Consider the following 115,343-nt stretch of genomic DNA (forward strand, 5'->3'; position numbering starts at 1 on the left):
TTCTAGTTCCGAAGTATTGTGAGTTAGTTCATCCTCTATCCGCTTCTGTTCTGTAAGTTGCTCAACAAGCATCATGTCCAATTGATCTTTTATTTTGACCTCATATTCGCGCAGCTCAAAAAGCTTATTAAAATTCTGTCTAAAAGCTTCTGATGAGTCCGGAGGAAGCAGTTGTAAAACACCCGCCTGTTTTACATATTGATGGCGTATATCCTTCATCTGCCGCCATTGTGTCTCATTTTGTTCAATGGCCTGTTTAAGTTCCTCTAATGCACCGCCGCCATTTTGATAAATATTCCGGTTTAAAGCTTCTAAATCGCGTTCGTTATTATTGAGTTCTACTTCCGTCCGGTGCCGCTCTTCTTCCTTAAACTGCAAAGTTTGTTCATGCTCATTTATTTCTGTTATTAACAACCGAAGCACCTGTGCGGCAACCCAGGGCGCAAGCGTTGTTCCAGCTTCTACAAACTGCTTTAAGGCCCCTTGCAATTGCTCATACTTTTTTCCCGCTCTCACAATGGGCTGCAATAATGATATTTGCTCTTTGGCTTTTAGAACAGCTTCATGGGCACGGTCAAGATCGTGGAAATGACTGATAAGCTTTTCAACATCTTCCGGCGTATTCGGTTCTTCCAGCATATTCGCCCGGACAAATTCCGTAAGAGATTCTACTTTTTTCATGGAAATTGTTTGTTGGAAAAGATCCAACGCCTGCTCATGCGCAATCCCAAATTTTCTACAAAAAATATTAGCATACCTTGTATAATCATCCAAAACTTGTACCTTGTCATCACTTTTAAGACGTTTCCGCAAAATTTTCATATTACATTGAAACTTGGAAAAATCATCGGCAATTTTCATTTCCCGATCGGCGACCACATAAAAACGCTGCGGCGGCTTTTGCGCATCTGCAAACCAGAACACTTGCGCTAACGTAACGTATTGTGATAACCCCTTATCAAAATAAACAGCTAGCAGAACCGAATACGAGTTTGCATCACGCAATGCATCAGGGAGTCCCTGCCCCTCACCGCTTCGTTTCATACCAAAATAGCCTTTTACGTAAGAAGCTACACTTCTCTCCTTGGCACTTGAATCTGCCGCCTTATTATAAGTCACTTTTCGAGGAGATACCAAAAGAGTGCTCAAGGCATCCACCAAGGTCGATTTTCCCGAACCAACATCCCCCGTTAAAAGAGCCGTTTGGCCTTTAGGCGTAAAAGTCCATACTTGCCCATCAAAGGTACCCCAATTATACACTTCCAGTTTATGTAAACGAAAACCCGGCGTATGCCCAAAGAGCATACCAGCTTCGTCTGCTTCACAATTAAATAAATCCCTCACATCACTCCCCCCTCATCCGCCCCGTCGCCATTGGCATAGCGTTGATACCCTTCCAGCTTATTATTAAGGTTATTTAACCACTCGGCATTAACAAAACTACGGATAATACGCTGTACTTCAAAAATATTGTCTTTGCCGCGCAGCCGTCGCAGGAAACCTAATTTCTCTACGCGATCGATATGTTTATCTATATCGCGCATCAATTTCGCTTCATTGGTTGTATCCCGCAAAAACAAACTCATTCTTTCAACAATTTGCTCTTGTGTAAGAATAAGCCGTTGATCTCCGCTTGTAGAGTCAAACTCCAGCAATTGCTTTCTGAGCAGCAATAAGAGTAAACTAACAGGATAACTCAATGCATGGCGAGGCACCAACCGCGGAATTTCTTCCTCACTTGTGTCATATTCTCGCTGCTTCAGGTAACCATATCCATCCATCTCATCAATCATAAAAGTAAGCCCTAATTTACTTACATATTCTTCAATTTTACCTCGCTGGCTTATCAGAACATCCCACAGTTTCGGATCAGTCTCTTTTTCTACAACATTTTTGCAAAGTGCTACGACCGCACGTGAAAAAGCTAACGCATCCCCTTGTCCCATCTTTTTTCTCCTTTAATTATTACTTTTTACTCAAAAAAATAACTTTGGGCACAGTAGCCTTTCTCATCTTGCCATTTTCATCAGTCCAACCAATCGTTTCCTCACTGTCAGAGGAGAAACAGTCGTTCCCTTTTTCACCGGCAATCACTAAGTACGTCAAAAGTTCCGTAAGCCCAAACTGCAAAGGATAATGTTCAATAACTTGCGTTAAACTGATTGTCCCGTGAGATTGCAAAAGATATCTGATCCTTCCCTTCAATTCTTCCTTATCAACATAAACTTGTGAAAAAAGGGCATCGGCATCAATCATTGCATCCCCTTCACTAATATTGTCATTTTTTATTTCTGGCCGTTCCGGCGGTGAAAATAGAGGCCTATCCATTGGCAGGGAAAATTCCGGTTTACATCCGTCCAATTCCATAAAAGCATCGCGCGGCGGATCATTTCGGACAGCTAGCGCCCGGCCTTCAATTTCACGGACCAATTGCACAATTCTTCTCTCTTCTTCTAAAAAGTTCTCGTCAACATAACGGCGCAATTGCTGTGAAAGAAGGGCAATTGTATCCTGTACATGAGCGCCTGCATCAATCCATTCATAATGAATATTGCGCATCCGACGCTCATTGTCCATTTTTTGCACTTCCTCCATAGCCAAAACTTTATCTAAATTCCTTTCAAAAATCTCCTGATAAGACGGTGCCATTAAAAAATTCCAAAAAGAAGTAAAGCTTCTCCCCTGTTCTGAATGAGCAATTCCATCTTGTTCTTGAAAAATAGCGGTAAGAAGTTCGCCCTTGCCTCCGCTCCAAGTAGAAATCTGTTCACGCAAACCACGATCCAGATCGCGAAACTTCTGTTCCACAGCGCGAAAATCCGAAAGAATTTCCCGAGCCGTTGCCATTGCCTGCCAAAACCTCTCTTTGATCTGCGTTTCGTCTAATAGATCTACTTTGCCTGCTTGAATCTGCTCAATCTCCCGATCAATTTTTTCCTTTTGCCGGTTCAATTCAGCTATTCGTAAAACCGGGTCAGCCTCTGACCGTTCTACAATCTGCTGTATTAGATCAAACACAGTAATCAGACGTGATTCTGCACCGATAAAAGAGCGCTGCTTTAAACTTAAAAGCCAGTCAATCGCTTTTTGGGCCGAGGAAGTAATATCAAAATGCGCTTCATCCTGCCCTTGCGGATAAAACTTTCGCAGCCAGGCATGATCATCATCCGCCCAGCTTTCCACATATTCACGAGCAGCTCTAGGCAACGGCACCTGCTCTTCCGCCTCATTTATTCGGTAGATATAATAATCAAGCTTCGCAATCAATTCCTGTTCACCAACAGACCTTTTATTCTTAGCAATAAACTCATGATAGAGAAAGGAAGCAACAAATGACGCATGTGGCGAAGCTAATAGACGCCAAGCGGGATTTTTTCGCCGCAGTAATTCAAGAAATTGATAGTCCATATGTTCTGCTAATTCATTTTGTAAGTCTGCCATTTTATTTCCCTTCATTTTCTATATTTGACAATTAAGAAAGAGTCATAATTCACTGATTTTATGAATTATGACTCTTTCTTCCTATTGGATTAATTTTCCTGCAAAATCACTAATATATTGACAAAAATTATCATTTATCCTATTTCTTGAATATTACGTGTAAAATAGTCCACGCGTACGGGAGCGACGGGTCCAGCCTCTTCTGGTTCTTCCATGTTGTCAGGGCCGCCCATAATCAGCGTCCAAGACTTCGTTAACATCCTGACTTTCACCTCTACGGCTCTCACCTGCTTGAATAAGAGATTTATACAATTCGTTTTCTTCTTTAAATCTTTCGAGTAAGGAATATGAGCTTGAGGTTAAATTAAAATCCAGTAATACAAAAGTAAACGACCTTATAAAGCCCCAAGCACTATAAAGTAGCTTAGGGCTTTTTCTATTCTGCTAAAATTACCTAAACAATCTTAAAATCATACTGCTTAAATTGTTCATAATCTTTTCTAATCAATAGAAATCACAATATACTTTCCAATCCGCTTTTTGGGGATTGGAATAAAAATAAAAATTCCCATTGTCTACAATATTAAATTTTGCTTTTTCGTCTGAAGATATTTGCAAAACAAAAGAATATCCTTCACCAAACCAATGTCCACTTTGGCAGAAAACAGGATACCCTCCAATTTTGTATTGAGCATAAATTTCTTCGCAGATATCATCGAAGTAATCAATCCCGTCCGTATTTTCCAATTTGAGTATGACATCTTCTATTACAGACGGAATACCTCCTCCATCCCATGTAGGAAAATCATTCTCTACAAATTCAGGCATGATGGGGAAAGGGTTCATTAGGTCGGATTTGTATTCGCATGGAACTAAATCATCAAGTGACTTATAAGTCCGAATAGTAAACCAAGGACTTAAATCTTCTGCTATAAGGTTATCCCAAATCTCCTCCGACATAAATATTGTTACAAGCTCCGTTCCCAGTAATTCCATGGGACAAAATGGAATACCTTTTAGAAAAATTGTAGCTATTGGCATCATGTTTTTGCCGATGCTGTCAAGCGGCAAATCTTCATCTTGCTGTTTCCAACCGACTCTTCCAATCCAGCTTTCAAGTAGCTCTTTTGTGGGTCTTTTCCCTCCTGTATGGAAAATGATAGCTTTTCTTTTGAGTATTTCCTTTATCTCATCAACTGTCATAGTAACCTCTCTTTTGAAAATATAAACTTCCTGTAGATTTGTTTTAATTCACACGCTGTACTGAATGCTCATAATGCAATGATTTTCCATTTTTGATAAGTTTTCCCTATAGAATTTATTGTTACGCTAGCTCCATCAATTTTTTCGCAAACTTTAAATGAGATAGTTCCTAAAGAATACTGACATAAAATTTCCCCTGAACCTATATCGAAAGATTTTACGGGGAACCCCAGAGCCAAGGCCAACAGGAAGTGTCCCAGCTCATGAACTATAATATTTGGCATCAACAGGATTAATAAGATACATCGAATACAAAATAAGCAAAGTGACAACATCAACTTATGGGGAGGATGGCAGTCTCCGCGAGTGCTGCTAGAACATTACTCTCACGCACTACGTTCAAACAAAGACAAAGCTCTAGAAATTTTAAGCGGCCTTACAAAAGAAAATGAGCCTTCTGCAACTACAGAAAGCCTAAATTGCTAAAAATACCTTTTTATATAACGCTCAGGTCCAGACCACCTGAGCGCTATTCTTTTATCGAAGCACTTAGGCAGAAGTTAGGCAGAACCAACCATACCAAAGTGCCTTACATACTGGTGGGGTTAAAGGAACTCGAATCCCTGACCTCTTCGATGGCAACTGTAAGTACACGTAAACTGAATTTGAAAACAACAGTCCACGGATACTTGTTATTACTGCTTCCGTGGACTTTTATATTGGAATTCATGAAAATCAGTATTGTTACTATTTTTAAGCTTCCTACAGTACCAACAAAGCAGGGTAGCAACATCGTAGCAACACAAAAACTATTAAAAATCTTCCCTTATAATTCCTGAGAACTCTGCATTAGAGGTACTGACCGAATGGAGCCTTACTTCATATGCAGTTTCTCCCTTTTTTAGTGTTACCAATGTTCCGACATCTGCCTTCTCAATAACTTCAGATAGCCCGAACCCATCGATTTTAGCAGACACCTTGTCGCGAAGGGGACTACCTTCAAAAGAGATACCAATGACGCTAACTCTGACAGCACCGTCAAACAGCGTACCTGTTGTACCTCTGTTTACCATCACAATCTCTTCCTTCTTCTTTGGTACAGGTTTAGGAGGTATCGAGTTTGTAGAATTTATAGGATTCGTTGGCGTAACAGTTGGCTGATTAGATGGATTGGGTTGACTAGGCTGATTAACAATCGACTGAATGGCAACTGGCCTATTTTGTTCCTCTTTTACTGGTTTGCTACCAAAAAACCAATTCCACCACCATGGTGTGCCTGTTAATAAAACTATACCAATGATAGCAGATACTATCTCACTACGATATTCTTTAAAAAACTGTGACATCGCAACGTCCCAGCCTCTCACGGAAGGGGGTTGAACCAGATTATTCTTTTTAAATTCAAAAAAAATGGGAACATCTCCACCTCGCGAATAAGGTGCTGGGTTATTCTGATTAAATTCAATGTAAAACTTGTCAAGCGACTTTTTATCAGCGGACCATTTATTGCTCAAGGTATCGATTACAAAAATATCTTTTACGTCATGTAGAAACAACGACGCTTTCATTTGTATTTGTACTTTATGCTGACCTTCGATTTTACCTAGCTTCTCTCCAGTTTTAGATATGTACTGCAATTCGCTGAATCCACCGTGAACAGGAGCATTGGGTGCTGTAGACGTAAAGTAAAATGGAGTGCAATATTCCAGGACAATATTTTTGCCATCAACAGTTACGCCGAATTTATCAACAAGGACAGTCTCTTTGCCAGTATTCGTCAGTGTAATCTCAACGAGTAACGGGTCAATATTTTGTTCTACTTTTGGTAAATCAACGACTGCTCTTGGCTCGTTAGATATTGTCTTTTGTCGGACATAATCAATTGCGATTTTTAACCGACCCTTTTTGCTTCTATTATATGAATAGGTGAACAACAGAGGGGCAATAGCAAGTAGCCACCCCACTACATCCTTTGTCTCTATCACTATGTCACACCTCTGCGTTTATCCTGTTATTAGAATAACAGGATATTTCACAATTCTCAACAAAAAACCAAGTAAGACAAAACCCCACGGATTACACCTCGGGGCAATTTTGTATTGATTACTGCTCTATAAACCATAGTCCTTCGTCGCAGAACAGGTAAATCTCTTTGCCGTGAACTCTGATGTGTATCTCATGCCTTGTCCTCCAGCCTTGAGTGAAGCCGCCATTCTAACGAATACTTTATCTACGGTAAATATCCTACCTTTTTCCCGTAAGATTGATAAAGGGCATGATTTCCCCATTTATCATGTCCTGCTGTAACCGTACACAAATACAGATATGTTATCATTATATTCTAATTAGCAAGTAGGTATTTATAATCCTGAAAAAGAAGTATATAAAATTGGCATTAACCTAATCAGCAGTTAGTTGTATATATAAAATTAGGTGGTGAGGCGTATGAGTATAAAAGATACCGATCATGTTGCGTTATACTACCCCTATTTGATGCCGACAAACAGTCTCTGGTTAAAACAGCCATTATTTTATTGGGACCATATTCAATCAATTTTACCAGACAATGCAAAAGAACGCTATCAGGTTCTAACTCCTGATCTGCAATTTCTCGAGGCAGAAGGTATATTTAGTACAATTGACCCCGGGTATATCACATATCTACTTGATCTAGATGCTATTGTTGACGATGTAAGAAAAGTACTGAAATCGTCGAGTTTTCCGCTCCTCAAAAAAGGTATTTTTGCTTCTCTAGGTATAAGTTATGAGGCTTCTTATTCGCATTACACTCCCATTTGAAAGGATAAAATGACCTCCTCTATTCTAGGACAACTTAGAAACGAAGGATTAATATTATCTATGATGATGTAGAAGAATATCTCGTTCCTACAGCAGAGGCTGGAGTCTTTATGGCAGTTCTTACTAAGCATATTGCAGAAGGTAAGTCTCCATACACAGTTCCTGTTACCGATACACTTATAGCACGAGATTTATTGTACTGTTCACCCGAACATACGAATCACCTTGGAATAAACCTTATTTTAGAAAACATTTTTCCTTCACCAGGTAATGATGTTCCACTTCAGGATATTATAGAATTCAGAATAAGACGACAGGATGAATTAAAGCAATTTAAAGATATAATGAGTAACTACTTTGCAGAAGTATCACGAATCAAAGATGTAACAATCATCTGATTTTTTTACACTCCAGTTGACCCAAATCCACCTTCTCCACGTTCGGTATCATCTAAGTCTTCGCACACTTGTACCTCAACAGAAAGAATAGGTTGTACTACCATCTGCGCTATCTTCATTCCACGCTCTACTTTAAATATTTTCTTCCCATGATTTATTAATATTACTCCGACTTCCCCCCTATATCCTTGATCAATAGTTCCGGGTGAATTCAAAACGGTAATTTGATGTTTAAGAGCTAGCCCGCTACGAGGTCTAATCTGAGCTTCTGTGCCCACTGGTAATTGTATACTTAACCCTGTAGGTATCAATGCACTTTCTCCAGGCATTATTTCTGTATCGATAACAGAAGATATATCTAAACCTGCATCACCGAAATGAGCATATTGCGGCAACTTTGCATTATCATTTAGTAATTTAACTTTTAACTTACTAATCATAGAACTTCCTCCTTAACAACCTTAATTGCCATGAATAATGATATTGCTATAGCTAACATTCCCATAAAAACACCTTTGTCAATAAAAAACAGATATGTTTCTAAAGCAGAACATGCTGGAATAAGTGCAAGTAGTCTAAAGAAGCATAACAAAAACAGTATAACTTGTAAAGTTTTTAAACCATAATATTTACCTTGTGCAAAAATACGATTAATAGCATTTGTTTTTTGTCCAGATATTATAGATGCTTTTGAGTCTTGTAATAATTTAGTATATTTCTTTTTAAATTCATCATAAACATCTTCTTTTATAAAAATAGTTTGTACTTTTCTTAAAAAATTTTTATTACTATCTGTTAATTCTTTGTCAAGAACATCCTCTGATATATTACGAAGAATGTCTACTCTGCTTGCTTGATTATCGTGATCTTTGTCTGCTGGAGTATTAACTTTGTATAATATAAGCGTCACAAATGATTTGTTTACGGGTAATTTAAGTATTAAGTCAGTTGGATTATTTAATGAGATAAGCAGTGGTCCATGCCAATTAGGATCTAAAGTAGTAGAAATATGGCCAAAGCCTTGAGATACAACGCCAACCTTAGAATGGAATGTACCAGCAATTTTCTTAGACACCCAAACAGCTTCTTCTGTCAAAATTAAAACAGTGTCATGTGGCTTTATATTATAAAAGCCATCAATAGCTGGTACTAAATCCTGGGAAGTGAGAGAAAAAACAAAATCAGTTGGGTTAAAGTTATAACCAACTGGTGTTAAATCGTCTTCTCTAAAAGGAAATATAACAATATCTTTATTTAAAGCTTTTCTTATATCTCTATCAGAAAACATAAATTATCCCCTTTTGAGTATACCGCTTTAGTAATGTAAAATACTTCATTCAATTACCAATTCCTCTATTTTTTAGTAATTTAGTAATTTGGTCAGATTGTTTTTAAAAATTGCAGAGATGTGACAAGAGCAAATAACAAATTTTCTAATATGATAAAAATAACCCTTATGGAGCTTACCCAGTAAGCTCCATAAGGGTTATTCTACCGTTGATTTCTACTTTGATTCCTTTACTCCAATTAAATAACGGTTATTAACCCACCCCTGAATTCCAATGCCATCAACACCCCGCCATCGAATAAAAACCCAATCTCCATTCGTATCTATCACCTTAACATTCCATCCAAAACACAGACCACCAATAATAGCTGCGTCAATATTAAGCTCACTTCTAACATTTAATTCACGTACTCGTACTATTTTAGCGTGTTTAAGTTCATCAGGGGAAATACTCGTAAGGGCGTTCTGGTTAGCTTCTTCCATATGGGCAATACGTAATTCCCTAAAAACTTGAATTGATTCAGGAGGATATATGTATGATACAACATCTTTGCAATAGGGCATAATTACTTGTGTGAATATTACGCAAAATAATCCAAATAATGCTTGGTTCTTATATTTTATAATTAACCCACTTAGCTTGTTAACAAACTGAATTAAATCAAATGTAGCTCCGTGAGTAGATTCAATAACAGCAACATTAAGGTCTTGTAATTCTAAATCAGATAATTTACGATCTTCTAGACAATCTTCTAGACTATCATCATAAAGTTTGTTAAATTTATCGAAATCGATTTTATTAAAATCAATACTAATAGAAGCCTGTTGAATTCTTACTAAGACATTATTTATTTGTTCCTGATTAGCGACATAGTATTTAAAAACGGGTTCTAGGCTGGCATTCATTGCTATATGCATATTTGCTGCTGCCATTACTGCGTTCTTAATCCCTTCAGTTAAGGCAGGATTATTATTAATATATCTTTGTATAGCTTGAGCTCCAACAAATATCTAGTATTGAATTTGCAAACAAGTTTCTACTGTAGGAAGAAGTACCTTATTCAAATTATTAATTAAGTTTGATAAATTCTCCAGGTCAAATTCACTCTGCGACATAAATTCTCCTCCTTATCTTAATCTAATTTGATTAATACATTCGAACTCCTGCATAGCTCAGTTGGTTAGAGCGCTTCAAGCATCGTAAAATCTATCTTCCTACAATATCAAAGAAGCGCAGTAGCAACAAAATAGCAACATTTTGATATTTCTAAGTAGTTTTTTAAGCAAAACAAAAAGCAGTACAGAGCTCATGGAGCCTTGTACTGCTTATCATTCTCTATGGTGGGGTTAGGAGGACTCGAACCTCTGACCTCTTCGATGTCAACGAAGCGCTCTAACCAACTGAGCTATAACCCCTTAAGACATTTCACATTATAGTATGAAAAACAAGAGTTGTCAAGCAGCGGCTTATTTATTTGTTATTTTAGCAATAGATAAGCGCCCACAGTCAGCAAAAACAGGCCGGCCAGATCGTTCCATTCCCAGGCCATATGCTCCAAGCCAAAGCCGCCGTAATGGTCAATAATAATGGCCGTCAGCACCTGGCCGACGATAATGGCCGTCGTTGCGTTAGCCATGCCGACTTTGGGTATGCTGGCGGCCACCAGATAGATAATAAATACACTGATCACGCCACCCAGGTATACATACCAGGGTGCTTCCGGCATGGCCGCCAGACTGCCTTTGCCCATTTTAAAGACAAACAGGAGTAGCAGCAAAATGACCGTACCAATAAAATGCACGACAAAGGTGGTTTCAATAAGACCGATTACCTTGCTCAGCGCCGCGTTTAGCGAACCCTGAATGGCCATAAATATGCCCGACAAAAGCGCCAGTAGCAGAGCCAGCATATTATTCGATAAATCCACGCAGCATACACTCCTTTTTAAAAGACCGGCCAGCCTTAAACTCCAAAGAGCAGCCATTACTGCCGGCTGCCTTGAGTGAAACACTGATTCTATTCACGCAGCATTCTGACGGAACTTTGACCGTCTGGTGGCATCAGTAGACCTTGAAGAACTTAACGTTCCTCTAAGTTTAGCTTGATTACCAGCCGAAAACAGCTCTTGCCCCGCCGGCAAGCTCATTAAATCAGCACTTTTCCAGGCTTGCTAAAAGCTTTGACCAGTCAGTTGGCTAAGAAAAAGCGCCCTGCAACTACCGTTTAGGGCGCTTTTCTAGTATGCTTGATTGCAGCGATTTTATCCATTTCAATATGGCTGCTGTCGTTTCCCGGTAAAAAGCGTGCAACTGATGGTCACCGCCCGGTACGGCAACCAGTTCCTTTCTGCCGACAAGCTGTTGATATAAGGTTTCCGCCTGAGCAAAGGGGACGGTCTCATCCTGCGTCCCATGAAGAACAAGAACAGGAATGCCCTTAAGCGAACGGGCAGCCTGCAGCAAATCATAATCGGCAAAGTCCTGGATAAAGGCAGGCGTCAGTGAACTACGGCCATAGGAATCGGTAACGTGTACCGTCTTCCCCGCCAAAAGCCGTTGGTAGTTCTCCTGTAAAGCCAGCCGGAAAGTTTCTTCCAGATTTGATGGTGCCGCCCACAGGCATAGCCCGCTGATTCCCTCCGGCTGCGCCGCAGCATAGGTTAACGCCGCGCTGCCGCCCATACTGCGTCCCAGGAGCACCAGCCTGCTGGCGATCTCCCGCCGGGCAAACGCCGCCACTGCCGCCAGTTCATCAATTTGCTGCGTCAACGGACCAAGAGGAGTAAAATCGAAACGTACCACCGACAAACCCAGCTTCACGACTTCCTCCGCCAGGGCAACCGCCCGGCCGCCGCCTTCCTTGGAACCACGAAAACCATGACAAATAATTAGTACCTGGTTGGAAGTGCCTTCGTGTATCACAACAGGTAATTGCGCATTGGCATGAATAAGCATAATGGACTTCATACATGTCCCTCCCTTCCGGCTTGTTAATAAAATAAAAAAAAAGAAACAGGCACCAGCCTGTCAATCAATAATGTATACAGTTACCTGCTGCCTGCCAAACCGCAGGGCATCGGCATGACTGTCAAACGCTAAATCGATTACGTTACCACGAATTGCTCCGCCTGTATCATCGGCGATAGCATATCCATATCCTGGTATGTATAAACGGGTTCCTAAGGGAATCACATTGGGATCCACTGCAACTAGGCCCTTGCGCAATTGAGTACCACGAGCTGTATAACTGGAATTACCGGGATCAAACGCACTATAGCCGGAGGCCCGCATGCTGATTGAGCGGCTGTAGCGGCTGGTATCCGAGCCGGTGCCGCCACGATTCAGATAAGCAAAGGTTTCGCTGCCGGCAACCCCGTCCACAGCCAATCCGTTGCTGATCTGGAACTCCGTAACCGCCCGGAGCGTCCCATTGCCAAACACCCCGTCAATAGGCCCCTGATAAAACCCGGCGTCAGTCAACAGTTTCTGCAATACCTGCACGTCATCACCACGCATGCCCACTTTGAGCGCCGTATCTCCCGGCGCGGCAAACACAACGGCATGTATGGCAAGCAGTATGCAGACGAACACTGCTGTAAGGAAAAATTTCCTCAATCGTACCACCTCTCTTTACTCGCCCCAAGCTAACTGCCATGAAAAAGACCAGGGCAATATCCCTTGCGGCTTCTGCCTCCGAGGTTAGCTGTCGGGTTAGGGTAAAAGAGAAGGAATAGAGAACCCTTCCGGATAACCGGATTCACCCCTGTATATTTAGTGGTCCCCCCGTACCTATAAGGATTCGGCATTATATATTATAATAATCCAAGCCTTCCCGCCTGTCAATGTCCATGCTTTGGCCTAAATCGCCATATAAAACAGTCAGGGCTTATTCGGCAGGCTGTACATGGTGTTCTTCGGTATAACTCCGATATTTGTCATAAATAATCCGGAGCGTCGTAATCAGCGACTTTTTAGCGCCGCCCTGATAAATCCGGTCAATCAAATGTACCAGTTCATCAACGCCGTCTTTCAGGCTGTAGCCGACCAATGAGTCCGCAATATGCCTTCTGGCCAGTTTAGTAGCCAATGTACAGTCGGCCTCCACAATTTCTCCTGTCGCCACCTTCACCAGAACGACAATTCCCACAACCTTATATATCTCATTGGCGGTTATGCCAATTGGCAATTTGGCATAACCGGAAAACAAAACCAGATCATCACACAATACTTTGCTCAGGATAAACACCACCAAATGTCTTATTCTACACTTAACCGCTTGATCGCTATATTGACATCCTTGACCAATAGACCGGTCATAAACTCAACCACACTCTTTATCCGGCACTGGGCATCATAGACCACTTCCCGGAGCACACTGCCATACCGGACGGTAACATCCAGTGAAATGGATATGCCGGTCTCCCGGTCATGGGAATTTTTTATATTAATTTGCCCGGTTTTACTAATTGAGGTATCATTGGTTGCCACAAAATCCACAATCGAAGCGATGGCCGCATCGGAAATTAAAAGCTTGCCATAATAACTAAAGGTGGGGCGGATAATCGACTTTTCGCCCAGCTTATTTCGCCGCTTGGCCTGGGGCTTCTTAAAGAATATTTCCAAAGGGTCGATCATGTAGCCGGAGAAATGAGGTTTCAATTCAATGGTAGGCACCGGTATGATATGTTTTCCCTCTTTTAGACGGCTTTCCCGCGCTTTGGCGATTTCGGCTTTTGTAGCAATGTCTTCAATAAAAATAGTCTTGCTAATCGACGGCAATTGCAAGGCATCGACAATTTTCTGCACCATGTTTTCCGAAGTGCCCAAGATTAAAATACGGGACGGCCGTACTTCGGCAATAGCCGCCCGTACCTTTTCGGCATGCTCGGGCTCCATAAAAATGGCCCGCCGCACAGCTTTAATCTTACTCGGTTCTTTCTTCGCCGAATAGCCGGCGATAATTTTACTGTCTTTTATCAAAATGCCATCATCAATGATGGCATCCGCGGCATGTTCATGTGCCACGATGAGCGCACGATGACTCTTACCGGTTCCACTCGGTCCCACTAATGCAATTACATCCACTGGCTGCCCTCCAAGCCTGCTCTTAAAAATTCTCTATACATAAAAAATAAACACCTTCCAAGGTGTTGTCAAGTGGGCCTATGGAAATTGTTCTGCACTTGCCGTTCTAACTCGGTTATGCGAGTAGTGTAATGCATAAGTTTACGCGCATACCGGGTGTTATTCCGTAGCAGTTTCTCATTTTGCAATGCCAGCTTTGACAATTGTTCACTTTTTTCTCGTTCCAGCAAGTCAAGCAAATTCATCAGCACCCGCCGGCTTAGCCGGAGTGCCTCGACCTTATCCTCCAGCTCGCGGATGCGAGCCTGCAAGTCTGTAATCAGGCTGACTTCTGTATCCATTAGCATCCTCCTGAAATCTTAGTGGTCCACACCACTACCCCCTCGGGGAGCAAAGATGTTCAGCCAATGACGCCGGTACGGCGACAATACCCAGCGTCTCAGGAAAACGACCGGGAATCCCGTGAAAGTCCGACCCGCCGGTAACAAGCAACCGGTGGCGCCGGGCCAATGCGAGGTATTGTTCTATATGTTCGGCGTCATGTCTGGGATGGTACACTTCCAACCCATCAATGCCAGCCTGGATGACTGCCAGAACAACCTGGTCATCGCCGACCAGCCCTGGATGAGCCAATACAGCCACACCACCGGCCTTTTTGATCAAAGCAATCACACTGGCCGGAGAAAGTTTGTCATGGGGGACATAGGCCGGTCCTCCCGTGGCTAAAAGTTTCTCAAACACGTCACCGACGGTAGGGAAATAGCCTTTGGCCACCAGTGTCTTCGATATCTGGGCACGGCCGATGGAGGTCGCCGCTCCGGCAATGTCCAGCACCTCCTGATAGGTAATATCAAACCCAAGCGCTACCAGCTTTTCAACAATACGCCGGGTACGCGTCCGGCGGCTTTGGGTCAACAGCGTCAGTTGCTCGCTTAACTCCGGTTGGTGAATATCAATATGATAACCTAAAATATGAACCTCATGACCGGGCAGATCGGTGCTGAATTCAATGCCGGGAATCAGCGTCAATGCGTCGTCCGGTGCTAAGTTTTTCTGCTGCTCCAGCAATAAAAGTCCGTCTACCGTGTCATGATCGGTAATGGCGATATAGCGTAATCCGGCTTCCCGTGCCTGCCGTAAAATTTCAGTGGGAGTATAGCGGCCATCGGAAGCGGTAGTATGAATATGTAAGTCTGCCTTCATCAGGCTTCAGCCAGGCTATAAGCCAACTCCACCAGCGTACGCACTCCCACACCCGTACCGCCTTTGGCCTGATCCCCCTTAGCTTTTGTCGTATCCGAAGTACCGGCAATATCCATATGAACCCAGGGAATAGCTTCAACAAAATGACCGATAAACAGTCCTGCCGTGATCATGCCGGCCATTCTGCCGCCGGAATTTTTCAGGTCGGCAATATCGCTCTTGATTTGCTCCTCATATTCCTCGAAATGAGGCATTTCCCACACTTTTTCCCCGGCAGCCGCCGCGGCTGCCTTGACCTGGTTGCACCATTCCGGCTGATTGGTAATAAGCCCGGAGGCGACATTACCCAGCGCCACGACACAGGCGCCGGTCAGCGTGGCCAGATCAATGATTTTCTCAACTTTCTGTTTTACCGCATAAGCAACGGCATCGGCCAGAATCAGCCGGCCCTCGGCGTCGGTGTTGACGACCTCAATGGTTTTGCCGCCAAGGGAGGAAATCACATCACCGGGCTTTACGGCTGAGCCGGACGGCATATTTTCTGTACAGGGCACCAAAGCGAGAATATTAACCGGCAGACCCAGCCGTCCAATAGCGTACATGGCTGCCAATACAGCGGCGCCGCCGGCCATATCACCCTTCATGTCCCCCATATTTTCGCTGGGTTTCAACGAAATGCCACCACTGTCGAAGGTGATTCCCTTGCCGACAAAAGAAACATAGCTGCTGCTTTTTTTATTGCCCGTATATTTTAGTATGATAAACGCCGGCGGCTGCACGCTGCCCTGAGCCACCGCCAGCAAGGCGTGCATGCCCTGTTTCTCCATGGCGCCTTTATCCAGTACAGTAAGCTCCATCCGGCCTTCCTTCGCGATCTGAGACGCATGCCAGGCCATTTTGGTGGGAGTCATGACCTGACCGGGATGATTGACCAAATCCCGGGCCAGGCTTATGCTTTCCGCAATGATTTGTGCCTTTTCCACTGCAAGGCTAAGTTTGGCGATATCCGTCTGGCTCTCGGCCAACAGGCCCAATTCCGTCACACAGACTTCTGCCTTAGCCTTTTTCTCCGTTTTATAATAGTCAAAACTGTATAAGCCAAGCAAGCTGCCCTCTACCATCGCCTGCACCGCGTCAGGCAGGGTCTCCTCTCCCCGGTACAAGGCGGCCAGTACCCGCCGGGCATTGGCCTTTTGGGCCGCCCGGATAGCCGTTCCCGCCGCCTGGCGGATTTTCCCGGCCGTCAGCTTCTCTTTGTTGCCCAGGCCAATGAAAATAATATGTTTAGCGGCCAATTTCCCGCAGGTATAGAGTGAATGGATCTCGCCAAATTCACCGCATTTCGGCTGGCGGCTGAGCAGTTCAGTGACATAGCCTGCCAGTGCCTTATCAATTTCCTCCAGATACGAGCCACTTACCTTCATATTCTGATACAGCCCGACAAGCAGGCTATCACAAGCCACTTGCCCCAGCTGCTCTTTTATTTCCACGTAGATATGCATCGTCTCACTCCTATAGCGTCAGTTCGACCGGTGTGCTTCCACAATGGCCTGTTACGTTGCCACAAGGTGAAGAAAATCACCGTCAGGTTTCTTTCCCCAACACCCGGCTATATAGAATAGTATGCCATATTTTGCAAAGATAAAACAGTAAAACCTGTTCAACAGAACAGGTTTTACTCATATTAGCTATTAGCGCGGCTCTACGATCAATTTCATGGCGGTACGTTCTTCTCCGTCAATCAGGATATCGGTAAAGGCAGGGATGCAGATGAGATCAACACCGTGAGGAGCTACAAAACCTCTTGCAATTGCTACTGCTTTAACTGCTTGATTGAGAGCGCCCGCACCGATGGCCTGAATCTCTGCACCACCACGTTCTCTAAGCACTCCAGCCAAGGCGCCTGCTACGGAATTAGGATTGGATTTTGCTGATACCTTCAAGACTTCCATGTTTAAGTACCCTCCTTTAATTAAAACGCAAAGTTAAAGTCCTATTTTATGTGGTATTCGTTACCTGACCAAATAATTCCTTTTTTATTTGGAAATATTTTATAAATTTAACAAAGCGAAAAAACGGAAGCATTTAGAAAAATACACCCGTTTCCTGATCCCTGTCAAAAGCGGACCGCTATTTGTTAAACACCAGCACACGTCCGTCCTCGCGGATACCGATTAAGCTTTGGACAATTTCTTTTTGCTTCATGCTCTGCAGCATGTTGTCAATCAACTCTTCCTGAATTAAGAGATCTTCCTCCAGCATGGCTTCATTATGATCGGTAATCAGCCGGTCCTTGAGCCGTTCTCTGAGCAGAGTGATCATCAGGGCAATTTCGCCCTTGGACAGCGTATGCACATCGCGAAGAATGGTCACCATAGCCACCTGATCATACTTGTTCAGTTGAATCTCCGCCGTCGTCACACTAACGCCTTCCAGCATATGATAGGCCAGCACACTGTTGAGCATCACCTGTTCCAGGGCGGCAAACTCCTGCGGGGAGGGAATGGATGACAGCAAAAAGGTCATCTTTAAGGAATCCTGCCGCGGATCAAAATTTATCGTTCCAATCTCGGGATAACGTACCAGGATCGAAATAAGTAAGTTCACACCATCGGAAATTTGTTCATCATCTTGCCGATATTTTGGCATTGTAAGGTCACCGTCCACTCCATCATATAAAATAAAAGCTATGAGAACATGACAGCTACCAGTTGATAGCCATATAGAGGAAAAAGCAAGCCAGATCACTGTAATTCATCATGCAATGTAATAAATTATTCTCTAAGTAATGAGTAAATCCTTCTTTTCCGTAGTTTCAATTACTGGAAAGAAGGATTAGGGCGTCAAACTAGCTAAATCCACAATTCCCTTTACAGATTCTTTTACGCAAGGCCCCGTTGCCGTCGATTTGCATATATTCGCTATGCGTACTTCCTTAACCTTGCTCTGCAAAAAAAATTTCGCAAATTCAATTTGCACTTTCAAAGTAGCTGGACCACTAACAAAAATTAAAAACGACCCCTGCAAGAGGTCGTTTGAGTTTACTTATTTAGCGTAATCAACCGCCCGTGTTTCACGGATGACAGTAACTTTAATCTGACCGGGATACTCTAGTTCGCTTTCAATCTTCTTCACTATGTCCCGTGCCATACGAACAGAAGTCAAATCATCAATTCTATCCGGTTTAACCATAATGCGTATTTCGCGACCGGCTTGAATGGCGAAAGATTTCTCAACGCCTTCAAAACTTTCCGCAATTTCTTCCAGCCTCGTTAACCGTTTCAAATAACTTTCCAGACTTTCCCTCCGCGCCCCAGGACGGGCAGCAGATACAGCATCAGCAGCAGCTACCAATACTGCTTGAACCGTTTTCGGTTCCTCATCCCCGTGATGAGCGGCAATTGCGTTGATCACTTCAGCCGATTCCCGGTACTTTTTAGCCAAGTCAGCCCCGATCGTGACATGGGGGCCTTCTACTTCGTGGTCCACAGCTTTACCAAGGTCATGCAATAAGCCGGACCGTTTCGCCAGCATAACGTCGACACCCAGTTCGGCGGCCATAACCCCGGCCAGATGGGCCACTTCAATAGAATGCTTAAGTACATTCTGTCCGTAGCTGGTACGGTACTTCAAACGTCCTAACAAGCGGATGATTTCCGGATGCAGTCCATGTACGCCCGTTTCAAAAGTAGCCTGTTCACCGGCTTCTTTGATTTTTTGTTCCACTTCTTTTTGGGCTTTTTCCACCATTTCTTCAATCCGGGCGGGATGAATTCTACCATCGGTAATCAGTTTTTCCAGGGCAATCCGGGCAACCTCCCGGCGAACGGGATCAAAACCTGACAAGATGACGGCTTCCGGTGTATCGTCAATAATAAGGTCGATACCGGTCAGTGTTTCCAAAGTACGGATATTGCGCCCTTCACGGCCAATAATCCGGCCTTTCATTTCATCGTTAGGCAATGCTACAACCGATACGGTGGTTTCCGCCACATGGTCGGCAGCACACCGCTGTATTGCCAAGGAAATAATCTCGCGGGCCTTCTTGTCCGCTTCCTCTTTCGCCTGTTGCTCCAGTTCCTTAATCATCATCGCTGTTTCGTGTTTGATTTCTTCCTGTGCGTTGGCCAGCAGTAAGGTGCGGGCTTCTTCTGAAGACAAACCGGACAGTCTTTCCAGCTCAGTCAGTTGCTTCGCGTATAAATCATTAATTTTTTCTTGACTTTTATCTAACTCAGCCTCTTTACGACTAAGAATTTCTTCTTTTTTCTCGAGAGAGTCTATTTTCCGGTCAAGATTCTCTTCTTTTTGTAATAATCTTCTTTCCAGCCGTTGCAGTTCCGTACGACGTTCCCTGGTTTCACGTTCCAGTTCACTGCGGTGTCTATGAATTTCTTCCTTGGCTTCGACTAACGCTTCTTTCTTTTTCGCTTCGCCGGTCCGTTCCGCGTCTTCCAGTATCTTTTTGGCCGCTTCTTCGGCTGAGGCAATTTTGGCTTCGGCGATCTTTTTGCGTATAACATAGCCAATTCCGGCACCCACAAATCCTGCAATGACGGCTATCAGAATGACTTCAAAAATGTCGATGGTTTTCCACCTCCTTGTGTGTATTTTTGATAAGGGTAAAGCCGAGCAATGTTTACTCGGCTTTTAAAAGTTTCTTCACCTATTTGCTTCCCCTATAGCAAAAGGACTCTTAAAAGTTCGGCCAAATCTACGGTAGCTGCAAGATCAAGCAACTTAATTGTAAAGCTTTTTGAATTTAGTGTCAAGTTAGCCAAACTTTAAAATATATGCAATTACGTTCAACTTATTCAAATTGTGCAAAAACCCTGCTAATCGTGGAATCAGCAAAGCCTCGCGCCGATAAAAAGCGAGCTACTTTTTGCTTTTGCTCCCCTGTGGGCGGACTGACAAACTTGGCGGCAACCAGCCGCAAGGCCCGCTCATATTCTTCCTCAAAATCATAGTCGCCGGTAATCTCACTGATAATCGCTTCGGCCAGCCCCTTTTGGGCAAGTTTGAACCGGATGGCCCGAATACCGTACCGCCCGGTCCGGTTGAGCTGCTCGTACAGATTCCGGGCAAAGGCGTTGTCATTGAGATAGCCCCGCGCACTGACCCGCTCCACGGCAGCCTCAATATCCTCCGGCTCATAGCGGCCGAGATTCAGACGACGCATCAGTTCCTGCCGGCTGTAATCCCGGCGGGACAGCAGGTATATTGCCTGCTGCAGCGCATTCCGTTTACTCGGCACCGGTTATTTCCTCCACCTCATCCGGCACTGTTACCTTAACCGCCGACAGCCCAAGCCGCTCCCGGATCTTGGTTTCAATCTCGGCAGCTATAGCCGGATTCTCTTTCATAAATTCTTTGACGTTTTCCCGGCCCTGGCCCAGACGGTTATCGCCATAGGAATACCAGGCACCGCTCTTATTGATAATATCCATCTCACTGCCAAGATCAACGATGCCGCCTTCACGCGAAATCCCTTCGCCATACATGATATCGAATTCCGCCTGTTTGAAAGGAGGCGCGATTTTATTCTTAACGACTTTTACCTTGGTACGGGTGCCGACAATATCGTTGCCCTGCTTGAGCGGTTCGCCTTTTCTCACTTCCAGACGTACCGAAGAGTAGAATTTCAGCGCCCGGCCGCCGGTGGTCGTTTCCGGATTGCCAAACATGACGCCGACCTTCTCCCTGATCTGATTGATAAAAATAGCCGTAGTCCGTGATTTGCTGATGATCCCGGTCAGTTTCCGCAAGGCCTGTGACATAAGGCGCGCCTGCAGGCCGACATGGGAATCACCCATATCACCGTCGATTTCCGCTTTGGGCACCAAAGCGGCTACCGAATCCACCACCACGACGTCAATCGCATTGCTTCTCACCAGCGCTTCAGCAATTTCCAGCGCCTGTTCGCCGTTGTCAGGCTGAGAGATAAGCAGGTTGTCTATATCAACGCCCAGTTTCTTGGCATATACCGGATCCAGGGCATGCTCAGCATCAATAAACGCAGCAAAACCGCCGGCCTTCTGGGCCTGAGCAATCACATGCAGCGCCACCGTTGTCTTACCGGAAGACTCTTGTCCGTATATTTCGATGACTCTGCCCCGGGGAACGCCGCCAGCCCCCAAAGCCGCATCCAGGGCAATCGAGCCGGTGGGGATGACTTCCACATTCATTTTGGCCGCCGCCTCACCCAGCTTCATAATCGCCCCTTTGCCAAAATCCTTCTCTACCTGTTTAAGTACACTCTCGATCGCCTTCAATTTATCCATGCGGCACATCCTCTCTCCTACTAATACTTTTATTCTACAAACATCTGTTCGGTTTGTCAAGTATTGCCTGCGTGTCCCGGCCACCGGATCTCTAGAGCAAGTTCTGCCGCGGCCGGCAGACAAAGCCCAAAAAAAGAGAGCCGCAGCCCTCTTCTTTGGTTAACGGCCCTTGGCCGGTTCCACATTCACTTTATAACCCTTGATGGTGTTCTTGTGCATAACCGAAATAACCCGTTCGGCTACATCTTCCGGCACCTCGACAAAGGTGAACTTCTCGTAGATGTTGATCACGCCGATCCGGCTACCCTGAATATCGGCTTCACTGGCAATGGTCCGCACAATATCCTCGGCCCGTATTTTCTGCGCCTTGCCGGCGTTGATAAACAGCCGTACCATGCCCGGCTGACCGCCGGTGTTGGCGAAATTAGGCGCCGAATCCTCACTGTCCGGCTTCTCTTTAAAGCCTTCCTGGAACAGTTTTAATGCGGCAGCGGCAATATCCAGCGGATCATAATCGGCAGCCAGCTCCGATACGATGGTATGGTAGTCGCTGAAACCACCTTGCTCAACCATACGGTTAATCCGCCCCTTCAGCAGATCTCTCTGGCGCTCCAGCACATCGGCCGGCGAGGGAAGCTGTTTGCGAAGAATCCGGGTCTTGGCCAGATTTTCGATCAGTTTCAACTGACGGTACTCGCGGGGACCGATAAAGGTAATGGCAATGCCCTTCTTGCCGGCCCGGCCGGTACGGCCAATCCGGTGTACGTAGGACTCATGGTCCTGCGGTATGTCATAATTGATAACATGGGTCACATGATCAATATCAAGACCCCGGGCAGCCACATCGGTAGCAATCAGGATCTCCAGTTTGCCGTCCCGGAATTTTTTCATAACCTTGTCGCGCTGGGACTGGCTTAAATCGCCGTGTAGTCCGTCAGCCATAAAGCCCCGGCCCTGCAGCGACACCACCAGATCATCAACGCCGCGTTTAGTCCGGCAGAAAATAATCAGTTTATCGGCATCCTCCAGATCGAGAACCCGGCACAAGCCGTCCAGCTTATCCCTGGTTTCATAATAAACCTGATCAATAAGCGGCACCGTCAACTGTTCTTTGCTGATGGTAACCGTCTTAGGGGTTTTCATATATTTAGCGGCCAAAGCGGCAATCGGTTTGGGCATGGTGGCGGAAAACAGCAGCGTCTGGCGGTCTTCGGCAGGGATGTGCTGCAAAATGGCTTCAATGTCGTCGACAAAGCCCATATCCAGCATTTCATCGGCTTCATCCAGCACCAGCATTTTTACGGAGTTCAGCTTAATGGTATTGCGGCGGATGTGGTCAAGCAGACGTCCCGGGGTGCCGATAGCCACCTGCACGCCAAAGTGCAAGGCCCGGATTTGCCGGTCAATTGACTGCCCGCCGTAAATAGGCAGCGTTTTTATACGACGGAATTTACCGATCTTAGCCAGTTCCTCCGACACTTGGATGGCTAGTTCGCGGGTGGGGGTGAGCACCAGCGCCTGAATTTGCCGGCTGTCGGTAACCCGTTCCATCATCGGTATGCCGAAAGCGGCCGTTTTGCCGGTGCCTGTCTGGGCCTGACCAATGACGTCATGTCCCTCCAGCACCATCGGTATAGTTTTTGACTGAATAGGCGAAGGTTCTTCAAAGCCCATATCCGCAATAGCGGAATAGATTTTTTTGCTCAGTTGAATATCGCCAAATAGACTGTTTGTTTCTTTCAAATGTGTATCCTCCTTAGTAACCTATGTTTCTAAATATTTTCTTATCAGATTCAGCACGGTGTAAGCCGTACGTTCTTTGATGTACGTCCGCTCACCGCTGAAATTGAATTTATAATGCTCGCTGCCGCGCGGCCCGTCAATGGCCACATAAACCAGTCCGACCGGCTTGTCGCTGGTATCACCGCCGGGACCGGCAATGCCGGTGATGCCTACGCCAAGATCGGCGCCAAACCGGCGGCGGATGCCGCCGGCCATCTGGAGGGCCGTCTGGCAGCTCACCGCGCCATGTTCCCTGAGGGTGGCCTCAGCCACACCGACTTGAGACATTTTTATGCTATTATCATAGCATACCACCGAGCCTAAAAGATAGCTTGAACTACCGGGCACGTCGGTGATCCGGCTGGTCACCAGGCCACCGGTGCAGGACTCGGCTAAAGAGATTTTCATTTTTTTCTCTTTGAGAGCCTTGCCGACAGCCTCAGGCAGAGTCACGCCGTCCACGCCGAATATATATTCGCCAATTCGTTGGTTTAAGTTTTCCTCCAATTTGGCAATTAAAGCGGTAGCCGTCGGCTTATCCGCCGCTTTAGCCGTAAGGCGCACGATAATTTCGCCGCCCGGCCGGACGAGTAGAGCCAGCGTTGGGTTGGTCTGTTTCGTGATGTAGTCGCGGATGCGTTCTTCCAGGGCCGATTCACTGATGCCATATGTATGCAGAACCCGGGAAACAATGGTTCCCTGCCCGCCATAACGCTTGGCCAGATACGGGGCAATGGCGTGAGAAAACATGCTTTCCAATTCGCGCGGCGGTCCCGGAAGATTGATAATGGTCTTGCCATTGTCTTCCAGAATAACACCCGGCGCTGTTCCCCAGTCATTGTCCACAACGATGGCTCCTTCCGGAATCATCGCCTGCCGTTCATTGCTTTGGGGCATGACCATCTGGCGGCGGGTAAAGACCATGCGGATTCGTTCCAGACTGGGCTCATGGACATACATGGCACGGTTGAACAGGCTTGCCGTCACTTCTTTGGTAATATCACCCTGCGTGGGTCCCATACCGCCGGAAGTGATCACTATATCGGCCCGTTCCAGCGCCGTTTGTAAGACGTGGGACATTCTTTCCCGGTTATCGCCAACCGTGGTCTGGTACACCACGTCAAAGCCCATTTCATTGAGTTTTGCCGCCAGATAAGGCGCATTGGTATTGAAAATTTGTCCCAGCAATAATTCGGTTCCGGTAGTTACTATTTCCAGAATCATAATACTACCTCCTCACAGTCAGCCGTGTCAGCTCCGGCCAGCACGCGGCAAACCCTATTAGTAGAAAATTTTTCCTTACAAAACAAGCAAAAGAAAATAGCAGGACAGAGCCGCCCACTATGATTAGGAAACTACTGATTTAATGAGCCTGTCTACCTGGCAAGAGATTTTTTCGCCTGGCAAGAAAATAAAGCCGCAAGAATAACCCAGCTATTTCAAGGCTTTGCTGTCACAATCAGGCGGAAAAAGATCCGTCTGACGCGCTGCGAAAATCAGTAGTCCCCTAGATTATCCTACAGTTTTTCCGCCACTACATCATACGTAAAGCCCTGCGCCACTTTTGCCTTGATAAACTGACCGACCTTTACACCGGCGGCATTCTCCACAAACACCTTGCCGTCCACATCGGGAGCTTCGCGGTACGAACGTCCTGCTATCGTGCCCGGCGTCTGCTCGTCGATGCTTTCCACCAGAATGTCCAGCACCTGCCCTTCCAGATTACGGTTTAATTCCTCCGAAATCTGACATTGCAGGGCCATTAACTGATGATACCGCTCCTCTTTCACTTCCTCCGGCACCTGCCCGGGCAAAGTGGCAGCCGCCGTCCCGTCTTCACGCGAATAGGTAAAGATGCCGACACGGTCGAATTTTTGCTCGGCCATAAACTCCTTCAGCGCCGCAAAATGTTCTTCCGTCTCGCCGGGAAAACCGACGATAAAAGAGGTGCGAATAGCCACACCGGCAATGCGTTGGCGCAGTTTAGCCAGCAATGTTTCCAGATCACTGCGGCTGTCTTTACGGTACATGGCCTTTAAGATATCGTCATGAACGTGCTGCAGCGGCAAATCAATATATTTGCAAATCTTGGGCTCCGTTGCAATCAGTTCGATCACTTCATCGGTAAAGTAGTTCGGATAACAATACAATAAGCGGATCCAGACAATTTCCTCAATCTTAACAAGCTCTTTTAATAGTGTATCCAAATACGCTTTGCCGTATAAGTCCCGACCATAGCTGGTTGTATCCTGGGCGATTAAATTTATTTCCTTAATGCCCCGCGCCGCCAAAGCGCGGACTTCGCCAACGACGGACTCCACCGGCCGGCTGCGAAAAGACCCGCGCACCTGGGGAATGACGCAATAAGAACAGCAGTTACTGCAGCCTTCCGCCACCTTCACATAGGCACTGTAAAAAGGGGTGGCATTGATTCGCGGCATGGTTTCATCGTAAATCGTATTGGTTGCATCCACCAGCAGCACCCGCTGGCCCTGCAAAACGGCCTCGACGGCCTCATTGATCCGGTGCCAGGCACCGGTGCCGACAATGGCATCCACTTCCGGCAATTCCTGCAAGAGGTCTTCCCGGTACCGCTGCCCCAGACAGCCCGCCACAATCAAACCGCGGCATTTGCCTGTTTTTTTATAGTCGGCCATCTGTAATATGGTGGAAATCGACTCTTCCTTGGCCGAGTCGATAAAACTGCAAGTGTTGACAATTAAAATATCCGCCTCGGACGGCTCGTCAATAATTTGAATCTGTCCGGCCGACAGCATTCCCAGCATTACTTCGGTATCTACAAGATTTTTGGCACAGCCTAGGCTGACAAACCCGGCTTTTAGCATGAACGTTCCTCCTAAACTTACATGAACATAATAAGGTAGTTATTGTTTTGTATTCAAACGCACGGTTTGCACCCATTTATCCAAGAGCTGCTTCTGCTGCTCCTGGTTTACCAGCTTATTTTCCAGCAGTTTCAAATTCTTGGTGTCATAGCTTTTATAAGCCGGAATTTCCGGATTAGTAGGCACAAAATACAGTTTGTTTCTTTGCAAGGCGGCCTGGGCATTTTCCTGTGTCAGCCAGTTGATGAACAGCTTGGCTTCTGCCTGCTGCGGCGCGTCTTTAATCAGGCCGGCACCGGTCAGCAAATAAGCCGTCCCCTCTTCCGGATGAATAATGGTTAACGGAAAACTATCTTTTAGATAGCGCATGGCTTCGCTTTGCACCGCAATGGCAATATCCACTTCACCCAACCCGGCCATACGCACCGGTGTAGCTAAAAATTTGGCATATTGGACGATTTGCGGATGAAGCTGCTTCAAAAAGGTTAAGGTTTGCTGTTCCCCTTGATTAGACATCAGCGTATACAGAAGGTTAGCCGATGATTCTGAGGCCAGAAAATCCGTTATGCCCACCCGGACGGTGTTGACTTTAGTTAAATCGGACCACTTAGCCGGGGGCTGAGGCATCTTTTTCAAAAAATCCTGGTTGGCGACAAATACGATGGGATCATACCAGATACCTGTCCAAAAATTATCCTTGTCAATGAACCGGGCCGGAATAATATCCAACTGCTCCGATGTATATGGCATCAACAAATTGGCCGCCTTAGCCTGCTCTAATAGTGCTCGGTTCGCCAAAATCAGATCGGCCTGGGGCTTCTCTTTCTGGCTGTTTGCCCGCACTAACAGATCGGCCTCGGACAGCGGCACGATGTTGACTCGTATTTCCTGTGATTTTTCAAAGTCCTGTGCAAGCGGCTCTATCTGCTCCAGTGGTAAGGAAGTATATACGGTAATACTTTTGATATCTTTGGCCTGTTGTTTACCGGCCTGTCCGGTCAGATAGGTACTGCCCGACACTACGGCGATAATCAGCAGATAGGAAACAAACAGGACCGATAGATAACGTCGCATGGTTTACCTCCAATTTAACTTAAATACAAAACAATATAACTATACTCTTTATTCTTTCGTCATGCAAGAAAAAATTCCTACCAGGGGCTGGTGCCCCACCAACTCTGAAACTACAATTTCTCCACAGGTCTTTTTTCCGTAAATTTAATTTGCAGTTTCAAAATTAGCGGAACACTAATGGACAGCGGCTTTTTCTCACTGTTAACAAGCCGTCGCCTTCAGATTAACTTGCTCCATTCGGCAACCGGCGCTGACCGAAAAAATGGCCGTTTTACTTGCGGGGCTGCTGCTTGCCCGTTTTCTTACGGCGGGCCGCCGGACTGCCGGAACGAAGCGAGCGGCTATTCGGTCCTGAAACCGTTGACTTGTTTCTAGCGGTCGCCGGACGAGGCGGCCGGATCAGACACTTAGGGTCATAACCGATCAAGTCCTGCCGCTGCGCTTTGACCAGTGCTTCATGAACCAGGGCATAATTTTTGGGGTCCCGGTACTGTAGCAGCACGCGCTGCAGTTTTTTCTCATGGGGGTCTTTGGCCACATAGACCGCTTCGCCGGTCAATGGATTGAGACCGGTATAATACATACAAGTGGACAAACTGCCCGGCGAAGGAATAAAATCCTGCACCTGTTCCGGATGATAGCCCAGGTCACGGATAAATTCAGCCAGTTCCACCGCTTCCTTCAAGCCTGCACCAGGATGGCTGGACATAAAATAAGGTACCAGATACTGCTCTTTGCCCAGTTCCTGATTCATTTTCTGATAGGCCCGCATGAACGCCAGATATACCGATTTATCAGCCTTGCCCATCAAGCGGGTCACCTTGGGTGAAATGTGCTCCGGCGCGATTTTCAACTGTCCGCTGACATGATGCTCACACAATTCGCGCAAGAATTCTTTATTATTGCCTGTCATTAAATAATCATAACGCAGACCGGAACGGATAAACACCTTTTTTACCCCCGGCAGCTTTCGTAAATCCCTTAGCAATTCCAAATACTCGGAATGATCGGACTGAATTTCCTTACAGGGGAAAGGATGCAGGCACTGGCGGCCTTTGCAGGTCCCCCGCTCGGCCTGATGACGGCAGGAGGGCAGTCGAAAGTTGGCTGTTGGACCGCCCACATCGTGAATGTAGCCTTTGAAATCAGGCAACGCAATAATCGCTTTCGCCTCGGCTAGAATGGATTCTCGGCTGCGGCTTTGAATAATACGCCCCTGGTGGGAAACAATGGCACAGAACGAACAGCCGCCGAAACAGCCGCGGTGGCTGACAATACTGAATTTTACCTCCTGAATGGCCGGTACGCCGCCCGCCGCATCATAAGCCGGGTGCCAGGTACGCTGATAAGGTAAATCGTAAATTTCGTCCATTTCGGCAGCGGACAACGGCAAGGCCGGCGGGTTTTGTACGATATACTGTTCGCCGCATGATTGGACCAGCGTCTTGCCCCGGATAGGGTCCTGCTCCTGATACTGGGCTTTAAAGGCGGCGGCAAAGCTTTTTTTGTCCGTACTGACTGCCTCGTGCCCGGGAATTTCGCAATAATCCCACAGATGGTCCAGGCCTTCTGTACGGTAGCAGGTACCCCGGACATCGCGAATATCTTTGATCGCCAACCCCTGCTCCAACTGGCGGGCAATATCAATTACCTGTTTTTCGCCCATGCCGTAGATTAGCAGATCGGCCCGGCAGTCCACCAGTATGGAGCGTCGCACCTGATCCGACCAGTAGTCGTAATGGCTGAACCGTCTCAGGCTGGCTTCGATGCCGCCGATAATGAGCGGCACTGTCTTGGACAGTTCGCGGATGCGATTACAATATACAATAGTAGCCCGTTCCGGCCGCCGTCCGGCCGCTCCCCCCGGTGAATAGGAATCGCTGCTCCGGTATTTCTTGGCGGCGGTAAACTTATTCAGCATAGAATCCAGATTGCCGGCCGTAACCAAAAAACCCAGCCGCGGTTTGCCCAGTTTTTTAAAATCGGCGGTGGAGCGCCAGTCAGGCTGAGCGATAATGCCTACTTTAAAGCCATGCTTTTCCAGCAGCCGCCCGATAATGGCCGGACCGAAGCTGGGATGATCGACATAGGCGTCGCCGGATACCAAAATAAAGTCAAGCTCTGACCAGCCGCGTTTCTTTATCTCATCTATTGAAATCGGCAGAAAATTTTCCTTCATAACCATCTCTCCAAAATAAAAATAAAAAAGCCTAAATAGGCTTTTATTGTTTAGCGGCAAACGTTTTAGTCACCACTTCACCCTTTTTCCCAAGTTTCCCCACCGACTGGCCGTTATATACCCAATCTACACCGCCGGCATTGCCTAATTTTACGACCAAGGTCTTTTGCGCCTGCCAGCTCAGTGATTCGCCAGCTTTAGGAATTCCTTCAAAAATTTCCTTCCCGTCGGCAATGACTGTCAGCCAGCATTCGTCGGAAAACTGAGCCGTCACCATAACGGGAGCGGTTTGCGGCGCCGGAGCGGCTGGTGTGACAGGTGCGGCCGGTGCCGGCTGCGGCGCCGGTTTAGCCGGCGCCGACTGGGATTGCTTGGGCGCATCCGGCAGCGGCTGGTTTTCCGGCTTTCCTTCACCGCCGATAAACCACCACACAGCACCAAGCAGGCATACAGCCACCAGCGGAATCACAACCCAGGTATAGGAGGACTTGCCTTTTTTCGGCTCAGTATCAGCCGAAGGAGAAGGGGTGGTCGCCGCCTTCACTTCCACGACCGTTTCCGGCGCTACGCTGGCCGGAGCCTGACCCTGCCGGTATAAGTCAACCATTTCTTGACCGTTTAATCCCAAATAATTAGCATAATTGCGAATGAATCCCTTTAGATAGACCTCACCGGGAATGACCTTGAACTCCCCGTCTTCGATTGCCTGTATATACAACGCCCTGATACTGGTTGCCGACTCAATGTCCTTAACCGTCAGCCCCTTCTTTTCGCGTTCGGAGCGTAATATATCCCCCACTTGCTGCATGTACGTTTCCTCCTTATATCATACTGGCAGGATACCTGTGCCAGGGAACCAGGACGTGTTCTCAAACTATCCGCAACGTCCCCTGACGGCGCTTTTTGTGCCATACTTCGTTAAAATTTTTTGAAATAAGGGCCTTTATTCCTACAAAATTTTGCCTCGTCTGGCGCAAAACTCACTCGCCATGGACCATTCCGTTAGTTTGAAAACACGCCCTATTGATTTTCCTGATTAAAGTAACGTGCATAAATTTGATCGGAAGTCATTAAAATTTCACGGGCTTTGCTGCCCATATTCGGCCCTACAATGCGCATTTCCTCCATCGTGTCGATCAGGCGAGCCGCCCGGGTGTAGCCGATGCGGAATTTCCGCTGCAGCATGGACACGGAAGCCTGGCCTGTTTCCAAAACCATCCGGACGGCTTCTTCCAGCAACTCATCCGTCAGTATTGCCTGTTCTTTCTCAACACTTGCCTGTTGTCCCTCACAAGTGGTAATTCCTTCCGTATACTCCGGTTCGGCCTGCCGTTTTATGTAGTCCACCAGTTCTTCCACTTCACCGTCGGAAATGAAAGCACCTTGCACTCTAAGCGGTTTCGGAGCCCCAACCGGATAAAACAGCATATCGCCTTTGCCCAGCAGCTTCTCAGCACCGGCCATATCCAGGATGGTTCGGGAGTCAATCTGAGAAGACACGGCAAAGGAAATCCGGGAAGGCACATTCGCCTTGATGGTGCCGGTAATAACGTCGACCGAGGGCCGTTGAGTCGCCAGCACCAAATGCAGCCCGGCAGCCCGTGCTTTTTGGGCTAGGCGGCAGATGGCATCCTCCACATCGACCGGAGCAGCCATCATCAAATCCGCCAACTCGTCAATGATAATCACAATCAGCGGCAGACCCTCGCCGTCAATCGTTTCATTGTAGCGTCCGATATCCCGTACCCCGGCAGTGGCAAATACCGCATATCGCCGTTCCATCTCCTGCACCGCCCAGTTCAGGGAGGAAGCCGCCTTTTTGGCATCGGTCACCACTGGCGTCATCAGATGGGGTATACCGTTATAATTGGACAGTTCCACCACTTTGGGATCAATTAAAATAAACTTGACCTCCGACGGTGTTGTCCGGAACAGAATACTGGTAATCAACGTGTTAATGCACACGCTTTTACCGGAACCGGTAGCGCCAGCCACCAAAAGGTGGGGCATTTTCGCCAGATCGGCCCAGATCGCTTGTCCGGCAATATCCTTGCCCAGCGCTACGGTCAATTTGGATGACGCCTTTTTAATTTCTTCGCTTTCCAGGACCTCCCGCAAATGGACACCGGCAATATCCTTATTCGGCACTTCAATGCCAATTGCCGCTTTGCCCGGGATCGGCGCCTCGATACGGACTCCTGTAGCCGCCAGTTTCAGAGCGAGATCGTCAGCCAGGCCGACAATTTTGCTTACCTTGACGCCCGGCGCCGGCTCCAGTTCGTAACGGGTGACCGCCGGTCCCTGGCAGGTATTGATCATTCTGGCGCTTACGCCAAAACTGTCCAGCGTACTGATCAGAATTTGCGCATTATCGGTGATTTCTTTGGAGGGCTTGGGTTGTTTGGTTTTAACCACCCGTTTTAGTATGGACAGCGGCGGCAGACTATATCTAGTATTTTCCCGTTTCTCGCTTTTTATCTCCATCACCGGTTCGTCCGGCGCAAAATCCATGACAAGCTCCGGTGTAACCGGGGTATCCTGACGGGGCAGTTTAAAGACATCCTGTTCCTGATTGTAAAAAGACCGGGAGCGGCCGCTACATTTACCGGCACTGGCTGTAGCCGGTTCTTCCTCATCGGTCCGGACCATTTTTTCCGCAAGGTTTTCCTTGGCGGCGGCAATGGCTTCCCGAGCGCTATCCAGACTGTCACTGGCCTTTTGTTTGGCAAGCCATAGGGTTCGCTGCAACGACCAGGTAGTTGTGCCAATAACGGCACAAACAGCCAGACCGATCAAAACCACCAGCGAACCGTCCGTCCCCAACAGCTTCCGCAAAAAAAACAGCAGCATACCGCCCAGCAGGCCACCGCCGGCCACCAGACTCTCCGGCAATATTTCCTGTCCCGGCGGAATTTTAAAATGATGAAAAATCGTTAAGGCCAGTACATATAAAAACGACAATCCCCAAAACTTCAAAGAAAAGTCGATTGCCATTTGTGTCCAGACATAACGGGAACCGATTGCCACCAGAACCACCGGCAAAGCCAAGGCTCCAATGCCAAGCATATAGCGCTGGACTTTTGCCATAAACAAGCCGAACGGTCCTGTATGTAAACCGGCAAGACTGATGAAGGCCAGCACTCCCGCGGTGAACAGCAAAATACCCAGTAACTCGTATCTTGTTTCGGGTTTCAATTCTGAGAGTTTAGGCAAAAAAACCACCTCTCCGTAGTTTTTTCTACGCTTATATATAAAATCCTTTATTTTTGTAAAAAAAAGCGCTCTATGAATCGAGCGCCTCCCTGACAGGAGAATAGGCCACGACTGTTCCCGGCTGCAGCCTAGGATCCAGATATTCGCCGGGATCGGTCGCGATCAGCCGGACCACTTTACATTGCCGGGCGTTGATTCTTTCCATTAAAACCCGGCTTTGGCCAACGGTGATTTCCTCATAGTCCGGCTGATACGGTTCGGCCGGAAAAATCGACTCCAGAGGCATAATCGTCCAGAGCAGCATTATTGTTTCAACCCCTTATCGGTTTTATTGGCGGCAATCAGTTCCTGCAAGGTAAGCTGGGCCTGAGCAATCCCACCGATTTCGTCGATCAAGCCGTAATGCACGGCATCCTTGCCGACAACTGAGGTTCCGATGTCGCGCGATAGTTCACCTGTTTTATACAGCAATTCCTTCCACTTTTTTTCCGTAATCTTGGAATGGGTTACCACGAATTTATTCACCCGTTCCTGCATCTTTTCCAGATAATCAAATGAACTGGGCGCCCCGATCACCAGTCCGGTCAACCGGATCGGATGAATGGTCATACTGGCGCTCTCAACAATGAAAGAATGGGTGGCCGACACGGCAATGGGCGCGCCTATGCTGTGGCCGCCGCCCAGCACGATGGACACCGACGGCTTGGACATGCTGGCGATCAGTTCGGCAATGGCCAGTCCTGCCTCCACGTCACCGCCTACGGTATTTAACAGCAGTAATAGGCCCTCAATCTCCGGATTTTGTTCAATGGCCACCAGTTGCGGCATAATGTGTTCATATTTTGTTGTCTTATTCTGAGGCGGCAGCACCATATGCCCTTCAATCTGGCCAATAATGGTCATGACATGAATGTTGCTTTTGGCCACTGGAACTTCGGCAGTCCCCAGTTCCTGAATATTGTCAGCCGGGCCGGTCGCTTTCTTAGCCCGTTTGCTTTTCTTCTGCGGATCGGGCACTACCGGCGTTTCGGGCTGTGTCCCCGGCTCAGGAATAACAGGATTGCTGCTCTTTATCATCATATTACCTCCAGTAATCAATTCTCGGTAATAGTATTGACGGCAAATCAACTTTCATACTAGTGCTCCGCCAACTCGGAAAGTACAATAACTCCACAGGCCTTCTTCCGCAGATTAATTTATACCTTCAAAGTTGGCAAACCACAACGAACCTGCCCGGGGAAAACGACAGTAAGCAATACTAAGAGACTGTTGCAGGAAAAAAATCAACTTGCAACAGCCTCTATTCTCTTGCCGGAGCCGGACGCTAAAAAAAGACTGTAAAAAGCCGATTCTGATCAGGCCTTTTACAGTCTTTATTCATACTTCCATAATAATCGGCAGAATCATCGGACGGCGGCGGGTCCGGTCATACAGATATTTGCCCAGCGCATCGCGGACATTGTTCTTAATCGCCGCCCATTCGGTAATATTATTGGTCTGGCATTTTTCCAAGGCCTGTTTTACCTTTTCCCTGGCCTCTTCCATCAATTGCTCCGATTCGCGGACATATACGAAGCCACGGGAGACGATATCCGGTCCGGCCGCCACACCACCTTGTTTTTCCATGGTGACGACGACGATGAGTATGCCATCCTGGGATAATTGTTTCCGGTCGCGGAGCACAATATTGCCAACATCGCCAACCCCCAGGCCGTCCACTAAAATGTTGCCGGCTGTAACTTTGCCGGCGATCATGCCTCTGTCTTTGGTAAACTCCAAGACTTGTCCATTCTCGGCTACAAAGATGTTTTCCTTGGCCATTCCCATGTCCTGCGCCAGTTTGGCATGTTTCTTCAAATGGCGGTATTCGCCATGGACGGGAATGAAAAACTTAGGACGAATCAGATTATGCATCAGTTTAAGCTCTTCCTGGCTGGCATGGCCGGAAACATGGATGCCTGAAGTCGCTTCGTAAACAACGTCGGCACCTTGGCGCAGCAAATAGTCAATCGTCCGGGCCACCAGCTTTTCGTTGCCCGGTATAGGCGTAGCGGAAATGACGACGGTGTCACCGGGAACGATATCGACCTTCCGGTGGTCTGACATCGCCATACGGGTCAGGGCCGACATCGGCTCGCCCTGACTACCGGTGGTCAGAATGACAATAGCGGAAGCAGGATACTGATTGATCTGATCAATATCAATCAATACTCCTTCCGGAATATTCAGATAACCAAGTTCCATCGCGATATTAACAACATTGACCATGCTCCGTCCCAATACGGCCACTTTGCGCTTATACTTGCAGGCCATATCGACAGCCTGCTGGACACGGTGCACGTTGGAAGAAAATGTGGCGATAATGATACGGTCTTTGGCGGTACGAAAGGTTTCATCAAAAGTGACTCCCACCGACCGTTCGCTCATCGTATAGCCGGGTCGTTCGGCATTGGTGCTGTCTGCCAGCATGACGAGAACCCCCTGGTCCCCCAGTTCGGCAAACCTGTGGAAGTCGGTCACTTTGCCGTCTACCGGCGTTTGATCCAATTTGAAGTCGCCCGTATGAACGATAGTTCCCACCGGCGTCTTGATAAATAAAGCCACACTGTCGGCAATGCTGTGGCTGACCCGGATAAAGCCGACGGTAAAAGCTCCGGCCTGAATTTGGCTGCCCGGCGTCACAGGCACCAATTGCGCATTAGTAAGATGGTTTTCCTTCAACCGGTTTTCCAATATGCCCAATGTCAGGCGCGTCCCATACACCGGTACATCAAGCTGCTTTAAGACATACGGCAGGGCGCCGATATGATCTTCGTGGCCGTGAGTCAGCACGATGGCGCGCACCAAATCACGGTTGTCAAGCAGGTACGAAATATCGGGAATGACTAAATCGATCCCTAGCATGTCATCCTCAGGAAACATGAGTCCGGAGTCGATCACAACAATGTCGTCGCCACAGCGGACCACTGTCATGTTCTTTCCTATCTCTCCCAATCCTCCCAAAGGAATAATTTGAAGTTTTTGCGGTAACTTTGCCAAAAAAAAGCACACCTCCAGAATATTTTAAGTAAAGAACCAGACCTCTCTACGATTATCGCCGTCCATTCCACTCAGGTCAAACCAGCCGTCCGTCACTTCCACTTACTGCCATTATACCTTATTTCCGCCATGACAACAAGTGAAACTGATTTTGATTTATTATATGCCTATTCCCCGGCAGACATACGGCCCCATCCTCTCCGAGAATGGGGCCGTTCCCAATATGTTACATAACGCCCAGTTGCCGCATACTCTCTTTAATCTGCTCCACTTCCCCGGCAGACGCCGTCGTCAGGGGCAGCCGGCAGGGGCCTGCCGCCAATCCCAGCAGATTAACGGCTGTTTTAACCGGTATGGGATTGCTGTTGATGAACATCAGTTTATAAAACGGAAAGATGCTCCCATGAATGGCCTGAGCCTGCCGGACATCGCCAGCGGTAAAGGCGGCAATCATATTTTGAATCTGACGGCCAATGATATGACTGGCCACACTGATTACGCCAACGCCTCCGACTGCCAGAATAGGCAAGGTCAGACTGTCGTCGCCGCTGTATATCATAAAGCCGGCCGGTGCCCGCCGCACAATCTCCGAAGCCTGATCCAGCGAACCACTGGCTTCTTTCACCGCCACGATGTTTTCGATAGCTGCCAGCCGCACGATGGTATCCGGTGAAATATTGGACCCGGTACGGCCAGGCACATTATATACAATCAACGGTAGCGATGTGGACTCGGCAATGGCTTTAAAGTGCTGATAATACCCTTCCTGATTAGGTTTATTATAATAGGGACCTACCAGCATGGCGCCATGGACACCCAGTTTTTCCGCTTCCCTGGTCATTTCGATGGAATGCTGTGTATCATTTGAGCCGGTTCCGGCAACAACGGTAACCCGGTCGCCCACCGCCTCCAAAACAGTACTGAATAATTTCAGTTTTTCTTCCTGCGTTAAGGTCGGCGATTCGCCGGTAGTTCCCGCGATCACCAAACCATCCGAACCATTGGCAGCCAAATGTATAGCTAACTGAGCAGCGGCAGTATAATTAACCCGTAAATCCTCATGAAAAGGAGTAACCATCGCTGTAAACACTCTGCCAAAATTCCTCACAAACGCCCCTCCTGTTTTTGTTTATTAATAAGGTAGAGGATATATCCCCCAACAGGGTTCGTTCCGTCTCACCCTGCCAGGCCAAACTTTTCATGCAACGCCAATACCGCCGCCTGCACATCCTCCCGTTTTACCAGGGCGGATATGGAAGTATGGGAATCGACGGTTTGCAGAATGGATATCTTATTGGTAGCCAACGCCTCCACAAAACTGGCCATAACGCCGGGTACTTCCCGCATGCCGCCGCCGACCACCGATACCTTGGCGCAGTCATAGGTTACGGCTACCTGATAACCGCCTTCCCGCAGCCGGTTGACAGCCCGTTCGGCGGCATCTCCCGCCACGGTAAACATAATCTGTCCGGGATGGACATTAATCAGATCTACGCTGATACAGCTTTCGGCCATCAGCTTAAACACCTGAAAGCTTGAGCCATGGGCAGCTCCGGCATCAATATTTACCCGAATCTGGGCAATATTGCTCAGTGAGGTTACGCCAGTGGCAATCCGATCACTGACAATAGTCCCGCCGTTCTCATCCTGACCGATGTTCGTGATCAGTGTTCCCGGTTCATCGGAGAAGGTGGACTTGACAATTAGAGGAATATTTTTCTGCATGGCAATTTCCACCGCCCGGGGATGAATGACCTTGGCTCCCTGGTGCGCCAGCTGGCAAACCTCGCCGTAGCTGATACAGTCAAGAATCTGCGCACTCTTCACCATTCGCGGGTCAGCTGTCATGATGCCGTCGACATCGGTATAAATTTCGATCATTTCCGCCGACAGCGTCGCGCCGAGCGCCGCCGCCGTTGTGTCACTGCCGCCGCGGCCCAGCGTGGTAAACTCCCCTTCGGTGGTCATTCCCTGAAAACCGCAAACGACCGGAATTCGGCCAGCCTTAATCAGGCTTATAATGCGGGACGGCTCGATCTTTAAAATCCGGGCGCGGCCAAAATGATTGTCGGTAATAATGCCGGCCTGCCCGCCGGTCAGCATAACGGCATCCATGCCGGCTGCCTGCAGTGTGCCGGCCATAATCACCGCCGAAATCATTTCACCGCAATACATCATATGGTCAAGTTCCCGTGCGGCAATGTTTTTATTGGCGGTCCGGGCCAGGCCGATCAGGGTGTCAGTAGCGTAGTTCTCCCCCTTGCGACCCATAGCGGATACCACAACCACCGGGCTGTAGCCCTGGCTGCGCACCTTTTCCACCTTGCCTACCACCAGTTTTCTAACATCCTCATTGGCGACTGAAGTGCCGCCAAATTTCTGGACAATTATACGCATTCCCAACACCTCAAACTAAATTATGTCCAATCATGTATTCCGCAATCTGCAGCGCGTTCAAAGCCGCGCCTTTGCGGATTTGATCGCCAACAACCCAGATGTTCAATCCGTACGGTACCGATTTGTCTTCCCGGATGCGTCCTACGGCCACATCGTTCTTGCCGGAGGTAAGCAGCGGCATAGGATATACCATATCTGCCGGCGCATCCTCCACCACAACACCGGGGAAAGCGCTCAACAATTCCCGGGCCTCCTGGGCCGACAACGGCTCTGCCAGTTCCAGATTAATCGACTCGGAATGACTGCGGAACACCGGGACCCGCACAGCCGTGGGCGAAATGCCGATGGTATGGTCACCCAGAATTTTGTGTGTCTCATGAACCATTTTCATCTCTTCCTTGGTATAATCGCCGTCAACGAACACATCAATCTGCGGCAACAGATTAAAAGCGATTTGGTAATGCTTCGGCAGGCTGGCGCCGGGCAGGATGTTGGCTTCGACCGGTGCCCGTTGGATATGGGCAACCACCTGATTTTCCAGTTCATCAATCGCTTCTTTCCCGGCACCGGAAACGGCCTGATAGGTCGATACCACGACCCGTTTGATCTTCGCTTTGTCATAAATCGGCTTTAATGCCATCAGCATAATAATGGTAGAACAGTTCGGATTGGCGATAATGCCCTGATGTTCCTTGATCGCCTCAGGATTCACCTCGGGAATGACCAAGGGCACCTTCGGGTCCATGCGAAAGGCGCTGGAATTGTCGATGACGACGGCACCACGCTTTACAGCCTCGGGTGCCAGAGTCTTGCTCGCCGCACCGCCGGCAAACAAAGCAATCTGTACATTGTCAAATGATTCCGGTTTGGCTTCTTCCACAGTATAAGTTTTTCCCATAAAGTCGATTTTTTTACCTGCCGAACGGGAGGAAGCCAACAGCTTCAATTCGGCAAACGGAAAATTACGCTCTTCAATCAGTTCCAGAAATTCCTTGCCTACTGCGCCAGTAGCCCCGAGTATTGCAACATTATATTTTTTCATTCCCAATCGCTCCTTTTCCTGTAGTGCGTGTCTTTAAACTATCCGAAACGCTCCCTGACAGCGCTTTTTGTGCCATACTTCGCTAAAATTTTTGGAAATAGGGGCCGCTATTCCTGCAAAATTTTATCTCGTCTGGCGCAAAAATCACTCGCCATGGATCATTCCGTTAGTTTGAAGACACGCCCTAGCACCGTTCATACTCACCATATTATGCATTAGTCCAAAATGTTCTCCAGGCCGCAAACCAGGCCCGTGATAGTAAGTACCCGCTTGCAGGCAAGCACCACGCCGGGCATGAACGACTCACGGGAGATCGAATCATGACGGATGGTCAAAGTCTGCCCCAAGCCACCGAAAATAACCTCCTGGTGGGCGACATAGCCAGGCAGTCTGACGCTATGGATACGGATACCCTCCAGTTCACTGCCTCGGGCACCGGCCAGTTTTTCCTCTTCGTTCGGATGGCCCTGTTTTAAGAAACCCCGCTTTTCGGCAATCAACTGGGCCGTCCGCAGCGCCGTACCGGAGGGAGCATCCAGCTTCTGATCATGATGCAGCTCGATAATTTCCACATGAGGAAGATATTTTGCCGCGTCCTGCGCCATTTTCATCATCAATACAGCCCCGATGGCAAAGTTAGGCGCAATCAACGCGTTGACCTTTTTATCGCTGCATAACCGCCCTACTTCTGCCAAATCATCCGCTGATAAACCGGTTGTGCCCACAACAGGACTTACGCCACAAGTAATAGCTGTGCGAATGTTGGGCATCACTGCGGCGGGATTAGTAAAATCAACCATAACCTGCGGTTTGGTCTCGCTGATAACCGTCTGTAAATCCTTGCCTACCGTGACGCCGATCTTGCCTATACCGATCAGTTCGCCGGCATCGGCAAAGCTGGAGTTCACATCCATAGCACCGACCAGTTCCAATTCCTTGTCATTATATACAGCCTTCAACACTTCACGGCCCATTTTGCCGTATGCGCCGCACACCATTACTCTAATCACAAAAGTCCACCTCCTAAAATAATAAAAGACAGCCGGTGAATGCTTATCTCACCGGCTGTCTTATTTGTGATTAGACAGCCAAAACCATGACATCAGGAAATATAACAAAAGAATATCCCCTGCCGTCGATTTGAGATAGCGCTCCACCAAATACCACTTTGGTGACAGTCTTAAACCTATTCGATGTAAGACCAGTATACAAGGCTTGGCCGCCTTGCTATACTTCGGCAAACAACCCTTTCCTTTCAGATCATCGACACCACTCTAGCTGAAAGTACTCATCTTGTTCGCACCTCTACTCCACCCCGCGCAGGATGAGGTCTATTTATTTTACGTACATTGTATACTAAGCGTTCCATCAGTGTCAATCTTTTTGCGAAAAAAATCACCGACCGCCGCTTAACTCGCCTTTACTCCTACGGAGTAAAGGCGAGTTAACCGCTGGAACCGTTTAGTCAGTTCCAGATTTTACAATCACTATTTGGTATTGTGACTTTCCACTTCACTGGCCCCGTTTTGCCGCAATACCTGTGCGGCGGCATTTACCTTGGCAGCGTCGGCGCGGATAACGGCCAGCGTATTGCCCTGGGCCACACTTTCCTCATACCGGTGACTAGCCTCAGCCGGAATGCCCCAATCAATCAGGCCGCCGGCAATACCGCCAGCCACAACACCACTGATGGCTGCCGCAATCGGACCGGCGGCGATGACCGGACCAATCCCCGGAATAGCCATAGCCCCGGCACCCAGTAGCAGACCGCCAATACCGCCAATGGTGCCGCCCGTCAAAGCACCGTCGGTAATATCATCGTTATAATATTCGGTTTTGCCTTCTCCTTCCTGCTTTTTGCTGACCAGATTGATCTCTTCAGTGGTAAAACCCTGTTGACGCAATTGCTGAGCAGCCTGCTCGGCGCTACTGCGTGACTTAAATACCCCAACGACACTTTTCGTTCCTTTACCGGCAGCTTGCGAAGACTGGGTGCTGTTTGACGCACCGGCATTCTGACTGCTGCTTGAGGTAGCTGTTTGATTCTGTGAGGCATTTTGTGCCTGCATGCCGTTTGTTGCCTGTCCCTGCGCACCGGCGGCGTTCTGGCCGCTGCCTGAGGAAGCGCCGGCGTAACTGTTAACGACTGCACTGTTGGCAGTTTGTTGCGTAGAAGACTGGTTGCTTCCGGAATTGTTCATAAACAGACCTCCTAACATTGAAGTATGAATTGGACAAAATCCAATTCTACCATGTTAGTTTGTCCATTCCGCCGCTTACTATGTATTGCCGGCTCGACGAAACATGCGGGAATTCGATACTTCTCCCGCCTGCTGCAACTCAATGATTATGACATCGTCGCCAATTTTTTTAACACTGTCCCAGGGAATGGCGGAAACCTTCGTATCACTTAAAAAATGCAAAAAGCTCTGACTCACCGGCAGAATCATGGAGTCAATCTCTCCGGTCCTGGCATCAAACGTAAGCTCACACTCGTTAATGACTCCCAGCCGCGCTCCGTCACCGATATTGATGACTTCTTTTCCCGATAATTCACTTAACCTCATATTTTCTTTCACTCCTAATTCTTGTTAAAAAGGCGCATAACCAGGGGCTGCACGATGGCCAGGCCGATGGCCAGACAAGGCAGCGGGTCCATAGCAACGCCCAGCAACAGGATCTTTTCCGGAACATCAATCTTTAAAAACGAAAGCAACATAATGAGCGACAGATAAATGCCGCCAGCCGCCGCCAGCAGCTCCTGCACAGCCAGCGACAAAGGGGATGCCTTGGGTTCCACCTTGCCGGCCTGCTGCCGCAGCCAGCACATGCGCAGCCAGATGGATACAGGCAGCATAAGCGCCAGTGTAAAGAAAATAAGCAAGCTAATCAACCCCGCACCTCCACTGCCAGTGTCCTTACATCGTATGGCGGAGCATAAAAAAATATGTATAGAAAAAGGGCTGTCGCCAAATGATTTGTTTATTTATAACAGCCTGTATATGTGAAAAAATAACTTATCGTTCTTTTGGCATTGCCCCAAAAGAACCAAAAGGGCTAGGCCTGTCCTCCAACATACTTGAAAAATTGCCGGCTTACTAAAATCCATAAACTCGCTTCGCTCAAACAAATGGATTTCTTAACGTAAGCCGGCAATTTTTCATCCTGCGGAACGTATGTTTCCGGAAAAGGCCGAACAGGAAACCAAAACAGGCTGTTGCTTTTGAACGCAACAGCCCCTTTCACAATGAACCCTACCGGCCCGTGCTGCCGAAGCCGCCGGCACGCTGGCCGGCCGGCTCCGTATCATGATCTGCCGTTAAGTATTTATAAAAAATCCCCTGGGCAATCCGTTCGCCCCGCTCAATCCGTACCGGACTGTCACTGTCGTTGCGCACGGCAATGAAAATGTGCCCCTCGTTATCAGGGTTGTTATAATAATCGGCATCAATAATGCCCTGACTATTGGCCAGGCTCACGCCCCGTTTGATCGCCAAACTTGAACGGATGTGAATACCCAAAAATTCATCAGTTTCCATATAGGCTTTCAAACCTGTCGGGATGAGCGCCAGTTTGCCAGGCGGCAGCTCCTCCGCTACAGCCGCCGCCAGATCATAGCCGGCACTGCAGGCCGTTTTTCGCTCCGGTAAAGCAATACCGGAACGTTCATATGCCGAAACCAATTCAAATCCCCGCTGTCTCATCACTTTTCTCCTAATCGTCAGCTTTTCGATTGTCAGCTTTATGACCAGATTGACTCGTCCACAGGTCCCAGTGCCGTAAAACACATTCGCTGTGGATCAAACAAATCGGCCGCAATTCGTCTGATATCGTCCAGCGTCACCCGCTCAATTTTGGCCACTACCTCGTCCAGCGTGATATAGCGTCCCAGACTGATTTCCAGCTTACCGAGCCGTGACATTCTGCTGCTCGAACTTTCCAGCCCCAATAGCAGGCTTCCCTTTAATTGCTCCTTGGTTTTAGCCAACGTTTTTTCATCGATCCCTTGCTCCCTTAAATCGGCTACATTTTGCAGGATCAATTCAAGAACCTGAGCAAGATTGCCCGGCCTGGTTCCGGCATAGACGGAAAATAAGCCGGCATCACTGTAATTGGTCTGATAGGAATAGACCGAATAGGCCAGTCCACGTTCTTCACGAATGGCCTGAAACAGCCGGGAACTGATCCCGCCGCCTAAAATATTATTTAAGATGTGAATGCCGTACACATCGGGCGTCCCCTGTGGCACACCCGGCATACCTATACACAAATGCACCTGCTCGGTATCCTTACTATACACGCTATATCCGGGCTGCAGTTCCGGCGGCATTACAGCCGCCTGACCCTTGCGTCCGGCTAGTTTGCCAAAATACCGTTCCGTTAATTGCAGCAATTTCCCGTGCTCAAGATTGCCTGCCGCCGCGATGACAAAGTTGTCCGGTGTATAAAACCGGCCATAATATTCCCGCACCATCGCCTGGTCAAACTTCTTGATAGAGGCGGCAGAGCCCAGAATATTGCTGCCCAGTTGATGGCCGGGCCAGATTTTTTCCAAATGAATATCATGAACCAGTTCATCGGGCGAGTCCTCATACATATTCACTTCTTCCAGAACGACTTCCCGCTCGCGGTTGATATCTTCTTCGTCAAATTTGGAAGCCAACAGCATATCGCTAAGAATGGAAATCGCCAATTCCAAATGAGTATCCAGCACTTTAATATAGTAACAGGTGTGTTCCTTGGCCGTAAAGGCATTTAACTGCCCGCCAATGGCATCGACTTCTTCCGCGATGTCTTTGGCGCTACGGTTGGCCGTTCCCTTAAACATCAAATGCTCAATAAAATGAGAAATACCGTGATTATGCTCCGTTTCAGAACGTGAACCAGTACCCACCCACACCCCTAGCGTCACCGACTTGACATAGGGAATGGCTTCGGAAACAACCCTGACTCCATTCGGTAAAGTAGATTTACAATACATAAAAAACTCCTTTTTATTTTAAATGGACAAAAACATATGACAAAGATTTAACTTAGTTAATTTCGTGTAAACTTCCTATTTTCCTGCTGGGAACTATTTATTATATTATTGCCCGGCACCGCCGGGTGCGCGAAGCCCTGTCGCAGCAAGCCCGTTATCAATTTCCAAGAAAAGGAGAAGACAGAGATGCGCTACACATCCCTGTCTTCTCGCTGCAGCCGACTACCGGTTGTCAAAATAAGCCGCAATGCCATTAAAGACGCCTTGGGCTACTTTACCCCGGTAGGCATCGTTTTTCAGTTGAACCGATTCCTGCTCATTCGTTACGAAGCCCATTTCCACCAATACCCCCGGCATCGTGGTATTGCGCAACACATAAAAGGTTGCCGGGGAAATTCCTTTATCAACAGCCCCAGTCGTTTTGATCAGCGCTGTTTGTACCGCACGGGCCAAATCCGGTGATTTGTTGCCGTGGTAAAAAGTCATGGCGCCGGCGATATTGGAGTCCGGATTGGAATTGGAATGGATGCTGACAAAGATATCGGCCTTTTGTTGCTCAGCCATCGCTACCCTTGCCTCCAGTTCCTCACTCAGCGAACTACCCTCTGGCGCAACCGTCCGGTCGGTGTCACGGGTCATAATGACCTTGGCACCGGCTTGTACCAGTTTATCACGCAGCTTTAACCCGACTGCCAGGTTGTTGTCCGACTCACGGTCATTATTGGCAACCGCGCCGGGATTGCTGCCGCCGTGACCAGGGTCCACCACGATCACCTTGCCACGCAGCGACGCTGTGCTGCCTACACCGCCGGCCGAGTCACCGGGCGTGCTTGGCAACGGGATTACATTAACCGGCGAAGAAGTACCGCTACTGCTTTTTCCGCCGCCAAAAATATTAAAAATCGGTCCTAGCACTTTGTCAAACAAAAAGCCGAATACTTGCTCAAAAAAACCGGAGCCGCCACTGCCCGAGTCCTTGCTGGCAACCGTGGAGGAAGCCAGCGTGCCAAGCACCGAATCGGTACTTGCCGCATGAGCGGCCGAAAGTGGCAGCAGGAAAGTACACATCATTAGAAACAGCATTCCCCATGCCAGTAGTTTTGTATTATACACTGGTTACCTCCTTGTTGCGTATTGTCATTTCTTAAAACCATGTTCTTTAAAGACCTGCCAATAGCCGGGATCTTCCTCGCCAAGCTTCCACAAAGCGGCGCCGGCGATGTCGTATTTGTTGACTAAATCCAGCTTGTACGACAAGCTTTTGCTATTTTCAAACCAAACCTGATGAGACGTACCGTCGGCTGCCGTATAGTCAAAATGCGGTGCTTTGGCTTTATCGTCCCAGACAATGTCGGCGTTGTATTTTTCGGCCAATGCCATGGCCGGCGCATATTCAATACTTTCCACGCCTTTAGACGACCAGTCGTAGCCATAGCCGGGAACACACAGGTACAATTTATTCTTCGGAATATACTGCAAGGCGTATTGCAGGCTCTTTTCCACCCAGCCGATATCGGCAATTGGCCCAGCGCCACTCCATACGCCATGATTGTCATAGGTCATAATCATGATCTTGTCGGCATATTGGGCCAACGCAGCATAATCATAGGCGGCGGCCACATCGTTATCCTCATTCTGTTTCGGGAAAACGTCGATGGAAACAACATAGCCCTGCGGATGCAGACGATTATATAGTTCCTTCATAAACGCCGACAGATTGTCCCTGTCCTGGGCTGGAACCATTTCAAAATCAACATTGATGCCATCCAGGCCATACTGTTTTATATATGCCTCCATACTGTCAATGGACTTGGTTCGCAAAGCCGGGTTAGCCAGTATGGTATGAATCGGAATCTCGGACTTTTCCTGCTTGGCATTATTCACAAGCAGTAACGTGGGAATGTTGTTCTGTTTGGCAAACTTTACAACGGAGGCATGGTCATTGCCACCGCGATCCTTCACTGTGCCATTGCTTTGCAAAGTTGCCCAAAAAGGAGCAATGGTGTTTATTGTGTCGGTATGCTGCGACATCGCCTTGAAAGAAGACGTGTCGGTATCCCACCACTCGGCGTAAAAGCCGACAAGGTCTTTGGCGCTTTTACCGCCCAGACCTGTAGCGGGTGGATTATTACTCTTCGTTCCGTTGGAAAGATCGTTGGACGACCCCAGCAATTTGCCCAACAGCAAACCCAGGATAATGTCAAGAAGCCCGCCACCGGAAGATGAGCCCGCCGCAGTGGTCTGTGCCAACAAAGGATTGGCTGCAGCGGAGGCAGTCGGTGCCAGGGGCATAAAGATGGTTGTAGCCATCAAAAAAAGCACCATCCAGGTGATCTGCAATTTGTAGTATTTCATATATCAACCTCCATTCCAGACAAGCCTACCGCACTAACCTCATCAGGCAGAACGGCACACGACTATCAATAACCCATAGTCGTTATGTAAACATAATAGCATGGAACAGCTTATATATCAATAAAAAAAACAGGCAGTTTTATGCCTGTTTCTGCTATTTAAGTATATCAGATACCGTTGTTATCGTATATCCTCTTTCTTTCAGCTCCTTAATCAGCGTTGGCAAAGCCGCTGCTGTCGGGGCTGTGGGATGCATGAGAATAATCGCGCCGTTATGTATTTTTTTCACCACTCTGGCCGTAATGATCTCCGGCGCCGGCCGTTTCCAGTCAACCGTATCAATACTCCACAGGATATTTCTATATCCCAGCTCGCTGGCAGCCTGCAATACCATATCATTATACTCGCCATAAGGAGGAGCATACAGTGTGGTTTTTATGCCGGTAATCTCCTTAACCAGGTTCTCCGCCCGGGTAATTTCCTCCTGATTCTTTTCCTTGCTTAGGCTGTTGGGGTGAGGATGACTGTAAGTATGATTGCCTAATTCATGGCCCCGTTTTCCGATATCGGCCAGGGTGTCCGGAAACCGTTTGGCCCAGCTTCCCCCGATGAAAAAAGTAATTTTTATCTGATTGTCATCCAGCGTTTTCAGCATATCCGGCAAAAACTCCTCACCCCAGAACACATTGCAGGCAAAGGCAACCTTAGGCTGCTGTTCATCGCCATGAAATATGGCCTCCGCCTGTCCCGCCGGCTTTACTGTAGAAAGCATCGGCTGCAAAAAGCCAGCCAGCGCAGCCAATACCAGGAAAACTCCGGCAGCAAAGAAAATATACCATTGCCGCACACGCGCCACTACCATCCATCTCACCTGTCACCACTCCCGCTCCGGCCCGGGTCCCGGGCCTGTTATCGTTCTATGGTTAATGTATTACAGCAGCGGCGGTTTCATGAAAATAAAAAAGACTGTTGGAAATGATTTTACTCATTTGCAACAGTCTGTCTGCTTTTAGTAACTTATGCCTGTTCTTTATTGTCTGGTTCAGCTTTCAACAGTTCTTTGCGGGAGAGGTTGATCCGGCCCTGGCGGTCGATTTCGGTCACTTTGACCATGACTTCGTCGCCGACCTTCACTACGTCTTCCACCTTAGCCACCCGTTCTCTGGCTAGTTGTGAAATGTGTACCAGGCCTTCTTTACCTGGCAGAATTTCCACAAAGGCACCAAAATTCATGAGCCGTGTTACTTTCCCCGGATAGATGGCGCCGACTTCCACTTCACGGACCAAATTCTCAATAATCCGGACGGCTTTCTGACCGGCTTCCACATCCACAGCAGCGATAAAGACTTTGCCGTCATCTTCGATATCAATGCTTACACCGGTTTCTTCAATAATCTTCTTGATAATTTTGCCGCCTGGCCCAATAACATCGCGAATTTTTTCGGGATCAATTTCCATGGTAATAATGCGCGGTGCATAAGGCGACAGTTCAGTTCGCGGCTGGGTGATGGCTTCCATCATTTTTTCCCTAATGTGCGTCCGGCCCCGTTTCGCCTGTTCCAGCGCTTCGGTAAAAATTTCCCGGGTGATACCGGCAATTTTCATATCCATCTGCATGGCGGTAATACCTGTCGCCGTGCCAGCTACCTTAAAGTCCATATCGCCCAGCGCATCTTCCATGCCCTGAATATCGGTCAGAATAGTGAAATGATCACCGTCTTTAACCAGTCCCATTGCTACGCCCGACACAGGCGCCTTAATCGGTACGCCGGCATCCATTAAGGACAAAGTACTGCCGCAGACGCTGCCCATCGAGGTGGAACCGTTGGACTCCAGCACTTCCGATACGACCCGGATAGTATAGGGGAACTCGGACTCGCTGGGAATCACCGGCACCAAAGCCCGTTCCGCCAATGCGCCATGACCGATTTCACGTCGGCCGGGGCCGCGGGACGGTTTGGTTTCGCCCACGCTAAAGGCCGGGAAATTGTAGTGATGCATGTAACGTTTTGATTCCTCAACACCCAGCCCGTCGAGAATTTGTTCGTCACCGATGGCGCCCAGGGTGGTAATAGACAGCACCTGAGTTTGTCCACGGGTAAACAGACCGGAGCCATGAGTACGGGCAAATAAACCTACCTCGCAGGTAATCGGACGTACCTCGTCCACTTTGCGGCCATCCGGACGGATTTTATCAATAGTAATCATTTTACGGACTGTTTCTTTAAGGATCTTTTGCAATACATAGGAAATTTCTTTCTGATTTTCCGGGTAGATTTCGGCGAAATGCTCGGCAGTCTCGGTTTTTACCTTCTTGATTTCTTCTTCTCTGGTCAGTTTATCGGCATTTTGCACAGCCGTTACCAGACGCTCGGTGGCAAAAGCGCGTACACTGCGATTCAATTCGGCATCCACATCATAAAGCTTGATTTCCCGTTTTGGTTTACCAACTTCGGCAACGATTTTATCCTGAAAAGCAACAATTTCCTTGATAACTTCATGACCGTAGGAGATGGCATCCAACATAGTTTCTTCCGACAACTCATTGGCACCGGCCTCCACCATCAGCACAGCATCTCTCGTTCCGGCGACAACAAGGTTCAAGTCGCTTTTACCCTGCTGCTCCACCGTAGGATTGGTAATAAATTGCCCCTCAATCAGACCAACCCGGACGCCGGCAATCGGACCGTTGAAAGGAATATCGGAAATAGAAAGCGCGCAGGATGCTCCGATCATGGCCGGGATTTCCGGCGGATTATTCTGGTCTACTGAAATAACGGTAGCCACAACCTGTACATCGTTGCGGAAGCCTTCGGCAAACAACGGACGGATTGGCCGGTCAATCAAACGGCCTGACAATATAGCTGATTCACTGGGACGACCTTCCCGTTTAATGAAGCCGCCGGGAATTTTCCCCACTGAATACAAACGTTCCTCATAATCTACAGTCAAAGGAAAGAAGTCAATTCCTTCCCGCGGTTCGGCGGAAGCCGTTGCAGTTACAATCACCGCTGTATCACCATAGCGGACTAATACGGCGCCACTGGCTTGTTTAGCCAATTTGCCTGATTCAATAACCAGCTTGCGTCCTCCTACCATTGTCTCAAAACTATGCATCTGTTCTTTTCCTCCTCTTATAACCCCTTTAATTATCACAAAGATAGAGCTTCGACATTTTTTTTATTATTCCCTCTTTTATTACTATTTAACCTTTAAAATAAAGTAAAAGCGGGATAAATCCCGCTTTTACGTCTATTTTCTCAGATTGAGTTTTTCAAGAATGGAACGGTAACGGGCAATATCATTATCGCGCAAATAGTTTAAGAGGCCTCTGCGTTGGCCAACCATTTTCAAAAGGCCGCGACGGGAATGATGGTCCTTCTTATGTTCCTTCAAGTGTCCGGTCAGATAATTGATCCGCTCGGTCAGAATGGCAATTTGCACTTCCGGCGATCCGGTATCGGCCTCATGGACGCGGTACTTTTCGATAAGTTGTTGCTTTAATTCAGGTGTTAACATGTTAACTACTACCTCCTCATATTCTATCCCCATTAGCCAAGACGAACGTTGGAGACTCGAACATCCTCGCTATGGTTCACGCTTTGCTGGAATACCAGCAGAATTACACAAATAATATTTTACCATATTAGAACAAATAATGCAAATCATGCGCCGCATTTATTACTATTTTCCTTTAAATACGGCAAGGCTGCCTGAATATCCCGGTCAATCTGGTTTTTAAGCTCTTCTATACCGTTAAATACCGCTTCGCCGCGCAGCCAGGCCACAAATTGCGTACACAGAACCTGTCCGTACAAATCACCGGAAAAATCCAGCAGATGTACTTCCAGTCGCTGCTCCTCACCGTGAAAAGTAGGATTGGTACCGATGTTAGCCACGCCGTTATACCGTTTTCCCTTTAACCAAACCTGAACCGCATACACCCCGTTGGCCGGGATGGCAAACGCCGGCTCCAGTTCTATATTGGCCGTAGGAAAACCAATTGTCCGGCCCCGTTTATCCCCGTCAATGACCTTGCCGGTAAGGGCAAAGGGGCGGCCAAGCAGCCGGGCGGCCTCACCGACCTGTCCCTGGGCGATCATTTGCCTGATTAGCGTGCTGCTGACAAGCTGCTGATCGACGTACACCGCCGGCTGAACATCAACGGCAAAACCATGCCGCCGTCCAGCCTCGGCCAACAGTTCCGGCGTACCTTCCCCCTTGTTGCCGAAGGAGTAATTTGGACCAACCACAATGTGCTGCGGCGCAAAAGCCGTCAGCAATAATTCAATAAACTTCTGCGGCGACAGCGCCAGAAATTCCTGATTGAAGGGAATGGCGACAAACACATCCACCCCCATATCCGCCAGCAGGGCTTCTTTTTCCTCCTGGCTGATGAGCTGCGGCGGACAACGCAGCGGGTCCAGCATCGAAAGGGGATGATTGCTGAAAGTAAACACCACGCTGGTGCCGTCCGAAGCCCTGGCAATGTCCACAGCCCGGCTGATCACGCTCTGGTGGCCCTTATGCAAACCGTCAAAAGTCCCCAAAGCAATCACAATGTTTTTATATTGAAATGTAAGTTTAGCAATCTTATCAAAACTTTCCATACGACTCTCCTTATACTGGCTCCCATTACCAGCTTTTAGCGGGAGTTCAGTATTACTACTTGCAACATCACCGGATATCGTCCGAAAAAACCTTGACCGGCACAAGCAGGGAGTTATCCTTGCCTTGGCCGATACCGATCAGTAAACCTTGCTCATTGTAAATACGCATTGGCAGTGTTTCGCTGCTGACGCAGGCTATGCTCTGTCCATAGCGAAAGGCTTGTGCTTGTGCCGCCGTAAGCCGCAGCAGCGGCATATGCTGGAGAGCACTGTCCACCGGCTGTAAAGCCCGCTCTTTATCTTGCCCGACTTCTTCCACCGTCAGGGCCTCCTGCAGGGAAAATTGCCCGACTCGGGTCCGTACCAGGAAGCTCATAACCGCCGGGCAGCCTACCTTTTCGCCAATATCCATACACAAAGACCGGATATAGGTCCCTTTTGAACATACCACATCAAATAACAGGGTATTATCTTTGGCCGTGAGAAATTGAATGTCAGTGATGGTGATTTTACGGGGCTGACGCTCGACGGTAACTCCGGAACGGGCCAGATCATACAGTTTTTTCCCATTCACTTTGATGGCCGAATACATCGGCGGAATTTGCTCGCTGTCACCTAAAAAGGAGCGCAGCACCGCCGCCAGTCGCTCGGCAGGCAAAGCCGGACAAGGTGCCTGGGCAATAACCGTCCCCGTGTCATCACCGGTATCGGTGGCATAGCCGAAGGTCAGCTCCACCCGGTAGCTTTTGTCGCAGTCGGTGACATATTCAATCAACCGGGTGGCCGCACCTAAAAAAACCGGCAGTACGCCGGCAGCGGCCGGGTCCAGCGTTCCGGCATGGCCCACCCGTTTGATGCCATAAGTCCGGCGAATAAAAGAAACGACATCATGCGATGTCATTCCTGGCGGTTTCAAAACATTAATAACTCCTGCCATCATAGCGGTGTCCTGTCCAAGGCTTCCGTCACAGCCGTCACTACTTTGGCCTGCGCATCCTTTAAACTGCCTGTTACCGTGCAGCCGGCAGCGCGCATATGCCCGCCACCGCCAAAACTCAAGGCAATGCTGCTGACATCGATATTTTTCGAGCGTAAACTGACTCTGACATTTTTATCTTCGGCTTCTTTGAACATAATCGCCACTTCCACGCCTTCCACCGTCCGCGGATAATTAATAAAGCCTTCGGTATTTTGAGCGTACTCGCCTACTTCCCGGGTTACACTAATCGTCGCAATCTGCCCTCCGGCGTGAAACTCCAGCGTTTGCAGCACTTTGCCCAGCGCCGTCAGCGTGGCCAGCGGGCGGGTGTCCAATTGTTCGGCAATCAAGTGTGGCTGCGCACCGCACTCCATCAGGTAAGCAGCATCCCGCAAGGTAGACGGGGAAGTATTGGCATATTTAAAAAATCCACAGTCCGTGGCAATCGCCGTATATAAGCAAATGGCAATGTCCTCGGTAATTTCCGTCTTCATTTCCCTAAACAGCCTAAGGATGAGTTCACCGGTTGCGGCCGCTTGACTGTCAATGAGCCAATAATCGGCAAACTTAACATTGGAGGTATGGTGATCAATATTAATCACCGGCGCTTCCACCGCTGCACCAACCTTGCCGATCCGCTCGGCATCACTGGCATCCAGTACCACAAGAGCGTCGCAGACAAACTTGGCGTCGGCAGGTTTGCCGATCAACTCAACGCCTGGCATAAAGCGATACATAGCGGGAATATCGTCATCAATCAGCATCTGAACCTTTTTGCCGGCCGCTACCAGCCCATGATACAGCGCCAGAACAGATCCCAGGCAGTCACCATCAGGATGGACGTGCCCGGTAATCACCAGGCTACGCGCTGCCGCAAGCAAAGCTGCTATACTTGCAAATGACATTTCCATACTACCGGTTATCCTCATCTTCTTTTATTTTTAAGAGCAATTTTTGTATTTTATCACTATAATCCAATGATTCATCCAAATGTAAGGTCAGTTCAGGCGAAAAACGCATACGCAGCCGTTTGCCGATTTCCGAACGCAAAAAACCCAGCGCCTTTTGCAGCCCTTCCCACGTCTGGGCCTTCTGTTCATCACTGCCCAGCAGGCTCACATATATTTTCGCATGTCTGAGATCGCCGGTTGCTTCCACCTGGGTCACCGTCACAAAACCGACCCGGGGGTCTTTCAATTCATTTAAGATAATTTTACTGGCTTCCTGCTTAATAAACTCCTGAACCTTTTCCACGCGGAGTTGTCCCATCGCTATCCTCCGTTCTACCAAGCGCCTTGCCATCAGTACCTTGACAAACCTAATCCAGTGAATGTGACAGTCTATATTCCGTAGCACTGCTTTTGTCGGCCATCGGCATACATCCGGTATGCCTCGTTCCTCCGCCTTGTGCTGCAAAATATGACCACGCCATTCTAGCGTTTTAGAGGTGCCAAGGTACTAGAAACTGTATAATGCTGGCGAAACGCGATTTGCCGGCATTTACAGAATCCAAAACGGTAAAGTGCTAGTCTCTCTTTACTTCCTCCATGACAAAGGACTCGATAATGTCGCCTTCCTTGATATCACGGAATTTCTCAACCGAAATGCCGCATTCATAACCGGCGGCCACTTCTTTGACATCGTCTTTAAAGCGACGAAGCGCTTCGATTTCACCTTCATGCACTACAACACCGTTGCGGACGACACGAATTTGAGAGGCTCTGGTAATCTTGCCTTCCAGTACATAGGACCCGGCCACCACTGTTTTGGGGACGGAAATGACCTTTCTAACTTCCAGTCGTCCCTGCACCACTTCTTTATACTCCGGCGCCAGCATCCCCTTCATGGCCGCTTCCACATCATTGATCGCCTCATAAATAACCCGGTAGAGACGAATATCGATTTTTTCGCTTTCCGCCGCTTTACGGGCATTGCCGTCGGGGCGGACGTTGAAACCGATGATTAAGGCATTGGAGGCCGAAGCCAGCATGACATCCGACTCGTTGATCGCACCGACACCGGCATGAACGATGGAAACGCGCACTTCCTCGCCGGTATTGAGATTAAGCAGCGATTGGCGCAGCGCCTCAATTGAACCCTGCACATCGGCCTTAATGACAATGTTCAGATCCTTAATATTTCCTTCCTGGATTTGTTTAAATAAGTCATCCAGCGACACCTTCTGAGACTGCTGCATTTCTTCGGTGCGCCGTTTGGCAATCCGCTTCTCGGCGACTGCCCGGGCCGTCTTTTCGTCAACAGCCACTAAAATGTCACCAGCCTGCGGCACATCCGCCAATCCCAGTACTTCCACCGGTGTCGAAGGTTCCGCCTTCTTCACCTTCTCGCCTCGGTCGTTGACCATCGCCCGTACTTTGCCAAAGGCGGTGCCGGCAATGATGGAGTCACCAATGCGCAACGTCCCCTTCTGCACCAGTACGGTAGCCACCGGACCACGGCCTTTGTCGAGCTCGGCCTCGATAATAATGCCATAGGCGGCCCGATTGGGGTTAGCCTTAATTTCCTGCACTTCCGCCATTAACAGAATCATTTCCAACAGTTCTTCGATACCGGTTTTCTGATGGGCCGAGACAGGCACCATGATGGTCTCGCCGCCCCAGTCCTCCGGCACCAGTCCATGATCGCCAAGTTGCTGCTTGACTCTATCCGGATTAGCACCTGGCCGGTCCATTTTATTGATGGCGACAATAATTGGCACCTTGGCCGACTTAGCGTGGTTAATTGCCTCGATGGTCTGCGGCATAACGCCGTCATCGGCGGCCACCACCAGAATGGCGATATCGGTGACCTGAGCACCACGGGCCCGCATAGCAGTAAACGCTTCGTGACCGGGGGTATCCAGGAATACGATTTTTTTACCCTGACAGATAACCTGATAAGCTCCGATATGCTGTGTAATGCCGCCGGCTTCCTGCTGGGTCACCCGGGTTTGGCGAATGGCATCGAGCAGCGAGGTCTTGCCGTGGTCGACATGACCCATAACCGTTACAACCGGCGGTCTTATCACTAATTGCGATTCGTCATCTTCAATTTCAGGAATTTCCGTCGGATCCTCTTCCGGTGGCAAAGCCTCCACTGTTACACCAAAATCAGCGGCAACCAACGATGCCGTATCAAAATCGACTTCCTGGTTGATGGTGACCATCACGCCAAGCATCATCAGCTTTTTGATGACTTCACTGGCTTCACGGCCCATCTTGCTGGCCAACTCCTTAACAATGATGGACTCGCCCAGCTTGATATTCTTCGGTTTCGGCGGCTCCACCTTGGGCTGTACAGGCTGCGGTGAACGATGGGCGTTTCTGCCGGCATGATTCGAGCGGTTTTGCTGCCGGTTTGCGCCATGCGGTTTATTCTTATTAAAGTTATTGTTGTTGCTATATTGTTGTTTTTGCTGGCCCTGCCCGGCAAAACGATTGCCTGAGTTACCTGTGTTGTTGTTACGCTGTTCAGATGGTCCCCGGTTATTCGACCGGTTATCACTATGCTGCTCCGTGCCACCCACGTTACGCGGCCCCTGATAAGGCGGACGCTGCTGTGAATGAGCTGGTGAACCTTGCTGCGGTGAGCGCTGCTGATTGGGGCCGCCACTTTGCTGCGGACGCTGCGGTCTCGCATAGTTGGCCTGCTGCGAACGCTGTTGATTATTTCCCTGAAAAGGTTGCTGCGGACGCTGCTGATTGCCCTGAGCAGCTTGTTGTGGACGTTGTTGCTGGAACGTCCCGTTATTCCGATTAGGCTGGTGAGGACGCTGTTCTCCCTGCTGCTGGCGATTGGGCTGTTCGTTCCTCAGGTCCCGCCGTGGTGCATCTACAGCTCCCGGTCTTGACTGCGGCCGGGCTGACTCCGGTCTGGCCGCCGGCACCGCCGGTGCTGACGGAGCTTTGCTCGGAGCCGGCTGATCAATTTTGCGGGCAAAGGTACGGTCAATAATTTGTTTTGCTTCCTGGTCCACACTGCTCATATGATTTTTGGCCGCCATATTGTTGCGTGCCAGAATATCCATAATCACCTTACTGGTTGTATTAAATTCCTTAGCTAATTCATATATTCTATATTTGGACATCAATCCACCCCCATTTTCGTTCTCTCCCGAAGGCACATCCGGTAAAACTCTCATTTCCCGTTCAATATGCTGTCTAATGACCGGCTGAAGCCTTCATCAATGACGGCCAGTGCCGCACGGTTATGTTTTCCGATGCATTGTCCCAATACATCCTTGGACAGTATCTCGTAAAAAGGCAGTTTGTAGTAAGCTGCCATATTTTGATAGGCTTTTTTGGTATTGTCCGAACCATCGGCCGCGACTACGATCAGCTTCGCTTTGCCTGACCGGACGGCTTTTTCCACCGCCAGCTCGCCTGACACGATTTTACCGGCCTTTTGGGCCAGCCCCAGGAGCGACATCACTCTTTGTTCTTTCATATTTTCGTTATTCCGTCGCGCAAGGCTTCGTATACGGCCGCCTCAATCGGCTGATTAAGCGCTTTCTCTATGCGTTTTTGCTTCATGGCTTTGGTAAAGCATTCTTCCGACGGGCATATATAAGCGCCGCGTCCGGCTTTTTTGCCGGTGGCATCCAAAACAATACTGCCGTCAGGCGTACGGACAATCCTGAGTAATTCTTTCTTGCTTTTCATCTCTTGACAGCCGACGCACATACGCTGCGGGATTTTTTTCTTCTGCATAGCCACTCCCCTCCCTATATGGCGGATTGGGCCTGGGATTCACTTTTTATGTCAATTTTCCAGCCGGTCAGCTTAGCGGCCAAGCGGGCATTTTGTCCTTCCTTGCCAATCGCCAGTGACAATTGGTAGTCGGGAACAATCACCTTAGAGATTTTTTCCGCCTCATTCACCTCGACGGATACCACTTTGGCCGGACTTAGGGCGTTGGAAATATATTTGGCCGGGTCAACACTCCACTTAACGATATCGATTTTTTCACCCTTCAACTCATTGACAATGGTTTGCACGCGCATCCCCTTATGCCCGACACAGGAGCCGACGGGATCAACATTTTCATCGCGGGAATGGACGGCAATTTTCGAACGCAGCCCCGGTTCGCGGGCCACCGACTTGATTTCCACCACACCGTCATGAATTTCCGGCACTTCCAATTCAAACAAACGCTTGAGTAATCCCGGATGTGTACGGGATACCAGGATTTGCGGCCCCTTAGTCGTTTTCTTCACTTCAATTATGTAGGTTTTCAACCGGTCGCCGTGACGATAGGTTTCACCGGCAATCTGTTCGGACGGCGCCAGAATAGCCTCCGCCTTGCCCAAATCGATGAATACGTTTTTTTGCTCCATGCGCTGGACAATGCCTGTCAGTATATCACTTTCCCGGTTGGAAAATTCTTCATAGATAATGCCCCGCTCGGCTTCCCTGATTCTTTGCACAACCACCTGCTTGGCCGTTTGCGCGGCAATGCGGCCAAAATCCTTCGGCGTTACTTCCACTTCAATAATATCCTCCAGACCATAGCGAGGATCAATGCTTTTTGCCTCGGCCAACGACATTTCCAAGCGGCTGTCGGTAACCTCTTCCACAACATTTTTGCGGGCGTACACATGGATTTCGCCGGTTAGCCGGTCAAGCGATACCATGACGTTTTGCGCCGAACCGAAATTTCTTTTATAAGCTGAAATCAGTGCTGCTTCAATTGCATCAAATAAGATCTCCGGTGCAATTCCCTTTTCCTTTCCCAACTGCTCAAATGCTTGCATAAATTCAGCGTTCACTATAATTCCCCCTATTCAATTTTAACTAATTAGAAGTCAATGTGCAGCCGGACCTGAGAGGCTTTTTCCCGCGCCACAATCACTTCGGTGCCAGCCACATCGACATGAATATTTCCATCGGTTAAGCCGATTAAGGTACCTACGATGCTTTTCTTCCCGTTAATCGGAGCAAAGGTGCTTATTTCCACCACTTCTCCGCTATGGCGGACAAAATCACGTTCTTTTCTGAGTGCCCGGTCAATACCCGGCGACGAAACTTCCAGATAATAGCTGTCTTTTATCGGATCAAGCTCATCGAGCTTGTTTTCAAGGCGTTCGCTAACCCATTGGCAGTCTTCAACTTCCAAACCACCTTCTTTATCAAGAAAGACACGCAGATACCACTCGCGTTCTTTCACATATTCAACGTCCACCATTTCCAAATCCGTTGAAGCGATGATATCGTTAACCAAGCCTTCCACCAAATTTTCGATCTGTTCTTTCGACAAATAGATAACCCCCTACCGTTTGTAGCCACTTGCGGGTATTGAGCAGCAACATACCTGCTCTTTTTAGTGTTGCCTAATAACCCGCACCCTTATACCCTGTATTTGGCAGGTCAATAGCAGTAATTAAGAGGAAAGAGTGGGCTGACATCCCACTCTTAGCTGCGTAAACAAAATTATACCTTATCAATTATACCACCATAGGATATGATTTACAACACCGGCATCACAGATTTTAACATTCTCCTGCTTAGGCAAACAGCATGATCTGGTCAGTTTCCGGTAAGTCATTCAGGCAGCCATGATTGCGCAATATATCGATAACCGTCTTGGAGGCACGGGCCCGCACCCGGATGTCCTCCACCGAGGAAAAGGGCCGTTCCCCGCGGGCCTGAACAATATTCTGGGCAGCCGAGTCACCCAGTCCCTGCAGGGAAGCCAGCGGCGGCAGCAGACCATTGTCCACAATAAGAAACTTCGTCGCGTGGGAAGAATACAGATCGACCCGTCTAAAGCTAAAGTCGCGCAGATACATTTCCAGCGCCATTTCAAAAATAGTCTGCATGCCTTTTTCCTTGGCGGTCATCATATTGCCCTTTTGCTCAAAATCGGCCAACTGGCTGCGTAGCACCTTTTCACCTTGAACGACAATATCGGCGTCAAATTCTGTAGCCCGGACCGTGAAATAGGAGGCATAAAAGGCCAGCGGATAGTGCACTTTGCAATAGGCAATGCGGAAAGCCATCATAACATAAGCCACCGCATGGGCCTTGGGGAACATGTACTTGATTTTTTGACAGGACTCAATATACCACTCCGGTACATTGTTGGCCTTCATTTTTTCCACATCTTCCGGCTTTACGCCCTTCCCTTTACGAACGCCCTCCATGATTTTAAACGCCAACTGCGGCTCCAATCCCTTATGTATCAGGTACATCATAATATCGTCGCGGGCTGAAATGGCCTCGGACAATTTAGCTGTGCCTGCCTTAATCAAATCCTGGGCATTGTTGAGCCAGACATCGGTGCCGTGGGAAAAGCCACTGATCCGCACCAGCTCACTGAAGGTACTCGGCGTCGTATCTTCCAGCATTTGGCGAACGAACTTGGTGCCAAACTCGGGAATGCCGAACGTTCCCACCTGGCTGCCCAGTTCTTCCGGTGTCAGATTGAGCGCTTCTGTTGAGGAAAACAGACTCATCGTAGTTTTATCGTCAAAGGGAATTTGCTTGGCATCAATGCCGGTTAAATCCTCCAGCATTCTAATCACGGTCGGATCGTCATGACCGAGGATATCCAGCTTGACCAGCCGGCTGCTGATCGAGTGGTAATCAAAATGGGTGGTTATAGTACCTGACTTGGCATCATCGGCCGGATGCTGAATAGGGGTAAAATAGTGTACATCCATGTCGCGGGGTACGACCATAATGCCGCCCGGATGCTGGCCGGTGGTCCGTTTAACGCCGGTGCAGCCGTTGATCAGACCGTTGATGTAGGCATCACGGACCGAAATATTCTTCTCGGTAAAATACTTTTTAACAAAGCCATAGGCGGTTTTATCGGCAATTGTCGCAATTGTTCCGGCCCGGAATACATTGTCCCGGCCGAACAGTTCTTCCGTATATTTATGGGCTACCGGCTGATAATCGCCGGAGAAATTCAAGTCGATATCAGGCACCTTGTCACCGTGGAAGCCCATGAAAACGGCAAACGGAATATCATGTCCATTTTTCTCCATTGGCCGCTGGCAATGAGGACAATCTTTGTCAGGCAAATCATAGCCGCCGCCTACACTGCCGTCGGTAACAAATTCACTGTACAAACAAGCCGTGCAACGCCAGTGGGGCGGCAATGGGTTTACTTCAGTAATACTGGTCATCGTAGCCACAAAGGAAGAACCGACCGACCCCCGGGACCCGACCAGATAGCCATCATCCAGCGATTTTTTAACCAGCTTGTGCGCAATGAGATACAGTACGGCAAACCCGTTATTGATGATAGCATCCAGTTCATACTTCAGGCGGGCAGCCACTACTTCCGGCAGCGGGTCGCCATACAGTTCATGCGCTCTTTGGTACGACATGGAGCGGATTTGTTCCTCGGCGCCGGGAATTTGCGGTGAATACAGTTCGTCTGGAATCGGTTTGAAAGTTTCAAACCACTCGCTGATCTGGCGGGGATTGTCCACCACCAGTTCATGGGCCTTTTGCTTGCCTAAATAGGAAAATTCATCCAGCATGTCCGCTGTGGTGCGGAAGTAAAGCGGCGGCTGCTGATCAGCATCGGCAAAGCCCTTGCCGGCCATCAAAATCCGCCGGAACACTTCGTCTTCGGGATTTAAAAAGTGAACGTCACCGGTGGCAACCACCAGCTTGTTCAGTTTTGTCCCCAATTCACAGACCTTGCGGTTGATTTGGCGCAGTCCTTCGTCATCGGCTACTTTGCCCTCTCTTACCAGGAATGCATTGTTGGCAATCGGCTGAATTTCCAGGTAATCGTAAAAAGAAGCAATTTCTAAAAGTTCTTCCTCACTGGCCTGGTTGACAATAGCCCGGATTAATTCGCCCGCTTCACAAGCCGATCCCAGGATCAGTCCTTCCCGGTGTTCGATCAGGGCTGTCCGTGGAATCCGCGGTGTCCGGTGCATATATTTCAGATGGGAGAGCGATACCAGACGATACAGATTACGCAGTCCCACGCTGTTTTTCGCTAAAATAACAATATGGTAGGAACGGTTGATTTCGTTATCAAACAAATACCCCTCCATACCGTAAATCACTTTAATTCCGCATTTAGCGGCCACTTCATGGGCTTCGGGGAAGGCCTGGACCACACCGTGATCGGTAATGGCAATAGCCGGATGATTCCAGCGGGCGGCCGTCTGAATCAGTTTTTTCACCGAAACAACGGCATCCATATTGCTCATCCGGGTATGGGCGTGTAATTCCACCCGGGTCAGCTCGGCGTCGTCCATACGTTCGGTCTTTTCCAAGCGGCACATGCTGTCGACAAACAGCACTAAATCCTTGGAGAATTTGTCATATTGGACAGTTCCCTTCACTTTGACCAGCATTCCCTGGGCCAAGGCACCGCTGATCCGGTTAAACTGCTCCTGTTCATCAAAGAACGCCTTGCCGCTGATGCCATCAGTCGCGTCACTCAAGTCAAAAGTAAGCAGAAAACGGCCTGACCGCAGCTCCCTGGTTTCAAAACCGACCAGCTCGCCGGCAAACACCACATTGCGGGCCTCATCCTGTACTTCATGAATAGCCTGAGCATCCCCTTTAATTGGCTTGCCGAAAATAACCGGACTGTCCTTTTTCTTTTTCTCCCGGCTGTTTAGACTTTCCGAGAGAGCCTCCATATATTCCGGTGTCAGATAGTCTTCCTCGCTGGCTACCTCTTCGCTAAGCAAGCCCGACAGTATCTCCACCCGGTAGGAAAGACCAAACTTCTTTAGAATAAACTGCCGTATCGTTTGGTCAACCCCATAGCTGGCCATCAATTGCCCCGACAGATCCCCAGACGTTTCAATGGTTAACGTATGGCCCTCCACCTTCCAGGCAGCATGAATCAGTATATGTTTAACGGCCGGAGTCTCCTGCGCGATCAGACTGATAAAGGAAGTCCATTCCCGGGCCAGGTACTCCTCCAGATTCGACATCTGCTGGGTGAAGCTTACACTTTTCAAGCCGCAGTTCCGGCACAGTTTCCGGGCCACAAGATTGAGCAGCTTGTCCGGCAGCTGACATGGGACAGTCAGCACCAGATCCCAGGCATTGGCACCGGTGTTGACATTGACACTGGCCACCTTGGCCGCTGCCAAGAGCTCCTGCTCTTCTGCCGCAACAGGAACATCGGATATAAATTCATATAGCGTCCGGCAACTATCAGGGATTATACAATAGTTGTGCATTCTTATCTCTCCATTCATTAACACTTCCATTGTACCATAAAAACCGTTTTTCTTTGATACTCTAAAAAGACTAAAAAGACAAATTAGAAGCGTGATATAAACATTACATCACGCTTCTTCGGACTATTTACAATGTTGCTAATAGTTCTTTGATTTTGGTGGCAAAGCCTTCTAAGCGGTAGTATAACACTTCACCGGTGCGTCTTATTTTTACTTCGATAGTATCTTCGTTGACCGCCTTGGGTCCTACCGTTATTTTCAACGGATAACCAATGAGATCAGCGTCTTTGAACTTAACGCCCGGCCGCTCATTCCGGTCATCCAGCACAGTCTCCACCTGCGCAGCCTGCAAGGTGGCATAGATCTGTTCCGCCAGAGCCACCTGGGCCTGATCCTTGGTACTAATCGGCACAACCACAGCATGGTAAGGAGCAATCGCCACAGGCCAGATAATGCCATGTTCGTCATTATGCTGTTCAATGGCGGCGGCCATGGTACGGCTTACGCCGATGCCGTAGCAACCCATGACCATCGGCTGTTCCTTGCCATTTTCATCAAGGTAAGTGGCCTTCAGGGAGGTACTGTACTTGGTATGCAGCTTGAATACCTGACCGACTTCAATGCCGCGGGCTGTTTTGATGGCGGCGTCACAGTGCGGGCAGGGATCACTTTCGGTAATCAGCCGCAAATCGGTAACAATAGCAGGGGTAAAATCCCGTCCCGGATTTACATGAATATAATGCTTATCCATCTGGTTAGCACCGCATACGGCATTGCTGAGATTCATGACCGAAGCATCGGCAACGACGGTGACGTTTTTCAAGCCCACCGGGCCGATAAACCCGGCCACACTGCCGATAGCAGCAAGCTCTTTATCGCCGGCCAAATCCAGTGCCAGGCAGTTCAGGCTGTTTTTCAGCTTGATTTCGTTAACCTCATGATCACCGCGCACCAAAGCCAGCACAGTTTCCTTTTCGGTCCGGTAAGCGATAGCCTTGATGGTTTTATCGGCTGTAACCCCTAAAAAGGCGGTCAAATCGGCAATGGATTTCATGGCTGGCGTATCAACGGCAGCCAGTTCCTGCGGTGTTTCCGGTACAGCCGGCAAGGCTTTCAACTCGGCTTTTTCCACATTAGCGGCATAATCACAGCTTGTGCAGTAGACAATGGCCGCTTCGCCGGAATCGGCAATCACCATAAATTCATGGGTGCCGCTGCCACCGATGGCACCGGCATCAGCCTCTACCGCCCGGAAGGTCAAACCGCAGCGGGAAAACACCCGGGAATAGGCATCATACATTTTGTTATAGCTCTCGCTTAGACCGGCTTCATCCCGGTCAAAGGAGTATAAGTCTTTCATGATAAATTCGCGACCGCGCATTAGGCCGAAACGGGGCCGTATTTCATCACGGTATTTATTCTGGATTTGGTACAGCAGCAAAGGAAGCTGCCGGTAAGAACGGACATCGGTACGCACCAGGGTAGTAATCATTTCTTCGTGAGTGGGCCCCAGGCAGAAATTCCGGTCATGCCGGTCTTTCAAGCGGAACATTTCATCTCCGTATACATGCCAGCGACCCGTCTCCAGCCACATTTCTGCCGGCTGAACGATAGGCATCAGTAGTTCCTGACCACCTTTGGCATCCATTTCCTCCCGGACAATCTGTTCAATTTTTTTCAATACACGCCAGGCCAGCGGCAAATAAGTATACACGCCGCCGGCTGCTTTCCGCATCATACCAGCCCGCAGCATCAGTTGATGGCTCACCACTTCCGCTTCGGCCGGAGTCTCCCGTAATGTAGGTGCGTATAAATGTGACATGCGCATGATTATTGCTCCTCCTCAACAACAAGCTTATCTATTTCTTTAAACAGTTCGGCCACTAGATCCTGTTCGGCCACTCTTTTGATGATTTCCCCTTTGCGGAAAACCAGGCCCTGACCGGCGCCACCGGCAATACCGAAATCAGCCTCCCTGGCCTCGCCCGGACCGTTAACCACACAGCCCATCACGGCAATTTTGAGCGGTTTTTTAATAACGGCAAGTTTTTGTTCCACCTCTGCCGCAATGCCGGCCAGATCAATGTTACAGCGCCCGCAGGTAGGACAGGATATCAGAACAGGTCCGTATTCGCGCAAACCAAGCGCTTTTAATATCTCGTTGCCGACCCGCACCTCTTCCACCGGATCGCCGGTCAGGGAAATCCGCAGGGTATCGCCAATCCCCTCGGCCAGCATGGCGCCGATGCCGACCACCGATTTAATCACACCACTGGTAACGGTACCGGCCTCGGTAATTCCCAGGTGGAGTGGATAGTCAACAGCTTCGGACATCAGCCGGTAAGCAGCGATGGTCATCGGCACATCGTGAGCTTTCAGGGAAATTTTTATATCCTGAAAATCATGCTCCTCCAAAATGCGTACATGGCGAAGTGCGCTTTCCACCATAGCTTCCGGGGTCGGATGCCCGCCGCGCTTGGCCACGATATCGGCCGGCAGCGAACCGGCGTTAACGCCGATCCGAATCGGAATATGGCGGCTTTGAGCAGCCTTAACCACCAGGGCGACCTTGTCGTTGCCGCCAATATTGCCCGGATTGATCCGCAAAGCATCAATCCCCCGCTCCAGCGAAGCCAGAGCCAGCCGGTAATCAAAATGGATGTCGGCCACCAAAGGCACTGCCGGCAGCTCCTGCTTAATATCGAACAGGGCCTCGGCTGCCGGCATATCCGGCACGGCCAGACGGACAATATCACAGCCCGCTTCCACCAGACGCCGGATTTGAGCTACTGTGGCCGCTACGTCGTGAGTTTTGGTATTAGTCATCGACTGCACGGAAATTGGCGCACTACCGCCGACCGGCACCGCGCCAATGCGAATTTGTCTGGTCACTTTTCTCTGCATAGTTCCACTCTTTTCATAGTCCGCACCAGAGCGTGTTTTTAAGCCATCCGTAACGGTCCCTGACGACACTTTTTTATTGCATACCCCGTTAAATTTTTTTGAATAGGGCTGCTATTCCTGAAAAATTTTGCCGCGTCTGGCGCAAAAATCACTCGCCATGAATCATTCCGTTAGTTAAAAGCACGCTCTACGGCCGGATTAAAATAATTTCAGCTTTGCTATATCCTTAAAAGTAGCAACCAAGGTAAGTAACAGCAGCAAAGCAAAACCAATCATTTGTAAAAACTGCATTTTATCCCGGCTTAAGGATTTACCGCGTACTCCTTCCAGCATCAGCGCCACCACATGGCCGCCATCCAGCACCGGTACGGGCAGCAAATTTAAAAGACCCAAATTAAGGCTTAGGAAAGCGGCAAATTGTAGCAGCGGAATAAACCCAAGCTGGGCCACTTCACCGGCCATTTGAGCCACGCCGATCGGGCCGGCCACTTCGGCAGCCACCTGCCCGGTAACCATTTGAAGCAAGCCAGTGATCATGGCGGCCGTAACCGTATAAGTCTGCACAACCGACAGTTTTACCGATTCAAAGAAACCAGGGCGATAATTGTCAATCTGCGGCATAACACCGATAATTCCCCGGTTGGCTTTGTTGTCAAACTCAGGCACCACTTCTGCCTGGCTTGTTGTTCCAGACCGTTCAAACTGAATGCTTAACGGTTTTTGTCCGCTATTTTGAACCAGCGTAACAAACTGACGCCAGGAATCAATTTTTTCATTGTTAACGCTGACAATCCGGTCGCCAGTCATCAGCCCCGCTCTGGCCGCCGGTTTATCGGCAAAGATATTGCCGATAATCGGCTGATCCGATACATTATCAATTCCTGCACTAAGAAATACAATCAGAAACAAAAGCACCGGCAGTAGAAAGTTCATCGCCGAACCGGCTACAATAACCAATATTCTCGCCCAGATTGGTTTCGCACCGAAGGAACGTTCATCCTGCTCTTCGTCCGGGTCCATGCCGGCGATCTTATTGAAACCGCCCAGGGGAATCATCCGCAGCGAATACAGCGTCTCGCCGCGGCGAAAGCTAATCAGCTTTTTGCCAAAACCAAGAGCAAATTCGTCAACCCGCATGCCAACCCATTTGGCCGTCATAAAATGTCCCAGTTCGTGTACGAAAATCAATACACCGAAAACGAAAATACTAGCTATAACGGTTGTAAACAATAAAATTCCCCCTATCATCTCAATTGTTATTGGGGTACCCCTTGTTAACCTTCAGATCAGGAAAAGTTGTATATAATAATATACGAGAGGAGCCGTAAACATTATACTATCAAACCGGTCCAACACACCGCCATGTCCCGGCAACAGACTGCCCGAATCCTTTACACCGCAAAAACGTTTGAACGCCGATTCAGCCAGGTCACCGACAGGCGCCGCCACGCCCACCAGACAACCGATCAGAGCAGTATGCAGCACGGGAATACCAAATACCAGACTGCCGATCCCCGCCAAGGCAGCTACGCTGCCGACCAGCCCGCCAAGCGCTCCTTCTACTGTTTTTCCGGGGCTGATGGCTGGGCACAATTTTTGTTTTCCCCAGCGCGATCCCACTAAAAAAGCGGCCGTATCATTGGCCCAGGTTCCGATAAAGGGCAACCATAGATAAACAATGCCCGCCGACAACGATCCCCACAGGGTGGGATACGGATGAGTCAACTGCAGCGAACGCAATAAAATTAAATAGGAAAACGCCAGACCGATGTAACCAATGCCAAATATGCTGTATACCGCTTCCTGTACGGAAAAATTCTTATGACCAATAACCATTTTACCCAATAGCAACAAAATAGTTATAAACAGCACTCCCATCGTTTCATCCGGATTGCCCAGCCAAGCGCACCCTAATAAGAGTAGTATGCCGAAAAATCCCGGATAATAGGCAAGTTTTGTTTTCTTGACGCGCAGCATGGTACAAAATTCATGCCAGCTTGCTACTGCTAACAGGGCAATAGTCGCGAAAAACAGCCACTGTCCATACTGAATGATATAGATGGTGGCCGGTATGCCGATAATTGCTGTTAAAACCCGTTTACTGAACATAATCCACCTACTTTTTCCTGTCTGTATCCTCACGCCCTATGTCTTTCTCAGGCCGCCAAACCGCCGCTCCCGCTGTTGATAGTCCTGAAGTGCCTGAATAAATTGCTCCGGTCCAAAATCCGGCCAATTCATGCCGGTCAGCCAGATTTCCGTATAGGCCAATTGCCATAATAAGAAATTGCTGATACGGCAGTCACCGCCAGGTCTAATGAGTAAATCAGGGTCAGGCAGATCGGCTGTATATAAATATTTTTTTATCAGGCTTTCATCAATGTCCGCCGGCGTACAGTTGCCGTTCTGCACTTTTTCGGCAATTATTTGAACAGCCCGCACCAATTCGGCCCGTCCGCCATAATTGACGGCCAAATTCAAAATAAGTCCCGGATTGTGTCTGGTACGGTCCTGCGCTTTTTCCATTTTATGTTGCAAGGCTGGCGCTAATTCGTCCAGCTTGCCGATAAACCGAATTTGCACCCTTTTATTATGCAATTCATTAATTTCGCTATCAAGAAAGTCGGAAAATAATTTCATTAGAAAATCAACTTCTTCCACCGGCCTTTTCCAGTTTTCCGTGGAAAACGCATAGGTGGTAAGTACCTTTAACCCTATATCGGAAGCTACCGTAACAATTTTGCGCAGTGCTTCCACACCCGCACTGTGCCCGTAAGTACGGGGCATCCCCTTTTTTTGGGCCCATCGCCCGTTTCCATCCATAATCACAGCAACATGTTCAGGCAGATTGTCCTTATCCAGCTTGTCATATAAATCCTGTCCAGTTACCTGTACTTGCTGTTTTCCAAACCACTTTTTCCACACAAAAGTGACCTCCAAATAAATGCATATGAAACATAAACCCCCTCACAAGAGGGGGCTCCAATTAGGGGGCTACGATAGCACCAACCGGACAAACCGCCGCACAGGCGCCGCACTCTACGCATTCATCGGAAATAACATATATCGGGTTGCCTTCCGCGATAGCACCCACCGGGCATGTACCGGCGCAAGAACCGCAGGCAATACATTCATCTTGAATTTTATAAGCCATATTACTGCACCTCCTTTTCCATTTTCGCAGCAACGACTAAAGAATAACTTCCATCTTCTTTTTCCCGTTGACGCACCACATAAAGCGGCCCCGGGCCGGCTCCGGTTTTTTTCACCGGGCTGGTTGTCACGACTTCAAAGGCAAACTGTTTTTCCCGCAAAGCCAGGGCTGCCGCTTCTAAAGACCATCCTACATAATACACGGCTTACACTTCCATAATTTCTTTTTCTTTTGACCCCATAACCTGATCAATTTCTTTTATGTATTTATCCGTTAATTTCTGCATATCTTCCTGCGCCTTTTTGGTTTCATCTTCCGATGCAGATTTTTCTTTTTCGATCTTCTTAATACCGTCATTGGCGTCACGTCGGATATTGCGCACAGCTACCCGCGCATCCTCCGCTTTTTTGTGGACCATTTTCACCAGTTCAGTACGGCGCTGCTGCGTAAGCTGCGGAATATTCAACCGGATAACAGACCCGTCGCTGTTTGGCGTAAGGCCTAAATCAGATTTCAATATAGCTTTTTCAATTGGACCAAGCATTGATTTTTCCCAGGGCTGCAACGTAATCAGCCGCGGCTCAGGCACAGAAACATTGGCTACCTGATTGACCGGTGTCGGCGTACCGTAGTAATCGACCAGCACTTTGTCCAGCAGTGCCGGCGTAGCTCTGCCGGCTCGCAGGGAAGCCAAATCCTTACGCAAGGCTTCCAGAGCTTTTTTCATTTTTTCTTCATGGGTAGTATAAATTTCTTTTAACATTATTTTCGTCCTCCCACAACAGTACCAATATCCTCACCCAGCGCCACTTTTAGAATATTGCCGGGTTCATCAATACTAAACACAATAATGGGAATCTTGTTGTCCATACACAGGCTGGTAGCCGTGGCATCCATAACGCCAAGACCTCTTTGCAATACTTCGATATATTCCAATTCCTTGAATTTCTTAGCATCCGGATTGTGACGGGGATCAGAATCATATACACCGTCCGTGTTTTTCTTAGCCATCAGGATGACATCAGCCTCAATTTCGGCAGCCCGAAGCGCAGCCGTTGTGTCGGTTGAAAAGTAGGGGTTGCCGGTCCCGGCAGCAAAAATAATAACCCGGCCCTTTTCCAAATGACGAATAGCTCTCCGCCTAATATATGGTTCAGCCACCTGGCGCATTTCAATCGCGCTTTGCACCCGGGTATCCACATCGTAATTTTCCAGCGCATCCTGAAGAGCCAGTGAGTTCATCACAGTTGCCAGCATCCCCATATAATCAGCGGTGGCCCGGTCCATTCCCTTTGCACTGCCGGCCAGGCCCCGCCAGATATTACCGCCCCCTACCACAATAGCCAAATCCAGCCCGGCAGCCTTGATGCCTTTAATTTCACGGGCAATGGTGTCCACAATGACAGGATCAATTCCGTAGCCTTTAGTTCCGGCTAATGCTTCACCACTCAGTTTTAACACTACACGCTTATATTTTGCGGCACTCACTTATGTTCACCCAACTCTCATGAATTAAATACATTCTACGAAATCCACAGTAATACCTTTTTATAGAAAAAGTACTTTCAAAAAAAGAGAACACAAACCGTGTTCTCTTATTTTTTTACAGCCGCCATAACTTCATTGGCAAAATCATTCGCTTTTTTCTCGATACCTTCACCAAGTTGGTATCTGGTAAATCTTCTGATGGAAATATTTTCACCAATTTTAGAAATGCTTTCGGTCACCAATTGAGAAATTGTTTTGTCCGGATCTTTGATGAACGGTTGTTCCATCAAACATACTTCCTTATAAAACTTCTCAACACGGCCGACAATCATTTTTTCAACAATATTAGCCGGTTTTCCTTCATTTAATGCCTGAGCCCGCAGCACTTCTTTTTCGTGCTCAATGATTTCAGCCGGCACTTCTTCCCGTCTTACATAGCTGGGATTCGCGGCAGCAATTTGCATGCCGATATCTTTGGCCAACGCTTTAAATCCTTCGGTTTTTGCCACAAAGTCGGTTTCGCAGTTAACTTCTACCAGTACGCCAATCCGTCCGCCACCGTGTATGTAGGATTCCACCAAACCTTCGGCTGCCACACGGCCCGCCTTTTTGGCCGCAGCGGCCAGTCCTTTTTCCCGCAGGAAGTCAATGGCTTTATCCATATCCCCCTGGGTTTCGTTGAGCGCCTTTTTGCAATCCATCATGCCTGCGCCTGTACGCTCGCGCAGTTCTTTTACCATTCCTGCTGTTATCACGTAAAATCCTCCTGTCTACTAGTAAAGGTAAGGGTCATAACCATACCGCCCCTTACCTTTAGTGCCGTGCATCACTTACATATTTGGACAAGTTCACAGCCTTTTTCCGCCCTGTTTCGTTGTCGTCGCCTCACATATTTCCGATATGCGCGGCTCCTCCGCCTCGCAGGACGAAAAAATTCTTGCGAACTTGTCTCAACCGTAAGTAATACACGGCACTATGTTAAAATTACTCAGCTGCAGCTTCAGCTGTCTGCTCGCCTTGACGACCTTCCAATATGGCATCAGCGATTTTGCCGGTTAAAAGTTTAACAGCTCTAATCGCGTCATCATTACCAGGAATCACATAATCTACTTCGTCGGGGTCGCAGTTGGTATCTACGATCGCTACGATAGGAATCCCCAGTTTTTTCGCTTCCGCAACGGCAATACGCTCTTTGCGGGGATCAATGATAAATAAAGCGCCGGGAAGTTTCTTCATGTTCTTGATACCACCAAGGAATTTTTGAAGTCTTTCCATTTCATGACGAAGAGCAATGACTTCCTTCTTCGGCAATACATCAAACACATTGTTGGCTTCCATATCTTCCAATTCTTTTAAACGGTTAATCCGTTTTTGAATGGTTTGGAAGTTAGTCAACATGCCTCCCAGCCATCTTTCATTAACATAATACATATCGCACTTGCTGGCTTCTTCCTTGACAGCCTCCTGTGCTTGTTTTTTGGTGCCCACCATCAGAATGGTTTGACCCTGTTCAGCGATTTCACGTACGAAATTATACGCGTCCTCTACCTTTTTAACGGTTTTCTGCAAATCGATAATGTAGATACCGTTACGCTCCGTGAAAATGTACGGAGCCATCTTGGGGTTCCATCTTCTGGTTTGGTGTCCAAAGTGTACACCTGCTTCTAAAAGCTGTTTCATTGAAATTACTGACATAACATGCCACCTCCTGTTAATTTTCCGCCGCATTTCGCATCTTTTGTTTTCACCATTGATAGAGCATTAATGGCACAGTACAAAATTGAAATGCGTGTGTGATTTACACCAAAAATTAGTATACCATAACTCTTTAGGCAGAACAAGTATCATTCTAGATTTTTCATGTATATTATGCAAAAAAACCTCACTTCTTATTCAGTTGCAACACCAGCATGATTTCACCTTTGCCCATGCCCACTGCTTTGGCTATCTCGGTAACATTAAAGCCTTGTTCGGCCATGGCGACAATAACTTTGTGCTTATCCTGCGGAATAGGTCTCCCCTTGGATTCCATCGCCGGAGCCTCCGGCCGGGGTTGTTCCTCCTGTCTGTCTTTCGCCGGCTGAAGGCTGTTTTGCTGATACAATGAGGCGGCCCTTGCCGGCGGCATAAAGGATATCTCAGGAACCGGAGAGTCACCCTTTTCGTCCTGGACATCCCTCGCCACTTTGCTTTCCAGCAGTTCAATCTTTTGATCGGCTTCCTTCAACAAGGCCTCCAAATAGGCGATTTTTTCCTCCAACCGCCAGATTACGTTATCGGCCGTCCGTTCCAACCGCTCCTGCAGTTCATTGGCCGGGGTCTGGGCCTCCACGGAAAACAACCGCATAACCAAATCTCTTTTATAAAAAATAAAAAATACAAAAAAAAGAAGTACTGCTATTGTAACCATCGTACTTCCGGACATAAAACCACCTCTAATCACTGTAAACTTCGCCCTGCCATGTCTTGCATACTTTTATCAGGTTTTTATATCAATCGTATGCCCCCGCACGGGATCATCGGCAAGCAGCTCATCGTCTTCCGGTTGGCCGCTCCCGGGCGCGCCGCCACGGGAAGAGTGCCCGCCGCTTGGCTGTTTTTGCCCTCCCCGCTCACTAACTCTGCCGCCTTCGCTTTTCGGTGTATGTTGAATTTGCTGTTGCCGAGCAGTAGATAGTTTCTGCCATTCCGCTGCCGATTGTTCCGATGCAACCACATTTTGCTGATTGATGTTGTTCTGATTTTTGGCAACTTCCGTCGTGCGCGGAATCAGTACTTGCAGGTCCATAGGCCGTATGTTCACGTTCCCCACCTCACAAGCTAATACTTAATACTTTGTCAGCCTTAAAAGGTAGGATCATGGCGAGGTTATTTTTCGCAACTCAAGGGGGAAAGATGCGGAAAATAAAAGCCAATATTCACTGGATTAAGGCTGATAAGATGCTATTTATTTGAAAGTTCCGACTCTTATCTCACCGTCTTCGGCAAATAAACAGGCAAATTGAACGGTTTCCCTGATCGGCTTAATCAAGGTCCCGATAATAACTTTTACACCGGGATAAAGAGTATTGGCCACCTTAATCCGGCCCGCCTTCATTTCTTCCAACGCCGCTTCGATTTCCTCCCAGCGTTTGCGCATATTACCAAGCTGCCCTACCAGATGAAATTGAGCTTTGGTCAGCTTCAGCATCATTTCCCGTTTATCCTGTGTCATCGTATTCTGGTTCATTGCTTTAAGAATGGTCAGCGCCTTTTGGGTCTGATCCAGACTGACCTCCACCTTGCGGATTTCCGTACGCAAATTCTGGTACTCCTCCCGCAGAGGCGGATTGACACCAACCTCCAGTTCCGTAGGTACCGCCATATGATTCCCCACATTCTGCGCCCGGATTTCCTCCCCAGCCGAAATGGTTCCACCGGTAATCAAACCGCGTTTTCCTTCCACTACAACCTTCTTGCCGGCGCTGACCCGGGAATGTAGAATAGCCTCACTGACCTGTACCTCATTGCCGGCACTGACCGTCGCATTTTCAATAAACTGAGTAATCAGATTTTCCCGGGCATGAATGTAGCCGCGGCTCATTCCCTGAATACCTCTCTTAATGATAACGTTTTTTCCTTCCACAATCCCGCCGCTGACCGTACCGGCCACATCTACATTGCCTTCGGCCTTTACGAAAAAACCCGGCTGCACTGAGCCACGAATATTGACGCTGCCGACGAATTCAATATTGCCTGTCGAAAAATCCACATCCCCTTTTATTTCAATAAGCGGAATGACACTGACCTTTTTATTGACAATCTGTACCTGACCGGCGATAGAAGCCACCAATTGATTAGGCTCTCCCACTTCCACGTTTTTCCCCATCGGCAGCAGCAAGTCTTTGCCCGGTTTGGCCGGCAACACCTGTCCCAGCACGTTAATGCCTTGTTCACCCTGCGTGGCCGGATATTTCTGAGCAAGCAAGTCGCCCGGCTGCACCACAGTAAACAGATTGAGATTTTTAAAATCTACCCGGCCATCCGCCATTTCCAGCGGACGGCCCTGGCTTTCCGTCGACACAAAATACTGTATATATGCATTATTCCCATGTATTGGCTGCTGACCCCGGGCAAAAATAATTTCCCGTCCAGGCTGATTAATGGCTGTATGGATAGCATCGGCGTCAACGCCAAAGGTTACCCCGCTTTTAGCGATTTGCTCCATAACTTTATCCTGCAGCGCCGGTCGCACTGGTCCCTGCACCTCAATCTGCAGGGTAGCCTCCATCTTATCCCGCGAAACCAGCACGCGAATAACCGGTTCAGCCTCAGCCGGAGCAATCAGGATGCTCTTCCCGGCTGCCTCCCGGATCACTTGTTGAACCAATACCTTGTCACAATGGTTTATTTCACGTTTATTCAACTCTTCAAAAATCAATGCTTCATCAACCGGCACACCACCATCGCGAGGCGGGAATACCGTCAAATAGCAACCATCTTCCTGTAAAGATACCTGAAAGTAGCCATCGATCGAATTTTCTAGAACATTTACATTCTCAGACATAGGACAGCCCCCTATTATTCATGTCTCACAGCAAAGAGGCCTTCAGGCGGGAAAGTGCACCGCGCAAACGAAAAATCGCTTTTGTATGAAGCTGAGAAATTCGGGCCTCAGTTAAATTCATAATGTGACTAATTTCCTTAAGGGTTAACTCTTCATAATAATAAAGGCTAACTACCAATTTTTCCTTTTCCGGTAATTTAGCAATACTCTTGGCTAAGGTTTCCTTCACTTCTTCCGCTTCAATATGCTGGGTGGGGTTTAACAATTGGGCCGGCATAGTCTCAGCCTTAGCAAATTCCTCCAGTGGGATCACCGTTGTGGCATTGAGCTGACTTAGCAAGGTATGCATATCTTCGAGTTTAACACCCAGTGCCCCGGCCACTTCCGCATCGGAAGCCGATCGCCCCAGACTGGCCTCCAGCTTGGCTACCGTTTGTTCATATTGCCGCGCCTTCTGCCTCACCGTAGCAGGCACCCAGTCCTGCGCCCGGATAGCGTCCAATATGGCCCCCCGTATCCTGGTAACCGCATAGGTCTCAAACTTGATGCCTCTGGCCAGATCAAACCGTTCAATCGCATCAAGCAGACCGAAAAAACCGTTACTAATCAAATCATCCCTGTCCACATGAGAAGGCAGGGATATGGCCATCCGTCCGCCAACCACCTTAACCAGCGGCAAATAGGTTTCGATAATTTTTTCGCGTATATCGGGCTGCCTGTTTTTTTGGTATTCCAGCCACCATGTATTGATTTCCAAATCACCGCTTTGGCTTTTTTCTCTCATAACGAGCTACAACCCCCAACTACTTCATTCTATCTGCTTTTTTATAATCCGTGCCAAGTTGTCAGGAGTAAACGGAGTAAATGGGGCGGAAGACGAAGCCTCTTCTTGTTCCGTATGAGGCTCACCGGGCATAGCAGCATCGTGAATGCCGGAATCAGAGGGCGTGACCGCCAAACGGGATAGAAACTTTTCCCCAATACTGCCAATCACATAGCCGGCTATGCCAAATACAACCAGGGATATGGCAGTACGGTACAATAAGGTTAGCGGTCTGGCATCGTGCACAAAGCCAATTATAACAGTTAGGGTCCCTACAAGGAGTGCCAAGCAAGCCGCAAACTTTAGCTTGAACACCTTCATCCCCCCTTGACTACAATTCCTTTTCACCTTTATCAATCGTCTTGATCCGGTAGATACCGGATTCCAGTTTCAGTTCTACCGTACGGCCATAATTGCCGCCGGTATCCTCGGCGATCATACGAACGTCGATCTTCCTTAAAATATTCTTAACAGCTTCCGAATTTCTTTCACCTACCCGCATAATGTCGGTAGCATTGGCAAAGGTAAACATTTGCGCTCCGCCGGCAATTTTTGCGGTAATCCGGGATTTGCTAGCCCCCAGCCTTAACATTTCGTCCAACATAAGCGGCAGCGCCGTATCGGCAAACTTAGCCGGATTCTCAGTAGAACGGGCTTGGGTGCTGTCCGGCAGCATAATATGGGCTAACCCGCCAATTTTACTGACAGCATCATACATGGCAATCCCTACGCAAGAACCAAGACCATAGCTAATTAAGCTGCTGGGATTCTTGCCGGTCTTATAGTCAGCCATGCCGACTTTAATTAACTCTGACATTATCCCTTCACCCCTATTGCTGCCATAATGGTGTCTAGCGATCCAGGATCAGGAATAAGGAAGAAGTGTCCTTTAACGCCTTCTGTCTCTGTCGTAAACTCGGTTTCAATGACTAACGCATGGTCACCCATCTGTCCTAACTGAATTAAAATGACACTTAATATAGCGCCGGCCATATCCATAGCCAGAGCGGGAATGGAAGGAAGCAAGGTCAATTTGGTAAAATGCGATAGGGAATTTAAATAGGCACCTGCCAAAATATTACCAATTTCCATAAGCGCCGACTCATCCATCGTACTTAATGACTTGGTATAGCCACTCTCACGCCCCATGAGCATATCCACCAAATAAAAAGCGCTTTCTCTGGGCAACAGGAATAAAATGCTGCTCGGCGCCGGACCAAAGACCCGTAAATATACACCGGCCACCATGGCATCCGGTCCGCCAACCACATCCGGCACATCCCCCAGCGGCATGATCGCAACCTGCGGGACCGTCATGTCAATCTTCCGATTTATAATTTGCGATAGCGCCGTCGCGGAATTTCCTGCGCCTACATTGCCAACCTCCCGCAGCGCGTCAAGCTGCATAGCTGACAATTTCAAAATATCTTCGGACAATACTGCCACCCCACTTAAATAACTAGAGCCGCTGAAAAGACTCCATTACATATCTTGATTAATACCAATAATCGCTTCTAAATTCAGTAAAATCATCAAGCGGTTCTCCAGCTTGCCTACGCCGCTGATATAGTTGGTCGAAACCCCGCCGACCGCTTCCTGAGAAACCTCGATCTGCTCCTGATCAATTGCCATAACTTCCGAAACGGCATCCACAATCATTCCCACGGCAATTTCATCCACCTTAACAATGATGATCCGGGTATCATCGGTATAATCCTGTTCCAGCAGGTCAAGCCTGGTCTTTAAATCAATGACGGGAAGAACACTGCCGCGCAAATTAATGACACCTTTAATATACTCCGGGGTATGCGGAACTCTGGTAATATCGGTCATCCGTTTTATTTCCTGTACCTGCAAAATATCGATACCATACTCTTCCCGCCCCAGCTTAAAAGCAACCAACTGGACTTCGTTGCTCGAATAAGTTGCCGCATCAGCAGCCATCATTTCTGTTGTCATACCTGCCGCCTCCTTTCTTTACTATTGCATCAATGAACCGACATCAAGGATAAGAGCCACCTGGCCATTACCCAAAATCGTGGCTCCGGCAATGATTTTGATGCCGGCCAGTAACTTGCCTAGCGATTTAATAACAATCTCCTGCTGCCCGATTAAATTGTCCACAATAATTCCGGCACGCTGATCACCCATATGTACGATAACCACAAACAGCTCTTCCGGTTCCTCACCGGCCGATGTAGGTATATTCAGTCTGTCATTTAAGCGGACGATTGGAATAATCTGCCCCCGCAACAATATGACTTCCTTGTTTTGGATGGTTTTAATATCACTGGGTGTGATATTGATCGTACTGTCGATCGAGCCCAGAGGAATAGCGTAAATTTCTTCGCTTACTTTCACCAGCAGGGCCTGAATAATCGCCAGCGTCAGCGGCAAACGGATTTTAAACCGGCTGCCTTCGTTCACTTTGGTCTCTACATCAACCATGCCGCCTAACGACTCGATCTTATTCTTTACTGCATCCATGCCTACACCCCGGCCGGATACATCGGTAACCACTTCAGCAGTGGAAAATCCGGGCAAGAAGACTAAACGGACAGCTTCGTTGTTATCCATTTTGTCAACTTCCGCCTGGCTGAGTAGTCCTTTAGACACTACCTTCTGTTTGAGCGCGTCCGGATTGATACCGTTGCCGTCATCCTCAACCATAATGATGACATTGTTTCCCTCGTGACGGGCAATCAGGCGAATTTCACCAATGGGGTCCTTGCCTTTTGCCTGACGGGCTTCGGGCTGCTCAATCCCATGGTCAATCGCATTGCGCAGCAAATGGACCAGCGGGTCGCCAATTTCATCAATAACCGTACGGTCCAGCTCGGTTTCTTCCCCTTGAATAATCAAGTTGACTTCCTTGTTCAGATCGCGGGAGAGGTCGCGGACCATTCGCGGAAAACGGTTAAAAACCTGGCCGACGGGCACCATCCGCACTTTCATAACCACAGCCTGTAAATCGGTAGTCACCCGGTCCATTTGCTCGATTGTTTCCACTAAGTCGGTTAAACGATGGGTCAGTCCAATCTGTTCCAGACGGGTCTTATTGATAACTAATTCCCCTACCAGATTAAGCAGGTTGTCCAATTTGTCAATATCCACCCGGACCGATTGGCCACCCTTTAGTTTTTTATCAGCATGGGCCGGTACCGCAACTGATTTTTCTTTCTTTTCCTCCACCAGCGCTTTGACCGCCGGGTTAGGCTGTGCCGCTTCCTTGGCAGGAATAGCTGCTATTTGCGCTGCCGGTTCCGGCTGAGCCTCCGTCAAATCACAGGGCCTTACTTCCACCGTTTCAATTTCCGAGATGCCAAGCACCATCTGCTGAATTTTGTCAGCTTCGGCATCAGTCACCAGGATCACCTGAAAACTAAGGCCAAAATTTTCTTTTTCCAGATCTTCTACCGGAGGCGTACTTTTAATGACATCGCCTAACTCTTCCAAGGCGCTCATGGCCATATACGCTCTGGCTGATTTTAACAGGCAGCCTTCGCGCAGTGCAATATCAACACCGACTGTCTGCAGCCCTTTGGCCTTAGCCTTTTTAGCCACTTCCAGTTCAGTTTCATCAAGCACCACATTATTGCCGGCAACCGGCTCAACCGGCTGCACAGCTTCCGCCACGCTTTCCCCGCTGGCAATCGCTTTAAGCTTAGCAATCAGCGGCTTGATATCCAGTCCATTTTCATCCCCGCTCGCAATGCTTTCCACCAGTTGCTCCAGCGTATCCACACATTTAAAAACCGTATCAATAATTGAATGATCGGCTTTTAATTGACCTTTCCGCAATAAATCCAGTACATTTTCCATTTCATGGGTAAGTTCAGCAACCGTGGTGAATCCCATGGTAGCCGACATACCTTTAATGGTATGGGCACTGCGAAAAATTTCATCCAACACTGACAAGTCACTCGGATCATTCTCCAGATCCAGTAGGCAGCGGTTCAGGGTTTGCAGATGTTCACGCGATTCTTCTAGAAACATTCCCATATATTGACTGAGATCCATCATTTACACCTCCGTTGAAGTTGTAGTAGCTATTATTTAGCGAGAGATCTAACAATTTCCGACGCAATGGCCGGAAGTGGCAGGACTTTATCAATAACTCCCAATTCTATGGCCGCCTTGGGCATTCCAAAAACTACAGAAGTTGATTGATCTTCAGCTATCGTATACCCTTTTTGCTGCCTGATGGTTTGCATCCCTTTGGCCCCGTCATGGCCCATTCCGGTTAGGATGACGCCGACCGCTTTGGCGCCGTATAGCTTGGCTACCGATTCCAGCATCGGATCAACGGCCGGACGATGACCGCCGATTGGCGGATTCTGAGCAAGTTTGACTACCTTCCTGCCACCTTCTATCTCCACCGTCATATGATAATCACCGGGAGCAATAAGCACTAATCCCGGTTTGATGACATCATTATGCTCCGCCTCTTTTACAGTTACCGAAGATAACGAGTTCAAGCGTTCCGACAGCGATTTAGTAAAACCGGGAGGCATATGCTGGACAACAACCACACCGCAAGGCAGGTTGCCTGGAAGCTTTGTAATAATTTCTTGCAAGGCCCGCGGACCACCGGTCGAGGTACCGATTGCCACGATACGCTCCTCGGAGACAGCCGGATATTCCGGTGTTTTAAAGGAAGCGGGAGAAGCGACCGGTCTTGGAGGCGCAGGCACGGCACTAAAAGGCCTTCGGCGCAAATTCTGCACATTTACCTGAGCTGCCGCCCGGCATTTATTTATAATTTCAGTACCGATGCCCGCCACACTGGATATAGGCCCGGCGGTTTTGGCCACAAAATCAACCGCTCCCAAGTCCAGAGCTTTCATGGTGGCTTCGGCGCCATCTCTTGTCAGACTGCTAACCATAACTACCGGTGTGGGGTTTTCCCTCATGATGATTTCTAAGGCTGTCAGACCGTCCATAACCGGCATTTCCACATCCATAGTAATCAAATCGGGTTTAAATCTTTTTATTTTATCAAGAGCATCTTTGCCATTGCGTGCCGTATCTACTATAAAGTCCGACTCAGCGGAAAATACATCGGATAGCAATTTTCGCATAAACGCAGAGTCCTCAACAATTAATACTTTAATCATGCTCAAATCCACCCCATCCCGTTAAAACTACACTTCTTTCTGCCGCTGTTCCAACTGTTTTCTGAAAATAAAACGAATCAGCCGGTTTCTTATGGGTTCTGCAATATCCAAAAATCTAACACCGATCCAATATAACTGCCGGTCATTCTGCGGCATATCCAATCTAACCACATCACTGGCAATTGTCCAGGCTTCCTGTTCGGGAAGCTGGAGCTGCACATTCAGTTTGGTGCCAAGCTTAAGTTTGTCCTGACTAATCAGGCAAACGCCGCCGCCGCTGATATTCTTAGTCAGCAGATCATGCAAAGGCGCGTCCTCATCCTGTTGTTCAGATACCACTTGGATTTTAACAGGTAAGACAATATCCAACCGGACAAAGGAACGCTGCTGTACTTTAGTAATATTGGTAGGCAAGGTTAAGATCCAAACAGGCAACGGCGATATCCTCTTGCCTGTAACGGTGCTTTGAAATTGATACACCTGGCCGTTTTCCACCACTCTGCCCCAGACGGTACTTCCATTGGGAATAATGATGGGATATCCTTTGCTCATCGGCATAGCAATTGTCATGGCCTCGGGAGTCATATCCTCTATGCGGCTATAACACTCGGCTATACTAACCTTTTCCGGTAAAATCAAAGTCAGACGTTGATTTATCTTAAATACTTCTTCTTCTAAAATAAGGATTCCTCCTTGCCGTAAAAAATTACTAAAAATTATCAAATAATGTCAAATATTCGATTAAAAAAGCCCCTGATTCCTGTCAGCACACTGGGACTGCCGGTATACAGCAGTTTTCGCGCAATGCTCTCAATACATTGGGAAGCTACGCTATCCGGGTAAGCAAGCAACACCGGAGTTTGGAATTTTACCGCCTGACGCATATTGGTATCTTCATAAACCATACCCAGACTATGAAGCTGCAGTCCTAAAAAGCGTGTAGCCACGGTATTTAGCCGCTCCGTCACATCCCGTCCCTCCTGTGAATCGAGCACCCTGTTCACCACCAGCCGCAACGGCGAACTCCCCCGCTGTCCGGCATACACCTTCATCATTGCATAAGCATCGGTCATCGCCGTCGGTTCAGGCGTCGTAATAATAATCACTTCATCGGCTGCAATGACAAAGTCAAGCACATTACGACCGATACCTGCGCCTGTGTCAACTAAAATGATGTCTGCCCAATCTTCCAGGGTACTGAGTTGACTGAGAGTATGCTGTATTTGAACGGAATTCATGTTAGCCAGTTCATATACTCCCGATCCGCCGGAAAGGAAGCGTATGCCTCGCGGTCCATTTACCGTGACATCTTCAATATGAATACGGTCTTCGACCAGGTTCAGCAAATTGTAAGTGGCCGGACAGCCCAACACCACATCTACGTTGGCCATCCCCAGGTCGGCGTCCAGCAAAACAACCTTCTGGTCCAGACCGGCTAATGCCAAGGCCAGGTTTACGGTAAAATTCGTTTTCCCCACACCGCCTTTACCGCTTGTCACAGCAATGACACGGGTCTTAGCCCGGTTTTTGGCCGGCAAAGGCGTGTGATTGGCAAAACGGGACTGCTGAACAATCTTTCTTAATTTTTCTGCTTGATCCCGCATAGCTTACTCCTTCAGTATTAAATTCATTAACTTACCGGGATCGGCCAGTTCAATATCATCGGGAACATTTTGGCCGGTAGCCACATAGGAAAGGGTGACCGGAAACTGATATAGTAAATTGAGCATGGTACCGATATTCCTGGCTTCGTCAAGTTTGGTGAATAAGAATTTTTGAGGTGAACAGCCGGAAAAGTTATGAACAATATCCAACGCCTCTTTATATTTCGTAGTCATACTTAATACCAGATGCACTTCGATATAAGGATTAATTTCCAGCAAATCCTGCAGTTCACCCAACTGGTACTGGTTTTTGGGGCTGCGGCCCGCCGTATCGATAAGAATCAGCTGCTTGTCCTGATGCCGCTGAATAGCCAGCTTCAGTTCGTCGGGGGTATAGACAATTTCGATAGGAACGCCGATAATATCGGCGTAGGTTTTTAATTGTTCAACCGCTGAAATCCGGTAGGTATCAGCCGTAATCAGCGCTACCTTATATCCTTCCTTAATGGCAAAATTGGCAGCCAGTTTGGCGATGGTGGTCGTCTTTCCCACACCGGTCGGCCCGATAAAGGCTACCGTCTTTGTTGCATTCGGCAGGACTGTAATTCCTTCAATCCGTTGCAGATAAGTGCGCAGAACTTCCAGGACAGCCTGATCCTCCGTAAAATGTATGCCCGCCGGAAATTTCGTCTTGGCAGCTTCCCTGACCAGTTCGGCTGCAATCTGTCCATCAATGTCGTTTTGCTCCAGCATGGCAAAGACGGGCGATTTTTTTTCTTCCTGGAGCGGAATCTTATGCAAAACCTGTTCCAAGAGCTTACGCATCGTACCGAGTTCCAATTGTACCGCCGTCATTTTAGAATCACCGTCAGTGAGGACAGGTCTGGCCGGAGGCATTTTGACTTCCGGCACCGGAACCATTGCCTGTGCCGTTGCTTCCACCCCGGCGGTAATTTCAATCACTTCCTTGCCGAAAAAACCCATCACTCCGCCCTTTTTCAACCGGCGGGTGTGAAGAATGACGGCATCACGGCCTAATTCACTTTTAATTTGTGCCATACCTTCCTGCATGGTGGCAGCAGTAAAAATTTTCACTTTCAATTATACTTTCACCATCCCTAACGCCTGAACTTCCACTTTAGGTTCTAATTCCGCATAAGAAAGTACTGTCAGTGTCGGTGCAACCCGCTCCGTCAATTTGCGGAAATACAATCTGACCGCCGGGCTAGCCAGAATAAGCGGCTGATAGCCCATATTCGTTAATTTTTGCAGTTCAGTATTCAAATTTCTGATCAACACTTGCATGGTATTAGGATCCAGCGCCACAAAGGAGCCACGCTCGGTACGCTGTACGGAAGATGAAATTTTATTTTCCAACTGAGGATCAATCGTCAAACAGGCCAGCGTGTCATTGGGAGCATATTGCCGGGAAATTTGCCGGGCCAGTGCATGCCGCACATATTCCGATAACAGTTCGACATCCTTGCTTAAGGCTGCGTAATCGCACAAAGTAGACAAAATAGTTACCATATCCCGAATGGAAATCCGTTCCCTCAACAAATTGGCCAGAACTTTTTGTATATCACCAACTGACAGTAAATTCGGCGTAAGTTCATCAACCAATGCAGCGTTATGCTGTTTTACCCCGTCAAGCAGCGTCTGCGTCTCCTGACGACCCAATATTTCCGCCGCAAAGGTTTTAATCACTTCAGTCAAATGAGTGGCCAAAACAGAAACCGGATCGACCACGGTATAACCGGCCAATTCCGCCTGCTCCCGGTTGGCCTCCTGAATCCAGAGCGCCGGCAGGCCAAAAGCAGGTTCCACTGTCTCAATGCCGGTCATTTCCTCAAAGACGGTTCCTGGATTCATCGCCATATAATGATCTAACAAAAGCTCGCCTTTAGCAATTTCAATGCCCTTCAGCTTAATTACATACACATTGGGCTTGAGCTGGATATTATCGCGAATACGGATGGTAGGGACAACCAGGCCCATTTCCAGAGCGCACTGGCGCCGGATCATGACAACCCGGTCCAACAAATCACCGCCCTGCCCTACATCTACCATGGGAATTAGACTGTAGCCAATCTCCAGCTCCATTGGATCAACCTGCAGGAGCGAAACGATATTTTCCGGTTTGCGGACCTCTTCTTTTTCTTTTTCTTCCTGATTATCAATCTCTTGTTGCGCAACCGATCTAACATTTTTATGCAATGTATAACCAATAAAGAATAGAATAATGCCGAGCGATAAAAACGGTATGCCCGGCAGCCCCGGAACAAAGCCCAGTAGCAGCAATACTACGGAGACAATAAAGAAGACGCGTGAATTAGCAAAAATCTGGCTGGCAAGATCATGCCCCAGGTTCGACTCGGACGCGGCCCGCGTCACGACAATACCGGTAGCCGTCGATATTAAGAGGGCCGGTATCTGGTTGACCAAGCCTTCCCCCACAGTCAGCAGCGTATAGCTTTGTAGCGCCTGGAGGATTTCCATATTCCGTTGCCACATGCCAATGACAAAACCGCCGACGATATTGATGATAATAATAATGATAGCGGCAATGGCGTCCCCTTTAACAAATTTACTGGCTCCATCCATGGCGCCATAAAAATCGGCTTCCTGCTGAATGTTCTTGCGGCGCTGTCTGGCATCGGCATCACTGATCAAACCGGCATTCAAATCGGCGTCAATGCTCATCTGCTTACCGGGCATGGCATCCAGTGTAAACCGGGCAGCTACTTCGGCGACCCGCTCCGCGCCGCGGGTAATAACAATAAACTGAATGATGATCAGCACCACGAAAATAATAAACCCGATAACGGCATTACCGCCGACAACAAAGTTACCGAACGCCAGGATCACATCACCGGCATAGCCGTCAAGCAGAATCAATCTTGTGGAAGACACGTTCAAGGCTAACCGGAACAGGGTGGTAATTAACAGCAAAGAAGGAAATACGGAAAATTCCAGAGGATTGACCGTATACACCGCCACCATGACAATCACTAGACCCAAGGTAATATTCAAAGATAATAATAAGTCCAAAATCAGGGTCGGCAGCGGAATAATCATCATAATAACAATTGTGATTAATGCCACAGCTACAAGGATATCGCTATATTTTAGTATTTTGGCAAACGGAGATGTTTGTGCAACCAAAGTTCATCACTCCTTCTGCGGCTTGGTCACAAAGTAGATTGTAAATCTAAGAAAGACGTTTTTTCAAACGGAACACATAGGCCAGCACTTCGGCAACAGCCTGATACAGGTCCTGGGGAATGATCTGCCCAACTTCAGCGCTGGCGAACAAGGTCCGCGCCAGCGGTTTGTTTTCCACAATAACCACGCGATGCTCCTTGGCGATTTCCTTAATCCGCTGGGCGATCAAATCCTGCCCTTTAGCCACCACCGTAGGAGCAGGCATTGACTTATCATATTTCAGGGCAACCGCGAAATGAGTCGGGTTGGTAACCACGACATCAGCCTTCGGCACCTCCTGCATCATCCGACGCATCGCCATCGCCCGCTGTCGCTCCCGTATTTTACTTTTGATCGCCGGATTACCTTCCACCTGTTTGAATTCTTCCTTGACTTCCTGCTTGGTCATTTTCAGACTATTCTTATGCTCCCAGCCTTGATAGAAGTAATCCAGAGCCGCCAGAATAATCATAACAGCAGAAATTTGATAAACTAAATTCAAAACCAGGGAAGCAATAAATTGCAAGGAATCAAACAAGTCAACACTGACCAGTTTAGGCACCTGCATGGTCTCTTGGACGGCAAAGCGATAAATAAAATAGCCGACAATGGCAATTTTGATGCATGACTTTACCAATTCAGCCAGAGAACGTTTGGAAAACATCTTTTGCAGAGCCTTTGCCGGGTTAAAGTTCAATTTATCGAAGGAAGGGATCAGCGGCTCCAGCGAAAAGAGAAACCCGACCTGGAGAAAATTCACCGCTAATGCCGTAATCAGCACAACAAACATAATGGGGAAACAGACCTTAATAAAGACAATACTGGCTTCAATAAACAAATGATGAATGCTGTTTATCGTAAAATCAGCATTTCCATAGGAAAAAAGCAATACCATAAAACGGGTTAGTTCACTGTACATATAAGAGCCAAAACCCTTAAGAGCCAAGAAGGCGGCCATCACCACAAAGACGGAATTAACTTCCATACTCTTGGCAACTTGACCCTTTTCCCTCGATTCCTGCTGTCTTTTGGCGGTCGGATCTTCGGTCTTCTCTTCATTGAAAAGCTGTAAATCCAGCTGTTTCAGCTTATAACCCGGCTGTCCGTCATCTAAGCTTGGATAGCAGGTGATACATGTCGCTGTACATTCCATTAAATGCCACTTCCAAAAAAAGAATATAAAAAGGCAAGGCTAACGATAAGGCAAAAATGCCGATAATAATCTTACCCGGTATACCTACGACAAAAATATTCATCTGCGGCATCGTTCGCGCCAGTATCCCCAGCGCCACATCGGTCAAAATTATGGCAACCAGAACGGGCAAACTAATTTTAAAAGCCAGGATAAACATATTGCTGACCAGATCAACAAAGATTCCGGCTAACTGCGGCTGTAGCTGCACCTGGGTTAGCGGAACCATCCGGAAGCTGGAAAAAAGAGCCGATAACAGCACATGATGTCCGTTCACGGACAAAAATGTAAGCAGCGCTAAAATATATTTAAAATTCCCGACGAGGGGAATTTGTTGTCCTGACATGGGATCAATTGTATTGACAATACCAAAACCAATCTGCATATCCAGCAGATTGCCTGTCATCTGCACGGCGTGAAACACCATAGAACAGACAAAGCCAATCAGCAAGCCAACAATAAATTCTTTAAAAACAAGAAATACATAAGGCGGTATTTGTGCCGGGATATGCATATCAGCCTGAAAGACCAGTGGAAAAATAACATAGGTCAACGCCAGAGACAGACCGGCCTTCGCATAAGCTGGAAGATTCCGGCTGCCAAAGATAGGAGCCGCCACACAAATTCCACTCATCCGGGTAAAGATCAACAAAAATACCCCGACCTGATTTTCCATCATGGAGAATATGTCCAACTGCCTTACCACCTCAAAATAATACTGCGCCAGTTACCACCGGTTAATTTGCCATCATCAATGAATCATGGTCGGCATGCTGAGAAAAATTTCCCGTGTATAATCTACCAGCAAGCTAAGCATCCAGGGACCAAAAACCAAAATCGCGATAAATACGGCAATGATTTTCGGAATAAACGCCAGCGTCTGCTCCTGAATCTGTGTGGTCGCCTGAAAGATACTGACCATAACTCCCACCAAAAGGCCCAAGCCCAGCATCGGCGCGGAAATCAGCATCACCATGTAAAGTGCATCCCGGCCTATCTGTATTGTTAAATCGCTTGACATCCGTCTGCCCCCTATCTAAAGCTGGTAATGAGTGAATGAATAATCAAATGCCACCCGTCAACCAATATAAACAATAAAATCTTAAACGGCAAGGAAATCATCGCCGGCGGCACCATCATCATCCCCATGGCCATCAAAGTACTTGCCACCACCATATCAATGACAATGAAGGGAATATACAGCAAAAAGCCAATTTGAAAGGCTGTTTTAAGTTCACTGATGATAAAAGCCGGAATCAAAGTCATCGTCGGCACATCCTCCGGTGAGTTGGGCCGTTCACTTTCCGCCAGGTTGACAAAAAGCGCTAAATCATTTTCTCTTGTTTGTTTGAACATGAACTCGCGCATCGGCTTCATCGCCTCGGTCATGGCGGTTTCCTGTGTGATGCTTCCCGCCAGATAAGGCTGCAAAGCATTTTTATTCATCTGATCCACATAAGGCGACATGGTGTAAAAGGTCAGAAACAAGGCCAACCCAACAAGTATCTGATTAGGCGGCATCTGCTGTGTTGCCAGGGCGCTTCTTAAAAAAGACAACACCACAATAATCCGGGTAAAAGATGTCATCATAATCAGGATGGAAGGTGCTATCGACAATACCGTCAGCATGAACAAGAGCTGCAGACTCAGCGCCGTATCCTGTGGATTTTCCGCCGAATTCACACCGATATTAACACTGGGAAACGGCACTAACGGCGCCGCTTCCGCGGTTTGAGAACATACTCCGGTTATAAGCAGGAGCGCAACTATAACAATAGCATAATATTTAAACACAACACGTTACCTCTTCCTACGATCATTTTCCTGCCGTGAATCAAGTATTCCGGGAAACTTTTGTGCTATATTCTGTAGGGAAGTAAGGTGTCTTTCAAATAAAGTGGCGAATTGGGGCTGTACCGTGGCCGCCGGTCTATCCTTAAGCCTGGCAATTTCCGTTTCATCCGTAATTTCCTGCAATAACACAATCGTATGGTCAGTTACACCCAATACAAGCACTTTCCCGGCAATTTCAACCACCTGTACGGCGCGGTTGGCACCCAAAGGAATAGAGCTTAGTATCCGCCCGCCATTGACTGCCGACAAGCTTCCCATTTTTTGACCCAGGAAGCGTGATGCAAGATACGCCAAAAACAAAATAACCCCAAAGGTAACCAGCAAGGAAAAGATATAAGCGATAGAAGACAGCCAGGAGATTTCCGGAGCTTTAGGCTCCTGGTACTGCAAATATGTACCGGTCGTCTCCTGAGCCAGAATCTGTAAGGGCAGAAAAACCGCACTAAGCAGCAACAAACAAGCAATTACTTTCCTTATCATGTTTAGCCAACTGCTTTTCTGACTGCCTCTAATACCCGGTCCGGCTGGAAAGGCTTTACAATAAAGTCCCGGGCGCCTGATTGAATGGCTTCAATAACCATGGCCTGCTGCCCCATGGCACTGCACATGATAATTTTGGCACCGGGGTCTATTTTTTTAATTTCCTTCACCGCGCTGATCCCGTCCATTTCAGGCATGGTAATATCCATTGTCGTAAGATCGGGATGCAATTCCTGCCACTTTTCCACAGCCTTCAGGCCGTTTTCTGCTTCCCCCACAACTTCATAACCATTTTTCGATAAAATATCTTTAATCATCATTCTCATAAATGCTGCGTCATCTACCACTAATATCTTTGTTGCCATATATAAATCTCTCCTATCTTAATCTTGATTCTTGTAGGCGGGACAGGCACTGTCCATCAGTTACTGCAAATTGACCGCCCGCTCCAGCGGACTGATAATGTCTGTAATCCGGACCCCGAAATTCTCATCAATGACAACCACTTCTCCCTTGGCAATCAGCTTGCCATTAGCCAGTATATCCACCGGCTCTCCGGCCAGCTTGTCCAATTCGATCACCGCGCCAGGCGTCAGTTCCAGAATTTCCCGAATCAGCTTGCGGGTACGTCCCAGTTCTACCGTAACCTGCAGCGGAACATCCAGCAGCAGACCGATATTTGTCTCTCCTACTGTCAGCGAAGGCTGTACCAACGGAGCAAACTGGACCGGCTGCACGGTAACATTGGATGCAACAGCCTGTTTAGGAGCCATGGCAACCGCTGCTGCCGCCTGCTGGGCATAAGCCGCTGCCGGCTGACTCTGCGGTGCCGTTGCAGCCATAGCTGGTGCTGACTGAGGCGCCGGTTTAGCCGGTGCCGGCGGCGCAGCCGACTCGGCTTGCACCACATTCATCAGACTGTCCACCATTTCTTTCGCCACATCTACCGGCAGAATCTGCATAATTTCACTATCAATCAGATTTTCCACTTCCATCCGGAAGGCAACCCTGACCACACTTTCCGACTTTGCCGCCATCGTGCTGATATCCTTGCTGGTAGCAAAATCAACCAGGTTGACCACCGGCGGCGATATATCAATTTTCTTTTTAAAGATAGTCGACATCGAAGTGGCCACAGATCCCATCATTTGATTCATGGCCTCGCCTACCGCGCTCATATAAAGCTCACTTAATTCACCGGGAGGATTGGTGCCGTCATTGCCCATCATCAAATCGGCAATAATAAGCGAGTCATTTTCCCGCACCGCCAGCAAGTTCGTTCCATTAATTCCCTGGGTATAGCCGACTTCGATCACCAAATATGGCAAAGGATATTGATTTTGTATTTCCTCCAGCGTAGAAATGGATACCTTCGGCGTAGTGATGGATACGCGCCGCCCCAATAAAATAGACAAAGAAGTTGCCGCACTGCCCATCGATATGTTGCCGATTTCACCAAGAGCATCTTTTTCGATATCCGTTAGCTCCGCCTGTGCCGCTTGCGTTGCCGGAGGAGATGAAGGCGTATCGCCGCCTTTTAGCAAAGCGTCAATTTCTTCCTGAGACAGAAAGCCATCATTCATCGTTATCATCTCCTTCTACTAGTTTTTCAGTAATTTGTATAGCAACCTTACTGCCGGAAAGACCGGGCTTGCACTTGAACTTTTCTCGCTGTCCGATCCGGAGCAGCAAATCCTCTTCAAACTTGGTATCCAACTGCAGTACGTCACCGACAGTTAGGCCTAACAGTTCCTGAACCGTAATAGTACTGCCGCCAAGTTCCACAATCATCGGGATGAAAGTCCGTTCCAGTTTGCGCTGCAGCGCATTGATATGTTCCGGCAGCGACTGCCTGGTAGATGCCGACGACACCCAGAAAGTAGTGGTCAGTTTGGACATGATCGGTTCCAAAACAAGATAGGGAATACAGATATTGATAAGTCCTTCCGTCTGACCAATTTTGGTCTGCAAAGTGACAATAACAACCATATCATTAGGTGGAACAATTTGGGTAAACTGCGGATTGGTCTCAATTACTTCCAAACGCGGCTCGATGGTCACCACCTGTTTCCAGGCTTCCTGAAAGCTTTCCAGCGCCTTACTAATCACACGCTTGGTAATAGCTTCCTCAATATCGGTAAGCGCCCGCGGCTTCCCCGGTGCCTGTCCACTGCCACCAAACAGCCGCTCAATAATGGAAAACACAATATTCGGATTTATATCTAAAATTACATTGCCCTTTAAGGGGCGCATTTGAAATACACTAATAACACTGGGGTTTGGCAGAGAACGAATGAACTCTTCATAGGTCAATTGGTCTACCGACGCTACATCAATATGCACCAGCGTTCTCAAATGGGTGGAAAGATAGGTATTTAGCAGACGGGCAAAATTTTCATGCAGCATATATAACGTGCGGATCTGGTCTTTTGAAAACTTATCCGGCCGTTTAAAATCATATACTTTTATTTTTTTCTGCTTCTGCTCTGTTTGAATATCCTCTGCTGAAACCACGCCTGTCGACAAAGCCGACAATAAATCGTCAATCTCAGTCTGGCTTAATACATCTCCTGCCAACGTTCCTCCTCCTTCTTTCCCTGATCATATGCCTGGCTGCCAATGCTCTTTATTGAAGAACGAAATTCGTTATATAGACTTCATATACACGATCTTCACCCAGGGATTTATTGACCTCATTTTTGATGAGTTCTTTTAGTTGTTCTTGTTTTTGCGGTTCAAAATCTTCAATTTTCTGCGATCGCAACGTACGTACCACCGCGTCCAGAATTTTCACTTCACTGGGCGAAGGCATTTTTCCCTCCGTCGCTTCAGTCTTTTCCGGTTTGACTTCAAGAATCAGACCGATTTTCAGGAAACGGCCGCTGTTTACGCCTCCGATGTTTAAGATCAGCCCTTCTTTGGCATCACCTAGCTTCATGAAGACACCCGGCTCATGATGGGCGCTTTTTCCCTCACCCTCTTTTACGCTGTTGCTCATAACAATCTTTGTAGCAATAAAATAGGAAATACCTCCCGCCAACAACAGACCAAACACCAAGATACCAACAATTAGCATGACAGGAGTCTTTTTTTTCTCTTCAGCCAACGACTACACCCCCATGTAAAATACCTGCAAGCACTATATTGACTAGGGAATAACGCCATGCACTCTATCCCCTACCTTGTTTTCATACCTATGAACCATGATCTTACAAAATTCTACAGAATCATGATAATTACCTTCCACTAAGTTCATTTTCACCAAATTTTTATTGCCAATATTTTACCAGCTCCTGCACAAGCCGGTCTTCGAATATTTGTTAAGATTTAACGCAAATTACGGAAAATAGCCCGTCTGTACTCCATCACATTACGCACAATTTCCTGTGGTGTCTCTTCCACAATCAGTTTTTTACCGTTGGTAAGGGTAATCACTGTATCGGGAGTTGCCTCAATAGTTTCAATCAATTCCGCATTTAAAATGAAATCCCGGTCCTGCGATTTCAGTCTTGTCACTCTTATCATGGTATCTCTCCTCTAATCACTAAAAATTTAAAATAGAGGGGGGATTCACCCCCCCTATTTCTTATTACCGCTTGAGGTTTGCCAGTATTTCCAGCATTTCATCGGACGTGGTAATAATCTTGGAATTTGCCTGGAATCCTCTCTGGGTGACGATCATGTCACTAAATTCCTGTGACAAATCTACATTAGACATTTCCAGCGAACTGGCAGCAATTTTGCCCCGACCACCGTCACCGGCAACGCCGCGCTGCGGCTCTCCCGAATTGTTCGATCTCTCATACAGACTGTCGCCCACCTTGGTCAAACCGCCAGGATTACTAAAAGTAGCCAGAGCAACCTGAGCCAGCTTCATCGTTTCCCCATTGCTAAATGTTCCGGTGATGGTACCCGAGCTGTCAACTGTTTTCTTCTGCAGCGTACCGGCGGTATAACCGTTCTGATCAATAGCCGTCACCGTAGAGGAATCGGACCCACCATACTGGGTAATATTGTTCATGGAAGCTAAACTAACCGTCATAGCGGCAGCACTATTGGTCGGGGTAATCGCCAAGTCAGACAAGCTGGCTCCAACTGTGTAAGGCACAGAAGCCGTCATTGAAGTAGCCCCAGCCGTTGGTGCCGACGAAGTACCTACTGCCAAAGCAACACTACTGCCATTTAAGGTTGCACTGGCTGGAGCAAAAGAATAGGTTCCGGTACCATTGTCGCATGTAATAGTCCCCGATCCCAACGAAGCATTCGTGCTATCGGACGCATCACTAATAGTATAGCTCCATTCTCCATTAGTACTTCCAGCAGCATAAGGAGTCGTATTCGTTAAAGTCATTTTATACACATGCAGTGCGCCAGACGAGTCTGCTGCGGTAAAATAGCTTGTACCTGTTGACGCTGCAGTATTGTTGAGTGACATTGACGAAAAAGTTACCGTCGCTGTTGGTACAGCCCCCATTGTTACATCCTTAACCGAATCCACTGTTCCGTCTGATTTAAACGTCATAATCCCATACTTACCACCGGTAATTGTCCCGTTTGCCACACTGTTGGTATATAGCCAAGTATTATCGCCTATTTTTAAATAATTCTGGGTAACTTTATGTTTTTCCCCCAGTGAATCATACGTGTCAATTGAAGTTTGCGCCGTGGTGCCTACACCAGCCGTAGTCGAACCCGTCAAATTGCCGCTATAATCGATACCGGTAGTAGCTTTCGGCGGCATAACTTTCGTCGGAGAAATGACGATAGGCGATAGGCTGCCGCCAGTATTAATAGCTCCTGAGGAATCAACGTTCCAACCCATAACTCGGTAACCGGAACCAGGAACAACCAAATTGCCGACTTCATCAAAATCAAAGTCCCCGGCCCGGGTGTACACTTCGTTGGAACCGGCCTGAAGAATAAAAAATCCATTTCCTGAAATAGCCATATCGGTCTGCTTACCGGTAGACTGAGTACTGCCATCAGTGAAAATGGTGTCAATACTGGCTACCGAAGAACCCAAGCCAACCTGCATCGGATTAGTCCCGCCCTGGCCATTGCCGGCACTAGAAGCTCCCTGCAACGTCTGGCTCAGCATATCTTCAAAAGTTACCCGCGAGGCTTTGTAACCTATGGTATTTACATTGGCAATATTATTGCCGATTACATCCATCCGCGTTTGGTGGTTTTTTAGACCAGCCACACCGGAAAAAAGTGAACGCATCATAATGCATAACCCCCAATTTTTTCATCTTTCAGGTAAGAGCGGTTGCTTCCGTCATTCAGCAACCTTAAGGCTTCCTAAGAGGTCCGGCCTATACAATTACCGCACTGTCAATATTCGTAAAGACATTGTCTTTCATGCTGGCTCCATCCATCGCCGTAATTACTGTTTTGTTCGCCACACTGACAACCAGAGCCAAGTTGTTCATCAGTACCAACGACTCTCTTGCCCCCTTACTGGCGGCCTTGTTGACAGCCGTGTCCAGCTTATCCAGTTCTTCTTGTTTCAGTTGAATATTCCGGCTCTGCAGTCGCTGCAGCGCATGCTGGGAAAATTTTACACCACTCAGTTTTTCTGTCAGAATCTGATTAAAATCTGAGCTGTTTGTGCTCTTTCCCGTAGTCTTGGTTTCCTGCGTGGAATACGAAACCGGCAGAACAGGCTGCTGAGGATAGTAGATACGATTGTCAGTCATATCAGCTCACCTCCCATATTCCAATTGCTTTATTCAATGGTGCTGACTTTTGACATATCCACTTGTGTTTTTACAACCAGATTTTTTACCTTGCTCAAATCAAGAATTCCCTCTACCGTCTTGGTGTTGCCATTCGAATCCATGGCCGTCGTGTCCACCGTAATTTGCGGCACACCATTAACGATCTCTACTTTGGCCACATAACCGCTGTATGTTGTTCCGGCGCTGTCTTTCCATTGAATAGTCTTGCCGGTAGGATCGGAAAGCAGTTGCACCGTCTTCCCATCACTGGACGTAGCCAGGAACGGTTCATCCACGATCAATTTCGGCTGCCCGTTTACCATCGACACGCCCTGCACCGTACCACCATGGACCTGTGAATCATCACCTGTCCAGGAAACCGTTTTACCGATCAGAGTGCTGGCCTGTGAGGTCAAGAGCGAAGAATTCATATTCTGCATTTGCTCCAGACTTGAAAACTGTGCCATTTGCGCAATAAAATCCTGATCACTGGTTGGATTTAAAGGATCTTGATTTTGTAATTGAGTAATTAGCAGTTTTAGAAAATCATCTTTCCCTAAAATATTACTTTTCCCACTGGTTAATGCTGTTGTACTGGAAGTAGTTCCTGTAACATCAGAAACTGTCGACATATTGTAACCTCCCCTATCACACTATGTTAGACACGGTAATCAACTCCCGTATCACTTCCTGTCTGCTCGGCCTGCAGACTTTCCACGGTTGCGATGAAATCATCATCATTTTTTCGGTTTTTCAGTTTGATCACCGGCTGCTGCTGATTAGCCTGTTGTCCTCGCGAATCAAACTGGCTCAAACCGGCATATACGCCAACATTGTCCACTTTAATTCCCTGGCTGGCCATATCCTGCTTTAACTGTGGCAGCGAGTTCTCAATGATACCCCGTACCTCTGGATTATTGGTGTGGAACGAAGCCGTTACCTCACCATGCTCTACGGCAACACGCAACGTCAATTCGCCCAGATGTTCCGGCTTTAGCTTGATGACCATTTCCGAAGCATCGCTGTACGGAGTTTTGATCAGCTTGGCCTGTTCAACGATCTGTCCGCCAAGATTATACGGATCGGCAACCGGCTGCTGCGTATGAGCGGCAGTCTGAGTTGTTGTCGCGGCTTTAACCGTCTGTGAATCGGCTAATTGGGTAAACACAGCTGATACAGTATTATTCTTGACGCTCAGATCTGGCACATCTTCCGTCTGGTGCTTAGTTCCATCCGAAAATGCCGTTTGTTCCTCCGGCTGTCCCTGGTTCATCCCCTGTTGTGCTTCACCTTGCACCGAACTGGGCACAGGTTGCACTGCAGGTTCCTGTGCTTGAGCATGCGGCACCGGCTGCGGTTGTTCTGTCCCTTTGACGAAAGATTTGTTGTCAATCGTACTCATAACATGAACGGTTTGCACCGGAAAATCCACACGAGTCGACGCTGTTTGGGCTTTTGCCGCATCGACTGCAACTGCTGCTTTTTCATCACCAACAGGCAATACAACAGCTTGCGTGCCGGCATCGGTTTTCTCCGGTTTCGCCGGATTCGTCAGATTTTGTTGAATGACCTCGGCAAAAGACTGAGGTTGAGTTGCTGTCGCAGTAACTGTCGGCTTATCCTTATCTGTTGCAGCCACGGCTTGAGTTCCTTCTGTCGTTGGCGCCACCAGCGGTTCAACGGTAATGACCGGTTCCTGTTTCGCAACAACAACAGCGGTTTTAGTTTCTCCGGTAGTCGCTGCTCCAACGGCATCGGTTCCAGCCGTGGTTGCAGTCGGTTGAACCGGCAGCATCGGCAATACCAATCCCATTAAAGCAACAGCTGCCTGCTCTTTGCCAGCATCCGAACTATCCGTTGGCGCTGCAGTCTCAGTTTCTTCCGGCGCAGCAGAGCCGGCTTTACCGGTATTTCCTTCGCCAGACACTGCATTCGCTGTTGTCACAGCTAACTGTGTTAAAAAGGCCAATTGGGCTAATCCTGAGGGCACCGCTGTTTTCTGACCGGTATCGGCATCCTTTACCGTCGCATTTTGCAGCATACCGGCAAAGGCATTTCCCTGGCTTGCACCGGTTCCAGAACTTGCCTGATTTCCCGCCGGCATGGCCTGTTGCGGTGCAGCGGCGGTTCCTGGCAGTACGTTTATGGTCGCTTCCATGATTTGTTCACCTCCTTTCGCAGCTTTATATATGATCAAAGGACGGTGTCTTTCCGGCCTTTAAACATCTGATCGGTCAGATTGGCCGCCCGCTGAGCATCAAACTTGGCCAATACCTGTGCTGCCTGATCTTCCTCCATTTTATTCAATATGGCAATAATGGTGGAATCATCCAATTGCTTCATAATGGCAGCCGCTTCATCGGGTTTCATATTGCCGTAGAACCGGGCCAGTTTCCCTGCCCGTTTAGCTTCTTCCTGCTGTCGGGCCTTTTCCAGCTTCTCCTTATCCAGCAAAGCCTTGGCCGGATCAACGGCAGCGGGTGGTTGAACAGCAGGCGGCTGGACATTCTGACTGTCCGGCTGCGGTTCCTTGACCGGTTCCTGCGGCGTCACCGGTGGCTGTTCGGTACTTGTCTGTTCTTCATCCACTGTCTCAAAGTTTGTTTTAGGCTGTTCGAAATAATGACCGATCAACGGATATTTATCAAGTCCCCACTGGCTTGCAATGTGCTGCAAATCAAAGATTTTAAAATACACCCCGGCCGCAAAAGCAGCGCTTGCCAGCATAAGTAAGACTAAAAGTAAGGCAATCAGCTTAAACACACTGACAAACCTTTTCTTTTTTTGTACAGGTTCCGCCATCTCTTGCTTGGTCTCTTGTTTTATTTTTTGCTTGGTCTTGTCGGCCACACTCATCACCAGCTTTCCTAGGGCGTGTTGATAAATTGTTCATTACTCGTCTTCCGGCGGCTTTTCCGCCGTACTGCGTTAAATTTCCTTGAAATACATCCGGTATTCCAGCGAGAAATTCGCTCGAAATCCGAACAGTTCAACTCATGCCAACATGCCCTAAAGGGAAAATATCTTAACGGTTATTATTGATTATAAAGCGATAATACCTTAGATACGTAATTTTGCGTTTCACGGTACGGCGGTACGCCACCATAGTTTTTTACCGCCTGCGGTCCTGCATTGTAAGCAGCCAGAGCTTTTCTGGCATCTCCCTGAAACATGGTTAGCAGGTCTTTTAAATAGTGCACCCCGCCGTCGATATTCTCCCGGGGATCGGAAAGATTCCGTACGCCCAGTGCCTTAGCGGTATCCGGCATCAACTGCATAACACCGACAGCCCCCGCCGGTGAAACGGCATCAGCGGTCAGGCCCGATTCGACTGTAGCCACAGCGGTGGCCAGTTTAGGGTCCACACCGTACTTAGTCGCCGCGGCATAGATCATACCTTCCAAGGAAGCAGCCGGTACGTTCTTCCAAGCGCTGGCTGAAGACGCCGATTGGACGGCCGTAGCCTTTTCGCCGGAAGACAGTTGATTGTTCGCCGTTTTCATATAATCGGCGAAATTGCTTTCCTCTGTCGGATTTGGTGCAAATCGTTTTTCAATTGCGGCAATCCGCTGTAAAACGCTGCTGATCCCATCCATCCTTATCCTTAGCTCCCCCGTAAGAAAATTTGTGTGCCCATTTCATCCAGTTCTTTTTGTTCTTCCCGCAGTAGTTCCAGCCGGTATTCGGCCAGCCTCTTTTTTCGCAGGTTTTCTACTACTTTATAGCTTTTTACCGCTTCCTCCAATTCTTTCATCGCAGCCTGGCGTTTAGCTTCCGCCGTGGCTACACGGTTAGCGGCTTCCGTAATTTGTTCCTTTAGTCTGTCGAAATAATTGCTGAAAAGTAACAGCGAGTCCACCGTCAGGCCCTTGCGGCGCTGAAAATTCTTGAACTCTAAAAGCTGTGCTTGCTCTTCCTGTTCCAGACCCATCAGCAGTTCCTGCTCCCGCTGCAGTTCGCTGCAAGCTTCCATAAACCGCAGTTGTGCTTCTTCCTGCTTCATTTTCCGGAAATTAAGCAATGCCTCTAAACGGAACTGAAATCGTTTCATTACTGTCACTCCCAGTCGCTACCGGCTTGAAGCCTCAGGCAACAGAAGGTTTATCCCGCCAGTTGCCGCAGCCGCTCCACCGCTTCCGTCAGTGTGGTTTGCTCATAAACACTTTGTCTTAGAAATTCGTTAATACCGCCAATCATTTGCACGGCTTTATCAATATTGGCATTACTGCCATGAGCGTAGGCACCGATGTTGATCAGATCTTCCGCCTCGCGGTACGTAGCCAGAAGGGACCTGATCTTCTGTGCCGCGGCATAATGCTCGCTGCTTGCAATTTCCATCATTACCCGGCTTACACTGTGCAGTACGTCAATCGCCGGGTAATGGTTCTGTGCCGCAATATTGCGGGAAAGCACGATATGGCCGTCCAAAATACTGCGCACCGCATCGGCAATTGGTTCATTCATATCATCACCATCTACCAATACGGTATAAATGCCGGTAATCGAGCCCTTCTCACCCGGACCGGATCGCTCCAGCAGTTTGGGCAATGTCGCAAATACGGAGGGCGTATAGCCTCTGGTTGCCGGTGGTTCGCCAATAGTCAGCCCGACTTCACGCTGCGCCATAGCAAACCGGGTAACCGAATCCATCATCAGCATGACATTAGCGCCCTGGTCACGAAAATATTCCGCAATGGCCGTAGCCGTCATGGCGCCTTTTATTCTGACTAAAGCGGGTTGATCAGAGGTAGCTACCACCACAACCGAGCGTTTTAATCCTTCCTCGCCCAAATCGCGTTCAATAAACTCCCGGACTTCCCGGCCCCGCTCGCCTACCAGCGCAATCACGCTGATATCGGCTTCGGTATTTCTGGCAACCATGCCCAGCAGCGTACTTTTTCCTACACCGCTGCCGGCCATAATTCCAACCCGCTGACCGCAGCCAAGAGTCAGCAAACCGTCAATAGCGCGGACGCCGACCGAAAGATTAGCGTGAATTCGGCTGCGTGAAAGAGGTGGCGGCGGACTGGCGTGAAGCGGGTATTCCAAATCACCTTCGATGGGTCCCTTGCCATCCATCGGATTGCCAATACCGTCCAGAACCCGGCCCAACAGCTTCCGTCCCACCGGAACGCTGAGTGACCGACCGGCCGATACAACCTCACAGCCCGGTCCTAACCCCTGCATCTCGCCAATCGGCATCAGCAGCACCCGGTTTTGGCGAAAACCGACAACCTCCGCCGGAACAGGCTGTCCGCCGGAACGGGGATACACATAGCATAAATCCCCCAAACTGGCAGCAGGACCTTGCGCCTCAATCACCAGACCGATAATCTGGATGATCCGGCCATTCATTTTTATTGGATCGACGCTGTCAAGCGCCCGTAAGTATTTCTCAGAATTAAATATCATCATGGACATACATCCTGTAACACTTTTATTAAAGCTTCCAGTTGTGCATCAATTCTGGCGTCGACTGTACCACAGGGAGTGTCAACAACGCAACCTCCCACCGATACGGTATGATCAGCCAGAACGGTGAGCGCCTGTTCCCGGCCGAGCATTGCCTGTAAATCCCGGCGGGCCTGCAACACCAAATCGTAATCCTCCGGATGAATGCGTACAGTTACCTGTTCCTGGTCGCACACTTTTTCCAACGCCGCCTTGACGATAGGGAGGACTACCATAGGGTTTTCCTCAATTTCCCGGGCAAGCACCTTGCGCAAGACCGTTACCGTAACTTCCACAATCTGACGTTCCGCAGCCAAAACAGCATTTATTCTTTCCTGCTCCGCCAGTTGTACCATATGCTCAGCCTTTGCGGCAGCCGCCTGAACCTGCTCTTGCATCAGTTGTGCCGCAGCGGTTTTTCCTTCCTCCAGACCCTGCTGATAGCCTTGTTGATGGCCGCTCTGCATTCCTTCCTCTCGGGCCGTTTGGCGGAGCTGCTCGGCTGTCAGCCTGGCTTCCGCCAGCAATGCATCAGCCTGCTGTCGTGCCTGGGCAAGCCTTTCCTCCGCCTGCTCTCTGGCCGCCTTCGCTTCCTGCTCCCATTGCCGCCAGTCTTCCGGCACCACCGTTTCCGCCAGTGACTTATTATCCTTTTCTTCCGACGGAAGCTTACCGACGATAACCGGCAAGTCATGCAGCGCTACGCATTTAATAATCTTAGGCAATAATCTCGTCCCCTTTGCCGCGTGAAACAATAATTTCACCAGACTCTTCGAGACGGCGGATTACATTAACAACCTTCTGCTGTGCCTCTTCGACGTCACGAATACGGACAGGACCCATATATTCGATTTCTTCCCGCAGCATTTCGGACGCTCTTTTCGACATGTTTTTATATACTTTGCCAGACACTTCACTTGACGAGGCTTTAAGAGCCATCGCCAAATCCTTGGAATCGATTTCACGCAGCACCAACTGCAGTGAACGGTCGTCCAAGAGAACAATATCTTCGAATACGAACATCCGCCTTTTGATTTCCTCGGCCAGTTCCGGATTTTGGACTTCCAGGTTCTCGATAATCGTCCGTTCGGTAGTACGATCGACGCGATTCAAGACCTCGACAATGGAATCCACACCGCCGGCCGCCGTGAAATCCTGGGTTACCAGCGAGGAAAGTTTCCGTTCCAGTATCCGTTCCACGTCTTTTAAAATATCCGGCGTGGTCCTGTCCATGGTGGCAATTCGCTTGGCTACGTCTACCTGCCGTTCCGGCGGTAAAGCCGAAATGATAGCAGCCGACTGATCAGGCAGCAAATAAGCCATAATCAAAGCAATCGTCTGGGGATGTTCATTTTGGATAAAATTCAGTAATTGCGCCGGATCGGTCTTTCTGGCGAAATCAAAGGGCCTGATCTGCAAACTGGATGTCAGACGGTTAATAATCGATACCGCCTTTTCCGCTCCTAGTGCCTTTTCCAACACTTCACGGGCATAATCAAGACCGCCGGAAGATAGGTACTCCTTAGCAAGCGCCAATTGGTGAAACTCCGCCAACACGGCTTCCTTCTGTTCCGGCGTTATTTTCCGCTGACTGGCAATCTCCAAGGTCAGTTTTTCAATTTCATCTTCCCGCAAATGTTTAAAAACCTGTGCGGACAAATCAGGACCGAGTGTGATCAACAAGACGGCTGCCTTTTGTTTATTTGTCAATTCATTAGATTGATACATTGGTCTCACCCTCCTGTCCTGCTATTCTTCACTCAGCCAAGCTTTGATCAACTGTGCCACATCGTCGGGGTTGGTCTTAGCCATTTTAGCAATCAGTTCCTGGCGTTCCAGTTTTTCTTTTTCCTGCGGGGTCAATTCAGACTCTGCCATTTCAGCCTGTTCCAGCGTTGCAAGCTGCGACTCCTGGAGGGCCTCCAGCATTTCCGCTTCCTGACGCTGCTGTTTCTTGCGGGCGAAATAAGCCCGTACACCAAGCAATATGATAATCAAAGCGATTACAGCCAGGCCGATCTTTATCCATAGGTTCTGCCGCTGAGCGGCTTCTTCCGCCAAACGTTCGCGGTCAGCCATGTCGGTATTGAAGGCGATGCTTTCTACCGACACCATATCACCCCGGGCCGGATTGATACCGATGGCCGAGGAAACAGTCTTAGCAATGCTGTCTTGCTGCGCCTTGTTCAGGCTGGCGTCAACCAGTACGGCGACTGTCAGGCGTTTAATGGCCCCCGGCGCTGCAACAACCTTTTCCTTGGTTTCATTAATTTCGTAGTTCTTTATGGAATCTTTCTTTTCATAATTTGACTGTGTGTTATTGCCGGTCACATAACCGGGAATATTGGTCGTCGTCCCTGGAACACCGCCCGGTGTCGAAGCCGTCCCCTGATAGCGTTCATTAGTATCCTGGGAGCTACGGATAATACCTTTATCATCTACAACCGGTTCATAAACTTGCTTGTCCACCGTATGCTGATCAAAGGTCAGTTCCACATTAACTCTGGCAGCGGCTTTTCCTGGTCCAAGCACCTGGTCAAGCAGTGAATCCAGATTCTTCTGCAGGTCATCCTGCATCTTCCGCGTCATTTCAAGTTGAGTCATTGAACCGGAACCGGGCATGTTCGATTCGTCCTGCTGATCATTGAGCACATGCGCGTAATTATCTACCACGGTAATATTTTCCGGCTTCAAACCCTGAATACTGTGGGCCGCCAAATTGACAATGCCTTTTACCTGTTCCTTGGTCAATTGCGCTGACGGACGCAGTTTAACCATAATCGAAGCGGTCGCCGGTTTTTCGTTCTTTTTATATAAGCTGTCCTCCGGCAAAACAATATGAACTCTGGCCTTTTCCACTTCGTCCATCTGTTCTATCGTCCGCGTTAATTCTCCTTGCAAGGCCTGTAACAGATATACTTTGTTTTGAAATTCCGTTACACCGAACTTATTTTGATCGAATATTTCAAATCCCTTATTGCCGCGCGGTAAACCCAGACTGGCTAACTCTAAGCGAACACGATGCACATCTTTAGCAGAAACTAAAATAGCCGTACCGTTAGCATTTTCCTGTGGTTCAAAAGAAACTTTCATTTCCTTTAATTTAGCAGCAACTTCACCTGCATCTTTGGCTTCCATATTGGTAAATAAAGGTACCATGTCCGGTTTGGAGCCCCACCAATAACTCCAGGACAAAATCAATATAAAGATCAGCACTGCTGAACCAATAATTGCATACCTTTGTCTTTTCCCGATATTTTGCCATAAGCGCAGAGACTGTTCTTTCCAGTCGGCCATGGTCTCCACCCTTTCAAGCGACACTGAACGTTACATATTTAATATTTCCTACAACTTGCCGGACAACCGGCAGTATTGATTGGCATATTCCCTGAACTTCGCTTATACCTGCATTCTCATAACTTCCTGATAGGCGTCCACAATCTTGTTGCGCACCTGCATCGTCAATTGTAAAGCTACACTGGCTTTTTCCGTCGCAATCACAACCTGCGATACATCCTGCAGCTTACCTGCCGCCAAATCAACGGAAGCCTGATTGGCACTATTCTGAAGTTCATTCACATTATTCAGTGCGTCGGATAACAACTGGCCAAAACTTTTGTCCCCACTGGCCGGCAAAACGGCATCAGAGGTCAGCCGCGACCCTACAGGCATCAATTTTATTGGTTCTATCCGCATGAATGTTCCTCCCTATTTTCCAATTTCCAACGCTTTCAACGCCATGCTTTTTGCCGAATTAACAGCCGTTACATTCGCCTCATAGGCTCTTGTCGCGGTAATCATATCCACCATTTCTGTAACAATATTCACATTCGGCATTTCCACATAGCCCGACTGATTGGCATCCGGATGATGCGGATCATACACCATGCGAGTGGGAGAATCGTCTTCAGTGATGCCTACCACTTTCACCCCGTCACCAGCCCCATCCCCCATCTCTTTGGATAAAAGCTGGCTGAATGAAGCTTGCTCCGAACGAGGCTCAAATACTACCAGTTGCCGGCGGTACGGGCCACCCTTGGCCGTACGGGTTGTGTTGGCATTGGCAATGTTATTGGAAATAACGTCCATTCTAAGACGTTCGGCGGTTAGGCCCGATGCTGCCGAATCAATGGCCCCAAACATTCCCATCACTATTTCCCTCCATTAATAACGGATTTAATACCGGAATAGTACTTGCCGATTTGCTGAGCAACGGCATTGTAATACAGCGTATTTTTGGCTAATTCAGCCATTTCCATATCCACATCAACATTGTTTCCATCTGTCCGCATAGAAGTATTGCCAATCAGACTGACTACAGGCTCCACATCCTGCCGGGAAACGGTCAGCGGCAAATGTTTCTCATTGGTTTTAACCAGCGGCAGGCTGCTTCCGTTGTCTCCCAGTGCCTGTTGCAGCAAGCTTTCAAAAGCGACCTCGCTTTTTTTAAAACCCGGAGTGTTCACATTGGCAATATTATTGCTTATTACCTTATTGCGAAGCGAAGAAGCACCCAGAGCCTTTTCCAGGATCGCAGCGTAAGGCGCAGATACAATTGACTCCAGCACCAGAAATCTCCTCGACTTTCAGTTTATGTATTTAAAAATATCCTTTGCATAATTCTACATAATCCATAAAAATCCTCTAGATACTTTGTTTAATAATCTCCATTTATAGATACTATTTTACAAGGTTTAACCATATCTTAACAAAAAAAATAACAATGCTTCTTATTTTATCGTTTTTTGTCGGCATTGAGTTGAAAAAAATACCAACATAGGAACCGTAGCTAGTCGCTTCTGTTCCAGTCTTACGACCAAAAAATTTTCCCGTCACTCGTGGAAATAAAAAAACTACTTTACCTAAGTAAAGCAGTTTTTTTAACCCTTTATTTCTTAAGCTTCTTGAGTTCATCCAGCAATCGTTCATTCAGCACTTTAATGTAGGTGCCTTTCATTCCCAGCGACTTGGACTCAATTACACCGGCGCTTTCAAACTTGCGCAGCGCATTGACGATAACAGAGCGGGTGATGCCTACCCGGTCGGCAATCTTACTGGCGACCAGCAAGCCTTCATCCCCTTCCAGTTCGCTTAAGATATGCATAACCGCTTCCAGCTCGGAATAAGATAGAGTCCCCAGAGCCACCTGCACAGTGGCCTTCTTACGAGCTTCTTCTTCAATCTTTTCACTGCGGTCACGCAGAATTTCCATACCGACAACGGTGGCGCCATATTCGGCCAAGACCAGATCATCATCAGTAAACTCAGCCTGAAATTTCGCCACAATCAGCGTACCGATCCGTTCACCCACCCCATGGATAGGTACGATAGTCGTATATTTGTCACGGAATAGACAGCCAATATCCCCGTTAAAAGTGCAGGTCCCGGCATCCAGACTCAGGTTGGGCGAGGTTTCGTTGATTCTGAGCAACCAGTCAACATACCGTTCGGGAAATTGTTCCTTGGACAGTACGCGGTCCCGCATTACATCACATTCAAAATTGTCCAGCAAAGCAAAGCCTAAGATGGCGCCATCTCTCGCCACAATATAAACATTGGCACTCATGACACTGCTAAGCACACGCGATATTTCATTATACTGAACGTTTTCTGACTTTTGTAAAAGTCGGTTAATCTTTCGGGTTCGTTCCAACAATGAAGACATAATACAATTCTCCTGCCTTTCTAAAACTGTTATATTTTATAAGATGAAATGACTTAAATCTTGATTTACCACAATATGCTTAAGCTTGTCATTCACATATTCCCGGTTGATCGCAATGGTTTTCTCCGGTATGTCGGGAGCATCAAAAGCCAAATCCTCCAGCAGCTTTTCCAAAATAGTATGCAGTCTCCTGGCGCCGATATTCTCCGTCTGGTCATTTACCTGACAGGCAATTTCAGCCAATTCGTCGATAGCGTCATCGCTGAAGGTAATTTCTATGCCTTCCGTCCGCAACAGGGAAGTATACTGCTTGATCAGCGCATTTTCCGGTTCCGTCAGAATTTGGCGGAAATCTTCTTTGACTAAATTATTCAGCTCCACCCTGATGGGGAAACGCCCCTGCAGTTCAGGAATCAAATCGGAAGGTTTTGACGTGTGAAAGGCGCCTGCCGCAATAAACAGAATATGATCCGTCTTGACCGGACCATGCTTGGTTACCACGGTCGAACCTTCCACTATCGGCAGAATGTCCCGTTGAACACCCTCCCGTGACACATCCGGTCCGGAAGAAGGTCCCCGTCCGGCAATCTTATCAATTTCGTCAAGAAATATTATACCATAGTTTTCCGCCAAACTAATAGCATTAGTTGTAACTTCATCCATATCAATCAGCTTTTGTGCTTCTTCCTGTGTAAAGATCTTCCGGGCATTGCTTACGGTAACTTTGCGTTTTTTTTGCTTTTTCGGCAAAAAGCTGCCCAGCATATCCTGGATGCCCATTCCCATTTCTTCCACACCGGAGCCGGCGAACATTCCCAGCATGGGATTGGAGTTATCCTCAACCAGCACCTCGATCAATTCCTCTTCCAGTTCACCATTTTCCAGACGCCGGCGCCAATATTCCCGGTCGTTCGCCTCTCCGGCCTGCACCGGTTCCTCTACCTTGTCATCACTACCGGAATGGCCCAGCGAAGTACCGGAAAATAGCATTTCAAAAGGATTACGGATACTATCCTTTTTAGACGAAGGCCTAAAATATTCTAAAATGCGCTCATCAGCTAACGTACGGGCTTGATCGTTTACCGCCAGCATCTTCACCTGTTTAACCATACGGATGGCCGTTTCAACCAGATCGCGGATCATAGACTCCACGTCCCGCCCCACATAGCCGACCTCGGTAAACTTAGTAGCCTCTACCTTGATAAACGGGGCATTGACCAATTTGGCCAGCCGGCGGGCAATTTCCGTTTTTCCTACGCCGGTGGGACCGATCATTAGGATATTCTTGGGAATGACTTCCTCCCGGAGTTCATCCGACAGTTGTTTGCTCCGCCAGCGGTTTCGCAGGGCAATGGCTACCGACTTTTTAGCCTGCCGCTGCCCGATAATATATTTATCCAGTTCATTGACAATTTGTTTGGGGGTCAATTCGCTCAAAAGGATCCCTCCTTCTTAGAGTATGTTTTCAAACTATCCGAAACGCCCTGACGGCGCTTTTTATGCCATACTTCGTTAAAGTTTCTTGAATTAAGAGCCATTATTTCTGCAAAATTTTGCCTCGTCTGACGCAAAAACCATTCGTCACAGATCATTCCGTTAGTTTGAAAGCATACCCTAGAGTTCTTCAACCGTAATATGGTTGTTGGTAAACACACAAATATCAGCGGCAATCAACAGCGCTTCCCGAACAATCTCAGCTGCCGAAAGTTCGGAGAATTTGACCATGGCCCGCGCCGCCGCCAAAGCGTACGAACCGCCGGACCCAATAGCCGTTACCCCGTCATCAGGCTCAATAACCTCTCCATTGCCGGATATGATAAGCATCCGTTCCGCGTCGGCAACAATGAGCAGCGCCTCCAGACGCCGAAGCACCCGGTCCATCCGCCACTCCTTCGCCAGCTCCACGGCGGCCCGCATTAAATTACCGTTAAACTCTTCTAGTTTTGCCTCAAATTTAGCAAACAGGGTAAATGCATCGGCTACCGATCCGGCAAAGCCGGCCAGTACTTTGCCATGGTACAGGCGTCTTACCTTTTTGGCGTTATGTTTCATGACCGTATTGCCGCCAAAGGTAACCTGCCCATCACCGGCGATGGCGATTTTTCCGTGCTGACGCACGGCAATGATAGTTGTAGCATGAAACATACTTATTCCTCCTATACATTAAGCCCGGGGATGTGCGTTTCGATATACCGACTTGAGCCTTTCTTTGGTCACATGCGTATAGAGCTGCGTAGTTGAAAGATTTACATGGCCCAGCATTTCCTGCACCGAACGCAAATCGGCTCCGTTATTCAGCAGGTGTGTTGCAAAGGTGTGCCGCAGTGTATGGGGGCTTACCTTCTTCTTAAGAGCCAGCTCTTCTACATAGTTAGCGACAATCCGCCGTACGCTGCGATCAGTCAACGGGCCTCCCTTACTGTTGACAAACAGTGCCTGATGGGCCCCGGTCCGGCATTTGGCATAGAAAAAAGGACGGGAATGTTCCAAGTAGGTCTTAAGCGCAGCCAGCGCTGTTTTACCCACAGGCACAATCCTTTCCTTGGCGCCTTTGCCATAGACCAGGATATAACCGGACACCTCGTCAATGTCTTTGAGCGATAAACCGACCAATTCACCGACCCGCAGGCCTGAAGCGTACAGCACTTCCAAAATAGCGGCATCCCGGTAGCCGGCACGGTCCTTAGCGGGCAATTGCAACAATTCCGTAATCTCCAGAGTATCCAGAAAAGACGGCAGCCTTTTTTCCAGTTTAGGCGTGTGAATAGCCGAAAATGGATTGCCCTCAATAACCTCCTCCCGGCATAAAAAGCGAAAGAAAGAACGCAGTACGGCAATCCGCCGGGCAATCGTCGTTCTTGCATAGCCATGCTTTTTCATGGCGGCCAGATAAGACCGAATCAGGGAAGAAGTAATATTTTCAAAAAAAGCCTCAGCAACACCCTGTGACCGCGCAAAATCAACAAACAGCTCAAGGTCTGCACGATAACTGATTACAGTGTGCTGTGAGGCATTTTTCTCTATCTGTAAATAGCGAATGAAGTATTGAAGTTGCTCTGTTATCATATCCATATAATCACACTTTTTGTCACATTTCTCCAAAATACCTTTTATTGGATTTATACTAGCATACTGCCCCACGTTATGCAAGAATTAATTTTCAAAGTTTTCTTTAAATTCCCGTAAACTTTCCAAGGCTCTATCCGCAATCATGCCGTTTTTCATTTTCTTATCTCTAATTTTACGCTCCAGAGGCGGTAATAGACCAAAATTAACATTCATGGGCTGAAAATTCTTGGTCGCCGCCTGCGTAATATAGCGGCAAAGCGCGCCATGAGCCGTCTCCGCCGGCAGGACCAGCGGCTCGGCGCCCATAGCCAGGCGGGCCGCATTCAGCCCGGCCACCAATCCGGACGAGGCCGATTCGATATAGCCTTCGACGCCGGTAATCTGGCCGGCAAACAGGATGGCGGGATGCTTTTTCATTTGCAAAGTCGGCTGCAGTACATTGGGCGAGTCGATGAAGGTATTGCGGTGCATAACGCCATAACGGACAAATTCAGCCTGTTCCAGCCCCGGTATCAACCGGAACACCCGCTGCTGTTCAGGCCATTTGAGATGAGTCTGGAACCCGACAATATTAAATAAGGTTGCGGCAAAATTATCCTGCCGCAATTGAACCACAGCATAAGGTCGCTCACCGCCGGCCGGATTCTCAAGTCCTACCGGTTTTAACGGACCATATCGCAAAGTGTCAATCCCTCTTCTGGCCATCTCCTCCACCGGCATGCAGCCTTCAAAAAAAATAGCTTTCTCAAATTCCTTGATGGCCGCTGTTTCAGCCTGGGTTAGTTCCTGCCAGAAAACTTCATATTCCTCCCGGTTCATCGGGCAGTTGAGATAATCTTCATCCCCCTTGCCGTAACGGGAGGCACGGTAAATCTTCTCCATATCGAGCGATTCCAGGGTAACGATCGGGGCAGCCGCATCATAAAAATACAAATAATCGGTACCAGTCAGCTTTTTAATCGACTCCGACAACTGCGGCGAAGTCAACGGTCCACTGGCCACGACCAGAACATCAGCCTGATGCCGAGCCAGTTCCGTCACTTCTTCATTAAAAACCGTTATATTCGGATGGTTTTTCACCGCATCGGTGATTTGCCGGCTGAAAGCATCCCGGTCAACCGCCAGAGCGCCACCAGCCGGTACCCGGGTGGCATCAGCAGCTTGCATAACCAGCGAGTTTAACTGGCGCATCTCTTCCTTTAGCAAGCCTACGGCATTTTCAACCGCTGCTGCCCGCAGCGAGTTGCTGCATACCAATTCGGCGAAATTTTCCGTGTGATGGGCCGGCGTCATCACTTTGGGCCGCATCTCATATAAATCAACCTGTATTCCTCTTTGCGCCACCTGCCAGGCAGCCTCACTGCCCGCCAGTCCGGCACCGATAACTGTTGCTTTAGCCACTTGTTTTCCTCCGCTTGACCGGCTGTTTTGCCTTGCCTGCTGGTGTTTTTTTACTGCCCCGGGCCGGTTTAACCTTGTCGTCTGTTTCCTCCCGGGCCTTTTCACGGGTAGTACAGCTTTCATTGCCGCACTGAGTTACAACCCGTCCGTTTTTATATTTATGCTTGGTCATAAAGCTGCCGCACACAGCGCAATTCTCTTTTAACGGCATATCCCAGGTAACAAAGTCACATTGCGGATAATTCTTACAACCATAGAACACTCTGCCACGTTTGGTCCGGCGTTCAATAACGGCGCCCCCGCATTTTGGGCAGGCTACGCCTGTTTCTTTAATAATCGGTTTGGTGTTCCGGCACTCGGGAAAACCGGGACAAGCTAGAAAATTACCATACCGTCCCTGTTTGACTACCATCAGCTTGCCACAGTTCTCGCAAGGAATGTCGGACACCTCTACCGGTAACTCCACATGGCCTATTTCTTCCTCGGCATGGGCCAGCGTTTGGGCAAAGGGCTGATAGAATTGTTCCAGCAAAGCAACACGGGAACCGTGTCCCTCGGCAATCTCGTCCAGACTGTCTTCCATTTGAGCGGTAAAGGCCACATCAACAATATTGATAAAATACTGTTTTAACAAATCCACTACCACAAAACCCAGCTCGGTAGGTTCAAACTTTTTATCTACCCGCACCACATAGCCGCGCCCCAGAATGGTCTCGATAATAGGCGCATAGGTACTGGGTCGGCCAATTCCTTTTTCTTCCAGTATTTTTACCAGCGAAGCCTCGGTATAACGGGGCGGCGGTTCGGTAAAATGCTGTTTTGGCAAAATCTTGGACATTTTGAGCGATTGGCCTGGCTCGAGCTCCGGCAACGTCACTTCCTTGTCCTTTTCTTCCTCGCCCTTTTCTTTTCCCTCGGTATAAACAGCCATAAAGCCGGTAAATTTTATCTGTGAGCCGGTTGCCCGGAGTTCATAGCGGTCGGCGGCAATATCCACCGTCAGCGTGTCATAAACAGCAGCCGCCATCTGGCTGGCCACAAACCGTTCCCAGATCAGCGTATACAGCTTCAACTGGTCTTTGGCCAAGTATTTGCCGATCGTGTCGGGCGTCATAAGCACATCGGTGGGGCGCACAGCCTCATGGGCATCCTGTGCGCTTTTTTTGCTGCTGTAAACCGGACTCTTTTCCGGCACATAGCCGCTGCCGAACTTCTCAATAATATAGCTGCGGGCCTCCTGTTGCGCCGATTCGGCGATCCGGGTGGAGTCGGTACGCATGTAAGAAATCAAACCGACCGGACCCCGGCTGCCTACATCTAAACCTTCATAGAGCTGCTGGGCCACCATCATGGTTTTCCGGGAAGTAAAGCCCAGCTTTCGTGAGGCATCCTGCTGCAGGCTGCTGGTGGTAAAGGGCGGCGCCGGATTACGCCGGCGTTCACGCCGCTTTACAGCGCTGACGGTATATTCCGCCTTCTCCAGATCTTTAGTGATAGCCGTTGCCTGTTCCTCATTGTTAACTTCGGCTTTCTTTCCTTCAATCGCCACCAGTTGCGCCTCAAATAAGGCTGCCCTAGCGGATTTTCTCAGTTTAGCCGTAATGGACCAATATTCCTCCGGCTGGAAGGCCTGGATTTCCTTTTCCCTGTCGCAAATCATCCGGACGGCCACCGATTGTACCCGTCCGGCGCTTAAACCTTTCCTGACCTTGCGCCAAAGCAGCGGACTCAGCTTATAGCCGACAATCCGGTCCAAATGCCGCCTGGCCTGCTGAGCGTCAACCCTGGCCAGATTAATCGGTCGTGGATGCTTAACTGCATTTTGAATAGCCGACTTGGTAATTTCATTAAACTCAATACGGCAACTTTCATCTGCCGGTATATGTAAAAGGTGCGCCAAATGCCAGGCAATGGCTTCCCCTTCCCGGTCAGGGTCAGATGCCAGATATACCTTATCGGCGTTTTTAGCGGCCTCTTTCAGGCTCTTGATCAGATCGCCCTTGCCGCGAATGTTGATGTATTTAGGCGTAAACTGCTGTTCAATATCTATGCCGAACTGACTCTTCGGCAAATCGCGCAAATGCCCCATAGAGGCACGCACCGTGTAATTTTTTCCTAAGAATTTTTCAATTGTCTTTGCCTTGGCAGGTGATTCTACTACAACCAGCGCCTTTGTCACCTAATTCCCTCCTTAGCAGCACGAGCATACCGCTGACCTGCGTGCTCGGCCACCAAACCACGTAACTCTAACTGCAATACTATATACGCCGCTGTTGACGGCAACATCCCTGTTTTTATCACAATTTCCTCAACAGTCAGCAAGGTATCATACGTAAGACTATCATATACCGCTTGTTCCGCCGCCGTCAAATCCGGCATGTCCGGCTTTCGCTGCCCGTCTGTTTGTCCATACTCTTCCAAAATATCCGCAGCCCGTTCCACAAGCTTGGCCCCCTGTTTAATTAGCCGGTGTGCTCCCTGGGAAGCGGCCGAAAAAATGCTGCCCGGTACGGCAAACACATCGCGCCCTTCTTCCAGGGCAAAGTCGGCCGTAATCAGTGCGCCGCTTTTTTCCGCCGCCTCCACAACCACCACGCCACGCGACATGCCACTGATAATCCGGTTGCGAGCCGGGAAAAAAGCTGCATGAGGCTGAGTCCCCGGCGCATATTCAGAAATAACACAGCCGGCTCTGGCAATCTCGTCCAACAAGGCGGCGTTTTCCGGTGGATATACGACATCGACGCCACAACCCAGCACGGCTACCGTTTTTCCCGCTGCTAAAGCACCCCGGTGAGCGGCCGTATCAATACCGCGCGCCGCGCCGCTGATCACCCAGAAACCGGCAGCAGCTACATCATGGGCCAGTCTTTCCGCCGCATTCTTACCGTAGACCGAAGCACGGCGGGCTCCCACAATACCGATAAGCTTGTCATGCTTCGGCAGCGTACCGCGGTAAAACAGCACCTGCGGCGGTCTGAATGAACAGGTAAGCAAAGCGGGGTATTCCGGCTCCTCCAGCGAGCACAGCTTAATAGAAGCCCGCTCCCACGCTTCAGCCAATTGCTCTATATCTAGCTTTTCCCTGTGTTCCAGAAAAATATGACAAGTTTGCTCATCCAAACACCGGGATAAACATAAATCCTTTAAATCAGCCCGCCAAACCTGCTCGGCACTGCCGAAAAAGCGCAGCAATTGATGCAGTCTGGCCGTACCGATCCCCGGAGTCATTTGCAATCCCGCCATGTATAATTTATTCATGCTACCTCCGCCAAATCAGGCTAAAATCCATGAATTAATTTGCAATTATTATATCTGCCACATCTGATACCGTCAAGAGCAAACTTGGGAAAAAATAGTAGCGGCAATGGTATCTGCTGCCTGGGGTCTGCCCAGTGCCACCGCCTGGCGGCCCATGTAGGCCAGCGTGTCCGTATCGTCCAGCAGGTTCAACAGATGGGTTCGTATTTCGTCCAGCGAGTCGGCACGCACAGCAACCCCATGGTTGATCAAATAAGCTGTGTTGGCTTCCTCCTGACCCGGTATCGGCTTATACACAAGGATAGGCAAGCCGGCGCACAGGGCTTCCGAAGCGGTCAGTCCTCCCGGTTTGGAAATCAGCAAATCGGCGGCTCCCATCAGCTCGTGAATATTATTGACATAACCAAATAATCGCAGCGTACATTTTAACGAGGGTTTTAAGCTCTCGATCTTATTGTACATAACCCGGTTGTTGCCGGTAACAACCATGATCTGCAATGGCTCTTCCAGTTCATTGCAGAGTAAAATAATCTCATCCATAGGAAGCACACCGGCGCCGCCCCCCATAACCAGCAGTGTTTTCTTGTCTGCCGCCAGCCCCAGTTGCCGGCAGACCCGCTCACGGCTGTAGGTGACACCAAAAGCCTGTTCTACCGGAATACCGACACTGTCAACCCGTGACCGCTCGATGCCATAGCCTTCCAGTACCGCACAAAGACTGCTGTTAGCGACAAAATAGCGTTCCATTTCCGGGTACACCCAAAGCCGGTGCACGGCATAATCGGTGATGACCGCCGTAATCGGAACCTTCATGCCATGATATTTAGCCAGATAGGCTGCTAACCCGGCAGGCGTCGCATGAGTACAGACAATGGCATCCGGCCGGTACTCCAGAATCAGCCGGTGCATACGGGAGGCTAAAAACCAGTTGATAATCTGGCTGATCAGCGAAGCTGACACATCCTTGTTGCCCCAGCGGTACATAAGACCATAAGCCGGCGGAAACAGCGACAAAATAATAAGATAGATTTTTAATATCAATTGTCCCACCATGGGGCTGAAAAAGTCAAAAATATTTGCAATCTTCACTTCGGCATCAGGGTCCTGCCGAAGCATGGCAGTACGGACGGCTTGTGCCGCCCGTGTATGTCCTGCTCCAATGGGAGCGCTAAAGAATAAAATTTTTCGTTTCTTCGGCAACACTAGCCCTCCTGTTTCCAAACAAGCTGCTTATAATAAGTGACTTTATTATCATCACCCTGCCCTGTCAGCAACTCTTTCGCTGTTTTTCCCTCAAAAACCGGAATATCGCCAGCGACCTCCGCCAGCGGAATCAGCACGAACTTGCGCTCCGCCAGCCGTGGATGGGGCAGACTCAGACGTGGTGAATTGCATATCCGATTTTCATATAGCAGCAAATCAATATCAATGTTCCGCGGCCCCCAGCGCTCCTTGCGAACCCGCCCCAGCCGCGCCTCTACAGCCAGGCACTGCTCCAGCAAAGCCTCCGGTTCAAGCGTTGTTTTTATCGAAATAACCGCATTAAGAAAAGCCGGCTGTTCTTTTACCCCCACCGGCTCAGTTTCATACAAAGCAGATGTCTGACACACGGTAAGCGACGGGCAGGCGGCCAACAATCTGACCGCAGCAGCGATATACTGCTCACGGTCACCAAGATTGGAGCCTAAACCAAGTAAAATCATGCCTTCGTCCTTTTGGTTTCCACCTGAACATAATCAATCTGCCCGGCGATAGGAACATAGGGTTTGCGAATTTTTACGTTCACGCTGCTGATCAGCGGCCTTTCCAGCAAGGTATCAGCAATATGGGCGCCTAAAGCTTCCAACAGTTGATACCGGTGTGTTTCGATGACTTCCTTCAAATAGCTGTAAAGCTGGGTATAATCCACCGTATCATTCAAATCATCGCTAGCCGATGATTTTGACAAATCCGCTGTAATTTCCAAATCAATATAAAAACGCTGTCCCACTTCGCGCTCATATTCATGAACACCATGAAATCCGTAAAACATCATATTTTTCAA

General features: G+C 48.4%; 116 protein-coding genes, 1 tRNA gene, 1 pseudogene and 2 riboswitches (2 of these 120 running past the window's edge). Of the genes and pseudogenes, 2 read left to right on the forward strand and 116 right to left on the reverse strand.

The window, feature by feature from the left end; translation table 11 throughout:
* From BMW43_RS05950 to BMW43_RS05975, 6 genes are all read right to left on the reverse strand, one after another.
* Window positions 1–1,344: the beginning of an ATP-binding protein gene (locus BMW43_RS05950; RefSeq protein WP_245732240.1), read on the reverse strand. 2,064 nt of this gene lie to the left of the window's left edge; the window shows 1,344 of its 3,408 coding nt (coding positions 1–1,344); the start codon lies at window positions 1,342–1,344; its stop codon lies beyond the left edge, outside the window.
* Window positions 1,341–1,946: a DUF4194 domain-containing protein gene (locus BMW43_RS05955; RefSeq protein WP_091744769.1), complete on the reverse strand. Its 606-nt coding sequence runs from the start codon at window positions 1,944–1,946 to the stop codon at window positions 1,341–1,343. Before BMW43_RS05955 ends, BMW43_RS05950 begins: the two co-directional genes overlap by 4 nt.
* Window positions 1,947–1,965: 19 nt before the next feature.
* Entirely contained in the window at window positions 1,966–3,441 is a 1,476-nt protein-coding gene (locus BMW43_RS05960) for a DUF3375 domain-containing protein (RefSeq protein ID WP_091744770.1), read from the reverse strand.
* Between the two features lie 504 nt (window positions 3,442–3,945).
* Complete coding sequence (locus BMW43_RS05965) at window positions 3,946–4,644, reverse strand: YwqG family protein (protein WP_091744772.1); 699 nt, start codon at window positions 4,642–4,644, stop codon at window positions 3,946–3,948.
* Between the two features lie 68 nt (window positions 4,645–4,712).
* Window positions 4,713–4,979 carry a site-2 protease family protein gene (locus BMW43_RS21845; protein WP_091744774.1) on the reverse strand — a complete coding sequence of 89 codons (267 nt, stop codon included), beginning with the start codon at window positions 4,977–4,979 and terminating at the stop codon, window positions 4,713–4,715.
* 477 nt (window positions 4,980–5,456) lie between these two features.
* Window positions 5,457–6,629 carry a hypothetical protein gene (locus tag BMW43_RS05975; protein ID WP_091744775.1) on the reverse strand — a complete coding sequence of 391 codons (1,173 nt, stop codon included), beginning with the start codon at window positions 6,627–6,629 and terminating at the stop codon, window positions 5,457–5,459.
* A gap of 460 nt (window positions 6,630–7,089) precedes the next feature.
* Between BMW43_RS05975 and BMW43_RS05985 the strand changes: the two genes are divergently transcribed.
* Together BMW43_RS05985 and BMW43_RS05990 are read left to right on the forward strand one after the other, a co-directional pair.
* The gene (locus tag BMW43_RS05985) at window positions 7,090–7,443 is read left to right on the forward strand and encodes a hypothetical protein (protein WP_091744777.1); all 354 of its coding nucleotides are present in this window, start codon (window positions 7,090–7,092) and stop codon (window positions 7,441–7,443) included.
* Window positions 7,444–7,553: 110 nt separating this feature from the next.
* Complete coding sequence (locus BMW43_RS05990) at window positions 7,554–7,841, forward strand: DUF6236 family protein (protein WP_091744779.1); 288 nt, start codon at window positions 7,554–7,556, stop codon at window positions 7,839–7,841.
* Between the two features lie 5 nt (window positions 7,842–7,846).
* Here BMW43_RS05990 and dut (BMW43_RS05995) read toward each other — a convergent pair whose 3' ends face one another.
* The 110 genes and pseudogenes from dut (BMW43_RS05995) to folB form a co-directional block, all read right to left on the reverse strand.
* Window positions 7,847–8,281: a dUTP diphosphatase gene (dut, locus tag BMW43_RS05995; RefSeq protein WP_091744781.1), complete on the reverse strand. Its 435-nt coding sequence runs from the start codon at window positions 8,279–8,281 to the stop codon at window positions 7,847–7,849.
* Window positions 8,278–9,129 carry a dCTP deaminase/dUTPase family protein gene (locus BMW43_RS06000; RefSeq protein ID WP_091744783.1) on the reverse strand — a complete coding sequence of 284 codons (852 nt, stop codon included), beginning with the start codon at window positions 9,127–9,129 and terminating at the stop codon, window positions 8,278–8,280. The genes dut (BMW43_RS05995) and BMW43_RS06000 overlap by 4 nt, the downstream gene beginning before the upstream one ends.
* Before the next feature lie 216 nt (window positions 9,130–9,345).
* Window positions 9,346–10,062 carry an SH3 domain-containing protein gene (locus BMW43_RS06005; RefSeq protein WP_091744785.1) on the reverse strand — a complete coding sequence of 239 codons (717 nt, stop codon included), beginning with the start codon at window positions 10,060–10,062 and terminating at the stop codon, window positions 9,346–9,348.
* A gap of 406 nt (window positions 10,063–10,468) precedes the next feature.
* Window positions 10,469–10,545: transfer RNA gene (locus BMW43_RS06010), tRNA-Val, on the reverse strand.
* A gap of 62 nt (window positions 10,546–10,607) precedes the next feature.
* Complete coding sequence (locus BMW43_RS06015) at window positions 10,608–11,057, reverse strand: DMT family transporter (RefSeq protein WP_091744787.1); 450 nt, start codon at window positions 11,055–11,057, stop codon at window positions 10,608–10,610.
* Between the two features lie 289 nt (window positions 11,058–11,346).
* Complete coding sequence (locus BMW43_RS06020; protein WP_091744789.1) at window positions 11,347–12,096, reverse strand: alpha/beta hydrolase family protein; 750 nt, start codon at window positions 12,094–12,096, stop codon at window positions 11,347–11,349.
* 60 nt (window positions 12,097–12,156) lie between these two features.
* Window positions 12,157–12,744, reverse strand: coding sequence for a 3D domain-containing protein (locus BMW43_RS06025; RefSeq protein ID WP_245732241.1), 588 nt, complete (start codon window positions 12,742–12,744; stop codon window positions 12,157–12,159).
* Window positions 12,745–12,801: 57 nt separating this feature from the next.
* A riboswitch (cyclic di-AMP (ydaO/yuaA leader) is annotated at window positions 12,802–12,944 on the reverse strand.
* Window positions 12,945–13,015: 71 nt separating this feature from the next.
* On the reverse strand, window positions 13,016–13,378 hold the full coding sequence (locus BMW43_RS06030) for a DUF3870 domain-containing protein (protein ID WP_245732247.1): 363 nt from the start codon (window positions 13,376–13,378) through the stop codon (window positions 13,016–13,018).
* Window positions 13,379–13,386: 8 nt separating this feature from the next.
* Window positions 13,387–14,214: an Asp23/Gls24 family envelope stress response protein gene (locus BMW43_RS06035; protein WP_091744791.1), complete on the reverse strand. Its 828-nt coding sequence runs from the start codon at window positions 14,212–14,214 to the stop codon at window positions 13,387–13,389.
* Between the two features lie 68 nt (window positions 14,215–14,282).
* Window positions 14,283–14,555: a translation initiation factor 2 gene (locus tag BMW43_RS06040; protein WP_091744792.1), complete on the reverse strand. Its 273-nt coding sequence runs from the start codon at window positions 14,553–14,555 to the stop codon at window positions 14,283–14,285.
* 34 nt (window positions 14,556–14,589) lie between these two features.
* Window positions 14,590–15,417 carry a PHP domain-containing protein gene (locus BMW43_RS06045; RefSeq protein WP_091744793.1) on the reverse strand — a complete coding sequence of 276 codons (828 nt, stop codon included), beginning with the start codon at window positions 15,415–15,417 and terminating at the stop codon, window positions 14,590–14,592.
* Window positions 15,417–16,919, reverse strand: a complete 1,503-nt coding sequence (locus tag BMW43_RS06050) for a leucyl aminopeptidase (RefSeq protein WP_091744795.1) — start codon at window positions 16,917–16,919, stop codon at window positions 15,417–15,419. Before BMW43_RS06050 ends, BMW43_RS06045 begins: the two co-directional genes overlap by 1 nt.
* Window positions 16,920–17,108: 189 nt before the next feature.
* The gene (locus BMW43_RS06055; protein ID WP_054260323.1) at window positions 17,109–17,369 is read right to left on the reverse strand and encodes a stage V sporulation protein S; all 261 of its coding nucleotides are present in this window, start codon (window positions 17,367–17,369) and stop codon (window positions 17,109–17,111) included.
* 178 nt (window positions 17,370–17,547) lie between these two features.
* A complete protein-coding gene (locus BMW43_RS06060) occupies window positions 17,548–18,066 on the reverse strand; it encodes a hypothetical protein (RefSeq protein ID WP_091744796.1) in 519 nt (172 codons plus the stop codon).
* 396 nt (window positions 18,067–18,462) lie between these two features.
* Window positions 18,463–19,980, reverse strand: a complete 1,518-nt coding sequence (gene rny, locus BMW43_RS06065) for a ribonuclease Y (RefSeq protein ID WP_091744798.1) — start codon at window positions 19,978–19,980, stop codon at window positions 18,463–18,465.
* Window positions 19,981–20,227: 247 nt separating this feature from the next.
* A complete protein-coding gene (locus BMW43_RS06070) occupies window positions 20,228–20,674 on the reverse strand; it encodes a regulatory protein RecX (RefSeq protein ID WP_091744800.1) in 447 nt (148 codons plus the stop codon).
* Window positions 20,664–21,701 (reverse strand): recombinase RecA, encoded by a 1,038-nt coding sequence (recA, locus tag BMW43_RS06075; RefSeq protein WP_218140616.1) that lies wholly within the window; start codon window positions 21,699–21,701, stop codon window positions 20,664–20,666. Before recA ends, BMW43_RS06070 begins: the two co-directional genes overlap by 11 nt.
* 159 nt (window positions 21,702–21,860) lie before the next feature.
* Window positions 21,861–23,444 carry a DEAD/DEAH box helicase gene (locus BMW43_RS06080; protein ID WP_245732242.1) on the reverse strand — a complete coding sequence of 528 codons (1,584 nt, stop codon included), beginning with the start codon at window positions 23,442–23,444 and terminating at the stop codon, window positions 21,861–21,863.
* A 21-nt stretch (window positions 23,445–23,465) separates the two neighbouring features.
* The gene (locus tag BMW43_RS06085; RefSeq protein WP_091744803.1) at window positions 23,466–24,707 is read right to left on the reverse strand and encodes a competence/damage-inducible protein A; all 1,242 of its coding nucleotides are present in this window, start codon (window positions 24,705–24,707) and stop codon (window positions 23,466–23,468) included.
* 293 nt (window positions 24,708–25,000) lie between these two features.
* Window positions 25,001–26,329: a 30S ribosomal protein S12 methylthiotransferase RimO gene (rimO, locus tag BMW43_RS06090; RefSeq protein ID WP_091744805.1), complete on the reverse strand. Its 1,329-nt coding sequence runs from the start codon at window positions 26,327–26,329 to the stop codon at window positions 25,001–25,003.
* 39 nt (window positions 26,330–26,368) lie between these two features.
* Window positions 26,369–27,403: an ABC transporter substrate-binding protein gene (locus BMW43_RS06095; protein WP_091744807.1), complete on the reverse strand. Its 1,035-nt coding sequence runs from the start codon at window positions 27,401–27,403 to the stop codon at window positions 26,369–26,371.
* Between the two features lie 271 nt (window positions 27,404–27,674).
* A complete protein-coding gene (locus BMW43_RS06100) occupies window positions 27,675–29,582 on the reverse strand; it encodes a YgiQ family radical SAM protein (protein WP_091744809.1) in 1,908 nt (635 codons plus the stop codon).
* Between the two features lie 43 nt (window positions 29,583–29,625).
* Window positions 29,626–30,390: a helix-turn-helix domain-containing protein gene (locus BMW43_RS06105; RefSeq protein ID WP_091744810.1), complete on the reverse strand. Its 765-nt coding sequence runs from the start codon at window positions 30,388–30,390 to the stop codon at window positions 29,626–29,628.
* A gap of 212 nt (window positions 30,391–30,602) precedes the next feature.
* Window positions 30,603–32,795 carry an FtsK/SpoIIIE family DNA translocase gene (locus BMW43_RS06110; RefSeq protein ID WP_091744812.1) on the reverse strand — a complete coding sequence of 731 codons (2,193 nt, stop codon included), beginning with the start codon at window positions 32,793–32,795 and terminating at the stop codon, window positions 30,603–30,605.
* 70 nt (window positions 32,796–32,865) lie between these two features.
* Window positions 32,866–33,099 (reverse strand): YlzJ-like family protein, encoded by a 234-nt coding sequence (locus tag BMW43_RS06115; RefSeq protein WP_091744814.1) that lies wholly within the window; start codon window positions 33,097–33,099, stop codon window positions 32,866–32,868.
* Complete coding sequence (locus tag BMW43_RS06120; protein WP_342725113.1) at window positions 33,099–33,875, reverse strand: ClpP family protease; 777 nt, start codon at window positions 33,873–33,875, stop codon at window positions 33,099–33,101. The genes BMW43_RS06115 and BMW43_RS06120 overlap by 1 nt, the downstream gene beginning before the upstream one ends.
* A 297-nt stretch (window positions 33,876–34,172) precedes the next feature.
* A complete protein-coding gene (locus tag BMW43_RS06125) occupies window positions 34,173–35,834 on the reverse strand; it encodes a ribonuclease J (protein ID WP_091744818.1) in 1,662 nt (553 codons plus the stop codon).
* Between the two features lie 226 nt (window positions 35,835–36,060).
* Complete coding sequence (gene dapA / locus BMW43_RS06130) at window positions 36,061–36,942, reverse strand: 4-hydroxy-tetrahydrodipicolinate synthase (protein ID WP_091744820.1); 882 nt, start codon at window positions 36,940–36,942, stop codon at window positions 36,061–36,063.
* A 68-nt stretch (window positions 36,943–37,010) separates the two neighbouring features.
* A complete protein-coding gene (gene dapG, locus BMW43_RS06135) occupies window positions 37,011–38,231 on the reverse strand; it encodes an aspartate kinase (RefSeq protein WP_091744822.1) in 1,221 nt (406 codons plus the stop codon).
* A 10-nt stretch (window positions 38,232–38,241) separates the two neighbouring features.
* Entirely contained in the window at window positions 38,242–39,273 is a 1,032-nt protein-coding gene (locus BMW43_RS06140) for an aspartate-semialdehyde dehydrogenase (protein WP_091744824.1), read from the reverse strand.
* A 215-nt stretch (window positions 39,274–39,488) separates the two neighbouring features.
* Window positions 39,489–40,283, reverse strand: coding sequence for a 4-hydroxy-tetrahydrodipicolinate reductase (dapB, locus tag BMW43_RS06145; RefSeq protein ID WP_091744826.1), 795 nt, complete (start codon window positions 40,281–40,283; stop codon window positions 39,489–39,491).
* 128 nt (window positions 40,284–40,411) lie between these two features.
* Window positions 40,412–40,589, reverse strand: a riboswitch (Lysine riboswitch).
* Between the two features lie 171 nt (window positions 40,590–40,760).
* Window positions 40,761–41,474: a hypothetical protein gene (locus tag BMW43_RS06150; RefSeq protein ID WP_091744828.1), complete on the reverse strand. Its 714-nt coding sequence runs from the start codon at window positions 41,472–41,474 to the stop codon at window positions 40,761–40,763.
* A gap of 78 nt (window positions 41,475–41,552) precedes the next feature.
* On the reverse strand, window positions 41,553–41,840 hold the full coding sequence (locus BMW43_RS06155) for a YlmC/YmxH family sporulation protein (protein ID WP_091744830.1): 288 nt from the start codon (window positions 41,838–41,840) through the stop codon (window positions 41,553–41,555).
* Window positions 41,841–41,854: 14 nt separating this feature from the next.
* Window positions 41,855–42,166: a hypothetical protein gene (locus BMW43_RS06160; protein ID WP_245732243.1), complete on the reverse strand. Its 312-nt coding sequence runs from the start codon at window positions 42,164–42,166 to the stop codon at window positions 41,855–41,857.
* A 361-nt stretch (window positions 42,167–42,527) separates the two neighbouring features.
* Entirely contained in the window at window positions 42,528–42,977 is a 450-nt protein-coding gene (gene dut, locus BMW43_RS06170; protein ID WP_091744834.1) for a dUTP diphosphatase, read from the reverse strand.
* A gap of 38 nt (window positions 42,978–43,015) precedes the next feature.
* Window positions 43,016–44,254 carry a M16 family metallopeptidase gene (locus tag BMW43_RS06175; protein ID WP_091744836.1) on the reverse strand — a complete coding sequence of 413 codons (1,239 nt, stop codon included), beginning with the start codon at window positions 44,252–44,254 and terminating at the stop codon, window positions 43,016–43,018.
* A 222-nt stretch (window positions 44,255–44,476) separates the two neighbouring features.
* On the reverse strand, window positions 44,477–45,367 hold the full coding sequence (locus tag BMW43_RS06180; protein ID WP_091744838.1) for an N-acetylmuramoyl-L-alanine amidase family protein: 891 nt from the start codon (window positions 45,365–45,367) through the stop codon (window positions 44,477–44,479).
* A 24-nt stretch (window positions 45,368–45,391) separates the two neighbouring features.
* Complete coding sequence (locus tag BMW43_RS06185) at window positions 45,392–46,609, reverse strand: glycosyl hydrolase family 18 protein (protein ID WP_091744840.1); 1,218 nt, start codon at window positions 46,607–46,609, stop codon at window positions 45,392–45,394.
* A gap of 154 nt (window positions 46,610–46,763) precedes the next feature.
* A complete protein-coding gene (locus BMW43_RS06190; RefSeq protein ID WP_245732248.1) occupies window positions 46,764–47,471 on the reverse strand; it encodes a polysaccharide deacetylase family protein in 708 nt (235 codons plus the stop codon).
* 155 nt (window positions 47,472–47,626) lie between these two features.
* Window positions 47,627–49,726, reverse strand: a complete 2,100-nt coding sequence (locus BMW43_RS06195; RefSeq protein ID WP_091744844.1) for a polyribonucleotide nucleotidyltransferase — start codon at window positions 49,724–49,726, stop codon at window positions 47,627–47,629.
* 135 nt (window positions 49,727–49,861) lie between these two features.
* Window positions 49,862–50,128 carry a 30S ribosomal protein S15 gene (gene rpsO / locus BMW43_RS06200; RefSeq protein ID WP_091744846.1) on the reverse strand — a complete coding sequence of 89 codons (267 nt, stop codon included), beginning with the start codon at window positions 50,126–50,128 and terminating at the stop codon, window positions 49,862–49,864.
* A 146-nt stretch (window positions 50,129–50,274) separates the two neighbouring features.
* Window positions 50,275–51,219, reverse strand: a complete 945-nt coding sequence (locus BMW43_RS06205) for a bifunctional riboflavin kinase/FAD synthetase (RefSeq protein WP_091744848.1) — start codon at window positions 51,217–51,219, stop codon at window positions 50,275–50,277.
* Window positions 51,220–51,286: 67 nt separating this feature from the next.
* Window positions 51,287–52,159, reverse strand: coding sequence for a tRNA pseudouridine(55) synthase TruB (gene truB, locus BMW43_RS06210; RefSeq protein ID WP_091744850.1), 873 nt, complete (start codon window positions 52,157–52,159; stop codon window positions 51,287–51,289).
* Window positions 52,156–53,109 carry a DHH family phosphoesterase gene (locus BMW43_RS06215; RefSeq protein WP_091744852.1) on the reverse strand — a complete coding sequence of 318 codons (954 nt, stop codon included), beginning with the start codon at window positions 53,107–53,109 and terminating at the stop codon, window positions 52,156–52,158. Before BMW43_RS06215 ends, truB begins: the two co-directional genes overlap by 4 nt.
* Window position 53,110: 1 nt before the next feature.
* Window positions 53,111–53,467 (reverse strand): 30S ribosome-binding factor RbfA, encoded by a 357-nt coding sequence (gene rbfA / locus BMW43_RS06220; RefSeq protein WP_091744854.1) that lies wholly within the window; start codon window positions 53,465–53,467, stop codon window positions 53,111–53,113.
* A gap of 256 nt (window positions 53,468–53,723) precedes the next feature.
* Complete coding sequence (infB, locus tag BMW43_RS06225) at window positions 53,724–56,285, reverse strand: translation initiation factor IF-2 (RefSeq protein WP_091744856.1); 2,562 nt, start codon at window positions 56,283–56,285, stop codon at window positions 53,724–53,726.
* A 50-nt stretch (window positions 56,286–56,335) separates the two neighbouring features.
* The gene (locus tag BMW43_RS06230; protein WP_091744858.1) at window positions 56,336–56,644 is read right to left on the reverse strand and encodes a L7Ae/L30e/S12e/Gadd45 family ribosomal protein; all 309 of its coding nucleotides are present in this window, start codon (window positions 56,642–56,644) and stop codon (window positions 56,336–56,338) included.
* Window positions 56,641–56,907 (reverse strand): RNase P modulator RnpM, encoded by a 267-nt coding sequence (rnpM, locus tag BMW43_RS06235; protein ID WP_091744860.1) that lies wholly within the window; start codon window positions 56,905–56,907, stop codon window positions 56,641–56,643. Before rnpM ends, BMW43_RS06230 begins: the two co-directional genes overlap by 4 nt.
* Before the next feature lie 14 nt (window positions 56,908–56,921).
* Window positions 56,922–57,965 carry a transcription termination factor NusA gene (nusA, locus tag BMW43_RS06240; RefSeq protein ID WP_091744862.1) on the reverse strand — a complete coding sequence of 348 codons (1,044 nt, stop codon included), beginning with the start codon at window positions 57,963–57,965 and terminating at the stop codon, window positions 56,922–56,924.
* Window positions 57,966–57,994: 29 nt separating this feature from the next.
* Entirely contained in the window at window positions 57,995–58,453 is a 459-nt protein-coding gene (gene rimP / locus BMW43_RS06245; RefSeq protein WP_091744864.1) for a ribosome maturation factor RimP, read from the reverse strand.
* Window positions 58,454–58,700: 247 nt separating this feature from the next.
* Complete coding sequence (locus BMW43_RS06250; RefSeq protein WP_091744866.1) at window positions 58,701–62,366, reverse strand: PolC-type DNA polymerase III; 3,666 nt, start codon at window positions 62,364–62,366, stop codon at window positions 58,701–58,703.
* 127 nt (window positions 62,367–62,493) lie between these two features.
* The gene (locus BMW43_RS06255) at window positions 62,494–64,194 is read right to left on the reverse strand and encodes a proline--tRNA ligase (protein ID WP_091744868.1); all 1,701 of its coding nucleotides are present in this window, start codon (window positions 64,192–64,194) and stop codon (window positions 62,494–62,496) included.
* 2 nt (window positions 64,195–64,196) lie between these two features.
* Window positions 64,197–65,273, reverse strand: a pseudogene (gene ispG / locus BMW43_RS06260) (flavodoxin-dependent (E)-4-hydroxy-3-methylbut-2-enyl-diphosphate synthase); the annotation flags it as partial.
* 195 nt (window positions 65,274–65,468) lie between these two features.
* Window positions 65,469–66,500 carry an RIP metalloprotease RseP gene (rseP, locus tag BMW43_RS06265; RefSeq protein ID WP_091744872.1) on the reverse strand — a complete coding sequence of 344 codons (1,032 nt, stop codon included), beginning with the start codon at window positions 66,498–66,500 and terminating at the stop codon, window positions 65,469–65,471.
* A gap of 51 nt (window positions 66,501–66,551) precedes the next feature.
* The gene (locus tag BMW43_RS06270; RefSeq protein WP_091744874.1) at window positions 66,552–67,379 is read right to left on the reverse strand and encodes a phosphatidate cytidylyltransferase; all 828 of its coding nucleotides are present in this window, start codon (window positions 67,377–67,379) and stop codon (window positions 66,552–66,554) included.
* Window positions 67,380–67,415: 36 nt separating this feature from the next.
* On the reverse strand, window positions 67,416–68,195 hold the full coding sequence (gene uppS / locus BMW43_RS06275; RefSeq protein ID WP_091744876.1) for an undecaprenyl pyrophosphate synthase: 780 nt from the start codon (window positions 68,193–68,195) through the stop codon (window positions 67,416–67,418).
* A gap of 61 nt (window positions 68,196–68,256) precedes the next feature.
* Complete coding sequence (fdxA, locus tag BMW43_RS06280) at window positions 68,257–68,424, reverse strand: 4Fe-4S ferredoxin (RefSeq protein WP_091744878.1); 168 nt, start codon at window positions 68,422–68,424, stop codon at window positions 68,257–68,259.
* 1 nt (window position 68,425) lies between these two features.
* A complete protein-coding gene (locus BMW43_RS06285; RefSeq protein ID WP_091744880.1) occupies window positions 68,426–68,626 on the reverse strand; it encodes a hypothetical protein in 201 nt (66 codons plus the stop codon).
* Window positions 68,627–68,629: 3 nt separating this feature from the next.
* Window positions 68,630–69,187, reverse strand: a complete 558-nt coding sequence (gene frr, locus BMW43_RS06290; protein WP_091744882.1) for a ribosome recycling factor — start codon at window positions 69,185–69,187, stop codon at window positions 68,630–68,632.
* On the reverse strand, window positions 69,187–69,912 hold the full coding sequence (gene pyrH / locus BMW43_RS06295; protein ID WP_091744884.1) for a UMP kinase: 726 nt from the start codon (window positions 69,910–69,912) through the stop codon (window positions 69,187–69,189). Before pyrH ends, frr begins: the two co-directional genes overlap by 1 nt.
* A gap of 107 nt (window positions 69,913–70,019) precedes the next feature.
* The gene (gene tsf / locus BMW43_RS06300) at window positions 70,020–70,667 is read right to left on the reverse strand and encodes a translation elongation factor Ts (RefSeq protein WP_177173477.1); all 648 of its coding nucleotides are present in this window, start codon (window positions 70,665–70,667) and stop codon (window positions 70,020–70,022) included.
* A gap of 229 nt (window positions 70,668–70,896) precedes the next feature.
* Window positions 70,897–71,607 carry a 30S ribosomal protein S2 gene (gene rpsB, locus BMW43_RS06305; protein WP_091744886.1) on the reverse strand — a complete coding sequence of 237 codons (711 nt, stop codon included), beginning with the start codon at window positions 71,605–71,607 and terminating at the stop codon, window positions 70,897–70,899.
* A gap of 187 nt (window positions 71,608–71,794) precedes the next feature.
* Entirely contained in the window at window positions 71,795–72,259 is a 465-nt protein-coding gene (locus BMW43_RS06310; RefSeq protein ID WP_143050577.1) for a DUF6115 domain-containing protein, read from the reverse strand.
* A 132-nt stretch (window positions 72,260–72,391) separates the two neighbouring features.
* The gene (locus BMW43_RS06315; RefSeq protein WP_091744890.1) at window positions 72,392–72,715 is read right to left on the reverse strand and encodes a hypothetical protein; all 324 of its coding nucleotides are present in this window, start codon (window positions 72,713–72,715) and stop codon (window positions 72,392–72,394) included.
* Between the two features lie 144 nt (window positions 72,716–72,859).
* On the reverse strand, window positions 72,860–74,458 hold the full coding sequence (locus BMW43_RS06320; protein ID WP_091744892.1) for a flagellar assembly protein A: 1,599 nt from the start codon (window positions 74,456–74,458) through the stop codon (window positions 72,860–72,862).
* A 25-nt stretch (window positions 74,459–74,483) separates the two neighbouring features.
* Window positions 74,484–75,242, reverse strand: a complete 759-nt coding sequence (locus BMW43_RS06325) for a FliA/WhiG family RNA polymerase sigma factor (RefSeq protein ID WP_091744894.1) — start codon at window positions 75,240–75,242, stop codon at window positions 74,484–74,486.
* Window positions 75,243–75,266: 24 nt separating this feature from the next.
* Complete coding sequence (locus BMW43_RS06330) at window positions 75,267–75,596, reverse strand: hypothetical protein (protein ID WP_091744896.1); 330 nt, start codon at window positions 75,594–75,596, stop codon at window positions 75,267–75,269.
* Between the two features lie 16 nt (window positions 75,597–75,612).
* The gene (locus BMW43_RS06335) at window positions 75,613–76,098 is read right to left on the reverse strand and encodes a chemotaxis protein CheD (RefSeq protein ID WP_091744898.1); all 486 of its coding nucleotides are present in this window, start codon (window positions 76,096–76,098) and stop codon (window positions 75,613–75,615) included.
* Complete coding sequence (locus tag BMW43_RS06340; protein WP_091744900.1) at window positions 76,098–76,718, reverse strand: chemotaxis protein CheC; 621 nt, start codon at window positions 76,716–76,718, stop codon at window positions 76,098–76,100. The genes BMW43_RS06335 and BMW43_RS06340 overlap by 1 nt, the downstream gene beginning before the upstream one ends.
* 45 nt (window positions 76,719–76,763) lie before the next feature.
* On the reverse strand, window positions 76,764–77,240 hold the full coding sequence (locus tag BMW43_RS06345) for a chemotaxis protein CheW (protein ID WP_245732244.1): 477 nt from the start codon (window positions 77,238–77,240) through the stop codon (window positions 76,764–76,766).
* A 21-nt stretch (window positions 77,241–77,261) separates the two neighbouring features.
* Complete coding sequence (locus tag BMW43_RS06350; protein WP_177173484.1) at window positions 77,262–79,301, reverse strand: chemotaxis protein CheA; 2,040 nt, start codon at window positions 79,299–79,301, stop codon at window positions 77,262–77,264.
* A gap of 32 nt (window positions 79,302–79,333) precedes the next feature.
* Window positions 79,334–80,398, reverse strand: a complete 1,065-nt coding sequence (locus BMW43_RS06355) for a protein-glutamate methylesterase/protein-glutamine glutaminase (protein ID WP_091744903.1) — start codon at window positions 80,396–80,398, stop codon at window positions 79,334–79,336.
* A gap of 27 nt (window positions 80,399–80,425) precedes the next feature.
* The gene (locus BMW43_RS06360) at window positions 80,426–81,121 is read right to left on the reverse strand and encodes a flagellar brake protein (RefSeq protein ID WP_091744905.1); all 696 of its coding nucleotides are present in this window, start codon (window positions 81,119–81,121) and stop codon (window positions 80,426–80,428) included.
* A complete protein-coding gene (locus tag BMW43_RS06365) occupies window positions 81,118–82,002 on the reverse strand; it encodes a MinD/ParA family protein (protein WP_091744907.1) in 885 nt (294 codons plus the stop codon). Before BMW43_RS06365 ends, BMW43_RS06360 begins: the two co-directional genes overlap by 4 nt.
* 3 nt (window positions 82,003–82,005) lie before the next feature.
* A complete protein-coding gene (gene flhF / locus BMW43_RS06370) occupies window positions 82,006–83,097 on the reverse strand; it encodes a flagellar biosynthesis GTPase FlhF (protein WP_245732250.1) in 1,092 nt (363 codons plus the stop codon).
* Window positions 83,098–83,103: 6 nt separating this feature from the next.
* The gene (flhA, locus tag BMW43_RS06375; protein WP_091744910.1) at window positions 83,104–85,167 is read right to left on the reverse strand and encodes a flagellar biosynthesis protein FlhA; all 2,064 of its coding nucleotides are present in this window, start codon (window positions 85,165–85,167) and stop codon (window positions 83,104–83,106) included.
* 46 nt (window positions 85,168–85,213) lie between these two features.
* A complete protein-coding gene (gene flhB / locus BMW43_RS06380; RefSeq protein ID WP_091744912.1) occupies window positions 85,214–86,359 on the reverse strand; it encodes a flagellar biosynthesis protein FlhB in 1,146 nt (381 codons plus the stop codon).
* Window positions 86,313–87,092 (reverse strand): flagellar biosynthetic protein FliR, encoded by a 780-nt coding sequence (gene fliR / locus BMW43_RS06385; RefSeq protein ID WP_091744914.1) that lies wholly within the window; start codon window positions 87,090–87,092, stop codon window positions 86,313–86,315. The genes flhB and fliR overlap by 47 nt, the downstream gene beginning before the upstream one ends.
* Before the next feature lie 57 nt (window positions 87,093–87,149).
* Entirely contained in the window at window positions 87,150–87,419 is a 270-nt protein-coding gene (gene fliQ, locus BMW43_RS06390; RefSeq protein WP_091744917.1) for a flagellar biosynthesis protein FliQ, read from the reverse strand.
* A gap of 11 nt (window positions 87,420–87,430) precedes the next feature.
* Window positions 87,431–88,174, reverse strand: a complete 744-nt coding sequence (gene fliP / locus BMW43_RS06395; protein ID WP_245732251.1) for a flagellar type III secretion system pore protein FliP — start codon at window positions 88,172–88,174, stop codon at window positions 87,431–87,433.
* A gap of 24 nt (window positions 88,175–88,198) precedes the next feature.
* Window positions 88,199–88,732, reverse strand: coding sequence for a flagellar biosynthetic protein FliO (gene fliO, locus BMW43_RS06400; protein ID WP_091744922.1), 534 nt, complete (start codon window positions 88,730–88,732; stop codon window positions 88,199–88,201).
* A 2-nt stretch (window positions 88,733–88,734) separates the two neighbouring features.
* Window positions 88,735–89,097 (reverse strand): response regulator, encoded by a 363-nt coding sequence (locus BMW43_RS06405; RefSeq protein WP_091744924.1) that lies wholly within the window; start codon window positions 89,095–89,097, stop codon window positions 88,735–88,737.
* Between the two features lie 60 nt (window positions 89,098–89,157).
* Entirely contained in the window at window positions 89,158–90,315 is a 1,158-nt protein-coding gene (fliY, locus tag BMW43_RS06410; RefSeq protein WP_091744926.1) for a flagellar motor switch phosphatase FliY, read from the reverse strand.
* Complete coding sequence (gene fliM / locus BMW43_RS06415; RefSeq protein WP_091744928.1) at window positions 90,308–91,309, reverse strand: flagellar motor switch protein FliM; 1,002 nt, start codon at window positions 91,307–91,309, stop codon at window positions 90,308–90,310. The genes fliY and fliM overlap by 8 nt, the downstream gene beginning before the upstream one ends.
* Before the next feature lie 49 nt (window positions 91,310–91,358).
* On the reverse strand, window positions 91,359–91,838 hold the full coding sequence (locus BMW43_RS06420; protein WP_091744930.1) for a flagellar basal body-associated FliL family protein: 480 nt from the start codon (window positions 91,836–91,838) through the stop codon (window positions 91,359–91,361).
* 221 nt (window positions 91,839–92,059) lie between these two features.
* Window positions 92,060–92,257, reverse strand: a complete 198-nt coding sequence (locus BMW43_RS06425; RefSeq protein WP_091744932.1) for a flagellar FlbD family protein — start codon at window positions 92,255–92,257, stop codon at window positions 92,060–92,062.
* A gap of 64 nt (window positions 92,258–92,321) precedes the next feature.
* Window positions 92,322–93,959, reverse strand: coding sequence for a flagellar hook protein FlgE (locus BMW43_RS06430; RefSeq protein WP_091744934.1), 1,638 nt, complete (start codon window positions 93,957–93,959; stop codon window positions 92,322–92,324).
* 88 nt (window positions 93,960–94,047) lie between these two features.
* Window positions 94,048–94,431 (reverse strand): TIGR02530 family flagellar biosynthesis protein, encoded by a 384-nt coding sequence (locus tag BMW43_RS06435; protein WP_091744936.1) that lies wholly within the window; start codon window positions 94,429–94,431, stop codon window positions 94,048–94,050.
* Window positions 94,432–94,460: 29 nt separating this feature from the next.
* Window positions 94,461–95,084 carry a flagellar hook capping FlgD N-terminal domain-containing protein gene (locus BMW43_RS06440; protein ID WP_091744938.1) on the reverse strand — a complete coding sequence of 208 codons (624 nt, stop codon included), beginning with the start codon at window positions 95,082–95,084 and terminating at the stop codon, window positions 94,461–94,463.
* A gap of 26 nt (window positions 95,085–95,110) precedes the next feature.
* Window positions 95,111–96,610 (reverse strand): flagellar hook-length control protein FliK, encoded by a 1,500-nt coding sequence (locus BMW43_RS06445; RefSeq protein ID WP_091744940.1) that lies wholly within the window; start codon window positions 96,608–96,610, stop codon window positions 95,111–95,113.
* Between the two features lie 35 nt (window positions 96,611–96,645).
* Window positions 96,646–97,308: a MotE family protein gene (locus BMW43_RS06450; RefSeq protein ID WP_091744942.1), complete on the reverse strand. Its 663-nt coding sequence runs from the start codon at window positions 97,306–97,308 to the stop codon at window positions 96,646–96,648.
* 179 nt (window positions 97,309–97,487) lie between these two features.
* Window positions 97,488–98,048, reverse strand: coding sequence for a lytic transglycosylase domain-containing protein (locus BMW43_RS06455; protein WP_091744944.1), 561 nt, complete (start codon window positions 98,046–98,048; stop codon window positions 97,488–97,490).
* 8 nt (window positions 98,049–98,056) lie between these two features.
* The gene (gene fliJ, locus BMW43_RS06460) at window positions 98,057–98,503 is read right to left on the reverse strand and encodes a flagellar export protein FliJ (RefSeq protein WP_091744946.1); all 447 of its coding nucleotides are present in this window, start codon (window positions 98,501–98,503) and stop codon (window positions 98,057–98,059) included.
* A gap of 50 nt (window positions 98,504–98,553) precedes the next feature.
* Window positions 98,554–99,867 (reverse strand): flagellar protein export ATPase FliI, encoded by a 1,314-nt coding sequence (gene fliI / locus BMW43_RS06465; RefSeq protein ID WP_091744948.1) that lies wholly within the window; start codon window positions 99,865–99,867, stop codon window positions 98,554–98,556.
* A complete protein-coding gene (locus BMW43_RS06470) occupies window positions 99,864–100,628 on the reverse strand; it encodes a FliH/SctL family protein (RefSeq protein WP_091744950.1) in 765 nt (254 codons plus the stop codon). Before BMW43_RS06470 ends, fliI begins: the two co-directional genes overlap by 4 nt.
* Window positions 100,621–101,631, reverse strand: coding sequence for a flagellar motor switch protein FliG (gene fliG / locus BMW43_RS06475; RefSeq protein WP_091744952.1), 1,011 nt, complete (start codon window positions 101,629–101,631; stop codon window positions 100,621–100,623). Before fliG ends, BMW43_RS06470 begins: the two co-directional genes overlap by 8 nt.
* Window positions 101,632–101,652: 21 nt before the next feature.
* Window positions 101,653–103,200 (reverse strand): flagellar basal-body MS-ring/collar protein FliF, encoded by a 1,548-nt coding sequence (fliF, locus tag BMW43_RS06480; protein WP_091744954.1) that lies wholly within the window; start codon window positions 103,198–103,200, stop codon window positions 101,653–101,655.
* 102 nt (window positions 103,201–103,302) lie between these two features.
* Window positions 103,303–103,599: a flagellar hook-basal body complex protein FliE gene (gene fliE / locus BMW43_RS06485; RefSeq protein ID WP_091744956.1), complete on the reverse strand. Its 297-nt coding sequence runs from the start codon at window positions 103,597–103,599 to the stop codon at window positions 103,303–103,305.
* Window positions 103,600–103,611: 12 nt separating this feature from the next.
* The gene (flgC, locus tag BMW43_RS06490) at window positions 103,612–104,052 is read right to left on the reverse strand and encodes a flagellar basal body rod protein FlgC (RefSeq protein WP_091744958.1); all 441 of its coding nucleotides are present in this window, start codon (window positions 104,050–104,052) and stop codon (window positions 103,612–103,614) included.
* A 2-nt stretch (window positions 104,053–104,054) separates the two neighbouring features.
* Window positions 104,055–104,471: a flagellar basal body rod protein FlgB gene (gene flgB, locus BMW43_RS06495; RefSeq protein WP_091744959.1), complete on the reverse strand. Its 417-nt coding sequence runs from the start codon at window positions 104,469–104,471 to the stop codon at window positions 104,055–104,057.
* Between the two features lie 320 nt (window positions 104,472–104,791).
* Window positions 104,792–105,568, reverse strand: coding sequence for a GTP-sensing pleiotropic transcriptional regulator CodY (gene codY / locus BMW43_RS06500; protein WP_091744961.1), 777 nt, complete (start codon window positions 105,566–105,568; stop codon window positions 104,792–104,794).
* Between the two features lie 36 nt (window positions 105,569–105,604).
* Window positions 105,605–107,005, reverse strand: coding sequence for an ATP-dependent protease ATPase subunit HslU (gene hslU / locus BMW43_RS06505; protein WP_091744963.1), 1,401 nt, complete (start codon window positions 107,003–107,005; stop codon window positions 105,605–105,607).
* Between the two features lie 177 nt (window positions 107,006–107,182).
* Window positions 107,183–107,713 (reverse strand): ATP-dependent protease subunit HslV, encoded by a 531-nt coding sequence (gene hslV / locus BMW43_RS06510; protein ID WP_091744965.1) that lies wholly within the window; start codon window positions 107,711–107,713, stop codon window positions 107,183–107,185.
* A gap of 18 nt (window positions 107,714–107,731) precedes the next feature.
* Entirely contained in the window at window positions 107,732–108,640 is a 909-nt protein-coding gene (gene xerC, locus BMW43_RS06515; protein ID WP_091744967.1) for a tyrosine recombinase XerC, read from the reverse strand.
* An 81-nt stretch (window positions 108,641–108,721) separates the two neighbouring features.
* Window positions 108,722–110,038: an FADH(2)-oxidizing methylenetetrahydrofolate--tRNA-(uracil(54)-C(5))-methyltransferase TrmFO gene (trmFO, locus tag BMW43_RS06520; RefSeq protein WP_091744969.1), complete on the reverse strand. Its 1,317-nt coding sequence runs from the start codon at window positions 110,036–110,038 to the stop codon at window positions 108,722–108,724.
* A complete protein-coding gene (topA, locus tag BMW43_RS06525; protein ID WP_091744971.1) occupies window positions 110,031–112,217 on the reverse strand; it encodes a type I DNA topoisomerase in 2,187 nt (728 codons plus the stop codon). The genes trmFO and topA overlap by 8 nt, the downstream gene beginning before the upstream one ends.
* Window positions 112,214–113,299, reverse strand: coding sequence for a DNA-processing protein DprA (gene dprA, locus BMW43_RS06530; RefSeq protein WP_091744973.1), 1,086 nt, complete (start codon window positions 113,297–113,299; stop codon window positions 112,214–112,216). The genes topA and dprA overlap by 4 nt, the downstream gene beginning before the upstream one ends.
* A gap of 72 nt (window positions 113,300–113,371) precedes the next feature.
* Window positions 113,372–114,499, reverse strand: coding sequence for an MGDG synthase family glycosyltransferase (locus tag BMW43_RS06535; protein ID WP_091744975.1), 1,128 nt, complete (start codon window positions 114,497–114,499; stop codon window positions 113,372–113,374).
* A 2-nt stretch (window positions 114,500–114,501) separates the two neighbouring features.
* Entirely contained in the window at window positions 114,502–115,002 is a 501-nt protein-coding gene (gene folK, locus BMW43_RS06540) for a 2-amino-4-hydroxy-6-hydroxymethyldihydropteridine diphosphokinase (protein WP_091744977.1), read from the reverse strand.
* On the reverse strand, window positions 114,999–115,343 hold the 3' portion of the coding sequence (gene folB, locus BMW43_RS06545) for a dihydroneopterin aldolase (RefSeq protein WP_342725144.1). The gene runs 15 nt beyond the window's last position; the window shows 345 of its 360 coding nt (coding positions 16–360); its start codon lies beyond the right edge, outside the window — the gene reads right to left on this strand; its stop codon occupies window positions 114,999–115,001. Before folB ends, folK begins: the two co-directional genes overlap by 4 nt.

This window comes from Propionispora vibrioides, from assembly GCF_900110485.1.
In the GTDB taxonomy this organism is placed as follows: domain Bacteria; phylum Bacillota; class Negativicutes; order Propionisporales; family Propionisporaceae; genus Propionispora; species Propionispora vibrioides.

What these genes read in the sequence shown, in the direction of transcription:
- BMW43_RS05955 (WP_091744769.1), bottom strand. Translation starts at nt 1,946, where the DNA reads ATGGGACAAGGGGATGCGTTAGCTTTTTCACGTGCGGTCGTAGCACTT.
- BMW43_RS05960 (WP_091744770.1), bottom strand. Translation starts at nt 3,441, where the DNA reads ATGGCAGACTTACAAAATGAATTAGCAGAACATATGGACTATCAATTT.
- BMW43_RS05965 (WP_091744772.1), bottom strand. Translation starts at nt 4,644, where the DNA reads ATGACAGTTGATGAGATAAAGGAAATACTCAAAAGAAAAGCTATCATT.
- BMW43_RS21845 (WP_091744774.1), bottom strand. Translation starts at nt 4,979, where the DNA reads ATGTTGTCACTTTGCTTATTTTGTATTCGATGTATCTTATTAATCCTG.
- BMW43_RS05985 (WP_091744777.1), top strand. Translation starts at nt 7,090, where the DNA reads ATGAGTATAAAAGATACCGATCATGTTGCGTTATACTACCCCTATTTG.
- BMW43_RS05990 (WP_091744779.1), top strand. Translation starts at nt 7,554, where the DNA reads ATGGCAGTTCTTACTAAGCATATTGCAGAAGGTAAGTCTCCATACACA.
- dut (WP_091744781.1), bottom strand. Translation starts at nt 8,281, where the DNA reads ATGATTAGTAAGTTAAAAGTTAAATTACTAAATGATAATGCAAAGTTG.
- BMW43_RS06000 (WP_091744783.1), bottom strand. Translation starts at nt 9,129, where the DNA reads ATGTTTTCTGATAGAGATATAAGAAAAGCTTTAAATAAAGATATTGTT.
- BMW43_RS06005 (WP_091744785.1), bottom strand. Translation starts at nt 10,062, where the DNA reads ATGGCAGCAGCAAATATGCATATAGCAATGAATGCCAGCCTAGAACCC.
- BMW43_RS06020 (WP_091744789.1), bottom strand. Translation starts at nt 12,096, where the DNA reads ATGAAGTCCATTATGCTTATTCATGCCAATGCGCAATTACCTGTTGTG.
- BMW43_RS06040 (WP_091744792.1), bottom strand. Translation starts at nt 14,555, where the DNA reads ATGGATACAGAAGTCAGCCTGATTACAGACTTGCAGGCTCGCATCCGC.
- BMW43_RS06045 (WP_091744793.1), bottom strand. Translation starts at nt 15,417, where the DNA reads ATGAAGGCAGACTTACATATTCATACTACCGCTTCCGATGGCCGCTAT.
- BMW43_RS06050 (WP_091744795.1), bottom strand. Translation starts at nt 16,919, where the DNA reads ATGCATATCTACGTGGAAATAAAAGAGCAGCTGGGGCAAGTGGCTTGT.
- BMW43_RS06055 (WP_054260323.1), bottom strand. Translation starts at nt 17,369, where the DNA reads ATGGAAGTCTTGAAGGTATCAGCAAAATCCAATCCTAATTCCGTAGCA.
- BMW43_RS06060 (WP_091744796.1), bottom strand. Translation starts at nt 18,066, where the DNA reads ATGCCAAAATATCGGCAAGATGATGAACAAATTTCCGATGGTGTGAAC.
- recA (WP_218140616.1), bottom strand. Translation starts at nt 21,701, where the DNA reads ATGGATAAATTGAAGGCGATCGAGAGTGTACTTAAACAGGTAGAGAAG.
- BMW43_RS06085 (WP_091744803.1), bottom strand. Translation starts at nt 24,707, where the DNA reads ATGATTCTGGAAATAGTAACTACCGGAACCGAATTATTGCTGGGACAA.
- rimO (WP_091744805.1), bottom strand. Translation starts at nt 26,329, where the DNA reads ATGCTAAAAGCCGGGTTTGTCAGCCTAGGCTGTGCCAAAAATCTTGTA.
- BMW43_RS06095 (WP_091744807.1), bottom strand. Translation starts at nt 27,403, where the DNA reads ATGCGACGTTATCTATCGGTCCTGTTTGTTTCCTATCTGCTGATTATC.
- BMW43_RS06100 (WP_091744809.1), bottom strand. Translation starts at nt 29,582, where the DNA reads ATGAAGGAAAATTTTCTGCCGATTTCAATAGATGAGATAAAGAAACGC.
- BMW43_RS06105 (WP_091744810.1), bottom strand. Translation starts at nt 30,390, where the DNA reads ATGCAGCAAGTGGGGGATATATTACGCTCCGAACGCGAAAAGAAGGGG.
- BMW43_RS06115 (WP_091744814.1), bottom strand. Translation starts at nt 33,099, where the DNA reads ATGCTGCTCTGGACGATTATGCCTCTGGAGTCGATTTTTCCGGCCGAA.
- BMW43_RS06120 (WP_342725113.1), bottom strand. Translation starts at nt 33,875, where the DNA reads ATGATGATAAAGAGCAGCAATCCTGTTATTCCTGAGCCGGGGACACAG.
- dapG (WP_091744822.1), bottom strand. Translation starts at nt 38,231, where the DNA reads ATGCGTATAATTGTCCAGAAATTTGGCGGCACTTCAGTCGCCAATGAG.
- BMW43_RS06140 (WP_091744824.1), bottom strand. Translation starts at nt 39,273, where the DNA reads ATGAAAAAATATAATGTTGCAATACTCGGGGCTACTGGCGCAGTAGGC.
- BMW43_RS06150 (WP_091744828.1), bottom strand. Translation starts at nt 41,474, where the DNA reads ATGAACAATTCCGGAAGCAACCAGTCTTCTACGCAACAAACTGCCAAC.
- BMW43_RS06155 (WP_091744830.1), bottom strand. Translation starts at nt 41,840, where the DNA reads ATGAGGTTAAGTGAATTATCGGGAAAAGAAGTCATCAATATCGGTGAC.
- dut (WP_091744834.1), bottom strand. Translation starts at nt 42,977, where the DNA reads ATGAGACAGCGGGGATTTGAATTGGTTTCGGCATATGAACGTTCCGGT.
- BMW43_RS06175 (WP_091744836.1), bottom strand. Translation starts at nt 44,254, where the DNA reads ATGTATTGTAAATCTACTTTACCGAATGGAGTCAGGGTTGTTTCCGAA.
- BMW43_RS06185 (WP_091744840.1), bottom strand. Translation starts at nt 46,609, where the DNA reads ATGAAATACTACAAATTGCAGATCACCTGGATGGTGCTTTTTTTGATG.
- BMW43_RS06190 (WP_245732248.1), bottom strand. Translation starts at nt 47,471, where the DNA reads ATGGTAGTGGCGCGTGTGCGGCAATGGTATATTTTCTTTGCTGCCGGA.
- BMW43_RS06195 (WP_091744844.1), bottom strand. Translation starts at nt 49,726, where the DNA reads ATGCATAGTTTTGAGACAATGGTAGGAGGACGCAAGCTGGTTATTGAA.
- rpsO (WP_091744846.1), bottom strand. Translation starts at nt 50,128, where the DNA reads ATGTTAACACCTGAATTAAAGCAACAACTTATCGAAAAGTACCGCGTC.
- BMW43_RS06205 (WP_091744848.1), bottom strand. Translation starts at nt 51,219, where the DNA reads ATGGAAAGTTTTGATAAGATTGCTAAACTTACATTTCAATATAAAAAC.
- truB (WP_091744850.1), bottom strand. Translation starts at nt 52,159, where the DNA reads ATGATGGCAGGAGTTATTAATGTTTTGAAACCGCCAGGAATGACATCG.
- BMW43_RS06215 (WP_091744852.1), bottom strand. Translation starts at nt 53,109, where the DNA reads ATGGAAATGTCATTTGCAAGTATAGCAGCTTTGCTTGCGGCAGCGCGT.
- rbfA (WP_091744854.1), bottom strand. Translation starts at nt 53,467, where the DNA reads ATGGGACAACTCCGCGTGGAAAAGGTTCAGGAGTTTATTAAGCAGGAA.
- infB (WP_091744856.1), bottom strand. Translation starts at nt 56,285, where the DNA reads ATGTCCAAATATAGAATATATGAATTAGCTAAGGAATTTAATACAACC.
- BMW43_RS06230 (WP_091744858.1), bottom strand. Translation starts at nt 56,644, where the DNA reads ATGAAAGAACAAAGAGTGATGTCGCTCCTGGGGCTGGCCCAAAAGGCC.
- rnpM (WP_091744860.1), bottom strand. Translation starts at nt 56,907, where the DNA reads ATGCAGAAGAAAAAAATCCCGCAGCGTATGTGCGTCGGCTGTCAAGAG.
- BMW43_RS06250 (WP_091744866.1), bottom strand. Translation starts at nt 62,366, where the DNA reads ATGCACAACTATTGTATAATCCCTGATAGTTGCCGGACGCTATATGAA.
- BMW43_RS06255 (WP_091744868.1), bottom strand. Translation starts at nt 64,194, where the DNA reads ATGCGCATGTCACATTTATACGCACCTACATTACGGGAGACTCCGGCC.
- BMW43_RS06270 (WP_091744874.1), bottom strand. Translation starts at nt 67,379, where the DNA reads ATGTTCAGTAAACGGGTTTTAACAGCAATTATCGGCATACCGGCCACC.
- fdxA (WP_091744878.1), bottom strand. Translation starts at nt 68,424, where the DNA reads ATGGCTTATAAAATTCAAGATGAATGTATTGCCTGCGGTTCTTGCGCC.
- frr (WP_091744882.1), bottom strand. Translation starts at nt 69,187, where the DNA reads ATGTTAAAAGAAATTTATACTACCCATGAAGAAAAAATGAAAAAAGCT.
- rpsB (WP_091744886.1), bottom strand. Translation starts at nt 71,607, where the DNA reads ATGTCAGTAATTTCAATGAAACAGCTTTTAGAAGCAGGTGTACACTTT.
- BMW43_RS06310 (WP_143050577.1), bottom strand. Translation starts at nt 72,259, where the DNA reads ATGCGGTTGTTTTCCGTGGAGGCCCAGACCCCGGCCAATGAACTGCAG.
- BMW43_RS06320 (WP_091744892.1), bottom strand. Translation starts at nt 74,458, where the DNA reads ATGTCTGAGAATGTAAATGTTCTAGAAAATTCGATCGATGGCTACTTT.
- BMW43_RS06325 (WP_091744894.1), bottom strand. Translation starts at nt 75,242, where the DNA reads ATGAGAGAAAAAAGCCAAAGCGGTGATTTGGAAATCAATACATGGTGG.
- BMW43_RS06335 (WP_091744898.1), bottom strand. Translation starts at nt 76,098, where the DNA reads ATGTCAGAGTTAATTAAAGTCGGCATGGCTGACTATAAGACCGGCAAG.
- BMW43_RS06345 (WP_245732244.1), bottom strand. Translation starts at nt 77,240, where the DNA reads ATGACAACAGAAATGATGGCTGCTGATGCGGCAACTTATTCGAGCAAC.
- BMW43_RS06350 (WP_177173484.1), bottom strand. Translation starts at nt 79,301, where the DNA reads ATGGATCTCAGTCAATATATGGGAATGTTTCTAGAAGAATCGCGTGAA.
- BMW43_RS06355 (WP_091744903.1), bottom strand. Translation starts at nt 80,398, where the DNA reads ATGATTAAAGTATTAATTGTTGAGGACTCTGCGTTTATGCGAAAATTG.
- BMW43_RS06365 (WP_091744907.1), bottom strand. Translation starts at nt 82,002, where the DNA reads ATGCGGGATCAAGCAGAAAAATTAAGAAAGATTGTTCAGCAGTCCCGT.
- flhB (WP_091744912.1), bottom strand. Translation starts at nt 86,359, where the DNA reads ATGGAATGTACAGCGACATGTATCACCTGCTATCCAAGCTTAGATGAC.
- fliQ (WP_091744917.1), bottom strand. Translation starts at nt 87,419, where the DNA reads ATGTCAAGCGATTTAACAATACAGATAGGCCGGGATGCACTTTACATG.
- fliO (WP_091744922.1), bottom strand. Translation starts at nt 88,732, where the DNA reads ATGATAAGGAAAGTAATTGCTTGTTTGTTGCTGCTTAGTGCGGTTTTT.
- BMW43_RS06405 (WP_091744924.1), bottom strand. Translation starts at nt 89,097, where the DNA reads ATGGCAACAAAGATATTAGTGGTAGATGACGCAGCATTTATGAGAATG.
- fliY (WP_091744926.1), bottom strand. Translation starts at nt 90,315, where the DNA reads ATGAATGATGGCTTTCTGTCTCAGGAAGAAATTGACGCTTTGCTAAAA.
- BMW43_RS06425 (WP_091744932.1), bottom strand. Translation starts at nt 92,257, where the DNA reads ATGATAAGAGTGACAAGACTGAAATCGCAGGACCGGGATTTCATTTTA.
- BMW43_RS06430 (WP_091744934.1), bottom strand. Translation starts at nt 93,959, where the DNA reads ATGATGCGTTCACTTTTTTCCGGTGTGGCTGGTCTAAAAAACCACCAA.
- BMW43_RS06435 (WP_091744936.1), bottom strand. Translation starts at nt 94,431, where the DNA reads ATGACTGACAATCGTATCTACTATCCTCAGCAGCCTGTTCTGCCGGTT.
- BMW43_RS06440 (WP_091744938.1), bottom strand. Translation starts at nt 95,084, where the DNA reads ATGTCGACAGTTTCTGATGTTACAGGAACTACTTCCAGTACAACAGCA.
- BMW43_RS06445 (WP_091744940.1), bottom strand. Translation starts at nt 96,610, where the DNA reads ATGGAAGCGACCATAAACGTACTGCCAGGAACCGCCGCTGCACCGCAA.
- BMW43_RS06450 (WP_091744942.1), bottom strand. Translation starts at nt 97,308, where the DNA reads ATGAGTGTGGCCGACAAGACCAAGCAAAAAATAAAACAAGAGACCAAG.
- BMW43_RS06455 (WP_091744944.1), bottom strand. Translation starts at nt 98,048, where the DNA reads ATGGATGGGATCAGCAGCGTTTTACAGCGGATTGCCGCAATTGAAAAA.
- fliJ (WP_091744946.1), bottom strand. Translation starts at nt 98,503, where the DNA reads ATGAAACGATTTCAGTTCCGTTTAGAGGCATTGCTTAATTTCCGGAAA.
- fliI (WP_091744948.1), bottom strand. Translation starts at nt 99,867, where the DNA reads ATGATGATATTTAATTCTGAGAAATACTTACGGGCGCTTGACAGCGTC.
- fliG (WP_091744952.1), bottom strand. Translation starts at nt 101,631, where the DNA reads ATGTATCAATCTAATGAATTGACAAATAAACAAAAGGCAGCCGTCTTG.
- fliF (WP_091744954.1), bottom strand. Translation starts at nt 103,200, where the DNA reads ATGGCCGACTGGAAAGAACAGTCTCTGCGCTTATGGCAAAATATCGGG.
- fliE (WP_091744956.1), bottom strand. Translation starts at nt 103,599, where the DNA reads ATGCGGATAGAACCAATAAAATTGATGCCTGTAGGGTCGCGGCTGACC.
- flgC (WP_091744958.1), bottom strand. Translation starts at nt 104,052, where the DNA reads ATGGGAATGTTTGGGGCCATTGATTCGGCAGCATCGGGCCTAACCGCC.
- codY (WP_091744961.1), bottom strand. Translation starts at nt 105,568, where the DNA reads ATGTCTTCATTGTTGGAACGAACCCGAAAGATTAACCGACTTTTACAA.
- hslV (WP_091744965.1), bottom strand. Translation starts at nt 107,713, where the DNA reads ATGTTTCATGCTACAACTATCATTGCCGTGCGTCAGCACGGAAAAATC.
- xerC (WP_091744967.1), bottom strand. Translation starts at nt 108,640, where the DNA reads ATGGATATGATAACAGAGCAACTTCAATACTTCATTCGCTATTTACAG.
- dprA (WP_091744973.1), bottom strand. Translation starts at nt 113,299, where the DNA reads ATGAATAAATTATACATGGCGGGATTGCAAATGACTCCGGGGATCGGT.
- folK (WP_091744977.1), bottom strand. Translation starts at nt 115,002, where the DNA reads ATGATTTTACTTGGTTTAGGCTCCAATCTTGGTGACCGTGAGCAGTAT.